The 115,343-nt window shown below is 71.7% G+C and carries 94 protein-coding genes and 2 pseudogenes (2 of these 96 running past the window's edge); 38 read left to right on the forward strand and 58 right to left on the reverse strand.

What is annotated here, in order from left to right:
• From OHQ87_RS11850 to OHQ87_RS11865, 4 genes are all read left to right on the forward strand, one after another.
• Nucleotides 1-129 carry the 3' end of an acetylxylan esterase gene (locus OHQ87_RS11850; protein WP_328347796.1) on the forward strand. 870 nt of this gene lie to the left of the window's left edge, so 129 of the gene's 999 nt are visible here — the last part of the coding sequence; its start codon lies off the left edge, out of view; it ends in the stop codon at nucleotides 127-129.
• A 536-nt stretch (nucleotides 130-665) separates the two neighbouring features.
• A complete protein-coding gene (locus OHQ87_RS11855; protein ID WP_328348822.1) occupies nucleotides 666-1,793 on the forward strand; it encodes a cellulose binding domain-containing protein in 1,128 nt (375 codons plus the stop codon).
• A gap of 89 nt (nucleotides 1,794-1,882) precedes the next feature.
• On the forward strand, nucleotides 1,883-3,943 hold the full coding sequence (locus OHQ87_RS11860; protein WP_328347798.1) for a family 43 glycosylhydrolase: 2,061 nt from the start codon (nucleotides 1,883-1,885) through the stop codon (nucleotides 3,941-3,943).
• 83 nt (nucleotides 3,944-4,026) lie between these two features.
• Complete coding sequence (locus OHQ87_RS11865) at nucleotides 4,027-5,637, forward strand: family 43 glycosylhydrolase (RefSeq protein ID WP_328347800.1); 1,611 nt, start codon at nucleotides 4,027-4,029, stop codon at nucleotides 5,635-5,637.
• A 107-nt stretch (nucleotides 5,638-5,744) separates the two neighbouring features.
• Here OHQ87_RS11865 and OHQ87_RS11870 read toward each other — a convergent pair whose 3' ends face one another.
• The 4 genes from OHQ87_RS11870 to OHQ87_RS11885 form a co-directional block, all read right to left on the reverse strand.
• Entirely contained in the window at nucleotides 5,745-6,830 is a 1,086-nt protein-coding gene (locus OHQ87_RS11870) for a branched-chain amino acid aminotransferase (RefSeq protein WP_328347802.1), read from the reverse strand.
• A 230-nt stretch (nucleotides 6,831-7,060) separates the two neighbouring features.
• The gene (locus OHQ87_RS11875) at nucleotides 7,061-11,344 is read right to left on the reverse strand and encodes a family 43 glycosylhydrolase (RefSeq protein ID WP_328347804.1); all 4,284 of its coding nucleotides are present in this window, start codon (nucleotides 11,342-11,344) and stop codon (nucleotides 7,061-7,063) included.
• Between the two features lie 172 nt (nucleotides 11,345-11,516).
• Nucleotides 11,517-11,807 carry a GNAT family N-acetyltransferase gene (locus OHQ87_RS11880; protein ID WP_328347806.1) on the reverse strand — a complete coding sequence of 97 codons (291 nt, stop codon included), beginning with the start codon at nucleotides 11,805-11,807 and terminating at the stop codon, nucleotides 11,517-11,519.
• A 77-nt stretch (nucleotides 11,808-11,884) separates the two neighbouring features.
• Nucleotides 11,885-12,868, reverse strand: a complete 984-nt coding sequence (locus OHQ87_RS11885) for an AraC family transcriptional regulator (protein WP_328347808.1) — start codon at nucleotides 12,866-12,868, stop codon at nucleotides 11,885-11,887.
• Between the two features lie 700 nt (nucleotides 12,869-13,568).
• Between OHQ87_RS11885 and OHQ87_RS11890 the strand changes: the two genes are divergently transcribed.
• The 5 genes from OHQ87_RS11890 to OHQ87_RS11910 are packed head-to-tail and all read left to right on the forward strand — an operon-like array spanning nucleotide 13,569 to nucleotide 16,744.
• Nucleotides 13,569-13,730 carry a lasso RiPP family leader peptide-containing protein gene (locus tag OHQ87_RS11890; RefSeq protein WP_328347810.1) on the forward strand — a complete coding sequence of 54 codons (162 nt, stop codon included), beginning with the start codon at nucleotides 13,569-13,571 and terminating at the stop codon, nucleotides 13,728-13,730.
• A gap of 24 nt (nucleotides 13,731-13,754) precedes the next feature.
• Entirely contained in the window at nucleotides 13,755-14,369 is a 615-nt protein-coding gene (locus tag OHQ87_RS11895) for an ABC transporter ATP-binding protein (RefSeq protein ID WP_328347812.1), read from the forward strand.
• Nucleotides 14,366-15,268, forward strand: a complete 903-nt coding sequence (locus tag OHQ87_RS11900) for an ABC transporter permease (RefSeq protein ID WP_328347814.1) — start codon at nucleotides 14,366-14,368, stop codon at nucleotides 15,266-15,268. Before OHQ87_RS11895 ends, OHQ87_RS11900 begins: the two co-directional genes overlap by 4 nt.
• Nucleotides 15,261-16,469, forward strand: coding sequence for an asparagine synthase-related protein (locus OHQ87_RS11905; RefSeq protein WP_328347815.1), 1,209 nt, complete (start codon nucleotides 15,261-15,263; stop codon nucleotides 16,467-16,469). Before OHQ87_RS11900 ends, OHQ87_RS11905 begins: the two co-directional genes overlap by 8 nt.
• Entirely contained in the window at nucleotides 16,466-16,744 is a 279-nt protein-coding gene (locus OHQ87_RS11910) for a PqqD family protein (RefSeq protein ID WP_328347817.1), read from the forward strand. The genes OHQ87_RS11905 and OHQ87_RS11910 overlap by 4 nt, the downstream gene beginning before the upstream one ends.
• Nucleotides 16,745-16,785: 41 nt before the next feature.
• Here OHQ87_RS11910 and OHQ87_RS11915 read toward each other — a convergent pair whose 3' ends face one another.
• The 6 genes from OHQ87_RS11915 to OHQ87_RS11940 form a co-directional block, all read right to left on the reverse strand.
• Entirely contained in the window at nucleotides 16,786-17,211 is a 426-nt protein-coding gene (locus OHQ87_RS11915; RefSeq protein WP_328347819.1) for a lasso peptide biosynthesis B2 protein, read from the reverse strand.
• Complete coding sequence (locus tag OHQ87_RS11920; protein ID WP_328347821.1) at nucleotides 17,204-18,151, reverse strand: nucleotidyltransferase family protein; 948 nt, start codon at nucleotides 18,149-18,151, stop codon at nucleotides 17,204-17,206. Before OHQ87_RS11920 ends, OHQ87_RS11915 begins: the two co-directional genes overlap by 8 nt.
• Nucleotides 18,151-19,053, reverse strand: a complete 903-nt coding sequence (locus tag OHQ87_RS11925) for a hypothetical protein (RefSeq protein WP_328347823.1) — start codon at nucleotides 19,051-19,053, stop codon at nucleotides 18,151-18,153. Before OHQ87_RS11925 ends, OHQ87_RS11920 begins: the two co-directional genes overlap by 1 nt.
• 37 nt (nucleotides 19,054-19,090) lie before the next feature.
• Nucleotides 19,091-21,802, reverse strand: a complete 2,712-nt coding sequence (locus OHQ87_RS11930; RefSeq protein WP_328347825.1) for a fibronectin type III domain-containing protein — start codon at nucleotides 21,800-21,802, stop codon at nucleotides 19,091-19,093.
• Nucleotides 21,803-22,175: 373 nt separating this feature from the next.
• On the reverse strand, nucleotides 22,176-23,579 hold the full coding sequence (locus OHQ87_RS11935; RefSeq protein ID WP_328347827.1) for an FAD-dependent oxidoreductase: 1,404 nt from the start codon (nucleotides 23,577-23,579) through the stop codon (nucleotides 22,176-22,178).
• A gap of 28 nt (nucleotides 23,580-23,607) precedes the next feature.
• A complete protein-coding gene (locus OHQ87_RS11940) occupies nucleotides 23,608-24,105 on the reverse strand; it encodes a GNAT family N-acetyltransferase (RefSeq protein ID WP_328347829.1) in 498 nt (165 codons plus the stop codon).
• A 135-nt stretch (nucleotides 24,106-24,240) separates the two neighbouring features.
• Here OHQ87_RS11940 and OHQ87_RS11945 point away from each other — a divergent pair, with 135 nt between their 5' ends.
• From OHQ87_RS11945 to OHQ87_RS11960, 4 genes are read left to right on the forward strand one after another with little or no spacing between them, the layout of a single operon-like run.
• The gene (locus tag OHQ87_RS11945; RefSeq protein WP_328347831.1) at nucleotides 24,241-24,630 is read left to right on the forward strand and encodes an ArsR/SmtB family transcription factor; all 390 of its coding nucleotides are present in this window, start codon (nucleotides 24,241-24,243) and stop codon (nucleotides 24,628-24,630) included.
• Nucleotides 24,627-25,715 (forward strand): ACR3 family arsenite efflux transporter, encoded by a 1,089-nt coding sequence (gene arsB, locus OHQ87_RS11950; RefSeq protein ID WP_328347832.1) that lies wholly within the window; start codon nucleotides 24,627-24,629, stop codon nucleotides 25,713-25,715. Before OHQ87_RS11945 ends, arsB begins: the two co-directional genes overlap by 4 nt.
• A 46-nt stretch (nucleotides 25,716-25,761) precedes the next feature.
• Nucleotides 25,762-26,169, forward strand: a complete 408-nt coding sequence (locus OHQ87_RS11955; RefSeq protein ID WP_328347834.1) for an arsenate reductase ArsC — start codon at nucleotides 25,762-25,764, stop codon at nucleotides 26,167-26,169.
• A 31-nt stretch (nucleotides 26,170-26,200) separates the two neighbouring features.
• Nucleotides 26,201-26,758, forward strand: coding sequence for a GNAT family N-acetyltransferase (locus tag OHQ87_RS11960; protein WP_328347836.1), 558 nt, complete (start codon nucleotides 26,201-26,203; stop codon nucleotides 26,756-26,758).
• Between the two features lie 7 nt (nucleotides 26,759-26,765).
• Here the strand turns inward: OHQ87_RS11960 and OHQ87_RS11965 are convergent, their stop codons facing one another.
• The 3 genes and pseudogenes from OHQ87_RS11965 to OHQ87_RS11975 form a co-directional block, all read right to left on the reverse strand.
• A complete protein-coding gene (locus OHQ87_RS11965; RefSeq protein WP_328347838.1) occupies nucleotides 26,766-27,371 on the reverse strand; it encodes a YdeI/OmpD-associated family protein in 606 nt (201 codons plus the stop codon).
• Nucleotides 27,372-27,493: 122 nt separating this feature from the next.
• A pseudogene (locus OHQ87_RS11970) lies at nucleotides 27,494-27,992 on the reverse strand (methyltransferase domain-containing protein); the annotation flags it as partial.
• A 96-nt stretch (nucleotides 27,993-28,088) separates the two neighbouring features.
• Nucleotides 28,089-29,810, reverse strand: a complete 1,722-nt coding sequence (locus tag OHQ87_RS11975; protein WP_328347840.1) for a cellulose binding domain-containing protein — start codon at nucleotides 29,808-29,810, stop codon at nucleotides 28,089-28,091.
• A gap of 325 nt (nucleotides 29,811-30,135) precedes the next feature.
• Here OHQ87_RS11975 and OHQ87_RS11980 point away from each other — a divergent pair, with 325 nt between their 5' ends.
• Nucleotides 30,136-30,696 carry a hypothetical protein gene (locus tag OHQ87_RS11980; RefSeq protein ID WP_328347842.1) on the forward strand — a complete coding sequence of 187 codons (561 nt, stop codon included), beginning with the start codon at nucleotides 30,136-30,138 and terminating at the stop codon, nucleotides 30,694-30,696.
• 143 nt (nucleotides 30,697-30,839) lie between these two features.
• Here the strand turns inward: OHQ87_RS11980 and OHQ87_RS31350 are convergent.
• The 6 genes and pseudogenes from OHQ87_RS31350 to OHQ87_RS12005 all read right to left on the reverse strand — a co-directional run.
• A pseudogene (locus OHQ87_RS31350) lies at nucleotides 30,840-31,157 on the reverse strand (VOC family protein); the annotation flags it as partial.
• A 122-nt stretch (nucleotides 31,158-31,279) separates the two neighbouring features.
• Nucleotides 31,280-31,717 (reverse strand): hypothetical protein, encoded by a 438-nt coding sequence (locus OHQ87_RS11985; protein ID WP_328347844.1) that lies wholly within the window; start codon nucleotides 31,715-31,717, stop codon nucleotides 31,280-31,282.
• 149 nt (nucleotides 31,718-31,866) lie between these two features.
• Entirely contained in the window at nucleotides 31,867-32,703 is an 837-nt protein-coding gene (locus OHQ87_RS11990; RefSeq protein WP_328347846.1) for a hypothetical protein, read from the reverse strand.
• 75 nt (nucleotides 32,704-32,778) lie between these two features.
• Nucleotides 32,779-33,201 (reverse strand): glycine-rich domain-containing protein, encoded by a 423-nt coding sequence (locus OHQ87_RS11995; RefSeq protein WP_328347848.1) that lies wholly within the window; start codon nucleotides 33,199-33,201, stop codon nucleotides 32,779-32,781.
• 404 nt (nucleotides 33,202-33,605) lie between these two features.
• Entirely contained in the window at nucleotides 33,606-34,145 is a 540-nt protein-coding gene (locus OHQ87_RS12000; protein ID WP_328347850.1) for a GNAT family N-acetyltransferase, read from the reverse strand.
• Between the two features lie 107 nt (nucleotides 34,146-34,252).
• On the reverse strand, nucleotides 34,253-35,482 hold the full coding sequence (locus OHQ87_RS12005) for a helix-turn-helix domain-containing protein (protein ID WP_328347852.1): 1,230 nt from the start codon (nucleotides 35,480-35,482) through the stop codon (nucleotides 34,253-34,255).
• Nucleotides 35,483-36,079: 597 nt separating this feature from the next.
• Here OHQ87_RS12005 and OHQ87_RS12010 point away from each other — a divergent pair.
• The 3 genes from OHQ87_RS12010 to OHQ87_RS12020 are packed head-to-tail and all read left to right on the forward strand — an operon-like array spanning nucleotide 36,080 to nucleotide 37,319.
• Nucleotides 36,080-36,358 carry a hypothetical protein gene (locus OHQ87_RS12010; RefSeq protein ID WP_328347854.1) on the forward strand — a complete coding sequence of 93 codons (279 nt, stop codon included), beginning with the start codon at nucleotides 36,080-36,082 and terminating at the stop codon, nucleotides 36,356-36,358.
• Nucleotides 36,355-36,585 (forward strand): hypothetical protein, encoded by a 231-nt coding sequence (locus OHQ87_RS12015; RefSeq protein WP_328347856.1) that lies wholly within the window; start codon nucleotides 36,355-36,357, stop codon nucleotides 36,583-36,585. The genes OHQ87_RS12010 and OHQ87_RS12015 overlap by 4 nt, the downstream gene beginning before the upstream one ends.
• Complete coding sequence (locus OHQ87_RS12020; RefSeq protein ID WP_328347858.1) at nucleotides 36,582-37,319, forward strand: GOLPH3/VPS74 family protein; 738 nt, start codon at nucleotides 36,582-36,584, stop codon at nucleotides 37,317-37,319. The genes OHQ87_RS12015 and OHQ87_RS12020 overlap by 4 nt, the downstream gene beginning before the upstream one ends.
• A 24-nt stretch (nucleotides 37,320-37,343) precedes the next feature.
• Here the strand turns inward: OHQ87_RS12020 and OHQ87_RS12025 are convergent, their stop codons facing one another.
• Nucleotides 37,344-37,511 (reverse strand): hypothetical protein, encoded by a 168-nt coding sequence (locus OHQ87_RS12025; RefSeq protein WP_328347860.1) that lies wholly within the window; start codon nucleotides 37,509-37,511, stop codon nucleotides 37,344-37,346.
• Here OHQ87_RS12025 and OHQ87_RS12030 point away from each other — a divergent pair.
• The 5 genes from OHQ87_RS12030 (at nucleotide 37,498) to OHQ87_RS12050 (ending at nucleotide 41,502) form a co-directional block, all read left to right on the forward strand.
• Nucleotides 37,498-37,674, forward strand: coding sequence for a hypothetical protein (locus OHQ87_RS12030; protein WP_328347861.1), 177 nt, complete (start codon nucleotides 37,498-37,500; stop codon nucleotides 37,672-37,674). The two genes, OHQ87_RS12025 and OHQ87_RS12030, sit on opposite strands and share 14 nt — an antisense overlap.
• Nucleotides 37,675-37,739: 65 nt before the next feature.
• A complete protein-coding gene (locus tag OHQ87_RS12035) occupies nucleotides 37,740-38,669 on the forward strand; it encodes a CPBP family intramembrane glutamic endopeptidase (RefSeq protein ID WP_328347863.1) in 930 nt (309 codons plus the stop codon).
• A gap of 39 nt (nucleotides 38,670-38,708) precedes the next feature.
• On the forward strand, nucleotides 38,709-40,202 hold the full coding sequence (locus OHQ87_RS12040) for an APC family permease (RefSeq protein WP_328347865.1): 1,494 nt from the start codon (nucleotides 38,709-38,711) through the stop codon (nucleotides 40,200-40,202).
• A 17-nt stretch (nucleotides 40,203-40,219) separates the two neighbouring features.
• Nucleotides 40,220-40,876 (forward strand): GNAT family N-acetyltransferase, encoded by a 657-nt coding sequence (locus OHQ87_RS12045; protein WP_328347866.1) that lies wholly within the window; start codon nucleotides 40,220-40,222, stop codon nucleotides 40,874-40,876.
• Nucleotides 40,877-40,881: 5 nt separating this feature from the next.
• Nucleotides 40,882-41,502, forward strand: a complete 621-nt coding sequence (locus OHQ87_RS12050) for a GNAT family N-acetyltransferase (protein ID WP_328347868.1) — start codon at nucleotides 40,882-40,884, stop codon at nucleotides 41,500-41,502.
• Between the two features lie 264 nt (nucleotides 41,503-41,766).
• Here the strand turns inward: OHQ87_RS12050 and OHQ87_RS12055 are convergent, their stop codons facing one another.
• The 6 genes from OHQ87_RS12055 to OHQ87_RS12080 all read right to left on the reverse strand — a co-directional run bounded on the left by OHQ87_RS12055 (nucleotide 41,767) and on the right by OHQ87_RS12080 (nucleotide 48,388).
• Complete coding sequence (locus OHQ87_RS12055; RefSeq protein ID WP_328347870.1) at nucleotides 41,767-43,248, reverse strand: glycoside hydrolase family 130 protein; 1,482 nt, start codon at nucleotides 43,246-43,248, stop codon at nucleotides 41,767-41,769.
• The gene (locus tag OHQ87_RS12060; RefSeq protein WP_328347872.1) at nucleotides 43,245-44,309 is read right to left on the reverse strand and encodes a glycosyltransferase; all 1,065 of its coding nucleotides are present in this window, start codon (nucleotides 44,307-44,309) and stop codon (nucleotides 43,245-43,247) included. The genes OHQ87_RS12055 and OHQ87_RS12060 overlap by 4 nt, the downstream gene beginning before the upstream one ends.
• The gene (locus OHQ87_RS12065) at nucleotides 44,306-45,442 is read right to left on the reverse strand and encodes a glycosyltransferase (RefSeq protein WP_328347873.1); all 1,137 of its coding nucleotides are present in this window, start codon (nucleotides 45,440-45,442) and stop codon (nucleotides 44,306-44,308) included. Before OHQ87_RS12065 ends, OHQ87_RS12060 begins: the two co-directional genes overlap by 4 nt.
• A gap of 123 nt (nucleotides 45,443-45,565) precedes the next feature.
• Nucleotides 45,566-46,588 carry a glycosyltransferase family 4 protein gene (locus tag OHQ87_RS12070; RefSeq protein ID WP_328347874.1) on the reverse strand — a complete coding sequence of 341 codons (1,023 nt, stop codon included), beginning with the start codon at nucleotides 46,586-46,588 and terminating at the stop codon, nucleotides 45,566-45,568.
• A complete protein-coding gene (locus OHQ87_RS12075) occupies nucleotides 46,585-46,758 on the reverse strand; it encodes a hypothetical protein (RefSeq protein ID WP_328347875.1) in 174 nt (57 codons plus the stop codon). The genes OHQ87_RS12070 and OHQ87_RS12075 overlap by 4 nt, the downstream gene beginning before the upstream one ends.
• 349 nt (nucleotides 46,759-47,107) lie before the next feature.
• A complete protein-coding gene (locus OHQ87_RS12080; RefSeq protein ID WP_328347877.1) occupies nucleotides 47,108-48,388 on the reverse strand; it encodes an MFS transporter in 1,281 nt (426 codons plus the stop codon).
• 232 nt (nucleotides 48,389-48,620) lie between these two features.
• Between OHQ87_RS12080 and OHQ87_RS12085 the strand changes: the two genes are divergently transcribed.
• Entirely contained in the window at nucleotides 48,621-48,920 is a 300-nt protein-coding gene (locus tag OHQ87_RS12085) for a hypothetical protein (RefSeq protein ID WP_328347878.1), read from the forward strand.
• The gene (locus OHQ87_RS12090; RefSeq protein WP_328347880.1) at nucleotides 48,920-50,569 is read left to right on the forward strand and encodes an amidase; all 1,650 of its coding nucleotides are present in this window, start codon (nucleotides 48,920-48,922) and stop codon (nucleotides 50,567-50,569) included. Before OHQ87_RS12085 ends, OHQ87_RS12090 begins: the two co-directional genes overlap by 1 nt.
• 156 nt (nucleotides 50,570-50,725) lie before the next feature.
• On the opposite strand, the gene OHQ87_RS12095 is transcribed toward OHQ87_RS12090, so the two are convergent.
• Both OHQ87_RS12095 and OHQ87_RS12100 read right to left on the reverse strand, forming a co-directional pair.
• The gene (locus OHQ87_RS12095) at nucleotides 50,726-51,595 is read right to left on the reverse strand and encodes an LLM class F420-dependent oxidoreductase (protein WP_328347882.1); all 870 of its coding nucleotides are present in this window, start codon (nucleotides 51,593-51,595) and stop codon (nucleotides 50,726-50,728) included.
• Between the two features lie 24 nt (nucleotides 51,596-51,619).
• On the reverse strand, nucleotides 51,620-52,084 hold the full coding sequence (locus OHQ87_RS12100) for a TetR/AcrR family transcriptional regulator (RefSeq protein WP_328348823.1): 465 nt from the start codon (nucleotides 52,082-52,084) through the stop codon (nucleotides 51,620-51,622).
• Nucleotides 52,085-52,102: 18 nt separating this feature from the next.
• Between OHQ87_RS12100 and OHQ87_RS12105 the strand changes: the two genes are divergently transcribed.
• Nucleotides 52,103-52,468 carry a hypothetical protein gene (locus OHQ87_RS12105; protein ID WP_328347884.1) on the forward strand — a complete coding sequence of 122 codons (366 nt, stop codon included), beginning with the start codon at nucleotides 52,103-52,105 and terminating at the stop codon, nucleotides 52,466-52,468.
• A 68-nt stretch (nucleotides 52,469-52,536) separates the two neighbouring features.
• Here the strand turns inward: OHQ87_RS12105 and OHQ87_RS12110 are convergent, their stop codons facing one another.
• The gene (locus OHQ87_RS12110; protein ID WP_328347886.1) at nucleotides 52,537-53,337 is read right to left on the reverse strand and encodes an alpha/beta hydrolase; all 801 of its coding nucleotides are present in this window, start codon (nucleotides 53,335-53,337) and stop codon (nucleotides 52,537-52,539) included.
• A 119-nt stretch (nucleotides 53,338-53,456) separates the two neighbouring features.
• The gene (locus OHQ87_RS12115) at nucleotides 53,457-54,995 is read right to left on the reverse strand and encodes a ricin-type beta-trefoil lectin domain protein (protein WP_328347888.1); all 1,539 of its coding nucleotides are present in this window, start codon (nucleotides 54,993-54,995) and stop codon (nucleotides 53,457-53,459) included.
• A gap of 334 nt (nucleotides 54,996-55,329) precedes the next feature.
• Here OHQ87_RS12115 and OHQ87_RS12120 point away from each other — a divergent pair, with 334 nt between their 5' ends.
• A complete protein-coding gene (locus tag OHQ87_RS12120) occupies nucleotides 55,330-57,027 on the forward strand; it encodes a tetratricopeptide repeat protein (protein WP_328347890.1) in 1,698 nt (565 codons plus the stop codon).
• 90 nt (nucleotides 57,028-57,117) lie between these two features.
• On the opposite strand, the gene OHQ87_RS12125 is transcribed toward OHQ87_RS12120, so the two are convergent.
• From OHQ87_RS12125 to OHQ87_RS12165, 9 genes are read right to left on the reverse strand one after another with little or no spacing between them, the layout of a single operon-like run.
• Nucleotides 57,118-59,514, reverse strand: a complete 2,397-nt coding sequence (locus tag OHQ87_RS12125; protein WP_328347892.1) for an RICIN domain-containing protein — start codon at nucleotides 59,512-59,514, stop codon at nucleotides 57,118-57,120.
• Nucleotides 59,515-59,565: 51 nt separating this feature from the next.
• Nucleotides 59,566-60,549, reverse strand: coding sequence for an aldo/keto reductase (locus OHQ87_RS12130; protein WP_328347894.1), 984 nt, complete (start codon nucleotides 60,547-60,549; stop codon nucleotides 59,566-59,568).
• Nucleotides 60,546-61,418, reverse strand: a complete 873-nt coding sequence (locus OHQ87_RS12135; RefSeq protein WP_328347896.1) for an amidohydrolase family protein — start codon at nucleotides 61,416-61,418, stop codon at nucleotides 60,546-60,548. Before OHQ87_RS12135 ends, OHQ87_RS12130 begins: the two co-directional genes overlap by 4 nt.
• Complete coding sequence (locus OHQ87_RS12140; protein ID WP_328347898.1) at nucleotides 61,415-62,176, reverse strand: SDR family NAD(P)-dependent oxidoreductase; 762 nt, start codon at nucleotides 62,174-62,176, stop codon at nucleotides 61,415-61,417. The genes OHQ87_RS12135 and OHQ87_RS12140 overlap by 4 nt, the downstream gene beginning before the upstream one ends.
• Nucleotides 62,173-63,198: a zinc-dependent alcohol dehydrogenase gene (locus OHQ87_RS12145; protein WP_328347900.1), complete on the reverse strand. Its 1,026-nt coding sequence runs from the start codon at nucleotides 63,196-63,198 to the stop codon at nucleotides 62,173-62,175. The genes OHQ87_RS12140 and OHQ87_RS12145 overlap by 4 nt, the downstream gene beginning before the upstream one ends.
• 23 nt (nucleotides 63,199-63,221) lie before the next feature.
• Nucleotides 63,222-64,460 carry a mandelate racemase/muconate lactonizing enzyme family protein gene (locus OHQ87_RS12150; protein WP_328347902.1) on the reverse strand — a complete coding sequence of 413 codons (1,239 nt, stop codon included), beginning with the start codon at nucleotides 64,458-64,460 and terminating at the stop codon, nucleotides 63,222-63,224.
• Between the two features lies 1 nt (nucleotide 64,461).
• Complete coding sequence (locus OHQ87_RS12155) at nucleotides 64,462-65,289, reverse strand: carbohydrate ABC transporter permease (RefSeq protein ID WP_328347904.1); 828 nt, start codon at nucleotides 65,287-65,289, stop codon at nucleotides 64,462-64,464.
• Nucleotides 65,289-66,260: a carbohydrate ABC transporter permease gene (locus tag OHQ87_RS12160; protein WP_328347906.1), complete on the reverse strand. Its 972-nt coding sequence runs from the start codon at nucleotides 66,258-66,260 to the stop codon at nucleotides 65,289-65,291. Before OHQ87_RS12160 ends, OHQ87_RS12155 begins: the two co-directional genes overlap by 1 nt.
• Nucleotides 66,261-66,263: 3 nt before the next feature.
• On the reverse strand, nucleotides 66,264-67,532 hold the full coding sequence (locus OHQ87_RS12165) for an ABC transporter substrate-binding protein (protein ID WP_328347908.1): 1,269 nt from the start codon (nucleotides 67,530-67,532) through the stop codon (nucleotides 66,264-66,266).
• A gap of 150 nt (nucleotides 67,533-67,682) precedes the next feature.
• On the opposite strand from OHQ87_RS12165, the gene OHQ87_RS12170 reads away from it, so the two are divergent.
• The 3 genes from OHQ87_RS12170 to OHQ87_RS12180 all read left to right on the forward strand — a co-directional run bounded on the left by OHQ87_RS12170 (nucleotide 67,683) and on the right by OHQ87_RS12180 (nucleotide 73,344).
• Entirely contained in the window at nucleotides 67,683-68,447 is a 765-nt protein-coding gene (locus OHQ87_RS12170) for a FadR/GntR family transcriptional regulator (protein WP_328347910.1), read from the forward strand.
• 586 nt (nucleotides 68,448-69,033) lie between these two features.
• Nucleotides 69,034-70,851, forward strand: coding sequence for a family 43 glycosylhydrolase (locus tag OHQ87_RS12175; RefSeq protein ID WP_442930758.1), 1,818 nt, complete (start codon nucleotides 69,034-69,036; stop codon nucleotides 70,849-70,851).
• Between the two features lie 156 nt (nucleotides 70,852-71,007).
• Nucleotides 71,008-73,344, forward strand: a complete 2,337-nt coding sequence (locus tag OHQ87_RS12180; RefSeq protein WP_328347912.1) for a beta-L-arabinofuranosidase domain-containing protein — start codon at nucleotides 71,008-71,010, stop codon at nucleotides 73,342-73,344.
• A gap of 127 nt (nucleotides 73,345-73,471) precedes the next feature.
• Here the strand turns inward: OHQ87_RS12180 and OHQ87_RS12185 are convergent, their stop codons facing one another.
• The 8 genes from OHQ87_RS12185 to OHQ87_RS12220 form a co-directional block, all read right to left on the reverse strand.
• Nucleotides 73,472-75,592 (reverse strand): family 43 glycosylhydrolase, encoded by a 2,121-nt coding sequence (locus OHQ87_RS12185; RefSeq protein ID WP_328347914.1) that lies wholly within the window; start codon nucleotides 75,590-75,592, stop codon nucleotides 73,472-73,474.
• A 333-nt stretch (nucleotides 75,593-75,925) separates the two neighbouring features.
• Nucleotides 75,926-77,176 (reverse strand): multiple monosaccharide ABC transporter permease, encoded by a 1,251-nt coding sequence (gene mmsB, locus OHQ87_RS12190; protein ID WP_328347916.1) that lies wholly within the window; start codon nucleotides 77,174-77,176, stop codon nucleotides 75,926-75,928.
• Nucleotides 77,173-78,711: a multiple monosaccharide ABC transporter ATP-binding protein gene (gene mmsA, locus OHQ87_RS12195; RefSeq protein WP_328347918.1), complete on the reverse strand. Its 1,539-nt coding sequence runs from the start codon at nucleotides 78,709-78,711 to the stop codon at nucleotides 77,173-77,175. Before mmsA ends, mmsB begins: the two co-directional genes overlap by 4 nt.
• A 91-nt stretch (nucleotides 78,712-78,802) precedes the next feature.
• Nucleotides 78,803-79,945, reverse strand: coding sequence for a multiple monosaccharide ABC transporter substrate-binding protein (gene chvE, locus OHQ87_RS12200; RefSeq protein WP_328347920.1), 1,143 nt, complete (start codon nucleotides 79,943-79,945; stop codon nucleotides 78,803-78,805).
• 330 nt (nucleotides 79,946-80,275) lie between these two features.
• Complete coding sequence (locus OHQ87_RS12205; protein WP_328347921.1) at nucleotides 80,276-81,430, reverse strand: serine hydrolase domain-containing protein; 1,155 nt, start codon at nucleotides 81,428-81,430, stop codon at nucleotides 80,276-80,278.
• A 2-nt stretch (nucleotides 81,431-81,432) separates the two neighbouring features.
• A complete protein-coding gene (locus tag OHQ87_RS12210) occupies nucleotides 81,433-82,257 on the reverse strand; it encodes a carbohydrate ABC transporter permease (protein ID WP_328347923.1) in 825 nt (274 codons plus the stop codon).
• A complete protein-coding gene (locus OHQ87_RS12215) occupies nucleotides 82,254-83,225 on the reverse strand; it encodes a carbohydrate ABC transporter permease (RefSeq protein WP_328347925.1) in 972 nt (323 codons plus the stop codon). Before OHQ87_RS12215 ends, OHQ87_RS12210 begins: the two co-directional genes overlap by 4 nt.
• Nucleotides 83,222-84,568, reverse strand: coding sequence for an ABC transporter substrate-binding protein (locus OHQ87_RS12220; protein WP_328347927.1), 1,347 nt, complete (start codon nucleotides 84,566-84,568; stop codon nucleotides 83,222-83,224). The genes OHQ87_RS12215 and OHQ87_RS12220 overlap by 4 nt, the downstream gene beginning before the upstream one ends.
• Before the next feature lie 458 nt (nucleotides 84,569-85,026).
• On the opposite strand from OHQ87_RS12220, the gene OHQ87_RS12225 reads away from it, so the two are divergent.
• Both OHQ87_RS12225 and OHQ87_RS12230 read left to right on the forward strand, forming a co-directional pair.
• Entirely contained in the window at nucleotides 85,027-86,058 is a 1,032-nt protein-coding gene (locus OHQ87_RS12225) for a LacI family DNA-binding transcriptional regulator (protein ID WP_328347929.1), read from the forward strand.
• 89 nt (nucleotides 86,059-86,147) lie between these two features.
• On the forward strand, nucleotides 86,148-87,134 hold the full coding sequence (locus OHQ87_RS12230; RefSeq protein ID WP_328347931.1) for a family 43 glycosylhydrolase: 987 nt from the start codon (nucleotides 86,148-86,150) through the stop codon (nucleotides 87,132-87,134).
• Here the strand turns inward: OHQ87_RS12230 and OHQ87_RS12235 are convergent.
• Nucleotides 87,131-88,696, reverse strand: a complete 1,566-nt coding sequence (locus tag OHQ87_RS12235; RefSeq protein WP_328348825.1) for a glycoside hydrolase family 27 protein — start codon at nucleotides 88,694-88,696, stop codon at nucleotides 87,131-87,133. The two genes, OHQ87_RS12230 and OHQ87_RS12235, sit on opposite strands and share 4 nt — an antisense overlap.
• Before the next feature lie 357 nt (nucleotides 88,697-89,053).
• Between OHQ87_RS12235 and OHQ87_RS12240 the strand changes: the two genes are divergently transcribed.
• The 5 genes from OHQ87_RS12240 to OHQ87_RS12260 all read left to right on the forward strand — a co-directional run bounded on the left by OHQ87_RS12240 (nucleotide 89,054) and on the right by OHQ87_RS12260 (nucleotide 97,322).
• Entirely contained in the window at nucleotides 89,054-90,547 is a 1,494-nt protein-coding gene (locus OHQ87_RS12240) for a LacI family DNA-binding transcriptional regulator (protein WP_328347933.1), read from the forward strand.
• Between the two features lie 615 nt (nucleotides 90,548-91,162).
• On the forward strand, nucleotides 91,163-92,146 hold the full coding sequence (locus OHQ87_RS12245) for a LacI family DNA-binding transcriptional regulator (protein WP_328347935.1): 984 nt from the start codon (nucleotides 91,163-91,165) through the stop codon (nucleotides 92,144-92,146).
• Between the two features lie 371 nt (nucleotides 92,147-92,517).
• Complete coding sequence (locus OHQ87_RS12250) at nucleotides 92,518-93,879, forward strand: extracellular catalytic domain type 1 short-chain-length polyhydroxyalkanoate depolymerase (RefSeq protein WP_328347937.1); 1,362 nt, start codon at nucleotides 92,518-92,520, stop codon at nucleotides 93,877-93,879.
• A gap of 184 nt (nucleotides 93,880-94,063) precedes the next feature.
• A complete protein-coding gene (locus tag OHQ87_RS12255) occupies nucleotides 94,064-95,470 on the forward strand; it encodes an arabinofuranosidase catalytic domain-containing protein (RefSeq protein WP_328348826.1) in 1,407 nt (468 codons plus the stop codon).
• 22 nt (nucleotides 95,471-95,492) lie between these two features.
• Nucleotides 95,493-97,322 (forward strand): alpha-galactosidase, encoded by a 1,830-nt coding sequence (locus tag OHQ87_RS12260; protein WP_328347939.1) that lies wholly within the window; start codon nucleotides 95,493-95,495, stop codon nucleotides 97,320-97,322.
• Between the two features lie 192 nt (nucleotides 97,323-97,514).
• Here OHQ87_RS12260 and OHQ87_RS12265 read toward each other — a convergent pair whose 3' ends face one another.
• From OHQ87_RS12265 to OHQ87_RS12275, 3 genes are all read right to left on the reverse strand, one after another.
• Complete coding sequence (locus OHQ87_RS12265; RefSeq protein ID WP_328347941.1) at nucleotides 97,515-99,926, reverse strand: ricin-type beta-trefoil lectin domain protein; 2,412 nt, start codon at nucleotides 99,924-99,926, stop codon at nucleotides 97,515-97,517.
• A gap of 501 nt (nucleotides 99,927-100,427) precedes the next feature.
• On the reverse strand, nucleotides 100,428-101,762 hold the full coding sequence (locus tag OHQ87_RS12270; RefSeq protein ID WP_328347943.1) for an extracellular catalytic domain type 1 short-chain-length polyhydroxyalkanoate depolymerase: 1,335 nt from the start codon (nucleotides 101,760-101,762) through the stop codon (nucleotides 100,428-100,430).
• Nucleotides 101,763-101,946: 184 nt separating this feature from the next.
• The gene (locus tag OHQ87_RS12275) at nucleotides 101,947-103,356 is read right to left on the reverse strand and encodes an endo-1,4-beta-xylanase (protein WP_328347945.1); all 1,410 of its coding nucleotides are present in this window, start codon (nucleotides 103,354-103,356) and stop codon (nucleotides 101,947-101,949) included.
• 548 nt (nucleotides 103,357-103,904) lie between these two features.
• On the opposite strand from OHQ87_RS12275, the gene OHQ87_RS12280 reads away from it, so the two are divergent.
• Nucleotides 103,905-104,996 carry an SRPBCC family protein gene (locus OHQ87_RS12280; RefSeq protein WP_328347948.1) on the forward strand — a complete coding sequence of 364 codons (1,092 nt, stop codon included), beginning with the start codon at nucleotides 103,905-103,907 and terminating at the stop codon, nucleotides 104,994-104,996.
• 84 nt (nucleotides 104,997-105,080) lie between these two features.
• Here the strand turns inward: OHQ87_RS12280 and OHQ87_RS12285 are convergent, their stop codons facing one another.
• A complete protein-coding gene (locus tag OHQ87_RS12285) occupies nucleotides 105,081-106,133 on the reverse strand; it encodes a LacI family DNA-binding transcriptional regulator (RefSeq protein ID WP_328347950.1) in 1,053 nt (350 codons plus the stop codon).
• 549 nt (nucleotides 106,134-106,682) lie between these two features.
• Between OHQ87_RS12285 and OHQ87_RS12290 the strand changes: the two genes are divergently transcribed.
• A complete protein-coding gene (locus tag OHQ87_RS12290) occupies nucleotides 106,683-108,785 on the forward strand; it encodes a cellulase family glycosylhydrolase (protein ID WP_328347952.1) in 2,103 nt (700 codons plus the stop codon).
• 59 nt (nucleotides 108,786-108,844) lie between these two features.
• Here the strand turns inward: OHQ87_RS12290 and OHQ87_RS12295 are convergent, their stop codons facing one another.
• The 6 genes from OHQ87_RS12295 to OHQ87_RS12320 all read right to left on the reverse strand — a co-directional run.
• Nucleotides 108,845-109,450 (reverse strand): sigma factor-like helix-turn-helix DNA-binding protein, encoded by a 606-nt coding sequence (locus OHQ87_RS12295; protein ID WP_328347954.1) that lies wholly within the window; start codon nucleotides 109,448-109,450, stop codon nucleotides 108,845-108,847.
• 26 nt (nucleotides 109,451-109,476) lie between these two features.
• Nucleotides 109,477-110,520 (reverse strand): IS110 family transposase, encoded by a 1,044-nt coding sequence (locus OHQ87_RS12300; RefSeq protein ID WP_328347956.1) that lies wholly within the window; start codon nucleotides 110,518-110,520, stop codon nucleotides 109,477-109,479.
• Nucleotides 110,521-110,718: 198 nt separating this feature from the next.
• Entirely contained in the window at nucleotides 110,719-111,039 is a 321-nt protein-coding gene (locus OHQ87_RS12305; protein ID WP_328347958.1) for a sigma factor, read from the reverse strand.
• Nucleotides 111,036-111,635: a carboxymuconolactone decarboxylase family protein gene (locus tag OHQ87_RS12310; RefSeq protein WP_328347960.1), complete on the reverse strand. Its 600-nt coding sequence runs from the start codon at nucleotides 111,633-111,635 to the stop codon at nucleotides 111,036-111,038. Before OHQ87_RS12310 ends, OHQ87_RS12305 begins: the two co-directional genes overlap by 4 nt.
• A 75-nt stretch (nucleotides 111,636-111,710) precedes the next feature.
• The gene (locus tag OHQ87_RS12315) at nucleotides 111,711-113,603 is read right to left on the reverse strand and encodes a hypothetical protein (RefSeq protein ID WP_328347962.1); all 1,893 of its coding nucleotides are present in this window, start codon (nucleotides 113,601-113,603) and stop codon (nucleotides 111,711-111,713) included.
• On the reverse strand, nucleotides 113,600-115,343 hold the 3' portion of the coding sequence (locus OHQ87_RS12320; RefSeq protein ID WP_328347965.1) for a DUF5682 family protein. It continues 1,850 nt past the right edge of the window; the window shows 1,744 of its 3,594 coding nt (coding positions 1,851-3,594); the start codon falls outside the window, past its right edge; its stop codon occupies nucleotides 113,600-113,602. Before OHQ87_RS12320 ends, OHQ87_RS12315 begins: the two co-directional genes overlap by 4 nt.

Consider the following 115,343-nt stretch of genomic DNA (forward strand, 5'->3'; position numbering starts at 1 on the left):
GCGCCCTCCCGGCACCTCCACACCTACCCGTTCAACGGCCACGAGGGCGGCGAGGCGTGGCAGGTCGAGCGGCAACTGCGTTGGCTCGAGGCGCTGCTCCGACCGGCCACCGACCACGCGCCCCGGTGACCGGCGGCCGGCAGGGCCGGCTCCGCTCACCGGGGCGTCTCCCCGCGCCCGAGGGGTGGGTCGTCCGTCCGGCAGGTCACCCGGGCATCGTCGCTCACCGATGTTGCTGATGTTAGCGATAACACGATATGGTGCATCCCGGCGGGAGCGCAGGGCACGCTCCGGCTGTGGATCACCGGTTCGTCCACGTCGCGGTCGGTGACCACCGGCACCACACGGCGTCCACGACCAGTGACGAGTCCGGGTTCCTGGTCGTTGCGCGTGGCGCACCGTCCGCCCATCACCTCAGGGAAATCCGCCGGTAAGCGGTGGTCGGTCGCCCGCGAGCCGACGTCCGGGTGGCGTGCCGACGCACCCCCTCGTCCACCCGCCGGACGAGACGGCGACCTCCCGGGACGGTCGCCGCGCCGCACCGGTCCGCACCGCCACCCCAGGGAGTTTCCATGAGCGGCACGAGCTGCCCGAACGCCGGGCCACCCCGGTCCGACCACCCCCACCTCGTCGACACCGCCCCCGCCGGCCGACGGCTGCCCACCATGCGCCGGGGCCTGCGCCTGCTGGGCCTGGCCACCGCCGCCCTGGTGGCCGTGGTCGCCACCGGTTCGGTGGTGACCGCACCCGCGAGCGCCGAGTCCAACGGCGGGGTACGGGTGATGCCCCTCGGCGACTCGATCACCGACGGCTTCAACGTCCCCGGCGGCTACCGGATCGAACTGTGGCAGCGGCTGGTCGCCGACGGCTACCGGGTCGACTTCGTCGGCTCGATGTTCAACGGCCCGTCCAACCTGGGCGACCACGACCACGAGGGCCACTCAGGGTGGACCATCGCCCAGATCGACGCCAACGTGGTGAACTGGCTGCGGGCGACGACCCCCCGCACGGTCCTGCTGCACATCGGCACCAACGACATGTACAACGCCTCCGGCGCACCGGCCCGGCTCTCCACCCTGATCGACAAGATCACCAGCACCGCGCCGAACGCGGACGTCTTCGTCGCCACCATCATCCCGCGCAACGGCACCGAGTCGGCGGTCCGCACGTTCAACGCGGCGATCCCCGGGATCGTGCAGAGCAAGGTCAGCGCCGGCAAGCGGGTGCACCTGGTGGACATGTTCAGCGCGGTGGGCACGGCCGACCTCGCCGACGGCATCCACCCCAACGCCACCGGCTACCGCAAGATGGCCACCACCTGGTACAACGCCCTGCGCGCGGTGCCCGGGAGCCTCGGTGGCAACACCCCGACCACCCCGCCGACGACCGCACCGCCCACCACCGCACCGCCGACCACCGCACCGCCGACCACGGCACCGCCCACCACCGCACCGCCCACCACGCCGCCGGCCTCGGCGGGTTGCCGGGTCGCGTACACGGTGAACGCCTGGAACTCCGGTCTCACCGCCTCGATCAGCGTCACCAACACCAGCAGCACGACGGTCAACGGGTGGGCGCTGGCGTTCACCCTGCCCGGTGGGCAGACCATCACCAGCGGCTGGAACGCCACCTACGCGCCGACGAGCGGGGCGGTGACCGCCCGCAACGTCTCCTACAACGGCACGATCGCGCCGAACACCTCGGTCGACGTCGGCTTCCAGGCCGAGCACACCGGCAACGCCGGCCGACCGTCCGCGTTCACGCTCAACGGCACCGCCTGCACGGTCGCCTGACCGGCCGTCCGGCACCGGTGTGCGTGCGCACACCGGTGCCGGACGTCTCCTCGACCACCGGCTCCCACCACCCCCAGTAGGAGTACCGCATGCCACTGTCCAGAAAGTTGCCGGCGCGGATGTTGCTCGCCACCGGCCTGATCGCCGCCGGAACGGCTGTCGCGCTGCCCGCCGAGGCGGCGGCGGCCGGCTGTTCCGTCGACTACACCGTCTCGTCCGAGTGGGGCGGCGGCTTCGGCGCGAACGTCGCCATCACCAACCTCGGCGACCCGATCAGCAGCTGGACCCTGACCTGGTCGTACGGGGCCGGGCAGCAGGTCACCCAGGCGTGGAACGCCACAGTCACCCAGTCCGGCGCCCAGGTGACCGCGCGCAACGTCAGCTACAACGGCACCATCGCCACCGGTGCCAACGTGTCGTTCGGCTTCAACGGCTCGTGGAACGGCAGCAACCCCAAGCCGACGAGCTTCACCCTCAACGGCACGGTCTGCACCGGCGGCACGTCGACCCCGCCGCCCACCACGGCCCCGCCGACCACCGCCCCGCCGACCACGCCGCCACCGACCACCGCCCCGCCCACCACGCCCCCGCCGACCACGCCACCGCCCACCACGCCGCCGCCGACGACCCCGCCGGGCCAGTGGCCGCCGTCGTCCACCTTCACCAACCCGGTGATCTGGCAGGACTTCGCGGACATCGACATCCTGCGGGTGGACGACGCCTACTACTACTCGGCGTCGACCATGCACTACTCCCCCGGCGCGCCGGTGCTGCGCTCCTACGACCTGGTCAACTGGGAGTTCGCCGGCCACTCGGTGCCCAAGCTGGACTTCGGCCAGAAGTACGACATGACCGCCGGACGCGGTTACGTCCGGGGCATCTGGGCGTCGTTCCTGGGCTACCGCAAGAGCAACAAGACGTTCTACTGGGGCGGCTGCATCGACTTCGACAAGACCTACATCTACACCGCGCCGTCGGCCGAGGGGCCGTGGACCCGGCACACCACCATCAACAGCTGCTACTACGACGCGGGCCTGCTGGTCGACGACAACGACACCATGTACGTCGCGTACGGCAACTCGAACATCAGCGTCGCCCAGCTCTCCGCCGACGGGAAGACCCAGGTCCGGTCGCAGCAGGTGTTCACCACCCCGTCGAACGTGGGCACCCTGGAGGGGGCCCGGTTCTACAAGCGCAACGGCAGCTACTACATCTTCCTCACCCGGCCCGCCAACGGGCAGTACATCCTGAAGGCGTCCAGCCCGTTCGGGCCGTACACCATGCAACAGGTGCTGCTGAACCTGCCCGGACCCATCTCCGGCGGTGGGGTGCCGCACCAGGGCGGTCTGGTGCAGACGCAGAACGGTGACTGGTACTACATGGGCTTCCAGGACGCCTACCCCGGCGGCCGGGTGCCGGTGCTCGCCCCGGTCACCTGGAACTCCAGCGGCTGGCCCGTCCTCCAGCTGGTCAACAACACCTGGGGCGGCTCGTACCCGTACCCGAACGTGCCGCGGCCACCGCGTCAGGTGAAACCGATGATCGGCACCGACACCTTCGCCGGCACCACCCTCGGCCCGCAGTACGAGTGGAACCACAACCCGGACAACACGAAGTGGTCGGTCAACGACGGTCTACGGCTACAGACCGCGACCGTGACCAACGACCTCTACTCCGCGCGCAACACCCTGACCCACCGGATCCAGGGCCCCCGGTCCACCGCCACCATCGAGCTCGACTACTCCACGATGCGCGACGGTGACCGCTCCGGCCTGGCGATGCTGCGCGACCAGTCGGCCTGGATCGGGGTCCGCCGCGACAACGGCGCGACCCGGGTCGCCGTGGTCAACAACCTGACCATGGACAGCAACTGGAACACCACGAACACCGGCACCGAGGTCGCCGGGGCCGGCATCTCCGGCGGGAAGATCTGGCTGCGGATCAACGCGGACATCAGCCCCGGCTCCGGTCGGCAGGCCCGCTTCTCGTACAGCACCGACGGGGTGAACTTCACCTCGCTCGGCCCCGCCTTCACCCTCAACAACGCCTGGCAGTTCTTCATGGGCTACCGGTTCGCCATGTTCAACTACGCCACCAGTTCGCTCGGTGGCGCGGTGACCGTCCGGAAGTTCGACCTGGCCAAGTCGTAACAGCCCCGTCCCGACCCGCCGGCCGATCACCGTCAGGTGGTCGGCCGGCGGTCGCATCCCCCACCCCGACAGGAGCCGCTGCCGTGCCCGCCACCCACCCCCGATGGTCGGCTGTCCCGCCGTACCCGTCCCCCTCCCCCACCACTGCCCACCCCGGGGCGGCTACCGACGCCGCCCGCCGTCCCGGGCCGGCCCCCACCGAAGCACGCCGTCCCGGGCCGGCGGTCGACGTCCCGCCGTCGTCCCCGGCCCGGCACCGGCCCGGCCGCACCCGGACGGCGGTGCTTGTCGTCCTGGCGATGCTGGCCACCGTGCTGGTCGCCGCGGCACCGGCCGGGGCGACCCCCGCCGTCCGGGTCACCAACCCGCTGGCCGCACAGCGCGCCGACCCGCACATCTTCCGGCACACCGACGGCTACTACTACCTCACCGCCACGGTCCCCGAGTACGACCGGATCGTGCTGCGCCGGGCCACCACCCTGCAGGGCCTGTCCACCGCCCCGGAGACCGTCATCTGGCGGCGGCACACCAGCGGGATCATGGGCGCGCACATCTGGGCGCCCGAGATCCACTTCATCGACGGCAGGTGGTACGTCTACTTCGCCGCCGGCGCGACCGACAACGTCTGGGCGATCCGGATGTACGTCCTGGAGGGCACCGGGGCGAACCCGCTGACCGCGAGCTGGGCGGAGAAGGGGCAGATCCGTACCCCCTGGGAGACCTTCGCCCTGGACGCGTCGACCTTCGTCACCAACGGCGTGCGGTACCTGATCTGGGCGCAGGCCGAACCGGGCATCGCCACCAACTCCAACCTCTACATCGCCCGGATGGCGAACCCGTGGACGCTCGGCGGCGCACCGACCCGGATCGCCGTGCCCACCCTGGAGTGGGAGATGCGCGGCGGGGTGAAGGTCAACGAGGGGCCGACGGTGCTGCAACGCAACGGCCGGATCTTCCTCACCTACTCGGCAAGCGCCACCGACGCCAACTACTGCCTCGGTCTGCTCACCGCGTCGGCCGGCAGTGACCTGCTCAACCCGTCGTCCTGGGTGAAGTCGCCGCAGCCGGTCTTCACCAGCAACTCCGCCACCGGCCAATGGGGGCCGGGGCACAACTCGTTCACCGTCTCCGAGGACGGTCTCAGTGACATCCTCGTCTACCACGACCGCAGCTACCGGGACATCAGCGGTGACCCGCTGCGCGACCCCAACCGGCGGACCCGGATCCAGAAGGTCTACTGGAACGCCGACGGCACCCCGAACTTCGGCATCCCGGTGCCGGACGGGGCCACCCCGGTCCGGCTGCGGTCGGACAACCTGCCCGACCGGTTCGTCAGGCACTGGGAGTACCGGGCCCGGCTGGAGGCGAACGTGACCAACCTGGCCGACTCCCAGTTCCGGATCGTGCCCGGCCTGGCGGGTGGCAACACGGTCTCCCTGGAGTCCACCAACTTCCCCGGCTACCACCTGCGGCACCGCAACTGGGAGGTATGGGTCGAGCGGGACGACGCCTCGTCGACGTACCGCGCCGATGCCAGCTTCGTGCAGCGACCCGGCCTGTCGAACTCCGCAGGGGTGTCGTTCGAGGCGGTCAACTACCCCGGCCAGTACCTGCGGCACAGCGGCGGCCTGCTCTATCTGCGGACCGTCACCGACGCCACAGGCAACGCCGAGGCCACCTTCGTCCTGGAGTGAGCCGCTACTCGTCGGGCCGGGTCCGCCACTCGCCCCCGGCCCGACGAGCCGGCGGTCCCGGCCGCCCGAGGGGATCCGCCGCGTACCGTCCGGCCCGACCGGGTGGGCTACCGGACCCGGCGCATCCAGCCGTACGGGTCGGCGGCCCGACCGGACTGGATGTCGAGCAACCGTTGCCGGAACTGCCGGGTGTGCCGGCCCGGCGTCCCGTCCCCGATGGTGAAGGCGAATTCGTCGCTCTTCAGCCCGACGATCGGGGTGATCACGGCGGCCGTGCCGGCCGCGAAGGCCTCGGTCAGCGACCCGTCGGCGAAGCCGGCCCGCAACTCGTCCAGGTCGATCGCGCGCTGCTCCGGCTCCAACCCGTGCTCGGTGGCCAGGGTGAGCACGCTGTCCCGGGTCACCCCGTCGAGGATGGTGCCCAGCCCGGGGGTGAGCAGCCGGTGGTCGCGGGTCACGAAGAAGACGTTCATGGTGCCCGACTCGTCGATGCTGCGCCGGCCCTCGCCGCCCAGGTAGAGCACCTGTTCGCAGCCATGGTCCAGGGCTTCCCGCTGCGGGGCCAGACTCGCCGCGTAGTTGCCGCCGCACTTGGCCGCGCCGGTGCCGCCGATCGACGCCCGACTATAGGTGGTGCTGACCCAGAGCGTGACGCCGGTGACCCCGTTCGGGAAGTACGACCCGGCCGGGCTGGCCAGCACGCAGTAGGTGACGTGCCGGGCCGGTCGCACCCCGAGGAACGCCTCCGAGGCGAACATGAACGGGCGCAGGTACAGGCTCTGCTCACCCCCGTACGGCGGCACCCATGCCTCGTCGGCGCGGACCAGCGCGACCACGCTCTCGACGAAGGTCTCCTCGTCCAGCTCGGGGAGGACCAGCCGGCGGGCCGAGGCGGCGAACCGGCGGGCGTTGAGCTCCGGGCGGAACAGCCAGACGCTGCCGTCGGCGTGCCGGAAGGCCTTGAGTCCCTCGAGGATCTCCTGCGCGTAGTGCAGGACCGCCGCGCCGGGGTGCATGGTGAACGGCTCCAGCGCGCCCACCCGGTGGTCGTGCCAGCCGGCGTCCGGTGACCACACCGCCGTCGCCATGTGGTCGGTGAAGTGCCGGCCGAACCCGGGATCGGCGAGGATCTCCTCCCGGGTGTGCCGCGGGGACGGGTGGTCGGTGGGGATCCACCGGAACTGCGCGACCATCCGAGCTCTCCTCGGGACAGGGTGCCGGCGCACCCGACGAGACGGTGCTGCCCGTCGGGGCCGAAGATGTCGGGGCCGTCCGCCCGGTATGTCCCGGGGGTGGTGGGTACAGGCGAACGTCGCACAGAACACTATCAGTCACCACCGGTGCCCGGCGTCCCTGCACCGCAGCGGCCCCGATGCGCCCCGCCCGGCCGGGAACGTCCGACCGGGCGGGGCGTCACCGGTCGTCAGCGCACGGCGGGAACCCTCAGGACGGCCACCTCGCCGACGTTGCCGGCGACGTCGACCGCGCGGTAGCGCACCCCGTGTGCCTGGTCGTCCAGCGGCACCGGCCCGGTCCAGGTGGTCCACTCCCCACCGTCGAGCCGGTACTCGACCCGGGCGACCCCGGAGCCGGCGTCCCGGCCGGTGACCACCAGGGCGCGGTGGGCGAGCGTCGCCTCGGCGGTCGGCGCGACCCGGTCCACCTGCACCGACGTCGCCCAGGGCGCGCTCCAGAACAGGTTGACCCCCTGCGCCCGGTACTCCACCGTGTGCCGGCCCGCCGGCAGGGCCACCGGCTCCCGGTACGGGAACCAGCCTCCCCCGTCGATCTGGTACTCGACCAGCCGGATCAGCTCCCCGTGGGTCAGGGTGAGCGCCGCGTTGGCGCCGTACCAGCCGTCCGCGCCGGGATCGGTGATCCGCAGCCGGGGCTGCCCGCCCCGGTAGCGCAACGGCTCGACACCGCTCAGCGTGGGCACCACCGGCTTGATGGTGCCGTCGTCCGCGAAGTACAGCCGGTCGACGGTGGTCTCCCGGTGGGTGCCGTCGCCGCCCGGGATGGCGAACCTGTGGTACGCCACGTACCAGTCGTCGGTGCCCGGAACCTGGACGACCGAGTGGTGACCGGTGCCGAGGATGCCCTGGGCCGGGTCCTTGGTGAGGATCTCACCCTTGCTGGTGAACGGCCCGAGCGGGCTGCTGCCGATGCCGTAGCCGACCCGGTAGTTCTCACTGCCGGTGTCGTCGATCGACCAGGACAGGTAGTAGACGCCCTGTCGCTTGTGCAGGAACAGGCCCTCGCGGAAGCCGGTGAGCCCGGTCAGCCGGACCCGCCTGCCGACGTCGTACGAGATCATGTCGGCGTTCAGCGGGACCACGTACGGGGTGCCGTTGCCCCAGTAGAGGTAGCTCTGCCCGTCGTCGTCGGTGAAGACCGCCGGGTCGATCTGCTGGGCGTTGCCGTAGTCGGCCTTGCTCACCAGGGGTTTGCCGAGCGGGTCGACGAACGGCCCGAGCGGCGAGTCGGCCACCGCGACACCGATGTTCTGCTGCGCCGAGAAGTAGAGGTAGTACTTCCCGTTCTTCTCGATCGCCGCCGGCGCCCAGGCGTTGGTGTCCGCCCAGCTGATGTCCGGCCCGAGGTCGAGGATGGTGTCGTGGGCGGTCCAGTCGACCAGGTTCCGGCTGGACCAGACGGTGAACGTCGAGCTGCCCCAGCCGGGGAAGCCGTCGGTGGTGGCGTAGATGTAGTAGGTGTCGCCGAACCGGACGATGTTCGGGTCGGCGTTGAAGCCGGGAAGCACCGGGGTGTTCATCGGCACCGCCCGGACCGTCCAGGCCCGGCTGGCCCCGGCGGCGCTGGTGACGGTGACCGTCACCGGCCGGGTGTAGTTGCGCGGCCCGGTGGGCTTGACCGTGGAGGTCGGCGCGACCAGGTAGCGCGGGGCGAGGGTGGTCAGGTCGGTGCCCGGCCGGACCGGCAGGGTGATGGTGCCGGTGGCGGCGTCCACGATGGCCGGCACCTTGAGGCTGTCGAGTTCGACGGAGACCACGCTGGTGCCGTTGCTGCCCAGCGCGGCGACCTCGGCGTCGGTGAGCGCCCGGTTGTAGAGGGAGAAGTCGCGTACCCGGCCCTTGAGGTAACGGTCGCTGGCGTACTGGGAGCGGCCGAGGTAGTTGGCCGTGGTCCGGCCGCCGCCGATGTCGCCGGGCGCGACGGTCAGCCCGGTCTTCTCGGCGACGCGCACCCCGTCCAGGTAGATCCGCGCCGTGCCGGCCCGGTTCAGGGTGTACGTCAGGGTCCGCCACGAGCCCCGGGGCACCGCCCGGCCACCGGTGACGGTCTGCTCGCCGGTCCAGTTGCCCAGGGTGATCGAGGTGCGGTAGTCGTTGCCGGTGGTGAACAGGTAACCGTTGCCGACGCCTGCGGAGTCGGTGTTGCCGAGCCCCCAGAGGAAGTACGGGGTGGCCTGGTCGGCGGCGATGTTGACGTCCACCGACACGGTGATCTCGTCCAGCCCGGCCATGATGTTGTCGGGCAGGTCGACGTGGCCGTTGGCGCCGCCGAGGGTGAGGCTGCCGTCGTCCCAGCGGGCGTCGCCGGCCAGCGTGGCGTGGTGGCCGTTGCCGGAGTCGTCGGTGACCGTGCTGCCGCCTGCCTGGTCGAGCCGGTAGTGGGCGACCACACCGTCGGCGTTGGCGCTCACCGGTGGCGGCGCGTCGGTGAGCGCGTCGAGTTCGGCGCGGGTGACCGGGATGACTGTGCCGTGGCGGGGGCTGGCCGGCAGCCGGTAGGAGGCGGGCACCTTCCAGTCGGGCTTCGCCAGGTCGTCGGTGCCCAGCGGGATGTAGCCCCGGCCGCCGTACTCGTCGACGAAGAGGTAGTACCGCGAGCCGGAGGTGTCGCCGGGGTTGGCCTTGAAGACGGTGGGGCCCTCGACGGCGGAGGTTCCGGCGTCGCGGCCGATGCACGAGTCGAGCATCGTCCAGGCGGGCCGGCCGGGCAGGTCGACGGCGGTCAGCGAGGTCGATCGCTCCTGGATGATGTCGGAGCAGCCGGTGCCGCCGCCGCCCTCGTCCTTGGTGAACCGGTAGTAGGTGTCGCCCTCGCGGATCATCGTGGAGTCGATCCGCGACTCGCCCCGGTCCTGCCAGACCGTCGCCGGGCTGAACGTGACGAAGTCGCGGGTGGTCGCGGCGAGCATCCGGTTGTAGGTGTTGCCGGTGTGGTCGGGGTCGTTCTCGGCGAACAGCTTCGAGGCCCAGAACACCAGGTACTCACCGCGCGCCGCGTCCCAGTACGCCTCCGGCGCCCAGGTGTTGCCGGCGGTGGGTGGGGACACCTCGACGTGCCGCTGCGCGGACCAGTTGACCAGGTCGGTGGACTCCCACACCTCGAGGTAGCGGCTGCCCCGGCGCTGGGCGGCATCCCAGTCGCCGTTGCGCCCGATCGACAGGTCGGTGGCGATCAGGAAGAACCGGTCCCCCTCCGGGCTGCGGATCAGGAACGGGTCGCGCAGGCCCAGCGTGCCGTGGGTCGACTCCAGCTTCGGCTGGCCGCCGTTGACCTCGGTCCACTGCAGGGCGTTGTTGCCCCGGCTGGCGGCGAAGTAGATCTTCTCCCCGGCGATCGAGTTGCCGGTGAAGTAGCTGAACGCATAACCGGCGTACGGCGCGGGGGCCGGCAGCTCACGGACGGTCAGCGTGATGGTCCGCTCGGCGGTGGCGCTGCCGACGGTGACGGTGGCGGTCAGCGGGACCGTCGCGTCGCCCGCGCCGTGCGCCGGGCGACGCACCACGCCGTCGGCGGCGACCACCTCGGGCCGGGCCGAGTGCCAGGTGACTGTCGCGCCGTGCCGGCCGGTGGCGGGCATGGTCAGGTTGCCGCGTACGTCGTCGGCGTGCACCAGGGACAGCGCGGCGGCGGCCGTCTCGGCCCGGGTCTGGTCGGACTCCTCGGGTTGCGCGACCACCGCGACCTCGGCGGCGGTGAGGGCCCGGTCGTAGATCCTGAAGTTCGCCACCCGTCCCTTGAGGAACCGGTCGGTGCCGTAGTTCGACCGGCCGAGGTGGTTGGCGGTGGTGACGCCGTTGCCGACGGCGCTGGGCGGCACGGTGACGGCGGTGTTCCGGGCCACCTGCACGCCGTCGGCGTAGAGGGTGCCGGTGGTGCCGGTCTGGGTGTAGACGACCGACTTCCACACCCCCCGGGCCAGGTTGCCGCCGGTGCCGGTGACCTTCTCGCCGGACCAGTTGGTGGTGGTGATGCCGGCGCGGAACGCGTCGCCGCTGGCGAACAGGTAGCCGGTGCCGGCGGCGGAGGTGGCCGGGTTGCCCAGTCCCCAGAGGAAGTACGGGGTCTGCTGTGTCGGGTCGACGAGGACGTCGACCGCGACGGTGACCGACGACAGGCCGGCCAGGATGTTGTTCGGCAGCTTGACGTGGTCGTCGACACCGTCGAGCAGCAGCCCGTCCGGGCCGGTCCAGGTGCCGCCGCCGACCAGGGTGCCGTCGTTGCCGTGCCCGGAGGTGTCGGTGATCGTGGTGCCGGTGCGCTGGTCGAGGTCGTAGCGCAGCAACAGCCCGTCGGTGACGTCGGCGGCAGCCGCGTCGGCCCTTGTCGCCACGGCGGGGGTCAGTGCGGCGAGCAGGGTGAGCAGCGTGGCGGCGGCGAACGCCCGGGTGCGGGTGGTGCGGCGGGGGGTGGGGGTGGCGGGGTGGTGGTTCCGGGGAACTGCTGAGGGCATGGGGGGATCCTCGGCGTCATGTGAGCGTTAACAGGCTGGAATTGTCAACGCAACAAACAGACCCCGTCAAGGAGCCGTGGCCGGCCGATGCGCTGCGCTCACGCCCGCTCACCGCGCGGCGACCCGTGGGTACGCCCGACGCCGCCGGGCGACACGGGACCGACCCACCGCCCTACTTGATCCTGCGGGTGGACCGGACCACGACGTCCGCGTACTCCGGGTGCCGATCCAGCCAGTCACGCAGGAACGGGCAGATCGGCACCACCGTCCGCCCCCGGGACCGGGCGTCGTCCATCACCGCGCGGGCCAGGGTCGACCCGACCCCTCGCCCCTCGAAGGCCGGATCGACCTCGGTGTGCGTGTAGGCGATGATGGCACCGGTCAGCTGGTAGGTGACGACCCCGGCCAGCGCTGCGGTCTCGTCGCGCGCCTCGAACCGTTCCCGGTCCGGCGCGTCTGTCACGGTGAACTCCACCCGACCATCCAAACACGCCCGTGCGGGTACGACCCGCGAAGGCACCGCCGCCTACCGAACCGGGGTCAGGCCCGCAGCGTGTGGCTCGGCGGTTGGCCGTAGGCGGCGCGGTAGTCGGTGGCGAACCGCTTCGCGTCCGTGAACCCCCACCGGGCGGCGATCGCCGTGACCGTGTCACCGTTCGCCGGGTCACCGTCGAGCAGATCCTGGTGGGCCCGCTCCAGCCGGACCCGGCGGGCGTACCGGGCGGGGGTGGTGTCCTGGTAGCGGCGGAACGCGTACTGCAACCCCCGGGCGGACACCCCGGCTGCCCCGGCCAGCTCCACCAGCGACACGTACCGGTCGATGTGCGCGTCCACGTAGTCCATCGCCCGGCGTACGACGGCGGGCGAGAGGTTGGCCGGGGCACGCTGCCGAGGGACGGTGGTGGCGCACGGGAAGACCGCCAGTGCCGCCGTCGCCAGCATGTGCCGGACCTGCCCGACGATCAGCGGATTGGCGATCAGGTCGGCATCGGCCAGCACCACCTGCTGCACGTACGCCAGCGTCCCCAGCCAGTGCCGTTCCAGGCCGGTCGACCTCGGTCGGATGCCCTCGAAACGCACCACCGGGTCGCCGCCCTCCCCGCCGCGGGCGACCTCGTCGAGCAACGTCGTGGGGAGCCCGACGGTGAACGACTCCAGGGCATCGCATTCCAGCTCGAGCGTGACGTCGGCGGGTATTAGCGCCACATGGCCGGGTGTCACCCGGTAGCTGTCCCGGCTGTCGGCGACGACGAGTCGTCCGGCTCGCACCTGAATGATGTTGACGAGGTCACGCGCGACGCCGGCCACCCGGATACCGGCCGAGTACCGCAGGCCGGTCAACGCGACGTCGCCGAGCGCGAGGCCCATGCCCTGCAGCTCCACCCCCTCGGGCCCGACGGATTCGTGCAGGACGGAGATGTCGGCGAAGGTGGCCCGGAAGAAGGCGCGCACCTCGTCGACATCAGTCAACGTGAACCGCTGCCAGGGCGGCGTCTTCACCCCGGCCTCGGGATCGGCGTCCACGGCTGGTCGCACCGTCGGCCGCCGGGTCATCGGCGGCCGATAGCCCGCCATCCATACCCTCCCGCTGCCACGCCCTCCGGCTGAGCGCCGACCGGCGGAAATCCAATAAAGCCGCACTATAGGCGAAATCAACGATGCGTGAAGCGCCACGCCCGACCGGGCAAACCTCCTGACCGCAGGATTCTCTATACGCGCAGCAAGGTAGTGAAAGGCGAAAATTGAACCACGCCCAGCAGCGCCGAAACGATTATCTACGCGCAGAGTCGAAGGGTTGCCGAAAACGAAGACGTGGGTCGAAATTGCCACTGCCCACCTTCCCCGGACCTCGGTCCCACCGCGCGAACAACCTCGAAGGCGGCCTCCAGCAGCACCTGTGCCGTCACGTGAGGTCGCCCGACGAACGCCGGAAACCCTTTACCCGCAGGCCATCCGCAGGCAGTCGCACGGCACGACCTGCCGGGCGGGGTGCCCGCACGGGCACCGGCCCGGGACGGCACCGCACGTTTCCCGCGCAACGACCGACGCCAACAGCGTGACCAGCCGGGCGTCGACGCGTTTATCCCGACGGCGGTCGCCTCCGCCCGGCCACCCGGGCCAGCAGTAGACATATGCCGACGTAAGCTACTATCCAGGTAAATCGCCCATTTGATCTTCCCCGCAGGTCATCCTGGGCAGACACCTACCGAAGCAAGGAACTGACATGGAACGCAGCGAAATCGACGGCACCCGGACAACACCGCACGCCCCGGGCTACCAGCCCCCGACAGTCACCCGGCTGGGCACCCTCGCCGAACTCACCCGGGGTGGCACCGTCGGCCCGGACGACGGGCTGGGCGGTAACGGCGACGCCTCGCTCGGCTGAGCCGTGCGGGGAGCCGGGGTACCGATGCTGTCCCTCGTCCGGGCTACCCGGCGGTTCGGTCGACGCACCGTCTTCGCCGGCCTCGACCTCGACGTCGCGGCCGGCGAGCGGGTGCTCCTGGCCGGGCCCAACGGAGCCGGCAAGACCACCCTGCTGCGGTGTCTGTCCGGCACGCTCGCACTGAGTGCCGGACGGGCCGCCGTGGCCGGTCATCCGGTCGGCTCGCCGGGCGCCAGGCGCGCGACGGGGGTGTGCCTGGCACCGGAACAGGGGCTCTACGACCGGCTCACGGCACGCCAGAACATCACGCTCGTCGCCCGCCTCCGGCTGCCCCGGCGGGCCGTCCGCGCCGCCGTCACCGGGATCGAGGAGGAGTTCGGCGTCACCCGCTACGCCGAAGTGCCGGCCGGCCGCTGCTCGGCCGGCATGCGGGCCCGGGTCAGCATCGCCCGGTCACTCGTCGGCGCACCCGCGCTGCTGCTGCTCGACGAGCCGGGGCGTTCCCTCGACGACCAGGGTCGGCGGTTGCTCTGGCAGGCTCTCGACCGACGGGCGGAGCTGACCTGTGTCGTCGCCTCCCACCACCCCGACGACGGGAGCCGGTGCCCCCGGAAGCTCACCCTGGCAGCGGTCGGATGACGCCGCTGACCGGCCCACAGGTCCGCCCCCGTTCGGCTCCGGCCGCCCCCGGTCCGGCTCCCCGGCCCGGAGCAGGGGCGGCCGGTCGGGTCGGGCTCGCGCTGGCGGGCGGTCGGGCCGTACTCGCCCTGATCCGGCGGGACCTCGGCGACCGACAGTTGCTCCGGCTGCCGCTGCTGTTGGATCTCGTGTTCGGGGTGGTGAACCTGCTGGTCTTCCTGTTCATCTCCCGGGTGCTGACCCCTCCGGGGGCGGCCCATCCGCTGGGCGCGACGACCTACTTCGACTTCGTCGCGGTCGGCATCGTCTTCATGCTCGTCCTCCAGGCCGCGACCACGCAGTTGACCTCCCGGGTGACCCGGGAGCAGCGCGGGGGCACGCTGGAGCTGCTGGTCGCCCAGCCGGTGCCGGCGTCCGCCCTCGCGGTCGGCACGGCGGCGTACCCGTTCCTGCTGGCGCTGCTGCGGGCCGGGGTCTACCTGCTCCTGCTGCACGCGCTGTTCGGCCTGCACACCGGGCGGGCCGACTGGTGGGGCGTCGTCGCGGTCCTGGTGGCCGGCAGCGCGGCGATGATGGGGATCGGCATCGGGCTCGCCGGGTTCGCCGTCGCCGCCGGGCACGGCGAAGCCGCCGCCCGACTGCTGGTCGTCGGGGTGTCCTTTGTGTCCGGGACGTACTTCCCGGTGACCGCGCTCCCCGGTGACCTACCGGCGCTGACCGCCGTGCTGCCCAGCCGGATCGCGCTGGACGGTTTGCGCGCCGCGTTGTCCGGCGGCGCCTGGGCCGGCTCCGCACTCACCCTGCTGGCCGCCACCGTGCTGTTGTTACCCCTGTCGACCTGGGTCTTCGGGCGCGCGCTGCGGATCGCCGCCGCCCGGGGAACCCTCACCCGTGATTGAGGTGCCAATGCTCCGCCCGACCCCGTTCGACATCGCGTCCGGCACCGTGCTGGGCGTGGGGCCGCCCACGCTGCGGGTCGTCCCCCCGGTCGCCCCGGACCCGCTCGCCGCGTTGGAACGGGCGGTGCTGCCCGCGCTGAGCCGACCGCCGTGCCTGGTGAGCTTCTCCGGCGGGCTGGACTCGTCGCTGGTGCTCGCCGTGGCCGTCCGGGTGGCCCGGTGGGAGGGCCTACCCGACCCGGTCCCGGTCACCTGGCGGTTCACCGGCGCACCCCGGGCCGACGAGTCGTCCTGGCAGGACCGGGTCGTCGCGGCGCTCGGCGTCGGGGCCTCGTGGGAGATCCTGCGGGCCGACCACGACCTGGACCTGGTCGGCCCGGTCGCCGGCCGTTTCCTCCACCGGTACGGGGTGCGGCATCCGGTGAACCTGCACCTGCACCTGCCGCTGCTGGAGCTGGCCGGCGGCGGAAGCCTGCTCACCGGACTCGGCGGGGACCAGGTGCTGTCCGGGTGGCGTCGTCCGCCACCCCGGTCGACCCGGGCCCGCCTGGGCCGGGTCCGGGTCCTCGCCCGTGAGCTGTCGCGCCGGCACCGGCCGAGGCGGCTGTTCCCGTGGCTGCCGGCGGAGACAGCCCGGCAGGTCGACCGCGCGCTGCGGGCGGAGCAGCGGGCCGAGCCGCGCCGGCTCGGACCCCGCGTCGCGTGGCACCTCCGCCGCCGCGACCTGGTGATCACCCGTTCGGCGTTCACCGCCGTCGCCGAGGACCACGACGTCACCCCGGTCCACCCGCTGCTCGACCACGCCTTCCTGGACGCGCTCACCGCGCTGGCCGGGCCACGGCACCGCACCTCCCGGGACGGTCTGCTCGCCGAGATCGTCGGCGACGCCCTGCCGCCCGAGGTCACCGCGCCCCGCCGCAAGGCCCACTTCCGCGACGTCTTCCTGCGTACCCCGACCCGGGAGTTCGTCCGTTCCTGGGACGGCACCGGCGCGGACCCGGAACTGGTCGACGTGGTCGCGCTGCGCGACACCTGGTCCCGCTGGCCGATCCCCGGCGGCACCGCCGCCCTGGTCCAGCAGCTCTGGCTCGCGACCGCACCGGCCCCGGCCCCCCGCTTCCCGCCACGGGCCACGCCGGTCCGACCGCTACCGCCGGCCGGAGGGCGACGCGCCGGAGCCGACGCGGAGGTGACCGGGTGAGCCGGCCGGAGACCGTGCACCGGGTGGACCCGAGCCGGGTGGCCTGGCGGCGGGCCGGCGACGAGGTGGTCGTGCTGGACACCGAGCGCTCGGTCTACTTCGGACTGGACCGCTGCGGGGCGTTGCTGTGGCAGCGTCTGGTCGACGGCGCGACCCAGCGGGAACTGGTGACCGTGCTGGTGGACGACGTCGCCGTGGACCGGGACCGGGCGAGCGCCGACGTCGCGGCCTTCCTCGACGACCTGCGCCGACACGGACTGCTACCGAGGCCGTGACCGCCGTCGCGGACGCTCGCCCGCCAGGCCGTTGACCGACGTCAGGACCGCTCGCCCAACCAGGCCGGCGGGGTGGGCCGGCGAAGGATCTCCACCATGGCCTCCCGCTCGGCGTCGGTGTCGCCGTCGAGCCAGGCGTGGGCGTGGAAACCGGTGCTCGGGGCGGTCACCCCGATCACGATCGTCCGGGCGACCAGCTGACCGCCGTACCACCGTTGCAGCACCAGGGAGCGTTCCAGACAGTTGGCCCCCGTCCGGCGCAGCACGCCGAACACCACCGCGCGGTGGGCGGCGGCGTCGGACGGTGGGGCCGGCAGCCGGAGGTCGGTCATGCCGTGCCGGGCGAGCTGCCGACGGACCTGACGCACCGCCCGGCCCGCCCAGAGGGCCGTCCGGGCCGCCGGCAGGCCGCCACGGCGCAGCGCCCGCACCAGGGCGCGCGGAATCGACCGGTGACTGTCAGCCATGGCGGGAGCGCCGCGCCAACCGGGTCGCGGTCCGCAGTTCCCGCACCGCCGTCGGCAGGCTGGCGACCTGCCGGGCGAAACGCAGCAGGTAGGCGGCCGACAGGCCCACCGGGCCGCGTCGGGCCAGCCGGCTGCCGTGCCGCATCGCGGTGGGTGGTGGCAGGAGGTACGGCACCAGGTGCCGCCACCGGTCCCGTCCGGTGGGCAGCTCGGCGAGCCGGGCCAGCACGTACGCGGGGCCGGAGACCCGGCGCACGGCGGCCCACTGCGTCCGGCTCGTCTGCCGGGGCAGGCCGAGGCGGTCCGCCAGCTCCGCGCCGCCCGGAGCCAGGCGCAGCCCGAAGCCGAACGCCGGCACCGCGCCGGTCTGTCTGGCGAGCACGGTGGCCGCCCGCCACACCTCGACCGGGAAGACCACCAACGCACGCTGCAGATCGGCGTACGGCCGGTCGGAGCGACCGGGCATCGCGGCGTGCACCGCGACCAGCAGGGCGGTGGCGGCCACGTCGGGTACGGCGACCGTGCCGCCGGCCAACGGCAGCCGCTGCGCCGACGCCGACAGCAGGGTCCAGAACGCCTGCGGGTCGGCCACCCCGTGAAAGCCCCGGTGCAGGTCGACGACGAGCGGTGCCGGGCCGGGCGCGTACCAGGGGCGCTCATACCAGAGCAGCCGGGGATCGGGGCGGCCCGGCGGCAACGCGCTGCGGAAGCCCGACCCGGCGAGAAGCGCTTCGGCGCGGTCGAAGTCGTCCGGCGCGACCAGCAGGTCGACGTCGGAATAGACCCGGCGTCCCTCGGTGCCGAGACGGCGGGCCAGCCCGGCCCCCTTGAGCAGGATGGCCGGTATCCCCTGGTCGGCCAGCCGGGCGCAGGTCGCCACGGCGGTCGCGTCGAGGGCGAGGTGCCGGACGGCCGCGCCGGTGGCCTGCGATGCGGTCATCAGGACGCCGCCACGGCCCGCGCGGCGGTCAGGGTCCGCTCGACCAGCCGCAGGGTCGGCCCGAGCGCGGCCCAGTCACGCGGCCGGGTGAGGTCCCACGCCGGCAGGGCGGCGAGGCCCAGCAGGGCGGCCGGGTCGGTGGGCAACCGGTGCCAGGACCGGCAGCCGGCGAGCCGGGCCAGCAGCTCGGCCGGGGGCACCGGGGTCGTCGTCGGCGTCCGGCCCCAGCCGAGGAAGAGCCAGCCACCCAGCGGGGTCCGGTCGGCGATCGGCGGCAGGGCCACCCGCAGCCGCTCACCGGCCCGGACCGCCCGGGTGGACAGCGCCGGCCCCGGCACGGGTTCCCGCAGGTCGATGCAGCGCGGGCCGGCGTAGACCTCGGTCCGGTCGACCACCAGGATGTCGTCGGCGACCACCGGGACGTCCCGGGCGGCCAGGGCGGTGAGCAGGCTGCTCTTGCCGGCGGTACGCGGCCCGAGCACCGCCCAGGCCCGCCCGGCGTGGACGAACGCGCCACTGTGGAACGTCTCCCGGCCGGCCCACCGGTTGAAGACCGTCGCCACCGGGGCGAGGTAGGGGTGGGCGAGCACGTCGGGGGCGAGCGGCGGGCCGTGGAAGGTGGCGGTGCCCCGCCGCCGGTCCACCGCGAGGGTCCGCCCGTCGGCGAGGACCCGCACCCCGCCGTCGAGATCGATGGGGATCGGCGGTGGCGGCACGACGGTGGTCTGCCGGAGGCGTACCGCCGGACGATCCGGGTGGGCGCCCGCCGGGGGAAGCTCCTCGACCTCGTCCAACCCGTGCACGCACAGCCCGTAGACGGACCGCCCGGTCGCCCCCATCGCTCCCCCGTTCATGTCCTGGTCAACGACCGTCGTCGGCACGGCGGTGCGGGTGGCGGTCATGGTGACCCGCCACCCGCACCCCTGATGCGACAGTGCCTCAGCGCACGGTGCCGGTGATCAGGCTCAGCTTCTTCGACTCGGCCAACCGGCGGGCGTCGAGCGCCCGCTGCTTCGCCGACTTGGCCGCCGTGGCCTTCTTGGCCGTCTTGCCGGACCCGGCCACCGTGGGCACGGCACCGCCGCCGAGCGCGTCGACGTCGTACGCGATCCAGAAGGTCCCCGGCGTGTCGACGGCGAAGCTCAGCGCGATGTGCACCTCACCACCGGGCCGCAGCCCGCCGAGGTCGAGCGGGATCGTCAGGGTGGTGCCGAGCCCACCACCGGGCGGGCTGGTCGCCGGCGCGTCCATCGACAGGTTGCGCACCAGCAGCGTCTGACCGGTGCTGATGGTGATCGAGCTGGTCGCGTTGACCGGGTTGACCACCCGCATGTGGGAGTGGACGGCCGGCGACGACGCACCGGGCAGCGGCGCCCCGTTCTCCTGGCTCAGGCTGGTGATCCTGATCCGCGCCTGGGTGATCGGCGCGCTGGACCGGTTGGTGAGGGTGCGCCGGATGATCAGCGACCCCGGGGTGCCGTCGACCCGGACCCGGTTGGGCGGGCTGCCCTGGGCGACGACCGGGTCGAGCAGCGTCGACTGCACCGCGGCGTTCTGCTGGTAGGTGCCCAGGCTGTTCTGCGGCGACGGGGTGCCCAGTGCCGACGGCACCCCGTTGATCGGGCCGAAGACGGTGGCCACCAGCCGGAAGTCCGCCACGTTGTCGTTGGTGTCCTGGGGCACGCCGGCGACGCCGAGCCGGTTCCAGGCGTGCGGCACGAACGGCGGGCTGCCGAAGGCCGGCAGTGGGGTGCCCTCGGCGTAGCCGACCGTGGACCCGGCGGCATCGACGACGGTGTGCGCGCTGTCCGGGGCCAGCAGCCGCAGGCCGCCCTGGCCCAGGCCGGACACCACCAGGTCGGGCTGGATGTTGAACAGCGAGTAGCCGGGCGACGTGAACAGGAAGGCGTGACGGGGGGGCAGCGCGCGGGCGGAGCCCGGCACCAGGACCGTCCCGCCACCGGGGTACTCGATGCGGAACCCGGCGATCGGCAGGTCGAGACTGGTCGTGTTGATCACCGAGACGAACTGGTCTTTCAGCCCGTTGATGCCGGACTGGGCGAACTGGTTGATCAACACCTGGCCCGGCACGGCCGACACCTCGATGGCGACCTCGTTGGACACCGCCTCGGCCAGCGGGGAGACCCCGTCGTACTGGACCCGGAACGCGTTCAGCCCGAAGGCCGGCAGCTTCAGGTCGAACTCCGACCGGTTGAGCGCCACCGGGAACGTGCCGAGCCGCGTCTCGACGCCGTTGGGCTGTTGTTCGATCAGCGTCACGGTCCCGTCGGCCTGGCCCGGCCCGATGACGGCCGTGAAGTGCACCGAGGTGCCGAAGGTGGTGGCGGCGGTGGAGGCGGTCAGGGTGACCACGCTCTTGGGCTGCACCACCAGGCGGATCTGCTTGGTGGCGGTGACTCCGTTGGCGTCGGTGATCTGGACGGTGGCCGGGAAGGTGCCGACCGTGGTCGGCCGGCCGGAGATCAGGCCGGTCGCCGGGTCGAGGGTCAGCCCCGGCGGCAGGATGCCGTCGGCCATCCCCCAGGTGAACGGCGCGGTGCCACCGACCACGGTGAGCAGGTCGGAGTAGATCGCGTCGACCTCGGCCAGCGGGGGCGGCGGGAAGTTCAGGATGGGCGTCTTGTTGACGGTCATCACGATCAACCGGGTGCCGGAGCGGGCCGCCGCGTCGACCACCCGGATCACCACCGGGTACTGACCGGGGGCGGTCGGCACCCCGGAGATGCCGTTGGTGGTGGGGTTGAGGATCAACCCGGGTGGCAGCGTGCCGGAGGCCACCGACCAGATGAACGGCGGCACGCCGTGGGTGACGTTCAGGGTGGCGGTGTAGGCGACCCCGAGGGTGGCCTCGGTGGGCGCGTCGAACAGCAGGGTCGGCGACACGTTCGCGGTCACCGCCGACGACGGCGCGGACTCCGGGCCGGTGCCGGCGGCGGTCCGGGCCGCCACGGTGAAGGTGTACGTGGTGGTCGGGACCAGGCCGGTCACCGTGTTGGTGGTGGCCGGCCCGAAGGTCTGGGCGGCCTGCGGCACCCCGGCGACGTACGGGGTGATCCGGTAGCCGAGGATCGGCGAACCGCCGTCCGGGCCGGGGGTCCAGCTCAGCAGGGCCGAGGCGGTGTCTGCGGTGACCGCGATGATGGTCGGGGCACCCGGCAGGGCGAGCAGTTTCGCCGCCTTCGAGCGTGGGCTGGCCGGGCTGGTCCCGGCGACGTTCTTCGCCGCCACGGTGAAGGTGTAGCTGCCCTTCGCCGTCAGCCCGGAGACCTTCCGGCTGGTCGTCGAGGCGTCGAAGGAGACCGAGCGGGTCTTCTTCCCGTCCCGGTAGGCGGTCACCGCGTACCCGGTGATGGCGGTGTCCGGCGAGGCCGGCGCCTTCCAGCTGACCGTGGCCGTGGTGCGGAAGCGGGTGGCGGTGGGTGCGGCCGGGGCCGCCGGGGGTTTCGGCCGGGCCGCCACGGTGGTGGCCGGCGCGGCAGGAAGCGGGCGGTGGAGTGTGGACGCCGGGGGCGGGACGGACCGGCCGGGGTCACGCGCCGAGGCGGAGGTGGGTGCGGTGAGCAGGCCGACAAGCAGCAGCAGGGCGGCGACGAAGGCCGCCCGTGGGTGGAGTCGGTGCACTAGGGACATGAAGTGTTCTCCCTCTTCGGGGGGCGGTGGGCCACCACGGAGGAAGGGATGAGGCAGCCGTTCGGCTCTGGACCGCATGCCTGATGCCCCGTACCGCGAAGGTGACCGGCGGAAATCGACCCGCTCCCCGCCGTCGACGGGAAGTCGAATCTCGATCTGTTCCTACCAGTTTTCCCAGCTCAGAGGACATTGGAACGGCTGTCGATCCGGCCGTGGCGAGGGGCCGCGCGGGCTGCGTCGCCTACCTGACACTGTGCTGCTGCGCGTACCGGAACCATGGTTTCGCCTCCGGACCGGTGCCCGCGGCGACCGCCGGCCATCACGGACGGTGCCCGCCGACGGGTCGGCGGGCACCGGGGGGCGGTGGCACGGGTCAGCCGGAGCAGCACCCCCCGGCGGGTGCGGCATCGACGGTGACCAGGCTCAGCGGGGCGGCGAGCAGCCCGCCGGCGAGACCGGTGGCCAGGCCCCGCCCGGCCGGCTCGACGGTCGGGGCACCGCAGCAGTCGTCGCCGTCGACCGTGTCGGCGGGATTGCTGCTGCACACGCCCGTCTCGGGCAGGTCGAGCCGCACGTCGCGGGCGGCGGCCCAGTCCCCGGCGAGGGCGGCGACGACCGAGCGGACCTGTTCGTAGCCGGTGGCCATCAGGAACGTCGGGGCCCGGCCGTAGCTCTTCATCCCGACGGCGTAGTAGCCGGGCTCCGGGTGGGCGAGTTCGTCCACGCCGTGCGGGGGCACCGTCCCGCAGGAGTGCTCGTTGGGGTCGATCAGCGGGGCCAGGGCCCGGGTCGCACCCAGCACCGGGTCCAGGTCCAGCCGCAGTTCGGTGGCGATCGAGTGGTCGGGGCGGAAGCCGGTGGCGGCCACCACCCGGTCCACGGTGACCGTCTCCGCACTCCCGTCGGGGTGCCGCACCACCACTGTCATCCGCCCGTCGGCGGGGGTGAGGGCGTGCACGGAGAAGCCGGTGAGCAGCCGGATCCGGCCGGCATCGACGTGCGCGCGCAGGCGGGTGCCGAGGGCGCCCCGGGCCGGCAGCGCGTCGGCGTCACCGCCGCCGTAGGTACGCGCCGGGGAGGCGGACCGGATCGCCCAGGTCACCTCGGTGCCGGGTACGGTGGCGGCCAACTCGGCCAGGGACAGCAGGGTGTTGGCGGCGGAGTGCCCGGCCCCCACGACCAGGGTGTGTCGGCCGGCGAACCGGTCCCGATCCGGGCCGAGCACGTCGGGCAGCGCGTGTGCCACGACGTCGCCCGCCGCCCGCTCACCACGGGCGGGCAGGCCGGCCGCGCCGAGGACGTTCGGCGTGCCCCAGGTGCCGGCGGCGTCGATCACCGCGCGGGCCGCGATCTCCTCGCCGTCGGCGAGGCGGACCAGGAACGGGGTGGTGTCGCGGCCGGCGGTCCGCAGCCGGTCCAGTCCTCGTCGGCTGATCGCCTCGACCCGGGCGTGGTAACGCAGCCGGGGCCGGAGGCTCGGCAGCTCGGCCAGCGGGCAGAGGTAGTCGGCGACGAACTCCGCGCCGGTGGGCAGCGCCTCGGGGTCCGGGGCGACCCAGCCGGCGGCGTCGAGCAGTCGTCGGGCGGCGGGGTCGATGTCGTACCGCCAGGGGGAGAAGAGCCGGACGTGTCCCCACTGGCGGACCGCCGCGCCGGGGCCGTCGCCGGCTTCGAGGACGAGGCCGGGCAGGCCGCGCTCGTACAGGTGGGCGGCGGCGGCGAGGCCGACCGGGCCGGCACCGATCACCACGACCGGCAGACTGTCCATGGTGCTCATCAGGTGACTCCTCAGGCTGGTGGTGGTGTCAGTCGACGACGGGGCTGCGGCGTTCGAGCAGGACGACGTCACGCCACCGGCCGTGGTGCCGGCCCACCCGCTCGCGGACCCCGATCACCCGGAACCCGGCCTGCCGGTGCAGGACGAGGCTGGCGGTGTTCTCCGGGAAGATCCCGGACTGGATGGTCCAGACGCCGGCCGCCTCGGTCGAGGTGATCAGCGTGTCGAGCAGCAGCCGGGCCACCCCACGCCGTCGGACGGCGGGGTGGACGTAGACGGAGTGCTCCACCACCCCGGCGTAGACCGGGCGGGCCGAGGTCGGTGCGGCGGCGATCCACCCGACCACGATGTCGTCGCCGTCGACCGCGACGAAGCGGTGGTCGGGCAGCCGGGTGGCGTCGAAGTCCGCCCAGGCCGGCGCGGTGGTCTCGAAACTGGCGGCACCGGCGTCGAGGCCGGCCTGGTAGATCGCCAGCACCCGGTCGGCGTCGTCGGCGCGCATGCGGCGAAGGGTGACGTCGGCCATGAGCGGGCTCCGTTCGACCTCGGCGGGACCGCCCGTGACCAGGTCGGCGGCGGGCGGGAACCGGAGCGCCGCACGATGCGACGTCCGTCGGGTCAGACAGTTGCACGCTGATTAGATTAGTGTCAACCTAGAAGCATGTCTAAACAACCGGGGGCCCTCACCCCCGTCGACCTGGGCGCCGACGCACCGTGCTGCCCGCCCCTGGCGGAGCAGCGCCTGCCGGCCGGGACCGCCACCGCGCTCGCGCCGGCCTTCAAGGCCCTCGGAGACCCGGTGCGGTTGCAGCTGATGTCGATGATCGCCTCGGCCGAGGGCGGCGAGGTGTGCGTCTGCGACCTGACCCCGGCGTTCGACCTGACCGGCCCGACGATCTCGCACCACCTCCGGACGCTGCGCGAGGCCGGGCTGGTCGACGCCGAGCGGCGGGGCACCTGGGTCTACTACCGGGCCCGGCCGGCACTCCTGGGGCAGCTCGCCGCGCTGCTCACCGTCGCGCCGGCGAGCACCCGCCGGGAGTGCCCGTGAGCACCACCACCCACGACTCCCCCGCCGCTCCCGCCGTGGTCGGCCGGCTGTCCCGCCTCGACCGGCTCCTGCCGCTCTGGATCGGTCTGGCGATGCTCGTCGGCCTGCTCCTGGGCCGGTTGGTCCCCGGGCTGAACGCCGCCCTGGACGCGGTGACGATCGGCGGGATCTCGCTGCCCATCGCCCTCGGCCTGCTGATCATGATGTATCCGGTGCTGGCCAGGGTCCGCTACGACCGGCTCGACACCGTCGCCGGTGACCGGCGACTGCTGGTGTCGTCGCTGGTGCTCAACTGGCTCGTCGGCCCGGCGGTGATGTTCGCCCTCGCCTGGCTCTTCCTGGCCGACCAGCCCGCGTACCGGACCGGCCTGATCATCGTCGGCCTGGCCCGGTGCATCGCCATGGTGATCATCTGGAACGACCTCGCCGGCGGTGACCGGGAGGCCGCCGCCGTGCTGGTCGCCCTCAACTCGGTCTTCCAGATCCTCGCCTTCGGCCTGCTCGGCTGGTTCTACCTGACCGTGCTCCCGGACTGGTTGGGCCTGCCCGGCGCCGCGCTGGCCGTCTCCGGCTGGGACATCGCCGGCAACGTGCTGATCTTCCTGGGCATCCCGCTGGTCGCCGGCTACCTCACCCGCCGCCTCGGCGAACGCGCCAGGGGCCGCGACTGGTACGAGTCCCGGCTGCTGCCCCGGATCGGCCCGGCCGCCCTCTACGGGCTGCTGTTCACCATCGTGATCCTGTTCGCCCTCCAGGGCGACGCGATCACCGGCCAGCCCCTGGACGTCGCCCGGATAGCCCTGCCGCTACTTGTCTACTTCACGGTGCTGTGGGCCGGTGCCTACCTGCTCGGCCGGGCTCTCGGCCTCGGCTACCCGCGCACCACCACGCTGGCCTTCACCGCCGCCGGCAACAACTTCGAACTCGCCATCGCCGTCGCGATCGGCACCTTCGGCGTGACCTCCGGTCAGGCCCTCGCCGGGGTCGTCGGCCCCCTCATCGAGGTGCCCGTCCTGGTCGGCCTGGTCTACGTCTCCCGGTGGGCCCGCCGCCGGTTCTTCCCCGTCACCGTCGCCCGCCCCTGATCCGCCCGGCCCGACTCGTCGCCGGGCCGCCCCGAAGGGAACCATCGTGACCGACAAGCCCAGCGTCCTGTTCGTCTGCGTGCACAACGCCGGCCGCTCCCAGATGGCCGCCGGCTGGCTGCGCCACCTCGCCGGCGACACCGTCGAGGTCCGCTCCGCCGGCTCGGCCCCTGCCGACACCGTCAACCCCGCCGCCGTGCAGGCCATGGCCGAGGTCGGCATCGACCTCACCGACCAGACCCCCAAGCTCCTGGAGTACGCCACCGCCGAGTCCTCCGACGTCATCGTCACCATGGGCTGCGGCGACACCTGCCCGGTCTTCCCCGGCAAGCGCTACGAGGACTGGCAGCTCGACGACCCGGCCGGGCAGGGCGTCGAGGCGGTCCGCCCGATCCGCGACGAGATCCGGGCCCGGGTGGAGCAGCTCCTCGCCGACCTGCGACCGGCAGGCTGACCCCGGCCACGGTGGGTTAGAGTCCGACCGCATGGAAGGCACCACGCTGCGCACCGCCCGGCTGGCACTCCGCCCGGTCCGGGACGAGGACGTCGACCGGATCCTCGAATACCGCAACCTGCCGGAGGTCACCTACTGGCTGCTGCGTACCGAGGTGGAGCCGGTGGCCTTCCGGGCGGCGTGGCGACGCGCGGCGGCGGACCCCGACGACCACAGCGTGGCGGTCACCCTGGCCGGCCTGGTGATCGGCACGGTCTCGCTCGACGTGGTGGACGGGATGGGCCAGCCGGGCATGCCGGCACGCACGGAGGCGCAGCTCGGCTACATCTTCGACCCGGCCCACGGCGGCCGGGGCTACGCCACCGAGGCGGTCGCCGCGATGGTGGCCCACGCGTTCACCGGGCTGGGCGTCCGCCGGATCACCGCCGGCTGCTTCGCCGACAACCTCGCCTCGGTGCGGGTGCTGGAAAAGGTCGGGATGCGTCGGGAGCAGCACGGCGTCGGCGATTCCTGGCACGCCGAACGGGGCTGGGTGGACGGTTACACCTACGCCCTGCACGCCGACACCTGGCGCGCAACGCCCCGATAGACAGGGATCACGGCGACTGCGGGGGCCTGGCCTTCTGCGGGTAGATCGTCTCGTGGCGGGCCAGCATAGCGACGAACTCACCGATCTTCCGCTCGCGGGTCTGCGCCCGTTTCAGCGCGTTGAGTCGGTGAATGAGCGCGAACCGGTTGGCGCTGGTGAGCACGTCGAACATGGCCTGGGCGGCCGGGTCGGCCGCGATGGCCGCGAGCAGGTCGGCCGGCACCTGGGCCTCCGACGGCGGGGCGTAGGCGGCCGCCCACCGCCCGTCCGCCTTCGCGGCCTCCACCGCGGCGCGGCCCGAGGGCTGCATCCGCCCCTGCTCCTCCAGCCGGGCCACATGGGCGACGTTGCGTTGCGACCACGAACTACGCGCCCGGCGAGGAGTGAACCGGATCCAGGAACTCTGCTCGTCCCGCTTGCGGGCCTGGCCGTCGATCCAGCCGAAGCACAGGCCCTCGTCGACCGCCTGCTGCCAGGTCAGCGTGGTGACCGTGCCGCCCTTGCGGGTCAGGGCGAGCCAGACGCCCGGCGAGGTGGCGTGGTGGACCGACAACCAGGCACGCAGCGCGTCCGCGTCGGCGACGATCAACTCATCCAGTTCGGCGCTCACCATGAGGGCAGGCTAGCCGCCACGGGTGACAGACCCGCCCGGGTCGGGACCGACCCGGGCGTCCGTCGGCACCACCGGGACCGCCACGTCGACCGCCCGGCGGACCGGTTCGCCGGCCGGCGTGCTCAGGCCACGAGCAGGCGCAGGCCCAGCTCTGCGGTGTCGAGCCGGACGAGGTCGCGGTTGCGCTCCGCCCACCGCCCCGAAGCGAGGTCCTCCCGCAGCAACCGGACGGCCCGCCGTTCGGCCTGCGGCCCGACCCTGGTCCGGCCAGTGGTGGACGGTGCTGACCGCCATCGCGGCGTCGAAGGATCGGTCCTCGAACGGCAGCCGCTCGGCGGCGGCCACGCACTGCGCCGCACCCACGGGACGCTGCGCCCGCATCACCGCCGACGGTTCCACCGCCGTGACCGCACGGTCGGGTGGCTCGTAGCAACCGGTGCCGGCCCCGACGTTCAGCACCGTCCGGGCGTCTCCCAGGGCGGCCCAGAGGCGCGCGGCGATCCGGGGTTCGGTGCGCCGCGTCGCCGGGCAGGCGGTTTCGATGGTGTCGTACACCTGCGCGCCGGACCCGCGCAGTTGTTCCTCCGGTGTCGTCGGAATCCCCATCGCCCGCGCCTCCAGTCTGATGTGGAACGGGTACGGCCGCTCCGGCGACGGAGGGCCGTACCCGTTCGTTCACTCGTTAGTCGGGCTTGCGGAGGTCGTTGCGTCGGCCGGTCAGGCCACGGTGCAGGGGATGCCGTTGAGGGTGAAGGCGGTCGGTTCGGCGGTGTTGCCGGTGTGGTTGGCCTGGAAGCCGATCTCGACGGTGGCACCGGGGGCGAGCGTGCCGTTGTAACTGACGTTGCGGGCGCTCACCTGGCCGCTGGTGGGCGAGATGGTGGCGTTCCAGGCAGAAGTGACGGACTGGCCCGACGGCAGGGTGAAGGCCAACGTCCAGCCGTCGATCGTCGAGGTGCCGGTGTTGGTGATGGCGATGTTGGCGGTGAAGCCGGAGGCCCAGGTGCTCATCGTGTAGGTGACCCGGGGGCCGGTCCCACCACCGGGCGTGGACGTGGGAGTGGGCGTCGGGGTGGGGGTGGGGGTCGGAGTGGGCGTGGAGGTGATGGTGGGCGTGGGGGTCGGCGTGGTGCCGCCCACGCTGGTCACGAAGGTCATGATGCTGCGCGCGGGAAGGGTGACGGTGAGGGAGCCGTTCGACATGGTGAGCGCGCTCTGCGGCGCGACGGTCCGGCTCCCGTCGGTCAGCCAGTTCGAGACGCTACTGGACCCGGTGGTGCCCGACAGGGTGAACTGCTGGCTCACCGACGAGGTGTTCTTGTTGACCGCGACGATGACCACGGTGTTCCCACCCCGGTACGCCGAGACGTAGACGTTCGACGCCGGGTTCGCCGTCGCGTCGACCCGCACGTAGCCGGGGCGGACGAACCTGGCGAAGTGCGCCATCATGGCACCGCGCTTGCTGATCTGGCCGTCCTCGCGCATCGGGCCGTAGCTGCGCCGCAGGTACCACCAGACGTACGCCTGGAACTCGGCGTCCACCATGGCGCGGTGGATGTGCTCCCCCACGTCGAGCGCCTCGGGCCAGGCGTCGCCCGAGTTGGCGTTGCTGTTGGGGTAGTAGACCTCGGTCATCCAGAGTTCCTTGCCCGCCCCCTTCTGCTTGAACAGCGGGTACGGGAAGTTGGAGTACGAGGTGCCGTAGAGGTGGGCCCCGATGATGTCCACGTTGGCCAGCGCGGTGGCGTCGTTGAGGATCGGGTCCGACATCGACTTGACGTACTGGAAGGACTCCGGGGCCATGACCCGGGTGCTGATCACCCCGGAGTTCTCCTTGAGGAACTTGATGATCTCGGCGGAGGTCCACCACGTCCAGTCGTGCGCGTAGTCGGGCTCGTTCTGCACCGAGATGGCGTAGAGGTTGACCCCGTTGTTGCGCATGTACACGGTGAAGTCGTTCAGGTGCTGGGCGTAGGCACCGTAGGAGCTGGCCCGGAGCCGCTTCGCGTTGGTCTGGCTGCCCCGGGTGAAGGTCTCGATCATGCTGGCCGGGGGGTTCCACGGCGACGCGAAGACGGTCGCCCCGAGTTCGACTGCGCGCTTCGCCGTGGCCAGGTCACGGCCGAAGTCCGCCTGGCTCTCGCCGACGGGAATCCGCAGGATGGAGAAGCCCAGCCGGCCCTCGCCGGTGCCGAACGCCGTGTCCCGCTGGGCGGCGGTCAGGTCGCCGATCCAGGCGGCGTGCGCCATCGCGCCGAACCCCTTGATCGTCTGCCGCGATGCCGACGGGTTGATGCTCGCCGGTGCGGCCGAGGCCTCCGTGGCCCCCAGGGCCGCCGTGGCCGCTGCCACCGGCAGGGCCCCCAGCGTGGTCAGGACGACTCTGCGGCTCAACGGCTTTCGCTCGCCGCTCACCGGCCCCATCTGATCCTGCGTCATGTCTTCCGTCCTCCTGGTGGTGGTGGTGATACGCGCCTTCCCGGCCCCATCGACCCGGTCGGCACCGAATCTGCTGCGTCGCCACGGGGTGACCTCGACCTCACCGTCGGCATTTCGACAGCACATATCGATCGTGATAATTGTGAACGTTAACGGCCGGAGTTTAGTTTCCCCTTCCGGAGGGGTCAAGCATGCGCGGGCGGCACCAACGGGCCGCACCTTTCCGGGCGGCATCCCGATCGTGGCGCACCGCCACGGGGTGCGCGGCGACCGTGCGCAACCGTCCGGAACGGTGCGCCGCCCGGCGGTTGCTAGCGTGATCATCATGGCTGAGCTGGAAGATCTGGTCCTGACCCCCGACGAGCGAGCCCGGGGGGTCCGGGTCGACAGCGTGATGTTCGGGATGGACTGGACCGGCGAGGAGCACCCCGGCCAGTTGGCCGCGTTCGTGGCCGGTCGGATACGGGCCTTCGGGGCGGAGCCGACAGACGTCGACACCACCGTCGTCTACCAGGCTGCCGAGGCCGACCCGACGCTACGCCGCGGTGACTTCCCGATCCGCCAGCTCGATCATCTGGCCGGCGTGCTGGCACATCTCGGCTGCACGCTCGCGGTGTGGGACAACGGCACCGACACCTACGAGGTGCTGGTCGCGCTGACCGGCGGGGACGAGTTGACCGGGTTGACCCACCAGGGCCTCCCGGTGCGGGCCTGGGGGTCGGCACCGGAGGAGACCTTCGTCAGCCTGGACTGCCCGAACTGCGCGGAGATGCTGTTCTGGCAACTGTCGGCGACCCAGACCCTGGCCGACGAGCACTGCGACTGTGGCACCGCGTTGTTCGACGCCACCGGCCGCCCACTGCCCCACGTCACGCTCCACGACTGAGTTCCCGGCACCTTCGAACAACCAGTGGACAACTGGCATCGACGACCCGGAGCGGTTACCCAGGGTGTCGCCCGAACACCCGGCAGAACGGGTGGCCGGCAAAATCTGCGAAGACCGGTATCGGCCTCGATTTCGCCCCGACAGACGGCTGGCCCCCATGAAATGATCTGATGTTCCGCCGTGTCGCCATCATCGACGCGAATGTTCAGATGCAACCGTTGGGGATGGCGCGATTCGGGCCAGTCCGGCGCACGGTAGTGCGCGACGCGGGGGAACGCCAACTGGCGCTGGCCCGGCCCGGTCACCGATGACGACCCCGGCGTCGCTGTCCTCGTTGATGCGCATGCCAGGACCGCAGCGCAGAACGCGGCGAACGCCCTGGGATCGGGGCAGTCGAGCACCGTCTCTCCAAACGTCCGATCACGTGTCGACTCTGGCACCGCCTGCCGGCCGGGCCGCACAAAGCGCTAGGTCACTCTCCATGCCGGCGGCGTACCCTACTGGCGCATCCCGGCTTGAGGGCGGTGGTGGGTGAGGTCGCGCCGTGGGCTGTCCGCTAGCCGCAGCCGGCCGATGGCTTCGGTCAGGCTCGCTTGCGGCGCGCGATCTCGTCAGAGAGCTGCTGCACACGGGCGGGGTCCGCGTCCCGGGCAAGGGCGACGTAGTGGTCCATGACGGCCGGCCGGTAGCGCACGGGCAACGTCTGCCCGGGGGCGAGTCGGGTGAGCTCGGTGATCGTGAGGGCTTCGTCTGCGACACCGCGGAACGAGATGCCGTCGGCGGTCTCCACGTCGAACATCAGGACCACGCGAGGGTTGCTGTTCACCTCCCGCCAGTCGACGAGAACACCGAGCGCAAGCGCCCCCGTACGCAGTTCCGCATTGCGTTTCCGTGCCTCACTGCTCAGGAGCGGGTTCGGGGCGACGCCCGGGAAGCCGGGCCCGACGCCGAGCGATTCCCGACTCAGGTCGGGCCTGAGCTGCGCCATCAGATCGTCGAGCTTTTTCTTCCTACCGAACATCCTGGCCCCTCCCCCACACCGGTGCCGGAATCTCGGCCTGACGCTTCGCTCTCGCGGCGATCATACGTCGCCGGCCATTCCCTTCCGGGCCGAGCGTCCCGTCGGCTTCGGGAGCATCCCCTCGATCAACGACCCACTGGGCAGCACACCTAGTGAGGGCGGGTCACGGAGTCCTGGCCCGCCCTTCGTTGTACCGTTGCCAGCCTGAAACTGGCCCAGATGCGAGCAGCTACCGCGAGCGGCCCGCGATGTGGTGCCGTTGGGCTTTCCTGCTGGCGTAGCTCCCACAGGTCAGCGAGCGCTGCGGCGAAGGCGTCGACCGCGTCGGGCGCGGCCTGCTTCCACGCTGGAATCTGGTCGGCCCACCCTTCGGAGTCCGCCGGACTGTGTCCGGCTCGGACGAGTCGGACGATCATCAGGGCGGTGTCGATCCACGCCGCGCCCCGGCACGGCATGGACCAGTCGACGACGTGCACCCGGGTGCCGAGCAGGAAGTTGAACGGTGTGACGTCGGTATGCAGGAGGGTGTCCCCGTCGACCAACTCAGGGGCGATGCGGCCCTCCCAGCGCTTGGTCGCCGCCTGAACTCGGACCGGCGGGCACGGGGTCAGCCCTTGCGTGAGCGCGGTCAGGGTGTCGGCGATGACGGGCAGGTCGGCGGACCCGGGGGTCAGGTCAGCGTGCCGACCATGCACGTGATCGAAGCCGAGAGCCAACCAGCCGCTCTCCTCGACCTTCCACCGCAGCCTGGGCGCGATGTCGGGTAGCCACGGATTGACTCGGGCCTCGGCGCGGTGCATCCGGGCCAAGGGGTTGCTCGTCTGGATGGCCTTGCAGAAGATGTGCCCGCCGTCCGTTTCCAGGGTCGCGGCGAGGCTCGACACGGAACCGGTCGACGCCGACCGGGCTGCCCGGACCGGGCCGGTGTGGGACTCGATGGCAAGCCGAACCGTAGCTGGCAGGTCCTCCCAGTGGCGGTCGGGCATCCCACTCCCTCGCTGACTGCGGCGACCGTAGACGCATGCAGCCTACGGTCGCCGCAGCGGCGGGGGCGGTTCAGCTCAGCGTGTCGGGCTGTCGGTGCACCCGGCGTGGCACTGCGTGCAGTCCGCCTTGCCATGCCACAGCGGCCGGTCGATTTGGTAGCCGACGGCGGCGATGGCGTCAACGGCCCGGGCCAGTGGCACGGCCTCGCGGGCGGGGACGGTCGGCCACTCGCTGCCGTCCTCCGGCTCGTGGTGGATAAACCGGCCGGCGATCCGGTCGCAGAACTCGCTGTAGTCGCGGGTGTAGAGGAGGAAGGTGTGCCAGCCGATGTCGACCATGTCGGAGGGGCCGATCGGCGTGGTCGTGACGGCGGCAGCGGCGGCGGCGGCGAGGAACGCCAGCGCCTGGTCGAGGATGCGTGCCGGCATGCCGGCCGGCAACTCCGGGTGATCCTTGGCGATGCGGTCGGTGAGCCGCGCGAACAGCTCGGGAGACACCAGCGAGGTTCCTCGCCTTGCGGCGGTCGTCGGGTTGAGCGCGGGAAGGGAATGGACCACTGCTCCTCGCCCCTCGCTGCGAGCCAGGCGACGCTTTCGCGTCGCCAACTCATGATGACGTCGACATCGCTCTGCCGCGCCGGCGTGATGCTCATGCGGGTATTCCAACGGTCGGGACTTGGCGATGCTGTGCTGGCCGGTTCTGGTGTGACGCGCGGAGGCGCTGGCCCCGCCGAAGCGACCGCTCATGGCCGACGCGGCGGGGCTGGCGCGCGCACGCAAGGCGGGAGCCCTGCCTGTCAGGCTGACATCGTCCCAGGCTTCTCGTAGGCCGCAACCTCGGTCAGCTGTTCAGTTAGAGCGCGCGATCCTCCGGTAATGGGGGGCGCGGTGACGCACTCGCCCTACCGGGCGGGTCGCCCGTGGGCCAGTGGCAGCACCAACAGATCCATGGCAGGCCCCCATTCGAGACGCGACCCACCCACCCGCCGCCAACCGTTACGGGCATACACCTGACGCGCATCCGAGCGAGGATTCGATGCCAGAGTGGCGTACCCCTCCGCCCGACCAGCAAGCAGCCTACGCATCAGCCCCGCCCCGACCCCTCGGCCCCGCCAACGCGGATCAACGATCCACTCCATCACCGCGAACTTCGAGGCCGCACGCACCTCGGCGGGTGGGTCCGCATCAGCACGGGACCACCACACCCCGGCGGGCATCGTCCACCCGTACGCCGCCCCCACCAGCAGAGCACCATCCTGAGCCGCCACCAGCCTGAAGCCAGGACGTTGCGCCTCACCTGGCAGGCCGTCGGCAAACCGAGACACCTCCTCCGGGCCCTCCCCATACGGCGGCTCCGCATACACCACCCCATACAGCTCGACCAACGCCGGGAACAGGGACGCGGCAGCCACCCCAACGCGAAGCACAAACGTGACAGTCACCTCCGCACCCGCTCAATCAACTCCCCGAAAACCGGCCGAGGCGGGCCTCAACGCCGGCACGGCGCACACAACTACAACGCTCACCGCTGCGCCTGCTCCGCCAACGTCTACCCGCCAAGATTGCGGATCTCTTCGTACAGGTCATCCGCCGCGCTCGACCCTCGGTAGGGCTCGGCAAGGAGCATCGCAGCGAACCGGTCAAGGCGCTTCTTGATCCACGAGATTTGACGGTCCCGTGGTAGATCCAGGATCGGCCGAATAGCGGCATGAGCGGAGTCCAGATCCCCGAGTTGCAGGAAGGCGGTTGCTTGGTAGACGTGGGCCAGTGCCTCGTCGTCCAAGGATCTTCTTTCCGAGGGCTCCTTCTCCCACAGGGCAATCGCCCTCCCCGCCTCTCGGACAGCCCGCTCCGCGTCCGACCCACCAGCCAGCCAGATCAGGCTGCTCCCCGCGTAGTAGTGCTGCTTAGCAAGAGAGAAGCCGAAAAGGCCATCCACAGAATCCGTACTGGAGAGCTCTTCCCGCTCCGTCAGAGCCAGGTCAAGTGAGCGGTTCGCGCCTGCGGAATCACCAAGATTCGCATGGCACTGAGCCACCCCGCATAGCAACCGTATCCGGCCGGTGCCCCTTGCCCTGTAGCGCAGTCCGTCGTGCACGTAGTCCAAGGCGTGGGCGTAGTCCCCCCGAAAACGCGCGATCAGGCTCTGGGTGCCGCGTGTCCATACGCGCAGTTCGTTATCTCCGGCATGCTCAGCGCAGATCCAGGCGGCTTCTGCGTGGGTCATGGCCACGTTAGCGCTTCCCAGGTCAAGGGCAGCATAAGCCAGTACGCCTTGCAGCCGACCCAGGAGGAGATAGAGATCCTTGATTTCGTGCGGGGCGTAGTGGCGGTCGCGCAACCGTTGCAGCACCTCACTACGCAGCTCGACGGCATCTTGCAGCATCGGGCCGGGTGACGTTCCGAGGTAGGCCACCGCCAGTCCGTTCACGCCATCGCCGATCTCGGCCAGGTCATGATGCTCTTCGACGGCGGTGAGCAGCCGGAGGGAGTCCTTGACGGAGGCCGTCAGTAGCCGGCCCGTCCGCTCGGTCTCGTGCCGTTCCCTCGCTTCATCCTCCCAAGCCTCAATGAGGGTACCCCGCGCGCCAAGAGCCTGGTCGGCTCGCTGTGCGAACTGTCGGTCCGGGAACTTCTCGCCCTGCTCCACCTTGCCGATGTAGCCACGGTTGTAGGTGATGCGTCCAGCGAGATCGCGGAGCGACCAGGCATGCTCGGCCCGCATAAGCCGCAACTGGGCGCCGAACGACGGTCGCGCGGCGCTCGGTGAAGCCGCCACAGATCGCCCCTCCTGTCGCCTACTCGCTCAGTTGATTTTGGGCGACACCCAAGGTGTCGACGCCGTGACGCGCCATCGGAAGCCTAGGAGCATGAAGCCGAACCTTACTCCTGGGGGAGCGAGCCATTCTTGCCCGACTCGACATCTCGCCGGCGCATACCTCGGACCTGGCGCAACAAGCCCCTCCCGTGACGGTGCCTTACTGGGCGACGAACACGCGTGCGGGACGACTCCCACCCACGATACGAGCGCAGGGTCGTACCCCATCCCCCTACGCGGCGGTCCCTGAGCCCTCTGGTCGGGCGTTCGCGGCCGGCTGTCGAGAACAGTCAACTCTTTGATTCCACAAAGAAAGGTGATGGCGTTGACCCGCATCAAGTGGTTCGTTCCTCGGGACGGGCAGCCGTACCAGCCGTTCGGTATCGATCGGGAGGGCCCGGCCACGCTCTACGGTCACAAGGGCGGTTGGAGCCGAACCGACGAGGCCACGGCCCAGGACGTGGCGCGCGTCAACCGCCGATTCTGGGCCGGCCTCAGCATCCCGGCGCAGGCCCCGGCCCGGCCGAGGCGGCGTCGCTGGCGTTGGTGGCCACGCGCATGACCGGCAGCAGCCTTCCCCCGCCCCGGGTCGCCCCCGGCACCCTGCTGCAACTCGACGGCGACGACTGGTCCTTCGGCCGCGACCTGATGCCCGGCACTCACGTCGATGTCGTCCTGGTGCGGCTGCGCACCGACCTCGCGCATCTCAGTGACGAGTGGATGTGGGTCCTCGGCCACCGTCCGCAGTGCGAGTACCCGCACGTGGAGCAGCACCCGCCCTGCCTGGAACTGCGGGTCCGCATCACCGCGCTGCGTCGTTACGGCAGCGCACGATGACCGGCGCCCACGAGAGCGTCCACCCCGGCGCCCGGTACGACTCGGCCCGCAGGACGGTCCTGGGCCACCTCGGCCGCACCTGCTTCGAGTGCCGCGACGACGGGTGCGCGCAGCACCGCTGGGCCGTCGAGGAGCTGCGTCACCACCCGATCGGCCGTGGCCTCCTCGAACGTCACGGCCTCCTCGACCCATCCGACGATCCGACCCAGGAAGGCCAGCAGCGGTGAACCCCTCCCCCGCCGTCGGCGACGAGCACACCCGGCCCGTCCACCACGAACCCGCCCCCGCCCACCCGCCGGCCCGCGCGGTCGCCACCGCCCACCGTCCGCCGCCGCTGATCGCCAACGACTTCCACTTCCTCGCCCACGACGATCGGACCGGGCAGCCGCGCCTGTTCCGCACCGCGTTGTCCCTCGGGCTGGCCGCCGGGCTGCTCATGGAGCTGCACTACGCCGGGCGGATCAGCTTCTCCCGGGGCGCGGTCCACGTCTGGCGGGACGGCCCCACCCCGGCGGACTGGCTGCAACACAAGATCCTCGACCGGATGCTCACCGAACCGCAGGACACCCCCGTCCGGCAGTGGCTGTCGTACCTCGCCACCACCGCCGACGAACAGGTCACCCACCGGATGACGCAGGCCGGTCTGCTGCGCGAGCAGACGACCGGCCCGTGGTGGCGACGGCGCACCGGGGCCGTGCCGACGGACATGAACGCCGCCGCCTGGCCCTGGGCCCGGCTGTCCCAACAGCTCCGCAACCGCCGCGGCCTCCACGAGCACGACGTCCTGCTCGCCGGCCTGGTCGTGCACACCCAACTGGACCTGGCGCTGCTCGACGGTGCCTCCTGGGTCGCCCGCGACTACCTGAGCCTCCTGGTCGAGCAACTGTGGCCGCCCTGGCCCGGCCTGCTCGCCGAACTCGGTGCCGCCGTGGGCGCGGCGGTGCTGAGCCACCGCACCTGAACACGCTCGGGTCACCGACGCCGGTCACGTCCGGGCGGCACGGCGGGCAGGTGCGCGCCGGGCCGGCCCCATCGCCTGCCGCAGCAGCACGTCACCGATCAGAGAGAGCTTCGATGACCCGCGCAGCGCCACTCCATCATCGGCGTCCACCAGCAGGGCCCGCCGTTCGACGGTACGGGTGGGTGTCGGCACCGTTCTGCTGGTCGCAGCCGCCGCTGTGGGGGCCCTCGCCGTGCGGGTGGCCTACGTCGCCGGCCCGGCCGTGGCGGACCCGTCGGCCCCGCTGGGTCACCTGCTCCGGCAGTTGATCGGGTTGTTCATCGAGGCGTCAGTCCTGACCGGAGGTCCGACCTGACCCGCCAACCGTGACCCCGTTTCCCTCTCCCGTTCCGTCCTGTGTAGCCCCATGGAGCGCCACGCATGCCTGTTCCCGTTCTCCGTCCACCCGCACCGGGCACCGGTGTGGTGGCGCGGTCTTCCGCCATGGACTACCACCGGATGGCCCGGCCGTGGGTCACCGCGTGGTGGCGTCCACCACTGGCCGTCGCGGTGGCGCTGGCCCTGGTCGTGACCACCATGGGGGTCACTGCCGTCGTGGGCCGGTCGTTGCCGTCGCTTCCGGTGTTGGGTGGGAACACCGCGTTGGCGTGGTCGTTCGCCGGGATCGCCGCCGCGCTGCCGCTGGTCCTGCTGACGGTCCGCTGGGTCGAACGCCGGCCCGCCGGCACGGTCAGCAGCGTCGCTGGTCGCCTCCGCTGGCGGTGGCTGGCCGTCTGCCTGGCCGCCGCCGCGCCCATCGCCGCGCTGTCCCTCCTCGTCGGGGTCGTCGGGGTCACGACCTCGGCCTCCGCACCACCGTCGGATGCGGGGCCGCCGTGGGTGGGCATCGGCCCCTACCTGGGCACCCTCGCCGTCGTCGGGGCGCTCATGGTCGGGCAGGTCGGCACCGAGGAGTACCTCAGCCGGGGCGTCCTCATGCAGAGCGTCGGCTGGTTCTGCCGCTCACCGTGGCCCGGCATCACCGTCCAGGCCGCCCTGTTCGCCGCGCTCCACGGTGCCGGCACCACGGCAGGATTGGCGGCGACCTTCACGATCGGCGTCGCGCTCGGCTGGCTCACCGTCCGCACCGGCGGGCTCGAAGCCGGCATCGCCTTCCACCTCGCCTACAACGGCACCATCCTGCCCGTCGCCGCCGCCGTCAGCGGCAACGACCCGGCCGCGAACCTGGCCGGTGCGCCCTGGCAGCTCGCCGCCGCCCAGGCCATCGGCGTCCTCGCCTACGCCTCCGTGACCCGCGTCCTGGCCGCCGTCGCACCCGCCGCCCTGTTCCCGCCCCACCCCACCGCCTAGCCCGTCCCGCCCCACCCTCCCGCGCGGAAGAGAGAGCCCATGTCCCCCATCCCACCCGACACCATCTCCGCGACCCTGGCACGCGGCCGACTCGGCATCCCCGCCGTCGTGTTCTTCGTGATCGCCGCCGCCGCGCCGCTGACCGTCGTCGCCGGAGGCGCGACCACCGGGTACGCCGTCACCGGCGTCACCGGCATCCCGGTGGCGTACCTCGTGGTCGCCGCCGTGCTCGCGCTGTTTACGGTCGGCTACGTGGCGATGTCCCGACACATCGTCAACGCCGGAGCGTTCTACACCTACGTCACCCGGGGACTCGGCCGCCCGGCCGGCGTCGCCGCCGCAGCCGTCGCGCTGCTGGCGTACAACGCCATGCAGATCGGCCTGTACGGCGGCTTCGGTGCGGTCCTCGCCCAGTTCCTCCACGACCGGTACGGGTGGGCCGTCGCTTGGTGGCTGTGCGCCCTGGCCGCCTGGGCGGCGGTAGCGGTCCTCGGGGTGCTGCGCATCGACCTCAACGGTGCGGTGCTGGCCGTCATGCTGATCGCCGAGTGCGCGGTGGTGGTCGTCTTCGACGCCGTCATGGTCACCCACCCCGCCGCCGGGACCGTCAGCGTCGACACCCTCGCCCCGACGCACGTCCTCGCCGCCGGGATCGGCGCGGCGCTGGTCACCGCGATCACCGGGTTCGTCGGCTTCGAGGGGACGGTGGTGTTCTCCGAGGAGACGAAGGACCCGCGCCGCACCGTCGCCCGCGCCACCTACCTCGCCGTGACGGTCACCGGCCTGCTCTACGGCCTGTCCGCCTGGGCGATGTCCGTCGCCACCGGCCCGGACCGGATCGTCGACGCCGCCCGCGCCGACGGCACGGACCTCATCTTCCACCTGGTCTCCCCGCACCTCGGCGCGAGCGTCGTGACCATCGGCCGGGTCCTCTTCATCACCAGCCTGTTCGCCGCCCTGCTCAGCTTCCACCACACCGTGGCCCGCTACCTGTTCGCCCTCGGCCGGGAACGGGTCGTCCCCGCAGCCTTCGGCCGCACCAGCCGGCGCACGGGTGCGCCGAAGGTCGGCTCGATGACCCAGAGCGGCCTCGCGCTCGCCGTCGGAGTCGGCTACGCGGCAGCCGACGCCGACCCGATCGTGCACCTGTTCTTCTGGGTCACCGTCACCGGCGGACTCGGCGTCCTGATCCTGATGACCGTCACCTCCGCCGCCGTCGTCGGCTACTTCACCCGCACCACCCACCACGAAGGCCACTGGCGGGCCACGATCGCCCCGCTGACCGCCACGCTGGCGCTGGGCGCGATCCTCGCCGTCACCATCCGCGAGTTCGACACCCTGCTCGGCGTCGACCCGCACTCCCCGCTGCGCTGGCTCTTCCCCGCCACCTACGCCGCCGCCGCGCTCCTCGGCGCGGTCTGGGCGCTGACCCTACGCACCACCAACCCGCCCGTCTACGCCGCCATCGGCTTGGGCGCGGACAGCCACACCCTGCCCACACGCACCCCCGACGCCGCCCACCAACCGGCCTGACACCCACCGGAGCGACCATGACCAACACCAGCACCGTCACCGTACGACGAGCGACACCTGAGAACGCCGGGCCGCTGATCGCTGTCCTCGCCGAGGCATTCCACGACGGACCCGTCGCCGACTGGCTGATCCCCGACCCCGCCGACCGCCGCCTGGTCTACTACCGCTACTTCAGCGAGATGTTCCACCACGGCCTGGCGCACGGCCACGTCGACACCACCGCCGACCTGTCCGCCGTGGCCATCTGGTACCCCCGGCTCGACCCACCCCAGGTCCACACCCGGGAACGCCAGGAAGCCCTGGAACGCGCCACCGGCCGCTACGCGCCGAAGTTCACCCTGATGGAGACGATGTTCGACGCCTTCCACCCCGACGAGCCACACCACTACCTCGCGTACATCGCCGTCGACCCGGAACAGCAGAACCGGGGCATCGGCGCGGCCCTGCTCCACCACCACCACCGGCATCTCGACAAACTGGGCCTGCCGGCATACCTGGAGGCCAGCAACACCCGCAACCGGCAGCTCTACCGCCGGCTCGGCTACACCGCCGGCCCACCACTGATCCTGCCCACCGACGGCCTACCGATCTGGCGCATGTGGCGCGGCCGACAGACCCCCACCGGCCGGTCACCGTTCCCACCCGCCCCGCAGCCCCGCCGGTCGACCCGGTGAACCCGATGGCCGAGATCCGGCACGCGCAACCCGGCGACGTACCCACGATCACCGCCCTACTCGTCGAGGCCATCACCGACGACCCCGTCGCCGAATGGCTGGTGCCCGACCCCGCCGAGCGGCAGACCGTCTTCCACGGCCTGCTGGCCATGGAGATCGACCACGCCATCGAGTGGGGCCACGTCGACGTCCCCCTCGACCTGACCGCAGTCGCGGTATGGCACCGCCACCCCCTCCCCGACACCGCCGTGCTCACCGACCACCACCTGGACGTCTTCGCCGGCCGCGCGCTGCCCCGCTTCCGGCAGCTCCACACACTCGTCCGCAGCTACCGATCCGACGCACCGCACCACTGGCTGTCCCGGCTCCACGTCACCCCCACCCGACGGAGACAGGGCATCGGCGGACACCTGCTCGACCAGCACCACCACCGTGCCGACCAGCTCGGCGACCCCTACGACACGGTCGTGACGACGGAGGCGACCCGGGACTTCCTGCGCGGCCACGGCTACCGGGCCGGCCTGCCGCTGCACCTGCCCAGCGGGCCCCGGCTCTGGCCCCTGCACCGCACCGGCCACAGCCACCCGGCCACCGACAAAACGACCGCAGCAGGGCCATCCACCTGACCGCCCGGCCCCGGGGCCGTCGCCGCGCGGCGACGGCCCCGGCACGTTCGCCCGGCGTCCGGGCCTCGCCTACAGGGTCACCGCCGACAGGTCCTCCGTCACCCTCGTCATCGACGCGCGCACCGGTGACCTGCTCGCCGCCCACGAGCTGGTGACCGGGCGACGATCCGGTCTCTTCTCGTACCTCCTGGTGGCACACCGCCGACATCGCCCCGTTCGGCGACCCGGGCACCACCCCGGCACCGTTGACGCCACCGTCCGGCGTCAACCGGGCGGCAGCGCGGGTTCGACCATCGCCGCGACGAGCGCGGCCACCGGTACGGTCGCGAAACCGACCCGGGCGTCGCTGGCCCCGTACGGCAGCCAGAGCAGGCCGGCGTGCACGAGCGCGCCGCAGGAGTAGACGACGTTCGGCACGTACCCGTCGCGCTCGGTCTCGTCGGGGGCCAGCAGCGCGCCGGGCAGTTCGGCGACGACCCGCTCCGGGCGGTGCAGGTCGAGCAGGAGCGCGCCGATGGCGTACCGGCGCATCGGGCCGACACCGTGGGTGAGCACGAGCCATCCCGCGTCCGTCTCGACGGGTGAACCGCAGTTGCCGACCTGGATCAGCTCCCAGCCCCGGCGGGGGGCGTGCAGTGCTACCGGCCGCTGCCACCGGTTGTCGCCGTCCAGGCTGGTCAGGCCGATGGTCTCCCCGTCGGCACGGCACAGCGCGAGGTGCCGGCCGCCGACCGTACGGGGAAACAGCGCGACCCCCTTGTTGCGGACGCCCGGACCACGCATCGGGGTGATCTCGAAGCGTCGCAGGTCGGTGCTGCTCAGGGCCCGGGTGGCGATGCGTTGCCCGTCGTACGCGGTGTAGGTGGCCCGGTACACCGGTCCCGACTCGTCGACGAACCTGACGAACCGGGCGTCCTCCATCCCGTTCCGCTCGTCCGGGGTGGCCGGCCAGAGCACCCGTTGCGGCAGTCGGCTGTCGGCGGGGAACTCGACGGCGTAGCTGGCCGAACCGGCCCGTCTCAGGTGGGCGACGGTGGCCGGGGCGGTGCTCCGGGACAGCAGGTCGGCCGGCAGGTCGGCGATGACCCGGTCGAGCAGGGCCTCGTCGTAGCGGGCGGGCAGGGCGTCCAGCACGGTGGCGGACACCTCGTCGTCGCAGTCGATCTCGGCGAGCCCGGCGGCGAGCAGATCGCGGCGGTGCCGCAGCGGAACCCGCCGGCCCACTGTCAGCGGGCCGGGCCGGGCGTCGACGGTCAACTGGTCGCCGGGCCCGAGCACGGCGTCGGCGAACCCGATCGACGACAGGTGCCCCTCGCCGATCTGGCGCAGGCTGATCGCGACCCGGAGCTGACCCGCCGCCAGCCCGCCCTGGTCGGGGTGGACCACCATGGACGGGTTGCACAACGCGGCGGACTCCACCGCGTACTCGTGGCTGAAGTAGGCGCCGACCAGCAGGCGGGTCGCCGGGTCCAGGTCCCGGGACCGGGAGGCCCGGTGCCGGACCAGGTCGTGGTGGTGGTGGAAGGTGCGGTCCAGGTCCCGGTGCCGGTCGCCGAAACGGTGCCGGGCGTCCCGCAGCAGCCGGTCGGTCTCCTCGGCGTCGAGTCGGCAGATCCGGTCGATGAGCGCCTGCGCCCGGGTGCGGGCCACGGCCGCGTCCTCGCCGGGGACGAAGAGCCTGACGACGACCCGGCCCGGGTCGGGGCGCAGGGTGAGGTCCCGCCGGACGACCGGGGGTCCGGTCACGACCACCGCCGGGCGTGCTGCAGGGTGGAGATGAGCGCGAGGGTCGACTCGGCACCCTGGTTGAGGTTGGGTCCGTGCCGGGTCAACCCGTCGTAGCCACCGCCGGTGGCCGGGTCCCACATCGGGGTGCCGACGTCGTTGTCACCGAGGAACCACCCGACGGCCTGCCGCACACCGGTCTCCCAGCCGGCGTCACCGGTGACGGTGGCGGCGGTGGCACAGGCGTCGGCGAAGGCGGCCACCTCGAGCGGCTGCTGGTCGTGGCGCAGCCGCACCGCGCCACGTTCCCAACCGCCGGCCGGCACCACCGACAGCCGCCCGTCGCGCAGTTGGACGTCGCGCAGCCAGGCCAGCATCCGCAGGCCGTTGTCGAGCAGCGGTCCGTCGTGCCGTAGCTGGCTGGCCGCGATCACGACCTCGGCGAGAGCCGCACTGGCGTAGCTCAGCCGCGGCTGCGGCCAGGACCAGCCCGGATCGGCCGGCGGAGCACCGATCGAGGTGGCCGCGTCGGACAGCAGCGCGGCGGCGACCGCGTGGCTGGGGTGACGGCGCAGCACCTCGACGGCACCGAGCGCGGCGAAGGCCATGGCGTGCGGGGCCGGGCTGCGACGCACGGCTCCCGTGCTGAAGGCGACCAGCGCCTCCTCCCGGATCCAGGGTGCCGGGCTGCGGGCCACCGCGGTGCCCAGCCCCCACAGCGCCCGTCCCCACCAGTCGCCGAGGCCGGGCTGGTCGGCCCAGTGCCGGTCGAGGCCGAGCCGGTTGTGGAAGGCGCCCCGGGAGTTCTGCGCGTGGGTCAGGAAGGCGAGGTAGCACTCCGCGAGCCGGAGCACCGCGCCGGTCGGCTCCGGCTCACGGCTGGTGACGACGAGGCCGCGGGCGACGTCGTCGGTGCAGTAGCCGTGCCGCCGCCGCACGATGGCGTGCCGGGCGTGTTCGAACAGCCCGGTGTCGTCGCTCAACCGGGCGAGGTGGGCGAAGCTCGGTGCGGGCGTGGCCGCTCGGTGGGCGGCGGACGGGCTGCCGGCCGGTGGACCGGCCCGGCCGACGGTCGCGGTCACGCCGACACCCCGCTGACCACGGGCGGCCCGGTGGCGGTGAGCCGGTCGGCGAGGGCCGCGTACCGGGCCGCCACCGCCGGCCAGCGCAGCTCGGCGGCCACCGGTCGACGGCGGCCGGCGAGTCGGGCCGCCAGGCCCGACTCCGTCAGGATGCGCCGGACCGCCGTCGCCAGGGCCGTCGGGTCCGCATAGGGTACGACAAGACCGGGCCCGCCGGTGAGCAGCTCCACGGCGTGCGGGAACGGGGTGGCCACGACGGGAATCCCGGCGGCCACCGCCTCGACGAGCACGCCGGAGGTGACCTGCTCGCGGGAGTCGTACGGGAGCAGGACCACGTCGGCGGAGCGGATCAGCGCGCCGAGCGTGGCCGAGTCGTGGTAGACCGCCTGGTAGTCCACGGTGTGCGCGACACCCAGTTGCGCGCCGAGTTGGTGCAGGCCCGCCCGGTAACGCTCGCCCTGCTGCTCGATCACCTTGGGGTGGGTGCGGCCCGCGACGGTGAAGGTGGGGGTCGGTTCCAGGTCCTGCAACCGGGCCAGCGCCCGCAACGACCACTCGATGCCCTTGCCGGGGCCGAGCAACCCCCAGGTGAGCAGGTGCGGGCGGGTGCGGCGCGGGCCGGACCCGCCGACCGGGTCGGCGGTGCCGTGCGGGATGACGGTGACCCTGGTCGGGTCCACGGCGTAACCGACGAGCAGCCGGTCCCGGGCGGTGTCGGTCATCGTGACGACCGCCGCCGCCTCGGCGACGATCTGCTCCAGCAGGGACCTCTGCCGGGGGGTGGGCTGACGCAACACGGTGTGCAGGACCACGATGCTCGGCACGTCGAGCCGGCGCAGCAGCGGCAGGAGGTCCCGGCCGTCGACGCCCGGATAGATGCCGTACTCGTGCTGGACGACGGCGATGTCGTAGGTGTTCAGGGCGGCGGCGGCTTCCCGCCAGCCACCCGGGGTCCGCGCCGACCAGGTGTGCACCACGCCGGGCGGGGTGGCCCCCTGGTCGTCGGTGCCGTCGGTGACCCGGACGACGCCGGGTGCGCCGCCCCCGGTCAGGTGCGCGGCCAGCGCGGCGTTGAAGGTGGCCAGGCCGCACCGGGTCGGTGGGTGGGTGCTGAGGAAACCGTAGCGGGGCATGGGTCTGGCCTTCCGATTGTCGGCCGCGGCCCGGGGTGACGGGCGCGACGCGGGCCGGCGGGTGTCGCCGGGAGAACAGGGTGGCCGGGCGCGGGGGCCGGCCGGGCGGCGGACGTCGGCCGGTCAGCGCCTTCCGCGCCGGGGCGAGCCGATGAGCTGTTCGTAGACGGCCAGGTAGTCGGTGACCATCCGGTCCGCGCCGAAGCGCAGCCGGGCCCGTTCCCGGCAGCCGGCCCGGTCGATTCGCCCGATCCCGGCGACTGCGGCGGCGGCCTGCGCGACGGTGTGCACGAGCGACCCGGTGACCCCCTCGTCGACGACCTCCGGCATCGATCCCCGCGCGAACGCCACGACGGGTGTGCCGCACGCCATCGACTCCACCACCGACAGTCCGAACGGCTCGTCGAAGGCGATCGGGTGGAGCAGGGCGGCGCTGACGCCGAGGATCTCCGCGCGGCGGCGGGGGCCCACCGAGCCGAGGAAGACGACCTGTTCGCCGTCGATGTGCGGGGCCACCTGTTCGGCGAAGTACCGCTCGTCCTGCACGATGCCGCAGATGGTCAGGGGCCGGCCGGCCAGCCGGGCGATCTCGATGGCGGTGTGGGTGCCCTTGTCCGGGTGGATCCGGCCGAAGACGACCAGCCCCGGGCCGGCCTGCGGGCTGAACGGCAGCGCGGTGAGGTCCACCCCGTGGTGCACGGTCGCGACGTAGTCGAGCCCGGCGGCCCGGTCCGCGTCGGAGATCGACACGTACGACGAGCGGGCCCGGGCGTACGCGGGCAGGATGCCGGCGCCGGAGAAACCGTGGACTGTGGTGAGCAGCGGTGCGCGGCAGTGCTCGGCGAAGGCGAGCGGCAACCAGTCGAGGTGGCTGTGCACCAGGTCGAACTCCGCCGCGCGGGCGAACGCGTGGGAGACGTGCATCGCCTCCCAGACCCGTCCGTCCATCGACGGGTCGTCGGCGTACCCGCGGGGGCACACCCCGTCGAGAGCGGCGGAGGTGACCGAGTCCAGCGTCGCGAAGAGGGTCACGTCCACGCCGCGGGTGGTCAGGCCCTCGGCGAGCAGGCCGGTCACCTGCTCCCAGGGGCCGTAGTGGTGCGGCGGGGTCCGCCAGGCGACCGGCCCGAGCAGGGCCAGTCTCACGGGGACGGCGCGTCGGCGAGCGCGGCCGGATCGAGTCGCAGGGTCGCGAGGAGACCGACGTGCTTGGCCGGGTCGACCCACTCCGGTAGTTCCCGTTCGACCCAGGTGGCTCTGGCCGGCTGGCCCCGCTCCCGTAGGGCTTCGACGATCCGGTGCCTGGCGATCCTCATCGGGTGCTCCCTCATGAAGCCGTGGGGTGTTCGTGGACCCTTCGGCGTGCGGAAGGGGGCGTGACGGCCGTCCTCGCTGGTACGGGTGTCACGTCGGCCGGCCGGGCGGGGGCGGGGTGACAGGTCCGCGTGACGACGGTGCCGGCCGCCGGGCGGCCGGAACGCGGAGGACGTCGTCGCGGTGATCATCATGGATCAGGCCCGTCAGGCCGGCTACGGCGAACTGGCGGGGCCACCGGGGACCCGAGCGACAACGCCACCGTACGCCTCATCCGGCAGGAAGACACCATGGTGGCCGGCGAACCACCGCCCCGGGTGACCCGACAGGTGCCTGGACACTCCGTCCGTGTCAGGCGGAGGCGGCCGGTTCGGCGGATCCGGTCGTCGCGCCGTCACCCGATCCGGGTGACGGGGTGGCGGTGGGTCGGGCGTCGCCCCCCGCCTCCAACCGGCGGACGTCCCGACTGGCCAGCATGCCCAGCACGGCCAGCGCGACCGCCGCCGCGAGGATCAGCAGCGTGTCGCGGGTGCCGATCGCCGCAGCGACCGGCCCGACCGTCACCTGGCCCAGCGGGATGGCCACGAACGAACCCAACATGTCGTACGAGTAGACCCGGGCCAGCCGGTCGGCCGGGATGTGCTGCGCGATCGACGTCTCCCAGGCCACCGAGAACTGCTCCACGGCGATCCCGACCGTCACCCCGGCCGCCACCAGCACCCCGATGGTCGGTTTCAGGGCCAGCCCCAGCAGGAGCGCCGACTCGGCGAACATGCAGGCCACCCCGAGCAGCAGCAGTCGGCGTACCCGGATGCGCAGCGCGACGACGCCGCCGACGACCATCCCGACGGTCTGCGCCGCCAGCACCAGGCCCCAGCCGCTGCGGCCGATCGTGCCGTCGGCGACGGCCGGACCGAGCACGTTCACCCCACCGGCGAGCGCCCCGTTGAGCACCATGAAGCCGAGCACGACCACCCAGACCCAGGTCCGCGCGACGAACTCGGACCACCCCTCCCGCAGATCGGCGACGATGCCCATCCGGGCGGCGCCGGCCCGCGCGGCGGGGACCCGGACCCCGGTGAAGGCCACCGCCGCGACGGCGAAGGTGAACGCGTCGACGGCGAGACCCCAGCCGGGCCCGACCGCGGCGACCAGCAGGCCGCCGAGCGCCGCGCCGCCGATCATGCCGGTGTTCATGCCGAGCCGGAGGATCGCGTTCGCGGGCTGGATCAGCTCCGCCGGCACGGTCTGCGGTGTCACGGCGGCCGATGCGGGTTGGGCCAGTGCGCTCACTACCCCGTTGGCCGCACCGAGCGCCAGCAGCAGAGGGATCGTCGCCGTGCCGGTGAGGACCAGGGTGGCCACCGTGGCCTGGGTCAGCGCACCGAGCAGGTTGGAGCCGACCAGCACCAGCCGACGCGGGACCCGGTCGGCCAGCACGCCGCCGAAGAGCACGAACAGCACGTTCATCAGCGATCGCGCGCCGACGACCAGGCCCAGGTCCCGCACCGACCCGGTCAGGTCGAGCACGGCGAAGGCCAGCGCGACCGGGGCGACCGCGTTGCCCACCATGTTGACCAGCCGGCCGGCGGCCAGGTATCGGAAGGCGGCGTACCGCAGCGGGGCGAACATGATCTCCCTCTGGAGCAGACGCGTGACCGACCCGCGCACCCTAACCAACAACGTCGGCCGGCGGGGTACGGCGGATCGATCTGTCGATGGCGGAGGCTGGGCCGGCCGACGTCGAGAGGTCTCACAGCGGCATTGACCTGCGTGGCTTCACCGCGTCGAGATCAACTTGTCACGCCCGTGACACGATCCGGCTCGACAGTGGGTCATCGTCGCCCACCCCTCAAGGAGCGTCATGGCCCCCACCCCACCGACCGACGCCGAGCTGGACGTCCTCATCCGCGCCCGGCTCGCGTCGCTCGGCGTCGATCTCGACCAGCTCCCGCCCGGCACCACCGCCGACCCGCAGACCGGCTCCCCCGGCCGGGACTCCGTCCTGGCCTCGCTGCGCTCCTTCGTCCGCAGCACGGTGGGCACGCTCGCCGCCTACCAGCTGCCCGCCCCTGCCGGCACCGACCCGGCCGTGGCGAAGGCGTTGTCCCAGCAGCCCGCGCCGATGCTCTACCCCTCGATCAGCACGGAATGGCGGAAGTGATGAGCACAGCACCTGCCGACCGCGGCGTCGACCGTCGCGCCTTCCTCGCCCGGACCGCCGCGCTGGCCACCGCCTCGGCCGTCGGCGGCGTCGTCGGGCTGCCCGCCGTGGCCTCGGCGGCCGGCAGCACCCGAACATCGGCCGTTCCGGTTGGTCGCTACAATCCCGCGCTGGCCGTGCCGAACGCCTACGTCAAGCCGCGTCCGGAGGCGGTGGCCGACCCGACCGAGCTGACCGTCGCCGAGGCGGCCTGGCTGATCCGGGCAGGCAAGCTCACCCCCGAGAAGCTGGTCGAGGCGTACCTGGCCCGGATCTCCACGTACGAGCCGACCTACCAGGCGTTCAACCTGGTGCTCGCCGACCAGGCGGTCAAGGCGGCCCGGGCGATGGCGAAGAAGCCACACCGGGGCGCGTTGCACGGCATCCCGCTGGCCATCAAGGACAACTACTACACCGCCGGGGTGCCGACCACCGCCAGCTCGTACCTGTTCGCCGACTTCCGGCCACCGTACGACGCCACGGCGGTGACCCGGCTGGTCACCGGCGGCGGGGCGATCGTGCTGGGCAAGACCCAGATGGGCCCGCTGGCCACCACCCGGGCCACCACCCCCGCCGGGGTGGTCACCACGGTCAACGCCTGGACCCCCGCCGACCCGCGCACCGACCCGGGCGGGTCGTCCACCGGCACCGCCACCGCCGTGGCGGCACGGCTCGCCGCGTCCGGCACCGGCACCCAGACCGGTGGCTCGATCACCGCGCCGTCCAACGCGCAGAACCTCACCGGGCTCAAGCCGACGATGGGCCGGGTGTCGCTGCACGGGATCATCCCGCTCAGCTACACCCGCGACCACCCCGGCCCACTGGCCCGCGACGCCAAGGACGCGGCCATCATGCTCACCGCGATGGCCGGCGAGGACCCGGCCGACCCGCGCAGCCAGGGTCTGCCCGAGGTGCCGAAGCTGATCGACGCGGCCACCCCGACCTACCAGGGCGGCAAGCTCAAGCTGCGGTGGAAGACCCGGATCGGGGTGTTGCCCGGCTTCACCGCCGGCACCTCGGAGACCGCGCTGGCCCGGCAGGCGTACCTGGCGAAGCTCGCCGCGATCACCGGCGCGACGGTGGTCGACGTGCCGCTGCCCGACGAGTGGGACCTGCTCACCGGCAGCGCTTTCAACAACGTACGGCTGCCGGAGCGCACCGAGCCCTTCATGCCCTACCTGCGTACCGACCTGCGTGGCTTCGGGGTGTCGGTGACCGGCTGGTTGCAGGGCGCGCTGCTGGGCAGCGGTGAGTTCATCACCGGCCAGCGGGCCAAGCTGCTGTTGATGGAACGGGTGCTCGACCAGCTCTTCGCCGGCTGCGACGTGGTGGTGCAGACCGGCCCGGTGCCGTTCGACATCCTCGGCCTGCCCGAGATCGGCTTCCCGATCGGGTTCACCGGCGCGGGCCTGCCGATCGGCACCATCCTCGGCGGCCTGCCGTACGGCGAGGACCGGCTGTTGTCGGTGGTCGCCGCCTACCAGGCGGTCACCGACTGGCACCTGCGGCGACCGGCCAACCCACCGGCCGCACCGTCGGTGGTGGGGCGCAGCGCGGCCCCCGCCGGCCTGCGGCTCTCCGCCGACGAGGTAGCCCAGCTCAGCCAGTGACCGTCAGGTCGTCCGCCCGCCGGCTCACCGGCGGGCGGACGGCACCCGGCGGCGGACCACAGCCGGCGGGCGGACGTGCCGCCACCAGCGCATCCCGCCCGGCCGGATCGCCGGCAGCGGCACCCGGCGGGCCAGGTCGACCGATGGCGACCGATCTCAGCCGATCGTGGTCAGCTTCGGCAGCACCTCGTCGGCGACCCGCCGGGTGAACTCCACCGGGTGCCGGTCCGGGGTGACCTGCACCTCGGTCACCCCGAGCGCGGCATACGCGGTCACCTCGGCAAGGAATCCGTCCACGTCGGCCAGCGGCGGTCGCATCACGATCACCGTCTTGTCGATGGCGTCGTAGTCGCGGCCCTCGGCGGCGCAGTGCCCGCGCAGCACGTCGAGCTTGTGCGCCACCTCGGCGGGGCTGCTGCCGAACAGGTTGCAGGCGTCGGCGTACCTGGCCACCAGCAGCAGGGTCTTCTTCTCGCCGCTGCCGCCGATCATGATGGGCGGGTGGGGCCGTCGCAGCGGCTGCGGCGAGTTGAGCGTCTCGGCCAGCCGGTAGTGCCGACCCTCGAACGGCCCGTTGTCGTCGCTCCACATCTGCTTGCAGATCCGCAGCGTCTCCTCCAGCCGTTCGAACCGCTCGGCCACCGGCACCACCGGCACCCCGAGGCCGTGCTGCTCGCGCTCGTACCAGGACGCGCCGATGCCGAGCCGGGCCCGGCCGCCGGAGAGCACGTCCAGGGTGGTCACGATCTTGGCGAGCAGCCCCGGGTAGCGGTATATCACGCCGGTGACCAGCACACCGAGCGTCATCCGCGAGGTCCGCGCCGCGACGAAACCCAGCGTCGTGTACGCCTCCAGCATCGGCTCCTCGGCCGGGGCCATCGCCTCCATCTGGAAGTAGTGGTCCATCACGGTGAACGACGCGACCCCGGCCTCTTCCGCGATCGTCGCGGTCTCGATCAGGGTCGGTGCGATCGCCGCCGGATCGGCCGGGGTCGAGTAGTTCCAGTAGTGCAGTCCGAGTCTCATGCCTCGCCCACCTCCGCACCGATCCTAGTGGCGTACGGGGCCGTCCGCCCCGGCTGCCGTCGGCGACGCGTCACCGTCCAGCACCGCGCGGGTCAGGGCGGCCAACCCCGCCTCCCAGCGCTCGTCGGGCCAGTCCCGCAGGTGTTCCACCAGGTCGCTGCGGACGGCCGCCAACAGAGCGTGGGCCAGGTAGTCCGCCGACTCGGGGCCGCGCGCCTCGGTGACCAGAGCAACCAGCAGGACGTGCCACTGCTCGTACGACCCGGTGGTCAGCGCCGCCCGCAACTGGTCGCCGCGCTGCGCGTACAGGGCCCGGAGCAGCCCCATCCGGTCGCCGAAGCGGCGGAACAGCGTGCCCTTGCCCACTCCGGCGGCGGCGGCGATGTCGTCCATCGAGACCTGGTCGGGGTCGGTCGCGGCATCGAACAACCGACCTGCGGCGGCCAGTACGGCCGCCTGATTTCGTGCCGCGTCGGCGGCTTCGTCGATCCGGCCGACATCGCCGAGGTGGCGGTCCGCGCCCTCACCGACCCGACGTCACACGACACCGAGCACCTCGTCACCGGCCCCGAGCGCCTGAGCTACGCCGACGTCGCCGCCGTCCTCACCGACACCGGCGGCCGACCGGTCCGGCACCGGGCCGTCAGCGCGGCAGAACTCACGGCGTACCACGAGGTCAACGGCCTGCCGCCCGACTTCGCCCGGTTCCTCGCGAGCCTGGACACGGCGATCGCGGCCGGCGCGGAGGACCGGACCACAAGCACCGTCGCGGACGTGACCGGCCGCCCACCCCGGTCGTTCCGGGACTTCTGCCGGGACCGGCTGCCCGGCGGCCCCCACCCCACCCCCGACCGCACCACCTCACCGACCTGACGGGTCCACAGTGTCCGGGCGTCCCACGGCGCGTCTGGCGCGGTTCCCCGCCCCGGGGAACGGGCCGGTCAGGGCGTCAGGAAACCCTCGGCCCGCAGCCACGCCTCACACGCGTCGGTCCAGGTCGCCGTGTGCGGGTCGTGGGCGATGAAGGGGTGGCTCCGGCCCCCGTACGCGACGCCGTCGGCCAGCCCGATGCCGTGGCCGCCGCGCGGGTAGATGTGCAGTTCGACAGGTACCCCGGCGGCCACGAGCACCCGGGCCCACTCCAGGGCGTTGGGGACCCCCGGCGGGTCCTGGGCGGCCGCCCACACGAACGTCGGGCACACCGTCGAGTCCACCTGCCTGGCCGGTGACAGCTCGTCCTTGATCGGGATCAGCTCGCCCAGCAGCCCCTCGACCGCCGGCGGGGGAAGCAGATCCAGGTCGGCCAGGGCGTACGCCAGGATCGCGAAGTCCGGGCGCGGCGGGTCGACGACGCCGGTCTCGATCGACAGCACCGTGCCGGTCATCAGCAGCCCGGCCAACTGCCCGCCGGCGCTGGAGCCGATGACGCCGACCGGACCGGTGTCGAGCCCGTGGGCGCCGTGTCTGGCATAGGCCAGCGCGGCTCGGGCGTCCTGCAACGGTGCGGGGAACCGGTCGGGCAACAGCCGGTATTCGAGGACGAAGGCGTGCAGCCCGATGCCGGCCAGCCAGCGGGCATAGCCCTCACCCTCGTGCGGGGGAAGCTCCCGGAAGCGGCCGCCGGGGAGGACCAGTACGGCCGGCCGGGGGCCTGTGAAACGGTCGTCGGCCGGATAGACCGTGATCCGCTCGGAGATTGTTGCCTGGGCTGGCGAGATGGCAGTGCCACCTTTCGCTACCACGCCTCCATGCCTGACGATCCGTCCGCCACCGGCACGCGACGCTCCGGCAATGCTAACCGGTGGCACCGACGGCGCGCGGGCGGGCGACCCGGTCGTAGCCCGCCCCGCGCCCGGGTCGGTCAGCCGCGCCGCCACTTCTGGTTGGCCCCGCCGGTGCACTCCCAGATGACCAGCCGGGCACCGTCCGCGCTGTTCGCGCCCTGCACGTCGACACACTTGTTGGCCTGCGGATTGACCAGGTCACCGGCCCCGCTGAGGACGAACTGCTGGGCCGGGTTGCCGCTGCACCTGGCCAGTTGGACGACCGCCCCGTTGGCGGTCGAGCCCCAGGCCACGTCCATGCACAGCCCGAGCGCCCGGACCGTGCCGTCGCCGGCGAAGGTCCAGCGTTGGGCGTCGGTGCCGTTGCAGGTCCACAGTTGCAGGTACTGACCGTCGACGCCGTTGGAGTTGGGCACGTCGATGCACTTGCCGGCGTACCCGACGAGCTGGCCGGCCCCGCCACCGCCGGTGGTGGTCAGCGACAGCCCGTACGCGCCGAGGATCTCGTTGACCGGCTGGTAGACCGTGGTGCCACCGGAGTTGCAGTCGCCACCCGCGCCGGAGGTGACGCCCTGCGCCTGGTTGCCGGAGACGAACGCGCCGCCGGAGTCGCCGGGCTGGGCGCACGCGCTGCTCGCCACCAGGCCGTACACCAGGGAACCGGAGTAGTTGACCGTGACGTCCCGGGCGGTGATCGTGCCGCACCGCCAGCCGGTGGTCCGGCCGGACCGGCAGACCGAACTGCCGACGGCCGCCTCCGCCGAACCGGCCACCGAGGTCGTGCCGCCGTTGTAGGTGTTCACCGTGGGCGTGGCCACCCACGAGGAGTTGGTCTGCACCCAGGCGTAGTCGTTACCCGGGAAGGACGAGCCCCGGAAGGTGCCCTGCGCGACGCCGCTGCCGCTCGTGGTGCTGCCCGCCCCGCCGCAGTGCCCGGCGGTGACGAAGCCACCGGCGACGGCGAAGCCGACCGAGCAGAGCACGTTGTTGTTGATGACGTACTGGTCGCCGCCCCGGATGTCGTAGACCGGGCGGTACGGCTGCGCGACAGCGACCGGACGGGCCGCGTCGGCGGTGCCGGTGGCCTGGGCGAACGCCCGGGCCGGGGCGGTGCCGGCGGCCTGGATCACCACACTGTTGCTCGCCTGGTCCACATACCACGAGTGCACGGCCGGGCCGGCCAGGCCGGCCGCCCGGTCGAGGGTGGTCCTGGCCCGGTCCAGTTCGGCCAGGCTCCGCCGGACCAGTTGCGGGTGGGCGCCGGCACGGCGGACCCGGGCGGCGTCGGCGGCCGTGGTCACCCCGACCACCAGGGTGCTCCCGTCCGCCGCGATCCAGGACCCGCCGTACGCGGTGCCCAGCTCGGCCTGGAGCCGACGCACGGTCGACGGTGCACCGGCCTCGACGACCGTGCGGAGGCGGAGCTGCTCGTCGGTCAGCCCGAGGTCCCGACGCAGCGCAGCCCGCTGCCCGGCGGGGAGTCCGGCGGACGGGTCGACAGCGGCCGGTACGACCGGGGCGGGTGGTGCGCCGATCGGCGCGGCCCCGGCCGGCGCGGCGGCCAGCGTGCCGACAAGCGTCGCGGCCCCGAGAACGGCACCCAGGTGACGGATCATTCTGCACCCTCCAAGGGTTTCGACAGATGTGAGAGCGCTCTCAGGCAACAATCTCTACCAATTGATGCGCATCTGTCAATGCGCCAGCGCCCGGCCGGGCCACCGGTCGACCGCGCGGTCACGAACCCCCTTCGCATTTCCCTTGATCGGCACTAGGCTCTCCGCAGTCCGGAGTGGACGACCACGGAGGTGCCCATGAAGAAGATGACCATCCGTCGTACGCGCGCACTGCGTCTGGTGTCCGGCGCCCGCCGGCTCTGGATCGAGTGGTGCTGGTAACTACCGGCCCGGCGGGCGCCCCCGGGCGCCCGCCCTCCGGAGCCCCGGCCCAGCCATGAGCGGCGAGCCACCGCCGTACGACTGCCACCGCGACCACGGGCCGTACGCCGGAGTGGCCGACCTCCTCGGCCGGATCGCCGCCGACCGCCCCCGGTTGGCCGCCCGGCACCGGGTCGAGTTGCGGGCCATCGCGCCCCGGCTCGACGCGGGCAGGCGCACCGCCGCCGAGGAGCAGCCGATCCGGTTCCATCCCGCCCGGCGCACCGCCGCCCTGGCCTACGGCGCGACCGAGTTCGTGGCGGCCTGGGCGGGCACCCTCCGACGCCCGGTCACGCTCCGGTTCGCGCACGTCGGTGCCGCCGACGAGACCACCCGGGAGCTGCTGGGCTCGCTGGCCGGCCGGCTCGGGGCGTACCCGGTGCGGCTGGAGCTGCGCGACGACGGCCCGGCCCGGCCGGCGGTCGACCCGACCCCGGCGGCCCTGCGCACCGCCCTCGGTGAGAGCCTGGCCGGCGGCTTCTACCACCATGCTGCCCGCACCGCCCGGCACGGACGCACCCTGGTCACCCCGGCCGACGACCTGCCGCACTGGTGGGCGTTCACCACCGGCCTGGCCACCGCCCTGGCGGCGCTGGACCAGGCCACCGAGGCGCTCGACCTCTATCACGAGGCGCGGGCCAGCACCGACGACCCCAAGATCACCATGTCGGCCGCGTACGCCACCGCCATGCTGTACGCCCGGCACCTGCCCGCCGCCGCGCAGGACCCGGCGCGGGCCAGGCACTGGCTGGAGCAGGCGCTCCGGCTCGCCCGCACGGTGGCCGACCACCGGCAGCGGGTGCTGTCGACAGTCTTCTACGAGCAGGGCCTGGCCCTACTGGACAGCCGGGCGGGCGAGCCGGAGCGGGCGCTCCGGCTGATCGACGACGGTCTGGCCCGGCTGACGGCGGTGCTCGCCCCCGGTGAACGTCCCCAGGACCTGGCCCGGCTGCGCCACAACCGGGCCCAGCTCTATCTGGCGTTGGGCGATCCGCAGCGGGCCCTGACCGAGCTCGACACCGTGATCGGCCACGACCCCGACAACTGCGAGTACTACGTGGACAGGGCCGCCCTGCACCGGGCGGCCGGGCGGCACCGGGCCGCGATCCGGGACCACGGTGCCGCGATCCGCCTCGGGCCGCACCTGCCGGAGGCCTACTTCAACCGGGCGGTGCTGCACCAGGAGCGGGGCCGCACCGGGCGGGCCCGCGACGACCTGGAACGGGTGCTCGCCATCGATCCAGGGCACCTCGACGCCCGGATCGCCCTGGTCAACCTGCACCTCGGCCGGGGTGCGCTCGACGTCGCCGAGGCGGGGGCGCGGGCCGGGCTGGCGTTGACCCCGGACGAGCCCGTCCTGCTGTGCACCCTCGGGCTGATCCGCTCGGAGCGCGGTGGTCCGGCCGAGGCCGAGGAGCTGTTCAGCCGGGCGTTGGCCGGCGATCCGGAACTGGTCGAGGCGTGGACGAACCGGGCCGCCGTCCGGTTCGACCGGGGCGAGGTGGCCGCCGCCGTGGCCGACCTGGACCGGGCGGTCGCGCTGTCGGCGGCACCGGTGCCCCGCTACAACCGGGGCACCGCGCTGGTCCGGCTCGGCCGCTGGGACGAGGCCGCCCGGGATTTCACCGACGCGCTCGACGCGCCCGACCTGGACCGGTCACTGCGTCGCGACCTGAGCACCGCACTCGCCCGCTGCCGCCGTCGCACCTCCTGACCGGCCGCACGTGGCCCGGGTGGGCAACGACGTCGGGGTGCGTGGGGTCGGGCGGACGGCCCGACCCCACGCACCCCGATGGCCGACCGGTCAGCTGCGCAGGCTCCACTGCTGGTTGGTGCCGCCGTTGCAGGCCCAGAGGATCAACTTGGTGCCGTTGGCCGTACCAGCGGCGTTCGCGTCCAGGCAGAGCCCGGACTGCGCGCCGGTGATCGTGCCGTTGGCGTTGACGTTCCACTGTTGGTTGGTGCCGCCGTTGCAGTCCCAGATCACCACCTTGGTGCCGTTGCTGGTGCCCTGCCCGGAGGCGTCCAGGCACTTGTTGCCATAGACCATCAACTGCCGGCTGGCGGTCTGGGTCCACCGCTGGTTGGTCGCGCCGGTGCAGTCCCAGAGCTGGGCCTGGGTGCCGTTGGTGGTGCTGGAGCCGGTGACCTCGGCACAGCGGCCGGACTGGACCCCGACGAGCTGCACGCCCTGCGCCGGCGGGTTGGTGGTGCCCTGCACCCCGGCGTTGGCGATGACGGTCTGCGCGCCCGAGGGCCAGTTGTTGTTGCTGACCACGGTGTTGTTGTTGACGACGTTGCCCCGGTCACCGTTGGTCACGTTGGTGCTGTTGTTTGTCGACCAGTTGTTGGTGACGGTGAAGTTGCCCATGTTCTCGGCGTACCAGTAGTTGGCGGTGGCCCAGGTGCCGGTGGAGGAGAACACGTTGTTGCGGGCGGTGTAGTAGCGGGAGCCCTCGTCGAAGTAGAGCCCGAACCAGCCGTTGGTGCGCAGGCAGTAGTTCTCGTTGATGGTCCCGCCAGGGTTGGCCGACAGCGTGTAGATGCAGCCGCCGTCGGTCATCTGCTGCATCACGTCGTGCACGTAGTTGCCGATGACCTGGTTGTTGGCCGCGGTGGTCGCCGTCGAGTAGCGCGGCTGGTAGTTGTACAGCCCGCGGTTGGCGTAGTGGTTGCTGCCGCCCGCGTCGTTGGCACCCCAGCCGTAGCCGACCGACAGCCCGGTGTACGGCATGTTGTAGACCTCGTTGTGCGACACCAGCGAGGTGTTGACGTAGGTGGTCAGGATCGAGACCACGCCCCGGTACTCCAGGCCCAGGTCGTGCACCCGGTTGTTGCTGATGGTGATGTTCCGGTTGACCATCCGCTGGTCACTCGGGTGGTGGGCGTCGGCGCGGACACCGCCGACCACGACACCGCCTGCCGAGTTGCGGGCGATCTCGGAACGGGTGACGGTGATGTTGCTGGCTCCCAGGCCGACCCCGCTGGCGTGCGCGTTGGCGTCGTTGCCGATGCCGATGGCGGTCTGCCCCAGGTTGACGAACTGCGAGTCGCTGAAGGTGATGGTGTTGGCGGCGGAGACCTGCACGGCGGCCGGCATCTGGGCCCAGCTCGGCCGGGTGGCCTCGAACAGCGGGCAACCCTCCTGGCAGGAGGTCAGCGCGTCGGCCGGACGGGCCCAGGTGCCGACGATGTGCGCGCCGGTCTGCTGGTCGGCGAAGCCGTTGCTGCTGCTCGGGCCGAGCCAGCTGGTGCCGGTGAAGGTGATCCCGCTGAACGCGATGTGGTGCGCCGGGGCGTCGTAGCTGCCGCCGACGTTCACCAGCGACTGCAACTGCGGCAGCTCCACGCTGACGCTGCTCATGTTCTGCCCGGCCAGCGGGATGTAGTTGAGCTGCCCGCTGCCCGGGTTCAGGTACCACTCCCCCGGGCTGTCCAGGAACTCGTACGCGTTGGCCAGGTAGAACGCCCCGGCCCGGTGCGGCTTGGACAGGGTGTCGAAGCCGAAGGTGTTGTTGTTCCAGGCCGGCTGCTGCATGGTCAGGAAGTTGCCGCTGATGCTCTGCACCGGCGAGTACCTGTCGGTGAACGAGCCGACGCTCTCCACCTCGACCCGGTTCTGGTTGCCCAGGTTGTTGAGGTAGCTCAACGCGCCGTTGCTGAACCGCATGCCGCTGGTGGTGAAGGTGAAGTCGGCCCGGTTGACGGCGGTCCGCGCCCGGGTGGCGACCGCGCCGTTGACGTAGAGCTGCCGGCTGTCGATCCCGGCGGGCACGTTGGCCCGCCAGATGTTCTTTCCGGAGTCGACCAGCGACCAGCCGGTGACCGCCCGGGCCCCGCTGATCACCGGGCGCGCGGACGCGGCGGCCCGCCACGTCACGGTGTAGCCGTTGGTGCCGGAGTCGGCGGCGGTGAGCCGGAACGGCGCGCCGAGCCGGTAGACGCCGTCGGCCAGCTCGACGACGATGTCGCCGGACATCGAGGTGTTGAGGGAGCGGACCGCGTTCTGCGCCTCGGTCAGCGCGCACGGCTGGCTGGCGGAGCAGGCGGTGCCGCTGCCGGAGGGGGACGCGTAGAGCGTGGTGGTGGCGGCGAGGGCGGGGTTGGCCGAGGCGACCACGGCGACCGCGGCGGCGACCGCCGAGGCGGCCAGGCCGGCCAGCGCCTGCCTACGCCCGCTGGGGGATGTCGGGACGGACACGGGTGGGACTCCTATCGTGGTGGGGGGTGGTGGAACCCGGCCGTGGTGGAATCATGCCGCGACCGGGGTGAGCAGACCGGCTGCCCGCAGGGTCGGCCACAGCGCCGCCGGGACGTCGGCGTTCGCGCGGGCCAGGGTCTGCGCCACCTGCGCGTCGCTGCGCAGGCCGACGACCGTCGAGACGACTGCGGGATGTGACCGGACGAAGGCGAGCGCCGCCTGGGGCAGGGTGACGCCGTACGACTGGCAGACGTCGGCGATCCGCCGGGCCCGCTCGATCAGCTCCGGCGGCGCCTGCTGGTAGTTGTAGGTCGCGTCGGCCGGTGGCCGGTCCCGGGACAGCAGGCCGGAGTTGTAGACCCCGGCGATCACCACGCCGACGCCCCGCTCCTCGGCGGCGGGCAGCAGGTCGGCCAGCGCACCCTGTTCCAGCAGGGTGTACCGGCCGGCGCACATCACCACGTCGACGTCGGTCTCCCGGACGAACCGGGTCAGCAGGTGGGACTGGTTCATGCCGGCGCCGATCGCACCCACCACGCCCTGGTCGCGCAGCTCCACCAGGGCGGGCACCGCCTCGGTGGCGGCCTGCTCCCAGTGGTCGTCGGGGTCGTGCAGGTAGACCACGTCCACCCGGTCCAGGCCGGTGCGTTCCAGGCTGGACTCCAGCGAGCGGAGTACCCCGTCACGGGAGAAGTCCCAGGCCCGCCGGTGGTCCGCGGCCACGTCGAAGCCCTCCGGGTCGCGCCGGTGACCGTCCTGCGGCGACGGTACGAGCAGCCGACCCACCTTCGTCGACACCACGTACTCGTCGCGGGGCCGGGTACGCAGGGCCGCGCCGATCCGCCGCTCGGACAGCCCGAGCCCGTAGTGCGGCGCGGTGTCGTAGTAGCGCAGGCCGCCCTCCCACGCGGTGTCGATCGCGGCGGCGAACTCCTCGTCGGTGGTGGCCCGGTAGAGGTTGCCGCCCTGCGCCCCGCCGAACCCCAGCTCGGTGAGGCGTACCGCCGGTCGACGCGGCAACGCGTGTGCTCTCACGACGCCTCCAGCCGGTACGCCCGCCGGGCGGTGTGCCGCCAGATCGCCGCCCGCTCGTCGGGGCCGAGCGGGTCCAACAACCCCGCCAGGGTGTCGACCCAGCGGTCGTAGGAGCTGGCGAGCAGGCACACCGGCCAGTCGGAGCCGAACATCAACCGGTCCGGACCGAACGCGTCGAGCGCGTGGTCGACGGCCGGTCGGAGGTCGTCAGGGGTCCAGGATGACCGCTGCACCTCGGTGACCAGCCCGGACAGCTTCGCCGTGGTGTTGGTCCAGGCGGCGAGGGCGTGCAGGTCGCGGGCCCAGCCGGCGAGGTCCGGCCCGCCCAGCGCGGGCTTGCCGAGGTGGTCCAGGACGAACCGCACCTCGGGCAGGTCGCGCGCCACCCGGCCGGCCGCACCGAGCTGGTGCTGCCGGACCAGCAGGTCGAAGGCGAGCCCGGCGGCGCCCACCGCCGCGATCCCCCGCCGCACGTCGGCCCGGTCGAGGAACGTCGGGTCGGGCTCGTCCTGGACGGAGTACCGGATGCCGACCAGCAGGTCGCCGCCCCGGGCGGCCCGCAGCCGGGCCAACCGGTCGACGACGTCGTCGGCGGTGACGTCCAGCCACCCGACGACCCCCCGCACCAGGGTGTCGTCGGCGGCGGTGCCGAGCAGGTCCACCGTCTCCGCCTCGGTGGAGTTGGCCTGCACCACCACCGACCCGGCGACCCCGGCGGCGCGGGCCACCCGGGCGAGGTCGGCCGGGGTGAAGTCGGCGTCGATCGCCGCCATGGTGGCCGGGTCGATCCAGGGTTGCGGGTGCCGGGACCGGACCCAGAGGTGGTGGTGGGCGTCGACGATGTCGGAGCGTCCGGACGGCGCGGTCATCGGCCCAACCACCCGCCGTCGACGGGCAGCACGATGCCGTTGACGTAGTCCGACGCCGGTGCGGCCAGGAACACCGTCGCGCCGGCCAGGTCGTCGGCGTCTCCCCACCGGCCGGTCGGGATCCGGGCGAGGATGGCCCGGTCGCGCTCCGGGTCGTCGCGCAGCGCCCGGGTGTTGTCGGTGGCGATGTAGCCCGGGGCGATGGCGTTGACGTTGACCCCGTGTGCCGCCCACTCGTTGGCCAGCGCCTTGGTGAGCCCGGTGAGGCCGGACTTCGAGGCGGCGTAGCCGGGAACGGTGATGCCGCCCTGGAAGCTGAGCAGCGACGCGGTGAAGATGATCTTCCCGCGTCCCCGCTCCACCATTCCCCGGCCGATCTCCCGGCTCAGCACGAACTGGCTGGTCAGGTTCACCTCGATGACGTGGTCCCACATCTCGTCGGGGTGCTCCGCCGCCGGGGCGCGGGCGATGGTGCCGCCGTTGTTGACCAGGATGTCGACCGGGCCGAGGTCGTGCAGGTCCCCGACGAGTCGGCGTACCGCGGCGCGGTCGGCCAGGTCGGCGCGCAGGGCGGTGAAGCGGCGGCCCGCCGCGCGTACCCGTTGCTCCACCTCGCTGCCGGTGGCCTCCAGCTGGGCCGACACGCCGACGATGTCGGCGCCGGCGACGGCCAGCGCCTCGGCCATGGCCAGCCCGATGCCCCGGCGGGCACCGGTCACCACTGCGGTCCGGCCGGACAGGTCGAACAGGCCGCTCATCGGTCCGCCTCCCGCAGGTCGAGCAGCACCTTCATCACGCCGCCGCCCTCCAGGGCGGTGAAGGCGGACGCCGCCTCGTCCACCGGCACCACCCGGGAGATGAGCTGCCGGGCCGGGATCGCCCCGGAGGCGACCAGCCGGACCGCCTCCACCATGTCCTCGCGCTGGTAGAGCCGGGCGCCGAGCAGTTCCAGTTCGCGCCAGAAGACCCGGTGCAGGTTCACCGGTCGGGGCTGCGGATGGATCGCCACCATGACCAGCCGGCCCCGGGTGGTCAGCACGTCGACGGCGGTGCCGACACCGGCGGCGGAGCCGGAGACCTCGAAGGCCACGTCAGCCCCCGCACCGTCGGTGCGCTCGTTCACCAAGGCCACCACGTCGGTGTCCTTCGGGTCCACGGCGTCGATGCCGACAGCGGTGGCCACCGACCGGCGGAACGGGTCCGGCTCGACCAGCAGGACCCGCGCGCCACGCTGCCGGGCGACGGTGGCGATGAGCACGCCGACCGGCCCGCCACCGACCACGACGACCTGGTCGGCGTCGGTCACCCGGCCCCGACGTACGTCGTGCACGGCGACCGCGACCGGTTCCACCAGGGCGGCCTCGTCGAGGGGCAGCTCGGCGGGGAGCGGCACCACCAGGTCGGCCGGGACCGTCCAGGAGGACTGCATGGCACCCGGGGAGTCCACGCCGAGGAAGTTCATCGCGTGGCAGATGTGCGAGTCGCCGCGCCGGCAGGCGGCGCACCGGCCGCAGAAGCGGGTGGGCATCACGGTGACCGGCTGACCCACGGCGTGGTCGGTGACGCCCGCGCCGACCTCGGCGACCCGCCCGGACATCTCGTGCCCGATCACCGCCGACGCGCCCACCCGGGCGTCCATGTCGCCGTGGTAGACGTGCAGGTCGGTGCCGCAGATCCCGGTGTAGGCCACCGCGATCCGCAGCTGGCCGGGCCCGGGCGGCTCCGGAGCGCGCCGCTCGACCTCCAGGTGCCGCGCGCTTCGGTAGACCACTGCCTTCATGCGTACTCCCTCGGGGGTCGGAGTCAGTGCCGGACGGCGTTCGGAAGTCCGTCGTGGTGGTGCGCGGAGGCACCGGGCAGCGGGGCGACGTACCGTCCCGGCCCGGCGGGCGCCTGGTCGGGCACCGCCAGCAACCGGCGGCCGGCACGTTCCGGCCGTACGTTGGGGCCCTCGGGGGTCGGCACGTCCGTGCGACGCGGATAGCTCCGGATCTCCTCCTCGGCGAGCGTGACACCCAGCCCCGGTGCGTCGCCGAGGACGAACGCGCCGTCCTCGACGTGCAGGTCCCGGGTGAGCCCGACCGGTGGCTGGAGGTCCTGTAGCTCGCTGACCAGGTGGTTCGGCACCGACGTGGCGGCGTGCAGCAGCCCGACCGGGCTGTTGCCGATCGGGCTGACCGGCAGGTCGTAGGCGTGCGCCAGGGCGGCCACCCGCAGGAAGTGGGTCACCCCCCACACCGCGGCCATCTGTACGACGTCGACCGCCGCCGAGGCGATCAGTGGCCGGTACTGTTCGAGGCCGGTGAGGTTCTCCCCGGTGGCGACCGAGGCCCGGATTCCGCGCCCGACCACGGCCAGGCCCTCGGCGTCCCACCGGCGGACGGGTTCCTCGATCCAGACGAGGTCCAGGGTGCGTTCCAGCTCGCAGACGTGCCGGACGGCCTGCTTGCGGGTCCAGGCCTCGTTCACGTCGAGCATCAGGCCGGGCCGCTGTCCCCGCCCGGCCTCGGTCAACACGTCCCGGACCAGGTGCAGCCGGTGCCGGTCCCGCTCGATGTCGAGGCCGCCCTTGAGCTTCGCGGCCCGCAGCCCGTGCCGGGCGTAGACCGCGTAGGCCGCGGCGAGTTCGTCGTCGTCCAGGCCGATGTCCAGGCCGGACGCGTACGCGGGCACCCGCCGGTCGCGTCCGCCGAGCAGCCGCCAGAGCGGCTGACCCGCCGCCTGGGCCTTGATGTCCCACAGCGCGGTGTCCAGCGCCCCGATGGTGCCGAACACCGATCCGGCGTGGCCCGCCTTGAAGGTCTGCCGCAGCATCCGGTCGTAGAGGGTGGTCACGGCGCGGGGGTCCTCGCCGTCGATCGCCGCGAAGATCCGTTCGACGTCCGCGTACGGGCCGAGGCCGACCCCGGTGATGCCCTCGTCGGTCTCGACCACGATGATCGGCACCGTGGTCACCCCGTCGGTGAAGACGCCGTTGGCGTCGCCGACGGGACGCCCCCACTCCTGGACGGTGGTCAGGGTCCGGTATCCGGTGATCCGCATGTCAGCCCTTCGTGGCGCCGGCGGCGACACCGTCGGCGATCTGGCGCTGGAGGAAGAGGTAGATCACCAGCACGGGTATCGCGGCGATCAGCACCCCCGAGGCGAAGGTGGGGATGTCGTCGGAGTACTGCCCCCGTAGCGAGGTCACCCCGACCATCAGGGTGCGATGGTCGGCCGAGGGCATCAGCAGCAACGAGATCAGCACGTCGTTCCAGCAGAACAGGGCGTTGAGGATGCCGACCGACAGCAGCGCCGGGGTGCCCAGCGGCAGCATGATCCGTCGGTAGACGCCGTAGACGTCGTTGCCGTCGATCCGGGCGGCGTCGATGATCTCGGTCGGGATGGTCTTGTAGTAGCTGGTCATCAGGAAGATCGTGAACGGCAGGAACTGCGCCACGTAGGCGAGGACGAGCCCGGGGTAGGTGTCGACCAGGCCGGTGTCCCCCATGATCCGGGCCAGCGGCACCATGATCACCTGGAACGGGACGAAGAGCGCCGCGAGGCAGCACAGGAAGAGCACCGACGAGCCCCGGAAGCGCAACTGGCTCAGCGCGAAGCCGGCCATCGACCCGAACAGCAGCAGCAGGACGACCGAGACCGCCACCACGACCGTCGAGTTGACCAGGTACCGGGCCATCCCCACGCTGTTCCACGCGGTGGCGATGTTCTCCCAGTGCAGGGCGTCCGCCAGCGAGAACCGGTCGAGAATGTAGTCACGCCTGGTCTTCATCGCCACGTTGACGGTGAAGACCAGCGGGTAGACGGTCGCCAGGGCCAGCACGGCCATCGGGACGGCGACCAGCCACCGGCCCCACCGGACGTGGGACATCACGCCTCCCTCACCGCCCGCCGGAGCAGGCTGATCTGCAACAGCCCCACCACGAGCATGATGAGGAAGAGCACCGTCGAGGCGGCCGAGGCGAGCGCGGGACGGTTCAGCTGTCCCTGCTGGAACCAGATGTAGTACTCCGGCAGGTAGGTCGAGCCTTCCGGGCCGCCGCTGGTCATCACGTAGAGCAGGCCGAACATGGAGGTCAGCATCCCGATCATCGTGGTGACGAAGACGAACTGGATGGTCCGGGAGAGACTGGGGACGATCACGTGCCGGATGGTCTGGGGCAGCGACGCGCCGTCCACCCGGGCGGCGTCCAGCAACGAGGCGTCCAGGGTGGCGAAACCGGCGAGGAACACCACGAGCGCCATCCCGAAGGTCGCCCAGATGTGCACCCCGACCACCACGAACATCGCCACGTCCGGGTCGCCGAGCCAGTCCACCGGGCCGAGGCCGACGCCACCGAGCAGGGCGTTGAACGGGCCGTCGAAGGCCAGCAGCAGATTGAAGATCGCGCCGACGATGACCGGGGACAACACGGCGGGAAAGAAGTAGACGCTGCGGTACAGCCGGTGCCCGGGTACCCGCAGGTAGATGAAGGTGGCGAGCAGTCCGGGAATGGCCACCGCCACCGGCAGCAGCAGCACGAGCAGGCCGACGTTACGCAGCGCGCCCCGGAACAGCGGATCCCGGAACAGCTCCAGGTAGTTGTCGAAGCCGACCATCAGCCCGTCGCGGTCGCCGTCGCCGGTGAAGGAGAAGTTGACCCCCAGCAGCAGCGGCCAGAACCGCAGCAGCAGCAGGATCAGCAGGGCCGGGGCCAGCAGCACGTAGGGGGCGAGGCGCTCAGCGCGCCGGCCACCGCGCGGGGCGGCCCGATCACGGGGTACGCGTTGCCGTGGTGGTGTCCCGTCGGTCCGTCCGGCCGGGGCCGGGCGGACCGACGGCATCGCCTCGTCGACCGGCACCGGTCAGCCGGCCTGATCGGAGGCGGCCAACTGCTTCACCGCCTCGTCGACCGAGACCGAACCGCTCAGCAGTTGCTGGGAGAGTCGGCCCATCAGGTCCAGGGTCTTCGAGGAGAGCGCCACGTGCAGGGCGGGCTTGCCGGTCTTGAGGTCGGCGACGATGGTGGTCACCGCCGGCCCGCCCTGCGACACGTCGATGGTGGTGTCGGCGGCGATCGCGCCGGCATCGGCGTAGAAGGACTTCAGCGCGTCGGTCGAGGTCAGCGAACGCACCAGGTCGGCGGCGACCTTGGGGTCCTTGGTCCACTTGGCGACCCCGTAGCCGATGCCGCCGTCGAAGGGCAGGTTCGGGACGGCGCCGGGTACGACGACCGGGGCGCGCATCACGCCCAGCTTCTCGGCCGTCACGAACTCGCTGAAGTCCTTCCAGTGGCCCACGTCCGACATCAGCCCGATGACGTGGGCGGCCTTCGCGGACTGGAAGATCGCGAAGGAGTCGTTGAACATCGCCGTCGAGTTCGCCCCGTCGCTGTTCAGCTTGGCGTCCTGGGTCTCCTTCCAGAGCGCGAAGATCCGCTTGACGTGCGGCGAGGTCCAGTCCCGCTTGCCGGCGATCCAGTCGTCCTGCTCCTGCGGGGTGAACACCCCGGTCCCGAAGGCGGAGAGGAAGAACTGGATGCCGAAGCCCTCCTTGTTGCCGAGGGCGAGGCACTTCGCGCCGGTCTGCTTGGTGAGGGTCGCGCAGTTGGCGACGAACTGCGGCCAGGTGGTGGCCGGGTTGGCAGGGTCGAGGCCGGCCTTCTCGTAGAGCGTCCGGTTGTAGTAGATCGGGTGGCCCTGGAGGGTCACCGGGCCGGCGTAGGTCTTGCCGTCCTTGGTGAACGCCTCCCAGCCGGTGAGCCGCTGCCGGTCCTCGGCCAGGTAGTCGTCCAGCGGCAGCAGCGCGTCGGCCCGGTCCCGGATCTGGCCGCCGCCGTTGAACAGCATCACGTCGGGTCCCTTGCCGGCCTGGATCGCCGTGCCGAGCAGGGTGTAGTACTGCTCGAAGGGCTGGGCGACGAACTCGACGGTGACGTCGGGGTGCTTCCTGGCGAAGTCGGCCTTCGCCTTCTGCAGGTAGGCGGCGGCGGTCGGCTCACCGGACTTCCAGTCCCAGACCACCAGTTTTCCCTCGGAACCACCCGGCGAGGAGCGGGATCCGCCGGCGCTCCCGCAGCCGGCCAGCGCCAGCGTCGCCACGAGCACGGCCGACCACACTGTTCGCTGCTTCATCGCTGCCATCCTTCGGCTCCGCCTGCCACACTGATCGGGAGGCATGAATTGACGGAAAGGTAACTCGTATGACGTATGACGTCAACACCAAGACGTAGAATTCGCGGCAGGTAGGTCGTGGCGCGGTCCGCGGGAGTCAGTGGAGGGGACATGACGGCACGAGAGAGCACCCTGAACACGGCGGCACCCCCGACCTGGGCACGACGACCCGCCAACCTCGCCACGGCGGTCACCGCCGAGCTGGTGGAACGCATCGTGCGCGGAAGCCACCCCACAGGCTCCCCGCTGCCCCCCGAACCGGCGCTGTGCGAGGCGTTCTCGGTCAGCCGCACGGTCGTCCGGGAGGCCGTCAAGATCCTTCAGGAGAAGGGTCTGGTGCAGGTCCGACAGGGCAGCGGCACCATCGTCACCCCGCCGTCGATGTGGGACATGCTCGACGAACTCGTCCTCGCGGCGACCATCGCCGAGGACGACGGCCTGACCATCCTCGACGACCTGGTGGCCACCCGTCGGGTGCTGGAGTCCGACATGGCCAACGTCGCCGCCCGGCTGGCCGACCAGGCGACGGTCGACCGGCTGCGCGCGCTGGTCGACCGGATGGACGAACTGGTCGGCGACCAGGTCGCCTACCACGAACACGACCGGGCGTTCCACGACGTGATCATGCAGGCGTCCGGCAACCGGATCGCCCGGGGCGTGGTGCGGTCCCTGGAGAGCCAGGTGGTGAACACCGCCCGCTACATGGGCCGCTCCGAGCGCGCCCTGTGTGTGGCGTCCAACCGGGGGCACCGGCGCATCTACGAACGCATCGCGGCCCGCGACCCGGACGGTGCCGCCGAGGCCATGGTCACCCACATCACCGAGGCCTGGCTGGTCCGCCGCAGCGGCCCGGACACCGCACGGCTGGTGCGCTGACGCCCCGGCCGGCCCCGGTGCAGGGCGGCCGACCCCGGACGGCTCCGCTGTAGGGCGGCCGACCCCGGACCGACCCCGGACCGACCCCGGACCGACCCCGGGAAACATCGATCGTCCGGCACCGATCGCGCGCAGCTGAACCAACGGACGTCAATGGCTTGCCAGTGTTAACGATAACAAGATACCGTCGGCCGCAGAAGCGAAGGGCACGCTTCCCCGCTCCCCGTCGGCACCGGCACCGGTCGGCGGAGCGGAGCAGGCGCGGGAACAGCCGGCAGGACACCTCCGGGCACTTGCGTGGATGCTGCACGCCGCCGGGTCGTCGACCACTCGACTGACCCGGGAGCCCCGGCGAACGTCGTCCACCGCCACCGTGGGGTGCCGACCCGATCGCGCACTGACCACAGTGCCGTCCGACCGGTCAGGGCGCGATCGGGACCGCCACTCCACACCGCGTACCCGCCCGACGGCAGCTCGGACGCACCCGGGCCCATCAGCATCCACGGCCAGGGGTCGGCCGTCCGGTATGCCGCCGGGGCACCGACTCCACCTTCGAGAACACGCATCGCCCACCTGGGAGGTACTGGTGAGACCCGCACTGCCACCACTGACCCGACTGCGGCGCTCCTTCGCCTGGCTCGCGGCCCTGCTCCTGGTCTCGACGCTGCTCCCGGCCAGCGTCGCGAAGGCCGACAACCCGATCGTCCAGCACATCTACACCGCCGACCCGGCTCCGCTGGTGCACGACGGCCGGGTGTACCTCTACACCGGGCACGACGAGGACGGGTCGACGTACTTCACCATGAAGGAGTGGCGGGTCTGGTCCTCCGCCGACATGGTCAACTGGACCGACCACGGCTCACCGCTCAACGTCGGCACCTTCAGCTGGGCGAAGTCGGACGCCTGGGCAGGCCAGGTCATCGCCCGCAACGGCAAGTTCTACTGGTACGTCCCGGTGACCGCGAAGTCGACCAACTCGATGGCCATCGGGGTGGCGGTGGGCGACAGCCCCACCGGCCCGTTCCGCGACGCCATCGGCCGCCCACTGGTGGCCAACGGCGAGATCGACCCGACCGTCATGATCGACGACGACGGGCAGGCATACCTCTACTGGGGCAACCCGAACCTGTGGTACGTCAAGCTGAACACGGACATGATCTCGTACTCCGGCAGCGCCACCAAGATCCCCCTCACCACCGCCGGGTTCGGCACCCGCAACGGCAACGCGAACCGCCCCACCCTCTACGAGGAGGGTCCGTGGGTCTACAAGCGCAACGGCCTCTACTACAACGTCTTCGCCGCCGAGTGCTGCGGTGAGTTCATCGCCTACTCCACGGCCACCGGCCCGACCGGACCGTGGACCTACCGGGGCACCGTCATGCCCAGGCAGGGCGGCAGCTTCACCAACCACCCAGGGGTCATCGACTTCAACGGCGGTTCGTACTTCTTCTACCACAACGGCGCGCTGCCCGGCGGCGGTGGCTACACCCGTTCGGTCGCGGTGGAGAAGTTCTCCTACAACACCAACGGCACCATCCCGACGATCAACATGACCTCCACCGGCGCACCGCAGATCGGCACGCTGAATCCGTACGTGCGGCAGGAGGCCGAGACCATCGCCTGGGGCTCCGGCATCGAGACGGAGGCGTCCAGCGAGGGTGGCATGAACGTCGGATTCATCGAGAACGGCGACTACATCAAGGTCAAGGGGGTCGCCTTCGGCACCGGCGCGACGTCGTTCAACGCCCGGGTGGCCTCGGCCGGCAGCGGCGGCACCATCGAGGTCCGGCTGGACAGCGCCACCGGTACCCGGGTGGCCAGTTGCGCCGTGCCGGTCACCGGCGGCTGGCAGAACTGGCAGACCGTTTCCTGCCCGGTCTCCGGCGCGACAGGTACCCACGACATGTACCTGCGGTTCACCGGCGGCAGCGGCACCCTGTTCAACGTCAACTGGTGGCAGTTCAACAGTGGCACCAATCCGACGCCCACCCCGACCGCGACGCCCACCCCGACGCCCACCGCTACCCCCACCCCCACCCCGACGACCCCGACCCCGACGACCCCGGCTCCGACCACGCCGGCTCCGACGACGCCCGGCGACCGCTCCTGCGCGGTCACCAACACCGTGGTCAACACCTGGCAGGGTGGCTTCGAGGGGAAGTTGACCATCACCAACGGGTCCGTCCCGGTCACCGGCTGGCGGGTGAACTTCACCTTCCCCAGTGGGCAGACGGTGTCCCAGGCCTGGAACGGCACCCTGAGCCAGCAGGGCAACCAGGTGACCGTCACCAACGCCAGCTACAACGGACAGCTCGCGGCGGGGGCGTCCACCACCGTGGGCTACATCAGCTCGACCACCGGCAGCAACCAACCACCGACCAACCTGACCTGCACGCCGGCCTGACCTGCACGCCGGTCTGACCGGCCCGACCGGCAGCACCACCCTGGCGGTCCGCTCCCGCCCCACCGGGGGCGGACCGCCAGTACCACACCACCCAGTCCCGCACGACACGTCCCCGGACGGGCGTCCGCCCCTGGTCCGGTAACGCTGGAGGTCACCATGTCCCCGTCCCTCAACCGACGTCAACTCCTGCAGGCCGCGGGCGCCACCGCGCTCGTCTCCGCCACCGGCGGCACCCTCCTCGGCGCGACGCCGGCCGCCGCAGCGCTGGTGGTCCCCCCAGCCCGGGCGGACCTCGGTGTCGCCGCGTACCCGTTCGAACTGGGTCAGGTCCGGCTGACCGCAGGCCGGCTGCTGGACAACCAGAACCGGACGCTGAGCTACCTGCGGTTCGTCGATGTCGACCGGATGCTCCGCAACTTCCGGGCCAACCACCGGCTCGGCACCAACAACGCCGCCTCCAACGGTGGCTGGGACGCGCCGACGTTCCCGTTCCGCACCCACATGCAGGGGCACTTCCTGACCGCCTGGGCCCAGGCCTACGCGGTGCTGGGCGACACCACCTGCCGGGACAAGGCGAACTACATGGTGGCCGAGCTGGCCAAGTGCCAGGCCAACAACGGCGCCGCCGGGTTCACCGCCGGCTACCTGTCCGGTTTCCCGGAGTCCGACTTCTCGGCGCTGGAGGCCCGGACGCTGTCCAACGGCAACGTCCCCTACTACTGCATCCACAAGACCCTCATCGGGCTGCTCGACGTGTGGCGCTACATCGGCAACACCCAGGCCCGCTCGGTGCTGCTGGCGTTGGCCGGCTGGGTAGACACCCGCACCTCGCGGCTGAGCTACAACCAGATGCAGTCGATGCTCGAGACCGAGTTCGGTGGCATGAACGAGGCGCTTACCGACATCTACCAGTACACCGGCGACGGGCGCTGGCTCACAGTCGCCCAGCGCTTCGACCACGCAGGCGTGTTCAACCCGCTCGCCGCCAACTCCGACCAGCTCAACGGCAAGCACGCCAACACCCAGGTGCCCAAGTGGATCGGCGCGGCGCGGGAGTTCAAGGCGACCGGCACCACCCGGTACCGCGACATCGCCAGCAACGCGTGGAACATGACGGTCAACGCGCACACCTACGTCATCGGCGGCAACAGCCAGGCCGAGCACTTCCGGCCGCCGAACGCGATCGCCGGCTACCTGAGCAACGACACCTGCGAGCACTGCAACACCCACAACATGCTCAAGCTGACCCGGGAGCTGTGGCTGCTCGACCCGAACCGGGTCGCGTACTTCGACTACTACGAGCGCGCCCTGCTCAACCACGTCGTCGGCGCGCAGAACCCGGCCGACGGCCACGGCCACGTCACCTACTTCACCCCGCTCAAGCCGGGTGGACGCCGGGGGGTCGGCCCGGCCTGGGGCGGCGGCACCTTCAGCACCGACTACAACTCGTTCTGGTGCTGTCAGGGCACCGGCATCGAGGCGAACACCAAGCTGATGGACTCGATCTACTTCTACAACGACACCACGCTGACGGTGAACCTGTTCGTGCCGTCGGTGCTGACCTGGTCGCAGCGCGGGATCACGGTCACCCAGAGCACCACCTACCCGGCCAGCGACACCAGCACGCTCACCCTCGACGGCACGATGAGCGGCTCGTGGAGCATCCGGGTCCGGATTCCGGCCTGGGCCACCGGCGCGACGATCGCCGTCAACGGCGAGACGCAGAGCGTCTCCACCAACCCCGGCAGCTACGCCACGGTCACCCGCACCTGGGCGGCCGGCGACACCATCACCGTCCGACTGCCGATGAAGGTCGTCGTGCAGCAGGCCAACGACAACGCCAACGTCGGCGCCCTCACCTACGGCCCGGCGGTGCTGGCCGGCAACTACGGCAACACCGCCCTGAGCGCCCTGCCGTCGCTCAACGTCTCGTCGGTCACCCGGACCAGCACCAGCACGCTGGCGTTCACCGCCACCGCGAACGGGTCCACGGTCAACCTCGGGCCGTTCTACGACGCCCACGGCTTCAACTACACGGTCTACTGGAACACCACCGGCGGCAGCAACGGCGGCGGCAGTTCGCGTCTGGTCAACGTCGGCAGTGGCCTGGTCCTCGGCATCCAGAACATGTCCACCGCCGACGGTGGGCTCGCCCTCCAGTGGGGCGACTCCGGCACCGCCGACCACAACTGGGTGGTGGTGACCGACGGCGACGCGGTCCGGTTCCGCAACGTCAACAGCGGCAAGGTCCTCGGCGTCGAGAACATGTCCACCGCCGACAACGCCCGCGTCCTGCAGTGGGCGGACAACGGCACCGCCGACCACCGCTGGGTCCTGCTGAACCAGGGCGACGGCACCTACAAGATCCGCAACGTCAACAGCGGCAAGTTGCTCGGCATCCTCAACGGCTCGACCGCGCAGGGCGCGCAGGCCGTGCAGGACTCCGACAACGGAAGCGCCGACAACCGGTGGCGGCTGGTCGCCAACCAGTAGGAACCGGCCCGGATCGGCCGCCGGTCCGACCGACACCGCGGCGAGACGGTGTGGGACCGGCGGTCGCAGGAGTGGGGCTGCCCCGATCGGGGCAGCCCCGTTCCGTGTGGGCCGAAGCCCGGGTGGGTCAGGGCGTGCTGAGCGTGAACTGGCGGACCGTGCTGGTGCCACCGAGAGCCTGGGTGGCGTAGTTGAAGATGGCGAACCGGTAGCCCATGAAGAACTGCCAGTTGCTGTCCAGGGTGAGCGCGTTGCCCAACGAGGTGAAGTTGGTGCCGTCGGTGCTGTAGGAGAACCGCGCCTGGCGGCCGGACCCGGGTCGGATGTCGGCGGTGGCCCGCAACCAGATCCTGCCCCCGCTCACCGGGGCGGAGGCGATCTCCGTACCGGTGTTCGTGGTCCGCCAACTGCCGTCCATGGTGAGGTTGTTCGTCATCGACACCCGGGTGGCCCCGTTGTCGCGCCGGACGCCGATCCAGGCCGACGAGTTGCGCAGCATCGCCAACCCGCTCCGGTCGCCGTCGCGCAGTGCCGAGTAGTCGAGTTCGACGGTGGCGGTGGAGGTCGGCCCCTGGATCCGGTGGGTCACCGTGTTCCGGGCGCCGTAGAGGTCGTTGGTCACCGTCGCGGTCTGCAACCGCAGGCCGTTGCTGACCGACCACTTGGTGTTGTCCGGGTTGTGGTTCCACTCCCACTGCGGGCCGAGGGTGCTGCCGCTGAAGGTGTCGGTGCCGGTCAGCGGCTTGACCGGCCGGGTGGGCAGCGGGTTCGGGTACGACGCGCCCCAGCCGCCGTTGACCGTCTGGATCTGCGGCCAGCCGTCGGCGGTCCAGGTGATCGGGGCCAGCGCGGGCACCCGCCCACCGGGGTAGGCGTCGACGAAGGACATGTAGTACCACTGCCCGGCGGCGGTCTGCACCAGGCCGCCCTGGTGCGGCACGCCGCCACCGGAGATCGGACCGGGCATGTTGAGCAGCACCTGACGCATCTCGTACGGGCCGAACGGGCTCGACGACTTCAGGATGTACTGCCCGTTGGCGGGCCGGGTGAGGAAGATGTAGTAGCTGCCGTTGCGCTTGTAGAACCGGGCCCCCTCCAGGGTGCCCACGCTCGACGGGGTGGAGAACACCTGCTGGCTGCGGACCTCGCTCTTGCCGTCCGCGGACAGCTGCGCCACGCTGATCTGGGTGTTGCCGTAGGCGACGTACATGGTGTCGTTGTCGTCCACCAGCATGCCGGCGTCGTAGTAGCACTTGTTGATGGTGGAGTGCTGGTTCCAGGCCCCGTCGACCGCGGCGGCGGTGTAGATGTAGGTCTTGGCGAAGTCGATGCAGCCGGCCCAGTAGTAGGTGCGGTTGCTCGGGCGGTAGTTCAGCGTCGACGCCCAGATCCCGTTGACGTACGCCCGGCCGCCTGACATGTCGTACTTCGCGCCGAAGTCCAGCTTGGGCACCGAGTGCCCGGCGAACTCCCAGTTCACCAGGTCGTACGAGCGCAGGATCGGGGCGCCCGGCGAGTAGTGCATGGTCGAGGCGGACATGTAGAACGCGTCGCCGACCCGGATGATGTCGACGTCGGCGAAGTCCTGCCACACGACCGGGTTGGTGAACGAGCCGCTCGCGGGCGGCGTGGTCGGGGTGGCGGTCGGGGTGGCGGTGGGCGTGGGGGTGGTGCCGCCGTCGACGCGGACGAGCTGCCACTGCTGGTTGGTGCCGCCCCAGTCGCCGTACTGGACGATGTTCCCGCCGTCGGCGGTGGAGGCGTTCTGCACCTCTACCGCCTTGCCGCTGTTGCGGTTGAGCAACCGGACGTAGCCGTCGGCCGAGTCGGCCAACCGGAACTGCTGGTTGGTGCCGTTACCGTCGGTCCACTGCACGATCGCCGCGCCGTCGGCGGTGGAGAGGTTGGAGACGTCGAGGACCTTGCCCGAGTGTCGTGCCTTCAACCGGTAGTAGCCCCCGCCGGAGTCGACGAACTGCCACTGCTGGTTGGTGCCGTCACCGCGCGTCCACTGGGTGATCCGCGCGCCGTCGTTGGTGGCCCGGTTGTACACGTCCAACGCCTTGCCGCTGTTGCGGTTCACCAACACGTACCAGGCGTTGGTGTCCACCGTCGCCGCGGCGGCCCCGGTCGCCTCGACCACGACGAGCCCACCGCCGACCAGCAGCGTCAACAGGGCGGCGACGGCCCGCGACCACCAGCCGCGTCGCCGCCGTCCCACGATCGGGACCTCACCCATGGCTACCATGACCCTCCTTCACGAACGGGCGATCGACGGTGGCCCGGAACAGCCCGGGCCCGTCGTCGCATTGTTCGAAGCCCGCCGATGTCAACGTTCACACGGCGGCGCGTCCGCGATGGCGCGCGACGCGGGCAGCGGACGGTCGAGGATGCCGACCAGCCACTGCGGGAACGGCTTCGACTATCCATAGACTGTGAGCGATAACATGATGCTCGTCAAGCCGAAACATCGACGACACGGTCTATGGACAGAAGCCGGCACCCCGCGACGCCGTCGGTGAACCGACGCGTCACGGGGTGCCTGGCCCGGGAACCGGGGTGCGGTCGAGCGCCGCAGCCGTCAGCGGGAGGAGCCGGCGCGGCGCTTGTTGTAGACGTCGAAGGCCACCGCGACGAGCAGCACAAGGCCCTTCACCACGGACTGGATCGACTGGTCGACGCCCATCAGCTGCATGCCGTTGCTCATCACCGCCATGATCAGACCACCGACCACCGCTCCCACCACGGTGCCGACCCCACCGGTGACCGCCGCGCCGCCGATGAACGCGGCGGCGATCGCGTCGAGCTCGAACATGTTGCCGGCGGCGGGCTGGGCGCCGTTGGAGCGCGAGGAGTAGATCACCCCGGCCACCGCCGCCAGGAAGCCCATGTTGACGAACATCCAGAAGTTGACCGTCCGCACCTTGACCCCGGAGAGGGTCGCCGCCGAGAGGTTACCGCCGATCGCGTAGACCTGCCGGCCGAAGACCGTACGCCGGGTGAGCAGGCCGTAGACCAGCACCAGCGCGGCCAGGATGATCAGCACGATCGGCAGGCCCCGGGCGTGCGCCAACTGCCAGGCGAAGTACATGATGACCGCGCCCACCAGCACCACCCGGGCGACGAACAGCGGGAACGACTCCACCGGCTGCTGGTAGCGGATCCGGGCCACCCGGGTCCGGAAACCGCTCACCGCGTACCCGGCCACCGCGACGACGCCGATCAGCAGGGTGAAGGCGTCGAAACCGTCCCCGCCGAGCAGCCCGTTGAGGAAACCGGCCGCGACCTGCTGGTAGTCGGCGGGGAACGGGGAGAGCGAGATGTTGTCGAGCACCCGCAGGGTCAGGCCGCGGAACAGCAGCATGCCGGCGAGCGTCACGATGAAGGCCGGGATGCCGGCGTACGCCACCCAGAAGCCGTGCCACGCGCCGACCGCGACGCCCACCGCCACCGCGGCCAGGACGCCGACCCACCACGGGAAGCCCTCCCGGATGACCAGCACGGCGGAGACCGCCCCGGTGAGGGCGACCACCGAGCCCACCGACAGGTCGATGTGCCCGCCGATGATGATGATCACCATGCCGATCGCCAGCACCAGGATGTAGGAGTACTGGAGGACGATGTTGGTGATGTTGCCGGGGCTCAGCGACACCCCGTCGGTGAGCACGGCGAAGAACCCGACGATGACGACGAGTGCGACGTAGATGCCGCTCTGCCGCAGGTTGTTCATGATCAGCGCGCGCAGGTCGCTGGTGCCGGCGTGCAGGGCGACGCCCGGGCTCTTGTCGGCCGGCGGCGGGGACGGCGGCGATGAGGTCTTGACGCTGGTCATCCCACGCGCTCCTTGTCCTTCGTCATCAGATCCATGAGGTTCTCCTGGGTCGCCTCGGCCACCGGCACCTGGCCGGTGATCCGGCCGGCGGCGAGGGTGTAGATGCGGTCGCACATGCCGAGCAGCTCCGGCAGCTCCGAGGAGATCAGGATCACCGCCTTGCCCTCGGCGACGAGCCGGTTGACGATCGTGTAGATCTCGAACTTCGCGCCGACGTCGATCCCCCGGGTCGGCTCGTCGAGGATCAGCACGTCCGGGTTGGTGAACAGCCACTTCGACAGCACGACCTTCTGCTGGTTGCCGCCGGAGAGCTTGCCCACCACGGCCATCACGCTCGTCGTCTTGATGTTCATCTCGCGCCGGCTCTGCTCGGCGACCTTGATCTCCTCGTTGCCGTTGACCCAGCCGAGGCGGGCGAGCCGGCCCAGCGCGGCGGCGGAGACGTTGCGCCGTACGTCGTCGATGAGGTTGAGGCCGAACCGCTTGCGGTCCTCGGTGACGTAGGCGATGCCGTGCTCGATGGCCTCCGCGACGGTGCGCGCCCGGACCTCCCGGCCACGGACGAACAGCCGGCCCCGGATGTCCCGGCCGTACGACCGGCCGAAGACGCTCATCGCCAACTCGGTCCGCCCGGCGCCCATCAGCCCGGCGATGCCGACCACCTCACCGGCGCGGACGTCCAGGCTTGCGCCGTCGACGACGAGCCGGTCCTGGGTGGGGTGCCGCACGCTCCAGTTCTCGATGCGCAGCACCTCCTCCCCGGGCGACGAGACCCGGTCGGGGTAGAAGCTGTCCAGGTCGCGACCGACCATCCCCCGGATGATCCGCTCCTGGGTGACCTCCCCGGAGGCCAGGGAGAGCGTCTCGACGGTACGCCCGTCCCGGATGACAGTGGTCGAGTCGGCGATCGCGGTGACCTCGTTGAGCTTGTGCGAGATCAGGATGCAGGTGATGCCCTGGTCCCGCAGCCGGCGCAGCAGGTCGAGCAGGTGCGCCGAGTCGATGTCGTTGAGCGCGGCGGTCGGCTCGTCCAGGATGAGCAGCCGGACCTTCTTGGACAACGCCTTGGCGATCTCGACCAGCTGCTGTTTGCCGACGCCGAGTTGGATGACCGGGGTTACCGGGTTCTCGTGCAGGCCCACCGAGGCCAGCAGCTCGGCGGCCTCGGCATTGGCCCGGTTCCAGTCGATCAGGCCGCCCGGCCCGCGCCGCTCGTTGCCGAGGAAGATGTTCTCGGCGATCGAGAGGTGCGGCACCAGGGCGAGTTCCTGGTGGATGATGACGACGCCGTGGGACTCGCTGTCGCGGATGCCCCGGAAGTGCACCGGCTTGCCGTCCAGCACGATCTCGCCGTCGTACGAGCCGGTCGGGTGCACCCCGGAGAGCACCTTCATCAGGGTGGACTTGCCGGCGCCGTTCTCGCCGCAGATGGCGTGGATCTCCCCCCGGCGCACCGCGAGGGAGACGTCCGCCAGCGCGGTCACCCCGGGGAAGGTCTTCGTGATGCGTCGCATCTCGAGGATGGTGTCGTCCATGGTCAGCGTCCTGATCGTCGAAGCCTGCGGCGGGCTTGCGATGCGTCGGGCGCGGCGGCGGTCGTGCACCGCCGCGCCCGACGCATCGGCCTTACTTCTTGGCCTGACCGGCGGCGACCTCTTCGGCCGACCAGTAACCGGAGTCGATCACCACCTTCTGGATGTCGTCCTTGAAGACGGTCTCGATCGGCAGCAGGTACGCCGGAACGACCTTGATCTTGTTGTTGTAGGTCTTGGTGTCGTTGGCCTCGGGCTGCTTGTCCTTGAGGAACGCCTCGGCCGCGATGACGGCCTGCTCGGCGAGGAGCCGGGTGTCCTTGAAGACGGTGGAGCTCTGCACCCCGTCGTTGATCAGCTTGATCGAGGCGATCTCGGCGTCCTGGCCGGTCACCACGGGCAGCTTCTTCGCGCCCTTGCCGTAGCCGGCGTTCTGCAGGGCGGTGATGATGCCCCGGGAGATCCCGTCGTACGGCGACAGCACCCCGTTGACCACCGTGCCGTCGTTGTAGGTGGAGGTGAGCAGGTTCTCCATCCGCTGCTGCGCGGTCTCCTGCTGCCAGCGCAGGATCGCCGCCTGCTCGATCCGGGTCTGACCGGACTTCACCTTCAGCGTGCCGCTCTCGATGAACGGCTTGAGGGTGTCCATCGCCCCGCCGAAGAAGTACTGGGTGTTGTTGTCGTCGAGCGAGCCGGCGAACAGTTCGACGTTGAACGGGCCGGTCGCGGTGCCCTTCGCGCCGTCCTTGGTCTGCAGGCCGAGCCCGACCAGCAGGGCGGTCGCCTGGGCCACCCCGACCTTGTAGTTGTCGAAGCTGACGTAGAAGTCGACGTTCTTGTTGCCCAGGAGCAGCCGGTCGTACGAGATGACCGGGATCTTCGCGGTGGCGGCGGCGTCCAGCTGGCCGCTGAGCGCGGTGCCGTCGATGGCCGCGATGATGAGGACGTCCGCGCCCTGCGTGATCATCTGGTCGACCTGCTGGGACTGGGTGGGGATGTCGTCACCGGCGTACTGGAGGTCGACCTTGTAGCCCTTGGCCTCCAGCTTCTCCTTCACCGCCTTGCCGTCGGCGATCCACCGCTCCGAGGTCTGCGTCGGCATGGAGACGCCGATGGTCAGGTCGGCGGGCTTCTTGTCGCTGGTGTCACCGCTGCTGCCCGCTCCCCCGCCACTGCACGCGGCCAGGCTGAACGCCAATGCCGCGCCGCCGAGCGCGACCAGGAATTTCCTGCGCACAGGTTTCTCCTCTCCGGAACTCCCGCCGACTGCGGGGACCACCTGTCACCTTTCGGGGTAGTGTTAGCGCTCACATCGCCCCCGTCAACACCCCCTCGGAAATCCGGACGTCACGGTCTCGTAACGGGCGTCTCCGACTTGTCCGCCCACCGGCTCCGCGCCGAGCGGGCCGACGCGGGGCGGTTTCCGTGGCGGCCACGTCGCTTCCGACCCGCCCACCTCCCCCGGGGCGCAGGCCGGGCGACTGGCGTGCCCCCGCGGCCGGTACGTCGTACGCCCCGGGCATCCGATGATCGGACACCCGGGGCGCGACGCGTCGGACCCGGCCGGTCAGTCGTCCAGGCAGGAGCGTAGGGCGGCGGTCAGCAGGTTGGCGCGCTCGTCGCCCATGCCCCGCATCTGGTTCACCACGTAACCGAAACCGACCTGGTGGGCGTCGTCGCCGAAGGCGAGGTTGCCGCCCGCGCCGTCGTGTCCGAAGCTGCGCTCGCCGAGCAGCGGCCGGGCCGGTGGGGAGTGCAGCAGGAAGCCGCTGCCCCAGCGCTGGCCGGTGTCCGGCGGGCCGTGCCGTTGCTGCCCCCGGGACCGCACCACAGTCGCGTCGTCCACCGACGCGGTGTCGAGCACGGGCGGCCCCGCCACCGGCGACACGCAGGCCGCGTAGAGGCGGGCCAGGCCGTCGGCCGTGCTCACCGCGCCCGCGCCCGGGATGCCGGCGGCCCGGATGGCCGGATCGTTGAAGCTGACCAGGCCGGCGTCGTCGGCGGGGAACGCGAACGCGCCTCCCATGGTGATCCCCCGGTCGGCCACCGGGTCGACGAACGGCTCCGGGTCGGGCGGCGGGGCGATGTTCCAGGCGACCGAGTCGCGTTCGACGGCCGGCAGGCCGAGCCAGGTCCGCAGACCCAGCGGCGTCGCCAGGGCGTCCTGGAAGAACGCGCCGGGCAACTGGCCGGTGATCCGGTGGATCACCTCACCGATCAGCCAGCCGTACGTCATCGCGTGGTAGCTGTGCGCCGTACCCGGGCGCCAGAGCGGGGCCTGCGCCTCGATCGCCTTGATCACCGGATCCCAGGCGAGCACCTCGTCGAGGGTCAGCGGGCGGTCGAGCGCGGGCAGGCCGGACTGGTGGGTGAGCAGCCAACGCACCGGGATGTCTTCCTTGCCGTGCTGGCCGAACTCGGGCCAGTAACGGGTGACCGGCGCGTCCAGGTCGAGCCGGCCCTGCTGCACCAGCAGGTAGGCGCAGATCGCCAGGATGCCCTTGGTGCAGGAGAAGACGGTGACCGGGGTGTGCGCCGTCCAGGGCCTGCCGGTGCGGGGGTCGGCCGTCCCGCCGTGCAGGTCGACGACCCGACGCCCCCGCAGGTAGACGGTGACCGCTGCGCCGACCTCCCCCCGGGTGGTGAAGTTGTCGCGGAAGACGTCGGCCACCCGCCCGAAGCGTTCGTCGGCGTCGCCGTGGATCTGCGGCTGCGTGGCCACTGCTATCCCTTCAGTGAGCCCTGGATCAGGGCCTTGATGAACTGACGCTGGAAGATCAGGAAGACGATCAGGGTCGGGGTGAGGATCAGCAGCGATCCGGCGCACAGCAGCACCAGGTCGGTGCCCCACTGACCCTGGAACGCGCCGAGCGCGCCCGCCATCGTGCGCTTGGCCGGGTCGTCGACCAGGACGATGGCCAGCAGGAACTGGTTCCACGTCCAGAGGAACATCAGGATGGTCAGCGACGCGATGGCCGGTCGGGCGAGCGGCACCTGGACCCGCCAGAAGAGCTGCCAGGTGGTGCTGCCGTCCACCCGGGCCGCCTCGGACAGCTCCACCGGCACGTTGCTGAAGTGCGCCCGCATCCAGAACACCGCGAACGGCATGTAGAGGCCGATCAGCGGCAGGATGATCGCCCACCTGGTGTTGAGCAGACCGAGATCCTGCATCTGGTAGTAGAGCGGGGTGACCACCGCCTCGAACGGCAGGGTCAGCCCGAGCAGCAGCAGACCGAACACGATCCGGCCACCCGGGACCCGCAGCTGGCCCAGCCCGAACCCGGCCATGGTGGCGATCAGCACCGAGACCGGCACCACGCCGGCCACGATGAGCAGGCTGGAACGCAGCAGCGCGCCCATGTTCGCCACCGTGAAGGCGTCGGCGAAGTTGCCCCACTGCGGGTCCGACGGCCAGGCCAGGCCGCTGGGCACGGTGCCGCGCGGTTGCAGCGCCGCGGAGAGCATGCTGACGAACGGCAGCAGGGTGACCAGGATCAGGACGATCAGGAAGACCCGGCCGGTCAGGTTCTCACGCCGGCTGAGGTTCATGACTTGTCCCCTCGGGTCAGTCGCTGGATCGGCAGCACGCAGACCAGCACCAGCAGCATCAGCACGACGGCCAGCGCCGAGGCGAGCCCGACCTGCCGCTGCGAGAAGGCCAGCCGGTAGATCTCCAGGCCCGGCACGGTGGTCTGCAGGCCGGGGCCGCCGCTTGTCGAGATGTAGACGATGTCGAAGCTGGCCAGGGCGGCGATGATGGTCACCGTCAGGCAGACGCCGATCTCCTGGCGGAGGCTGGGCAGGGTGACGGCGAAGAACTCCCGGACCGGGCCGGCACCGTCGAGGCGGGCCGCCTCGTACAGCGCCGGGTCGATCTTGCTCATCCCGGTGACCAGCAGGATCGTGCAGAGGCCGAGCAGGACCCAGGCGCCGATGACGCCGACGGCGGGCAGCGCGGTGTCGAAGTCACCGAGCCACGCGCGGGCCACCCCGCCCAGACCGACCGCGCGGAGCACCTGGTTGATCAGACCGTTGGTCGACAGCAGCCAGCTCCACGCGATGCCCGCCGCCACCAGGGGGATGACCTGGGGCAGGAACAGCACCGTCCGGACGACTGTGCCGAACGCGCCGGTGGTGATCCGGCGGACCAGGCTGGCCACCAGCAGGCCGAGCGCGACCGGGACGAAGCTGAAGAAGACGATCAGGACGAGCGCGTTACCGATGATCTTCAGCAGGTCACTGTCGGTGAAGACGGTGAGGTAGTTGTCAAGTCCCGCCCAGCGGGCCACCCCGATGCCGTTCCAGTCGTAGAACGAGTACTGGATGGTCAGCACGAGCGGACGCAGGACGAAGATCGCGTACATCACCACGGCGGGCAGGACGAAGAGCCAGCCCGTCCCGCCCGCGCGGGCCCACCGGAGTCGGTGGGCCCGCGCGGCGGACGGGTGGGTGGGACGATCCGGCGACGGTCGCGCGCCATCCCGCCCGGCCGGTGCGCTGCCGAGGGCAGACGTCATCGGGACAGTTCCTTCGCGTACTCGGCCTGGACCGCCTTCACGTACCCCTCGGGCGTCTGCTGACCGGCGATCAGCTTCTGCATCTCCGGCGTGATCGCGGCGGCGAAGATGCCACCTGTGGCGTTCGCGGTGAAGTCCACCGCGCCGTTCTCCTCGCCGAGCTGCTGCGACGCCTTGAGCGTCTCGGCCAGCACGGTGTTCGGCGCGGCGGTCGGCACGGCCAGGTCACTCGGGCCACCGGGGCTGGACCCGCCGAGCTTGACGGTGATCTCCCGGGCGGTGGCGTTGGTGTGCGCCCAGTTCAGGAAGAACGCGGCGGCGTCGGGGTTCTTGGCCTTGGCGCCGATGCCGAAGGTGTTCGGGGCGGACATCGCCACGTGCTTGCCACCTGCCGACTCGGTCGGGAACAGGAAGAAGCCCACGTTGCCGGGCATCGACTTGTCGAGGTTGGCCGACTCCCAGTCGCCGTTGAACATGAACAGCCCGTTGTTCTTCTGGAACTCGCCCACCATGCTGGCGTAGTCCAGCGCGTTGGCGTCCTTCGGGAAGTAGCCGGCCTGGGCCCACTTCTGGATGGTCTGGGTGGCCTTGAGCGCGGCCGGGGTGTCGAACGTCGCGCCCGGCTTCTGGAAGATCCAGTCGGCCACCTGGGCCGGGTCACCGAACTGGTTCTGCAACGCCTGGTGCGGGAAGTTGATGCCCGCGGTGTTCTTGTTGAACTGCATGATCGGCTGGACCCCGGCGGTCTTGGCCTTGGCCAGGAGCTGCTCGAACTCGGCGATGGTGGCCGGCGGCTGGGTCATGCCGACCTGCTCGGCCAGCTTCTTGTTGTAGAACACCCCGGTCACGCTGTAGCCGAGGCCCATCCCCCACAGCGAGCCGGTGCCCCGGGTGGTGCCGCCGTCGCCGACCCGCAGCTGCACCAGCTGGGAGGCGGGGAACTTGTCCCAGCCGTACGCGTCGAAGTAGGGGTCGAGGTTCTTGAGCAGGTCGTCCTTGACCAGGTCGACCATGGTGGGGAGCCGGATGATGTCGGGCGAGTTGTCCGAGGCCATCACCCGGGGCGCGTTCTCCACGATGACCGTGAACTGGTCCTCGCGGATGTTGAACTTGACGTTCGGGTGCTGCTTGGTGAACTCGTCGGCCAGCGCTTTGGCCAGCGGGAAGCCGGTCTCGGCGTACATCTCCAGGGTGATCGGGTCGGTGCCGAGGTCGGTGCTGACGGCGGCGTCGGACCCGGTGCGCGGCGACTCGTCCGCCCCGGGTGCGCTACACGCCGTCGCCGCCAGCCCCAGCGCCAGCACGGGGGCCAGGAGCGCCGTCCGGCGGGGGAACTTTGTCAATGATGTAGCCAACTGAGGACTCCTTGACTCTTCCGCGCGTGCCCGACCGCGGTTCCTGCCGGCCCGTCAGACCGTCACGGTGGGTAACCAGCCACAACAGTACGTCGGGACCGGCGTGCCGCCGAAGCACGCGATGCCGCCACCCATGGCTGCGCCAGGAGGACGACCGAGGGTGCCGCCCGACCTGCCAGAAGTAGCCGCTAAACTGATTTAGCAGAGCATGCGCGCGGCGGCTTGAGCTGTCAAGGACAAAATTGCAACGGTCCGGAAACGTCTGGTTCACGCTCGACACCCGGTCCGGGCTACCGGTCCGGGCTGTCACCGACACCACGCCAGGTGACAGCGGGCACATGGCCACCGACATCACGCCAGGCGGCGGCCGACACCGGGCCGGGCGGGCCGACGCATCATGATGGGCGGGAGCGGTGCCCGTGGCGGCACCCTGATTCGGAGGACCGATGGGCCGCAACAGAGCAACCCTGGCCGACGTCGCGCGGCGGGCCGGGCTGTCCAAGACCGCCGCGTCGATGGTCCTCAACGGTCGGGAGGGCACCCGGCTCTCGGCCGAGGCGCACCAGCGCGTCTTCGCCGCCGCCGAGGAGCTCGGCTACCGACCCAACCTGGCGGCCCGCAGCCTGCGTACCCGCAAGACGGCCACCATCGCGTTCGTCTCCGACATCGTCGCCACCACCCGGTTCGCCGGCGGCCTCATCCGGGGTGCGCTCGACGCGGCCCGGGAGCGCGACCACGTGCTGCTCATCACCGAGACCCAGGGCGACGCCACCTTCGAGCAGTACGCCATCGAGGCCATGCTCGACCGGCAGGTCGACGGGGTGATCTACGCGGCGATGGCGACCCGCCGGCTGACCGTCCCGGCGGCCATCCTCGGTGGCCCGGTGGTGCTGCTCAACGCCACAAGCACAGGACCGGACAGCCTGCCCTGCGTGCTCCCCGACGACGAGCGGGCCGGCCGTACCGTGGCCACCACCCTGCTCGACCAGGGCCACCGGGACCGGATCGCGTTGATCGGCCGCAACCGGCTCAAGGAGGACGACGCCGAGGTCTCCCTCGCCGCGCGGGCCCGGTTGCGGGGCATCCACCAGGCGCTCGCCGACGCCGGGGTCGACCTGCTGACCGAGTGTTTCTGCGCCGAGTGGCTGCCCGAACACGGCTACGCCGCCATGCGCACGCTGCTGGGCCGGCCGGTCCGACCCACCGCGATCGTCTGCATGAACGACCGGCTGGCCTTCGGTGCCTACCAGGCGCTGGCCGAGGCCGGGCTGACCGTCCCGGACGACCTCTCGGTGGTGTCGTTCGACGACGACCCGATCGCCGCCTGGCTGCGTCCCGGCCTGTCCACCACCGCACTGCCGCACGAGCAGATGGGGCGGCGGGCGGTCGAGATCCTCCTCGACGGCGGCGACGCCGAAGCGTCCCTCGTCCCGATGCCGCTGCGGCGACGCAGGTCCGTGGCCGCCCCGGCCGGATAGGCCGCCCCGGCCCGACCACGCAGGCCGCCCGACCCGGTGCGGACACCCCCGACCTGGCCGCTAAAACGATTTAGTGCTAACTTCCCGCCATGCTACGTCTACCCGACCACTGGGTGTGGGACAGCTGGTACGCCCGGGACGACGACGGCCGGTGGCACGCGTTCTTCCTGCGCGCCTCCCGCGCCCTGCACGACCCGCACCGCCGGCACCGCCGCGCCACGATCGGCCACGCCGTCTCGACCGACCTGCGCAGCTGGGAGCTGGTCGCCGACGCGATCGTCCCCGCCGACGCACCGAGCTGGGACGACCTCGCGACCTGGACGGGTTGCACGGTGCGCGGCCCGGACGGGCGGTGGTACCTGTTCTACACCGGGGTCGGCCGCGCCGAGGACGGGCTGGTCCAACGGATCGGTCTGGCCGTCTCCGACGACCTGACCACCTGGCACCGGCACGGCACCGGGCCGCTCGTCGAAGCCGACCCCACCTGGTACGAACTGCTCGACCGGACGCTCTGGTACGAGCAGGCCTGGCGCGACCCGTGGGTGTTCCCCGACCCGGACGGCGCCGGCTGGCACATGCTCGTCACCGCCCGGGTCAACACCGGGCCGACCGAATCCCGTGGTGTCGTCGGCCACGCCACCTCACCCGACCTGGTGAACTGGACCGTCCAGCCTCCGCTGTCGATCCCGGCCGGCTTCGGCCACCTGGAGGTGCCCCAGGTCGCCGTCGTCGACGGCCACCCCCTGCTGCTGTTCTCCACCGACGCCGCCGGCACCCGCCACGACGGCCACCGGATCTGGGTGGCACAGGGGCACGACGTGCGGGGCCCGTGGGACATCGCCTCGGCCCGACCGTTCCCGCACCCGCACCTGTACGCGCCCCGACTGGTAGCCGGTCCGGCCGGTGACTGGTCCCTCATCGGGTTCCTCGACCACGTCGACGGGGAGTTCGTCGGTGCGCTGAGCGACCCGCTGCCGGTACGCTACCGGACCTCGACCGGGCTCACCCCCGTCGACGCGCCGCCCGCCCGCCACCAGGGTCCGGTGCCGGGCGGGCGGCGACGGCCTACCGGCTAGACCCGGTTCCAGCGCTGGTTGGCCGCTGCGGTGCACGACCAGAGGAGCACTGTGGTGCCGTTGGCGGTGCCGTTGTTGTTCACGTCGAGGCAGAGGCCGGACTGCACGCCGCTGATCGTGCCGTTGGTGTTGAACGTCCACTGCTGGTTGGTCTGACCGTTGCAGTCCCAGAGCTGGACCTTGGTGCCGGCGGTGGCGTTGGTCGGGGCGTCCAGGCACTTGCCGAGGGACTGGAGGGTCTGACCGTTGGCCGTCCAGCGCTGGTTGGCGGCCCCGTTGCAGTCCCAGATCACCGGCTGGGTGCCGTTGGCGGTGTTGCTCTGCGGGACGTCCAGACAGCGACCGGAGGCGGCACTGGCCAGCGCGCTCGCGGTGGACGGCGGCGGCGTGGTCGGCGGGGCGGTGCCACCGCCGCTGACCCGGTACACCACAGTGCCGTGCGACGGCACACTCGCGGAGATGGTCCCGGTGCTGGTGGTGCTGGCGTTGGTCCAGGCGTCCACCAGGGTGAAGGAGGACCCGGACTTGCCGATGGCGGCGGCGGTCGTGGAGATCGTCGTCGTCGCGCCGCCCTGGTTGAACAGGGCCACCGCGACGTCCCCGTTGGCCAGCCGCTTGGCCAGCACCCGGCGGGTGCCGTCGAACGAGACCTGGCCGGCCTGCAACGCCAGTGCGTCCTGGTTGATGGCGACCAGGTTGGCGTTCTTGAGGATGGTCTGGGTGGCGGAGTTCATCGACCGGACGTCGTTGCCCGCGATCAGCGGCGAGGCCATGATCGCCCACATCGCGAAGTGGCTGCGCATCTCCGTGTCGGTCATGCCACCCCGGCCCACCTCCATCATGTCGGGGTCGGTGAACGCGCCGGGCTTCGCGTACGGGGCCAGCGGCACGTTGACGTCGATGATGTTCTGGATGCCCATCGGGTAGCCGTTGGTCTGGCCGCTGTTCCAGGTGTTGGTGATGTCCTCGGTGGTGCGCCACATGTTCGCCACGTCACCCCAGTTGCGCTGCGGGCCCGTCTTGGCGTGGATGCTGTTGGGGTTGATGCTGTAGACGATCGGCCTACCGGTGGCCGCCAGGGCGTCACGCATCTTGGCGAACGTGGCGACCTGCTGGTCGATGGATCCGTTCGGCGAGCACCAGTCGTACTTGAGGTAGTCGACGCCCCAGGCGGCGAACTGGCGGGCGTCCTGCACCTCGTGGCCCTGGCTGCCGGTGGCGCCGGGGTAGCTGTTGAAGTACTGCGCGCAGGTCTTGTCGACAGGCACCTGGTAGATGCCGAACTTCAGCCCCCGGGCGTGGATGTAGTCGCCGAGCGCCTTCATGCCCGACGGGAAGCGGGTCGGGTCACCCTGGATGTTGCCGGCGGAGTCCCGGTTGGGGTTGAACCAGCAGTCGTCGACCACGACGTACTGGTAGCCCAGATCCCGCATCCCGCTGCTGACCAGCGCGTCGGCCGTCTGCCGGATCAACGTCTCGTTGATGTTGCAGCCGAAGGTGTTCCAACTGTTCCACCCCATCGGCGGCGTCCGGGCCACCCCGTTCTCCAACGCCTGCGCCATCGGGGCACGTACGCCCACCAGGGCGGCGGCCAGGAGCAGACCGGCCACCGCCGCCCGCCCCCAACCCCGGGCTCGCACGAATCGCTTCACGAAGTCTCCAATCAGTGGCACCGCGTCGGGCGGGGCGCCGGAAGGCCGTCGACCCACACCATCGGTGTGAGCGCTAACAATGGCCCTCATGTTACGGAAGCGTTTCAACGCATTCAACTACTCCCATATGTTTATGGCTGACCCCACCCGAGATGGCCGGCCACGCGGAGCGGGGGAAGAGACCCGACGGGGCCCGTGATCCGGTCACTCCAACATGGAGCCATCATGGAGCTATCCTGGTTGCCTGACATCGCATACGCTGGCTCCATGCCCACTGGCTCCAGGCCCACTGGCTCCAGGCCCGGTCGGCGAGCACGCGGCGAGATCGAGGAACTGCCCAGCGGCTCGCTCCGGGTGCGGGTGTACGCCGGGATCGACCCGGTGTCGAAACGTCGGCGCTATCTCACCCGGACGGTGCCCGCCGGCCCGGTCGCGGCCCGGGACGCCGAAGCGCTCCGCATCCTGCTGCTCGACACGGTACGACGACAGCACGAGCGACCGGCCCCGGTGACAGGCGGACCGGTCGGCAACGGGACGGGTACCGACGGCACGGCGACCACCGTCCCCCCCGACGCCACCGTCCCCCCGGAAGCTGCCGTCCGCCCGGGAGCCGTCGAGCCACCCGGAGCCGTCGAGCCCCGCACCACCACCGTGCCGACCACCACGGTGCCGGCTACGACCGTCGTGCCCCCCACGTCCACTCCGGTCCCGGCGATCGGCGGGGCGACGGGGACGCAGCGGCGGGGTCGACGGCGGGGCGAGCCGACCCTGACCACCATCGCCGCGCTGGCGGACGTGTCGGCGCCCACGGTGTCGAAGGTCCTCAACGGCCGCTCGGGGGTCGCGGCGCAGACCCGCTCCCGGGTGGAGGCGTTGCTGCGCGAACACGGCTACCGCCGGCCGGAACTGGGCACGCCGAACGCCAGCGTCGAGGTGGTCTTCTACGGGATGCAGAGCAACCTGGCGGTGACGATCATGCAGGGGGTGCAGCAGGTCGCCGGGGCACATCAGTTCGCCGTCGGCTTCACCGACGCCCGCCGGCAGGTCTCCGAGGGGCGGTTCTGGGCTCGCGACCTGCTGGCCCGCCGTCCGACCGGGGTGATCGTGGTGCACCTCGGCTTCACCTCCGAGCAGCACGCCCTGCTGGTGGCGAGCACGATCCCGCTCGTGGTCCTCGACCCCACCGGCGAGCCGCCGCTGCACGCCGTCCCGTCGGTGACGGCGACCAACTGGAGCGGCGGGTTCGAGGCCGCCCGGCACCTGCTCGACCTCGGGCATCGACGGATCGGGGTGATCTCCGGCCCGACCGAGCGGCTGTGCGCCAGGGCCCGCCTGGACGGCGCACGGGCAGCCCTGGAGGCGGCCGGGGTCGGGCTGCCCGCGCGTTGGCTCCGCGTCGGCCCCTGGTTCTCCTTCGAGGACGGTCTGCGCCTGGGCGGGGAACTCCTGCGGCAGGATCCCGCGCCGACGGCGATCCTGTGCGGCAACGACCTGCAGGCCCTGGGGGTCTACGAGGCGGCCCGGTTGGCCGGTCGCCGGATTCCCCAGGACCTGAGCGTGGTGGGCTTCGACGACATCCCGTACACCACGTTGTGCGGACCGCCGATGACCTCGGTGCGGCAGCCGCTGGCCGAGATGGGGGCCGTCGCCACCCGGATGGTGTTGGCCCTGGCCGCCCACCAGAGTCTCGCCCAGACCCGGGTGGAGTTGGCGACCACGCTTGTGGTGCGGGACAGCACCGCCGTCGTGCGGGAGCGCTGACCCCCGGCGGGAGCGCTGACCCCCGGTCTGCCCGCGCCGGGGCTACCGGGGGGGACCTCCTGGAAACCTGTCCTTGTCGTTACCGAACGATTTCGAGTAGCATCCGATTCGATCGATACGGCATGTCGTCATGAGGCGGCCTCCAGCGCACACGGCGCTCTCCAGCGCACGCGGCGGTCTCCAGCACGCGGCGGTCTCCAGCGCACGAGGCGGTTCCGGCTTCCACCGGTGGCGCACCGCCCGACGCCCATCTCGACGCGCCGGTCGATGTCATGGTTCACCGTCCGGGTCGGCGGGGCCGCCCCCGACACGGGCGCGGGCCAGTGACCATCGAGGACCGAGGAAGGGACAGAGGCCACACGTTCACCGTCAGTTCGCGCGCCGCCTGCGATCCGTGATGACGAAAATCACGGTACGCGGACGACACTCGGTCACGTCGTCGACCCACCCGGGGCGACACGCCGCGTAGACTCTCGCTGATCCAGCGTTGTCCACGGCGTGTGCGCCCATGCCTTGTTCCTGACGTCCCTGCTCGGACGCCGGGCCGGGCCGCTTCGCCGTCAACGGGCTGCGGGGCGGACCGAGAGGTGTGGGATGACTGTGCGCGCTCCTGCGATGAGAGACGTGGCCCGCCTCGCCGGAGTCTCCCACCAGACCGTCTCGCGCGTCCTCAACGGCCATCCCCACGTGCGTGAACAGACCCGGCTGCGGGTGCAGGCCGCGATCACCGAGCTCGGCTACCGACCGAACCGGGCGGCCCGCACGCTGGTCACCGGCCGGTCACAGGTGCTCGGTGTGGTGGCGCTCAACACCACTCTCTACGGCCCGGCGTCGTTGCTCTCCGCCTTCGAGCTCGCCGCCGCCGAGGCGGGGTTCGCCGTCAGCGTGGGCAGCGTCCGCAACCTGGACCGCACCTCCATCACCGCCGTCGTCGAGCGGCACCTGGCGCACCGGGTGGCCGGCATCGTGGTGATCGCCCCGGTGGAGTCCGCCGGCGAGGCGCTGGAGTGCCTGCCCACCCACATCCCCCTGGTCACCGTGGACGGCGACCCCCGCCGACAGGTGCCACTTGTCACCATCGACCAGGTGGAGGGCGGGCGGTTGGCCACCCGGCACCTGCTCGACGCGGGCCACCGGACCGTCTGGCACGTGTCCGGCCCGGCCGACTGGTTCGACAGCGCGGGGCGGATCGCCGGCTGGCGGGAGACGTTGCAGGCGGCGGGAGCGGAGGTTCCCCCGGTGCTCCAGGCGGACTGGTCCGCCGCCTCCGGGTACCGCTGCGGGCAGATGCTGGCCCGCAGCCCGGAGGTGACCGCCATCTTCACGGCCAACGACGATCTCGCCCTCGGCGTGCTGCACGCGCTGCACGAGCACGGTCGGCGGGTGCCGGAGGAGGTCAGTGTGGTCGGCTTCGACGACGTCCCGGACGCCCCGTACTTCATCCCACCGTTGACCACCGTCCGGCCGGACTTCGACACCGTGGCGGAGGCCAGCCTCGGCCTGCTGTTGACGCAGATCGACGCGGGCGTCGACCACACGTTGCGGCAGACCATCTCCCCCACCCTGATCACCCGGGACAGCGTCGCTCCACCCCGGTGACGGGCGGGCGGACGCCGCGCCCGCCCGCCGTGCCGACCGCCCCGGATCAGGCGAACTCCGCACGCTGGCCGCCATCTATGGACAGCGCCCAGTGTTAACGTTAACGTAACGACAATCGTCGATCCTCGGGAACGAATCCGGGCCGTCCCGGTGACCTCCCGTCGGGTCCCGGGGGCCACGGCCGACGCCGTCGCGGCGGGCGGTGCCGGTCGCAGGCGGCCGGCGCAGAGCGGTCCGAGGCACCAGGACCGCCGCCTGCGGCAGCCGGGGCGGTGCGTCGCGGACGCTCGCACACCCGAGGGCCGACGGTCGGAACCGACGCCCGCACCACACCTCGGCGCGGCGATCACACTCCGGAAGAGAGGCCACCGATGAAGGGCAGTCTGCGCGCCGCGCTGGCAGCCGTCGTCCTCGGTATCGCGGCGACCACCGTCCTGATGACGGCGCAGCCCGCAACCGCGGCGACCCTGACCAGGGTGACGGGTTTCGGCAACAACCCCACCAATCTCAACATGTACCTGTACGCGCCGAGCACGCTGGCGGCCCGACCGGCGCTGCTGCTCCTGGTGCACTACTGCGGGGGCTCGGCCAGTGGGATCTTCAACGGCAACGGACACGACTACGTGACCGCCGCCGACCGCTACGGTTACCTCATCGTCGTACCCGAGGCCACCCGCAGCGGGAACTGCTTCGACGTCTCCACCCCGGCCGCGCTCACCCGCAACGGGGGCGGCGACTCGACCGGGATCATGTCGATGGTCGCGTACGCGCGGCAGCGCTACCCGGTCGACCCGGCCCGGATCGTGGTCTCCGGCTTCTCCTCCGGCGCGATGATGACCAACGTGCTCGCGGCGCAGTATCCCGACGTCTTCACGGCAGCGTCGGCGTTCTCGGGAGTGCCCGCCGGTTGTTTCGCCACCACCGACGGATCGCTGTGGAACAGCAGGTGCTCCGGCGGTAACGTGATCAAGACGGCGCAGCAGTGGGGCGACCAGGCCCGCGCGATGTACCCCGGATACTCGGGCCGCTACCCCCGGATGCAGCTGTGGCACGGAGCCACCGACACCACCCTGGCGTACCCCAACTTCGGCGAAGAGATCAAGCAGTGGACCAACCTGCACGGGTTGAGCACCACGCCCACCCTCACCGACCGCCCGCAGTCCTCCTGGACGCGCACCCGGTACGGCGGGACGGGCCCGCAGGCCCCAGTCGAGGGGATCAGCATCGCCGGGGTGGGTCACCAACTGCCGATGGCCGGCCAACTCGCGTACGCCATCACCTTCCTCGGCCTGGACGGCACCGCGCCGTCGCCCACCCCCACCCCGACGCCGACAGCCACCCCGACGCCGACGCCGACGGTCACCCCGACCCCCACCTCGACCCCGACGCCCACGCCGACGTCGTCGCCGCAGTCAGGGGCCTGCCGGGTCACCGACACGATCAGCGCGTGGAACAGCGGGCTGACCGCGAGCATCACCATCGTCAACACCGCGACCACCACGCTCAACGGATGGTCCCTGGGGTTCACCCTCCCCGCCGGGCAGGTCATCACCGGCGGCTGGAGTGCCAGCTACTCGCCGAGCAGCGGCCAGGTCACCGCCACGAACGTCAGCTACAACGGCACGCTCGCCCCGGGCGCGGCGACCACGATCGGCTTCCAGGCCACCCACACCGGCAACGCCGCCGCCCCCACGGCGTTCACCCTGAACGGTGCGACCTGCGTGGTCGCCTGACCCGCCGTACCCACCCGCGTCCGTCGTCCCCGCGCGCCCACCATCGTCCCCGCGCGGCGTCCAGCGTCGACCCGTCCACCGCTCTGCCGGGACGCAGCGCACCGTCCACCCACCACCGGGAGATCCCGTGCGAGAGACCCGATTGCTCCGCCGACGGCCGGCGCTGGTCGCCGCCGCCACCCTCATGCTCGTCACCGCCGCAGCCGTCCAGACATCGGCATCGGCGGCCGCCGCCGGATGTCAGGTCAGCTACTCCGTCGGCTCGTCCTGGCAGGGCGGCTTCAGTGCCAACGTCACAGTCACCAATCTCGGTGACGCGATCAGCGGGTGGCGGCTGGTCTGGAGCTACACCGCAGGGCAGACCATCACCCAACTGTGGAACGGCAGCTACACCCAGGCCGGCGCCCAGGTCACCGTCACCAACGCCAGCTACAACGCCGCGATCCCCACCAACGGCACCGCGAGCTTCGGCTTCAACGGGGCCTGGACCGGCAGTAATCCCGCCCCGGCCTCGTTCAGCCTGAACGGCACCACCTGCACCGGAGGGGTGAACCCGACCACCCCGCCGCCGACCACCGGCCCACCGCCGACCACGCCACCGCCGACCACCCCGCCCCCGACTACCCCACCGCCCGGCACCAGCCAGCCGTGTGACATCTACGCCGCCGGTGGCACCGCCTGCATCGCGGCGCACAGCACCACCCGGGCGCTCTACGCCGCCTACAACGGCTCGCTCTACCAGGTGCGCCGGTCCTCGGACAACACCACCAGGAACATCGGTGTGCTCTCGCCCGGCGGACGGGCCAACGCCGCCGGCCAGGACAGCTTCTGCGCGAACACCAACTGCGTCATCACGATCATCTACGACCAGTCCGGACGCGGCAACAACCTCGGCTACCAGGGGGCCGGCGGCGTCGGTGGCGCCGTCCAGCCGGCGGTCGCGAACAAGGAGTCGGTGACGGTCGGCGGCGACAAGGTGTACTCGCTCTACATCCCCGGCAAGAGCAGTTACTGGCGCGACGGCCACCTGACCGGGGTGCCGACCGGGGCCGCGCCGGAGGGCATGTACATGGTCACCAGCGGCACCCACGTCAACAGCGGTTGCTGCTTCGACTACGGCAACAGCGAGACCACCCGTCGCGCCGACGGCGCCGGCGCGATGGACGCGATCTACTTCGGCACCAGCTGCTGGTTCGGTGGCTGCTCCGGCTCCGGGCCCTGGGTGCAGGCCGACCTGGAGTACGGCCTCTACCCGGGCGGCAGCAGTTCCTGGAACTCCAACCAGCGGGCGTTCACCAGCAAGTTCGTCACCGCCACCCTGAAGAACAACGGCACCTCGCGCTTCGCCATCAAGGGCAGCAACGCCCAGTCCGGCAGCCTCTACACCCTCTACGACGGCTCGCTGCCGCGCGGCTACAGCCCGATGAAGAAGCAGGGCGCGATCATCCTGGGCAGCGGCGGGGACTGCTGCATCGACAACACCAACCAGAGCGTCGGCACGTTCTACGAGGGGGCGATGGTCGCCGGCTACCCGTCGGACGCGACCGAGAACGCGGTCCAGGCGAACATCACCGCCGCCGGCTACCGCTGATGCGACGACCCGAGGAGGTTCGATGGACCACCGCACCGTACGACCGGCAGTCCGACGGACGGCCGTCCTGCTGGCCGCGATGCTGGTGCTCGTGACCGGTCTGGTCGGCACCCCGTCACCGGAGCCGGCACGGGCCTGGGACAACGGCGTCGCCGACACCCCGCCGATGGGCTGGAACAGTTACGACTCGTTCAACTGGAGCGTCACCGAGGCCGACGTCCGGGCCAACGCCGACTACATGGGCGCGAACCTGCGGCAGTACGGCTGGCAGTACATCGTCGTCGACTGGGCCTGGTACTTCCCCGGGCAGCACAACGGCAGCCCCAACCAGGACGCCAACCTGCAACCCCGGCTCCGGATGGACGGCAACGGCCGGCTGCTGCCCGACACCACCCGGTTCCCGTCGGCGACCGGCAGCAACGGGTTCAAGCCGCTTGCCGACCACGTGCACGCGCAGGGGCTGAAGTTCGGCGTACACCTGATGCGGGGGATTCCCCGGCAGGCGGTCGCGGACAACGTGCCGATCCTCGGCACCTCCTGCCGGGCCAACCAGATCGACGCCGGCAACAGCGCGGCCTGGCTCAACCTGATGTGGGGGCTGGACATGACCAACCCCTGCGCCCAGGCGTACCTCGACTCGGTGTTCCAGCTGCTGGCCTCGTGGGGCGTCGACTTCGTGAAGATCGACGACATCGCCGCGCCTACCTACCGGCAGTCGGAGGTCGACGGATACCGGCTGGCGATCCAGCACAGCGGCCGACCGATGGTGCTGAGCCTGTCGCCGGGCGCGACGCCGCTGTCCGCCGGACCGCACGTGCAGAACAACGCGCACATGTGGCGGATCGTCAACGACCTGTGGGACAACTGGTCCTCCCTCGACGCCCTCTTCGACCAGCTCCGCGACTGGACGCCGTACCGCAAGACCGGTGCCTGGCCCGATCCGGACATGATCCCGATCGGTCGGCTGTCCAAGTACGGCCCGGTCGGCTCGCCGCGGTACTCGAACCTCACCGCGGACGAACAGCGCACCCTGATGACGCTGTGGGTGATCAACCGGGCGCCGCTGATGTGGGGCGGCAACCTGGTGGAGAACCGGGCGGCGGAGCTGGCACTGATGACCAACAGCGCGGTGCTCGCGGTCGACCAGCGCAGCGCCAACAACCGGCAGCTCACCGGCGGCACCCGGCAGGTGTGGGTCGCCGACGTGCCGGACAGCACCGACCGGTACGTCGCGCTGTTCAACCGGGAGGGTGCGGCGGCCACCGTGTCGATGAACCTGGCCGACCTCGGCATCGGCTCGGCCACCGCGACCGACCTCTGGTCCGGCGCGGCCCTCGGCACCTCGACCGGGACGTTCAGCCGCTCGTTGCCCGCCCACGGCGCCGGGCTCTACCGGTTGACGCCCCAGACCACCACCCCGACGCCGACGACGTACACCCTGACGGCGCAGCACAGCGCCAAGCTGTTGGACGTCAGCAACGCCGGTACGGCCGACGGCACCAACGTCGTGCAGTGGACCGCGAACGGTCAGGCCAACCAGCGGTGGCGGTTCCAGGACGCCGGTGCTGGCTATTACACGGTGACCAGCGGCAACAGCGGCAAGTGCCTCGACGTCTCCGGCGGTGCCGGCACGACCGCGGACGGTGCCCGGGTGGTGCAGTGGACCTGCAACGGCGGCACCAACCAGCAGTGGCGACTCCAGGACGTCGGTGACGGTCAGGTGCAACTGGTCGCCCGGCACAGCAACAAGTGTCTCGACGTGCTCAACGCCGGCCTGACCGACGGGGTGCAGGTCGTGCAGTGGACCTGTGGCACCGGCGCGAACCAGCGGTGGCGGCGTACGCCGGTGTGACGGGGAGGAACCGGTCTCGTACCGGGTGAGGGCAGACGCAGGGCCGGGTTCGCTCCCCGGCCCTGCGTCTACGATCGGAGTACCGCCACCCGCCGGAACACGTCGGCCACCCGGCGCGCGGGACCACGCCGACGGGGCGGGGCGACGCCCCCGGCGCATCGCGCCGGGGGCGCACCCGTCACCGGCGTCCGGTCAGCTCCGGGTCCACTTCTGGCTGTTGCTGCTGTTGCAGGTCGACAGGACCATCAGGGTGCCGTTGGCGGTGCCGGCGGCGTTGGGCGTCAGGCACAGCCCGGACTGCACGCCGGTGACCGTGCCGTCGGTGTTGACGTTCCACTGCTGGTTGGCGCCGCTGTTGCAGTCCCAGATGATCACCCGGGTACCCGAGGTGGTCCCCGAGCGTTCGGCGTCCAGGCACTTCGTGCCGTACACCTGGAGTTGCTTGCCGGCCGTCGTCGTCCACTGCTGGTTGGTGCCGCTGTTGCAGTCCCAGAGCGCGAGCTGGGTGCCGTTGGTCTGTGACTGCGACGGTACGTCCAGGCACCGGCCGGCGTTGACGTTGCGCAGCGCCGACGAGGTGCCGCCGCCCACTCCCGGGACGACGCTCAGGTTGTCGAACTGGGCGGTCTGCCCCTGGCTGGTGCCGAGACCGACGAGACCCGCGCCGAACGACGAGTCGGTGGCCGTGCCCACGGTCACCCCGTCGATGGTGGCGGTGATGGTGCTGCCCGAGAAGCCGAGCGCCAGGCTGTGCCAGCGGTTGGTGCCCAGTGCGGCGACCGTACCGCTGCGCAGGGTGGTGAGCTGGTTGCTGGTGTTGTTGCGCAGGATCGACCAGTTACCGCCATCGGTCACCCGCAGGAAGTAGGCGTTCTGGGCGCTGACCGGGTCCAGCGTCTGGCTGCCCACCCGGCCCTCCACCTGGACGTAGCCGGTCTTCTCCAGCAAGGCGTCGGCGGAGACGGTGTAGTTGTTCCAGTTCAGGTTGCCACCGTAGGTGCTGGGGTCGGCAAGCGTCTTCCAGGTGATCGGCGCCATCGGGGAGGACTGGCGCAGGCAGATGCCGGACCGGCCTCCGCCGCACGCGGCGGTCTCGAACGCACCCTGGTTGTCCTGGAGGTACTTCGCCAGCTTGCCGACAGGGTAGCTGTCGAAGTCGTCGCTGTAGGGCAGGCTCAGTTGACCCTGCGCGGGGCTGGTCGCGGTGCCCTTGCCACCACCACCGGTGGTGGTGATCGTGTAGAGGTGGCCCGGCTGCACGGTCAACGAGTAGGCACCGCCGGACGGGGTGATGTCGGCGCCACGGACGAAGTGGTCGGCGGTGTTGTTGGAGTTCAGGTTGGTCGACCAGACGTGCACCGCACCGGTGGAGAGGCCGCCGGTGACGTTGAGGTTCAGCGTCTGCGCGGCGGTCGCGTCCATGGTCTCGATGACCGTGGTGTAGTCGGAGTTGTTCGTCGACTTCAACGACACGTAACTGCCGTTGTTGCGGACGCCGCCGAGGTAGCCGCCGGACGAGTCGAGGTACTTCCAGCCCGGCGCGGTGAACTGGCTGGTGTGCGCGAGCGTCCAGGCGTTCTTGCCGACCGCGTACCAGCCGGACCAGGGCTGGTTGGCAAGCATCAGCCCGACGGTGGCCCAGGGGATGTTCGTGGTGGTCGCGCCGATCAGGTTCCAGTTGATGTACGCGGTCATCTTCCCGTCGAGGTAGCCCCGGTTGATGCCACGCGCCAACGGCTTGGCGCCGTCGTTGTAGTCCTGCGAGCCGCCCTCACTGTTCCACAGCGTCTCGCCGGTGGCGGTGGCGTTCGCCGACACCGTGCAGGTGGACTGCGCGGCCAGGTAGCCGCACGGGTAGTGGCCGCCGATCACGTCGATCGCGTTGCGCAGGTTCGCGTTGTTGACGGCCACGTTGGCCGGGTTCCAACTGCCCGGGTAGTCGTCGCCGAAGATGAGCTTCACGCCGCCGTAGCCGTTGTTGTTGAGCGCGGTCCGCAGGTTGATGGTCCAGTTGGCGTCGTACTTGCGCTCGTTCTGGGCGGCGGTGAGGTAGTCGAGGGTCAGGTTGTGCTGCTTGGCGCAGCCCAGCCAGGCCAGGTGGTAGTCGATCGAGTCCTGGGACATGAAGGTGCCGTTGCCGATCCAGCCCGGTGCGCCCCAGGCCAACCCGACGAGCTTGATGTTCGGGTTGCGGAGCTTGGCCTGCTCCATGATCCACCACTCGTAGCCACGGTTGCAGTCGAGGTCACCGCGGAAGTGGGAGTGGCTCGGCTCGGCACCGCTCGTGGAGTTGGTGTCGCCGCCGATCTCCACCTTGAGAATCTGCAGGGACGCGCCGTAGTTGGGCTTGAACAGGTAGTCCAGGATCTGACCACGCTGCGGCTCCGGGTAGTCGATCAGCAGTCGGCTGTTGCCGCCGCCGCCGCTGACCGCGCCGACGCCGTCGAACGTACGGCCCCCCGACGCGCCGTTGATGGTGATGGAGGTGGCGGCCCGGGCTGGCTCGGCGAACCCGCCGACCAGGCCGCTGGCCGCCAGCACGCTGCCGGCGACCAGGAGCGGCAGGGCTGTGGGGCGGCGGAGGAACCGGGTGATTCCTGACATGAGTGGTTCTCCTTCGGAACGACTCGACACCGTGGACCCTCGTCACACAGCTGCGACGGTCCACCGGCTTGATGGTTGGGGGTCGGCGCGGGACTCAGCGGGGGTGCCGGGGGGTGCGAACCGGTGACCCACCCGGGGCAGAGCCGCCCGCCAGGTCGAGAATCCGGCCCGCCCGTCAGAACGCCGCATGGACGACGTGATCAACCCACAACATCGACGAAAGTCGATAGAAGGTCATCATACGTCATACCCGTGATCGTGCAAGATGGTCGCCCCGGGCGACCAAACACCGGATGGAGCCGCCCTGATCGCCGCCGACCCGCAGACGCGGCAGTGGTGGCAGCTGACCGGCCCGTGTCAGGAGTCGCTCGCCAAGGCCGGTCGGGGGACTTCTGGGCTCCGATGCGCGAGGTCTGGCACCTGCCGGACGGGGCCGCCCGCACCACGTCCGGGTGGCCGACCCTAGGGATCGGCCACCCCGACGTCGAAGCGGTCCGGTGGTCAGCTGGCCGTGCAGGTCGGGGTCACGCCCGCCGCGCTGCCAGTGCCCTGGAAACCGAACTCGGTCGACTGGCCCGCACCGAGCTGACCGTTGTAGTCCACATTCGTGAACCGCACCGTCCCGGAGGCACCACTGGCCGTCGCCGACCACGTGCCCGTCACACTCGTACCACCGGGCAGCGGCACACTCACCGTCCACCCACGCGTACCCGAGGAACCCGCGGTCACCTTCACCGTGGCCACGAAACCACCCGTCCACGAGTTCAACGACACCGACGCCGCACACCCGCCGGTTGCCGGCGGAGTCGTGACCGGTGGCGTCGTCGGGTTCGGCGGCGTCGTCGTGGGGTTCGGCGGTGGGGTGGTCGGATTCGGCGGGGTCGTCGTCGGATTCGGCGGCGGCGTGGTGGGGCTGGCGCTGTCGAAGCCGAGGAAGCGGACGGCCTGGGCGGCGTCGAACGGGATGGAGTGGCCGTACCCCTGGAAGCTGATCGCCTCCACCGGCGGCGTGCCACCCGTGCCGCCGTAACGGGTCCGGGTGGCGCTGGTCTGCGGGTAGTCGGTGGAACTGGGGGTCTGGGACACGCCGAGCACGTTGGTCCACTGCTTGACCTGCTCGCCGAAGTTGACATAGCTCAGCGTGGTGTCCGTGGTGCCGTGCCAGATCTGCATCCGGGGCCGCTTGCCGGTGTAGCCGGGGTAGGCGTTACGCACCAGATCGCCCCACTGCTGCGGGGTCTTGACGATCCGTCCGCCGGAACACTCGCTGTTCCACTCCGAGCCGTTGGTCGTGGCGAAGCAGCCGAACGGCACGCCGGAGGAGCTGATCCCGGCGTGGAACACGTCCGGGTAGACGCCCGCCATCACGTTGGTCATCATGGCGCCGGAGGAGAACCCGATGACGCCGATCCGGCTCGCATCGACCGGATAGCGGCCCCGGACATAATCGATCATGGACTTGAGGCCGACGGGGTCGCTGCCGCCGTCGCGCCGCAGGGCCTGCGGGGAGGAGACGTCCCAGCACTTGCTGCTGCGGGTCACCGACGGGTAGATCACGATGTAGCCGTAGCGGTCGGCGAGGGAGCTGAGCCCGAAGGTGGAGTGCACCGCCGGGCCACTGCCGGTGCAGTAGTGCAGTGCCAACAGCAGCGCGGGCCGGGCCGCCACCCGATCCGGCACGTAGAGGTGCATCTGGAGATTTGTCGGGTTGGTGCCGAAGTTGGTCACCTGGGCCAGCGTCGCGGCCGACGCCGGGGTGGGGGCCGTGACCACGGCCGTCATCGTCGCCAGGGCGCTCGCCAGCGCGGCGGCCAGCAGGGTGATTCGTGATCTCATCGACGGTTCCTCTGTCGGAAGTCGGAAGTCGCCGGACGACGTGCCCGGCCCGCGCCTCGACTCCGCCGACGGACAGCGGTCCGACCCGGCAGGCGACGGCCCGGATCGATGTACGTCGAGCCGGTCGGGTGGCCGTGGACCGTCGGCCCGACCCGGTGTCCCCGGGTCGGGCCGACGGCGTAACTCAGCTGGCGGTGCAGGTGGGGGTCATCCCCGCACCACTGCCGTTGCCCTGGAAACCGAACTCGGTCGACTGACCCGCACCGAGCTGACCGTTGTAGTCCACATTCGTGAACCGCACCGTCCCGGAGCTACCACTGGCCGTCGCCGACCACGTGCCGGTCACGCTCGCCCCACCCGGCAACGTCATGCTCACCGTCCAACCACGCGTACCCGAGGAACCCGCAGTCACCTTCACCGTGGCCACGAAACCACCCGTCCACGAGTTCAACGACACCGACGCCGAGCAACCCGACCCACCCGGCGGCGGAGTCGTCGGGTTCGGGGGCGTGGTGGTCGGGTTCGGCGGGGTGGTGGTCGGGTTCGGCGGGGTGGTCGTCGGGTTCGGCGGGGTGGTCGTCGGGATACCCGTGCCGGAGTTGAGGGCGTTCAGCACGGCGTCGTACGCCGGCTTCTTGTTGCCGTTGCAGTCGAACAGCAGGGCGTTGTCGGAGCCGCGCCACGAGTCGCAGTCCCGCACCCCCCACACGGTGATGCCGGTGCACCGGGAGACGGCCATGCAGGCCCGGGTGACCCCGGCGTAGACGTTGGCCTGGTTGCCACCGGTCATCACGTCCAGCTCGGTGATCTGGACGTCCACACCGAGATCGGCGAAGCGCTGCAGGTTGGCCTGGTAGTCACCGGACAGCGAGGTGCCCAGGTGCGACTGGAAACCCACGCAGTCGATCGGCACGCCACGGGACTTGAAGTCGCGCACCATGTTGTAGATGCCCGTCGACTTCGCGTTGATCCCGTCGGTGTTGTAGTCGTTGTAGCAGAGCTTCGCGCCCGGGTCGGCGGCGCGGGCGGCCCGGAACGCCGCCTCGATCCAGTCGTTGCCGGTGCGCTGGAGGTTCGAGTCACGACGCCCGCCGCTGTTGCCGTCGGCGAACGCCTCGTTCACCACGTCCCAGGCGTAGATCTTGCCACGGAAGTGGGTGGCGACCTGGGTGACGTGGTTGATCATCGCGCTGCGCAGCGCGCTGCCGGACATGCTCTGCGCCCAGCCCGGCTCCTGCTGGTACCAGAGCAGGGCGTGCCCACGCACGCTCATCCCGTTGGCCTGGGCGTGGCTGACCAGCCGGTCGCCGCCGGTGTAGACGAACCGGCCCTGGCTCGGCTCGGTGGCGTCCCACTTCATCTCGTTCTCGGCCACGACCGAGTTGAACTCGCGGTTGAGAACCGTGGTGTAGGTGCTGGTGGACAGCTTGCCCGTCGCGACCGCCGCACCGAAGTAGCGGCCCTTCTCGGCCGCCGCCGCCCGCAGGGTCGTCCCGGCGCTGGCGGCAGGGGCCATCGCCAACGTCATCCCGACGGTGAGTGCGCCGGCGACGGCGAGTGTCGCCGTCGCTAGCAGGGCTCTCTTGGGTCTCATGTCGCATCCTTTGCAATGTGGGTGCAGCGGTGGTGGGGTGCGGGATTCCACTTCCGGCGGTGGGCTGCGCCGGTCGACGCGGATCGCCGCGCGGCCAACGACTGCGGATGTCGACGAAACCCTCGCCGCAGTCCACCCTGGCCCTCGACGCCGGTGACCTCGACACCGCGACCGGAGCCCGGGTCGGCGAGAGGATCGCCCGGTGGTGGGGACAGTGGAACGCCGCCCGAAAAGGGAGCCATGATCCTCCTCCACAGAGGAAACCGGGCCGGCCCCGGCGAAATGTCCAGCCCCTACGCGTACGGGACTGGTCGCGCCGTCACCGACATCTGCTGATGGGAATCCGATCCGACGTCCCGCATGCCCTGGGGGGACGTCGTGATCCGAGGTTCGACCAGCACGGCTCGCCCGGTGAGCCACAGGTGTGGTTGTCCTCGACATCGACTGTGAGCGATAACATGTCATTCGTCAAGTCGTAACGAAGCGAGCCAGGCCGATCCATGGACCACCGTCGCCGCCGGGCCGGGCGGGCCGTAGAGTCTCTCGCCGTGATCGAGATCGGCGCCCAGATCGACCTGCTCCACCCCGCCGACCGGGTCTGGCGTGCGGTGACCGATCCGGCGCTGCTCGCCCGATGGTTCGCCGAGGCCGAGGTGCATCCCGGGCAACCGGGCCGGTGGCTGGTCCACACCGCCGCGCTGCCCGGCTTCGACACCGACGTCGAGGCCGAGGGCGTCAACCGGCGGGAGCCGGAACTGATCGTCGTACGGTGTCATGAGGGTGCCCGGACCAGCCTGCTGACCTGCGCCGTCACCCCCACCGGTGCGGGCTGTCGGGTGCTGGTCCGGGAGACGGTTGAGCACGGTGACTGGCCTGCCGAGCAGGGTGCGCGCCGCGAGGAATGCTACCGGCAGGCGCTGGCAGGCAGGCTGCCCGCCCTGCTCGACTGGCTGGCGTTCCGCCAGGTCGACCTGCGGCAGGACAGCGCCGCCCCGACCGCCGTACTGCCGGTGGCCCTGATGGCCGACGTGGGCCGGACGCCGGCCCGTCGCCGCGCCACCGGGACGGTCGCCGGGCTGGGCGCGACGGCGTTGGCCCTCGGGCTGGCGGGGTGGGTCCTGTTGCCCGGAGAGCCGCCCGCCGACCCCGGGTCGAGTCCGGCGTCCCCGCCGGTCGGGTCCACCGCCACGCCCCGCCCGTCCCGGTCCGCTGCGGCGGTGCGCCCGACGCCGAGCAGCACACCGACCACGACGCCGAGCAGCGCCCGGCCGAGCCGCACCCCGTCGGCGGCCCCGTCGAGGACCCCCGCGCCGACTCCCCCGGCGGTCGGCGCGCTGGACGCCCGCTACGAGACCGTGTCGACCCGGGTCTTCGGTTACACCGGCGAGGTGGTGGTCGACAACCCGGGTGGGACGCCGGCCGCGGACTGGACGGTGCGCGTCACCCTGCCCCGGGGCAGTTCGGCCGCCGAGGTGAGCGGGGCAGACTGGCAGCAGGACGGGCAGTCGGTCACCTTCACCGGGCCGGCCGTCCCGGCGGGCGGGTCGCAGGTGATCCGGTTCGACGTCCGCACCGCCGACCCGGTCACCAAGGCTCCGGCGGGCTGCACCGTCGACGAGCACCCCTGTGCCGGCCTGTGAGCTGACGCCGGCCGGAGCGGTGAGGCCGCCGGCTGCGCTGCCGGCCGGTCAGTCACGTCGCCGGCGACGCCGCCGGCCGGTCAGTCAGGTCGTGGGCGGTGCGGTGCTCTCCCGGACGGTGAGGGTGGTTGCCAGCTCCAGCCGGACCTGGGTGGTCCGCTCCCCCCGCCCGAGCGCGAGGGCCAGCTCGGTGGCGGTGGACGCCATCTCGACCAACGGCTGGTGCACGGTGGTCAGCGCGGGATCGACCAGGGCGGCCATCGGCAGGTCGTCGAAGCCCACCACGCTGAGGTCGGTGGGGATCCGCAGCCCCAGCGCCCGGGCGGCCTGGTAGACGCCGAGCGCCTGCAGGTCGTTGCAGGCGAAGATCGCCGTCGGGCGGTCGGGGCGACGCAGCAGGTCGAGCGCTGCGGCGCCACCGTCGGTGGGGTTCAGGCCGGTGTGGACGAGCAGGTCGGCCTCCATCGGCAGACCGGCCGCATCGAGGGCGGACCGGTGGCCGTCCAGCCGGGCGCGGCAGCACAGGACGTGCTCCGGGCCGCCGATCATCGCGATGCGTCGGTGGCCGAGCCCGATCAGGTGGCGGGTGGCCGACCGGCCACCGGCCCAGTTCGTCGCGCCCACGAAGGGCACGTCCTCGGGCAGTTCGGTGGTGGGGTCGAAGACCACGAACGGGATCCCTCGGGCGCGCAGCCGCTGGTGCTGCTCCGCATCCAGTTGGGCCACCATGACCAGGCAGTCCGGCCGGCGGGAGAGGGTGTCGTCGATCCAGTACCGGATCGCGTTGCGCTGCGGCCCGAACTCGGTCAGTACGACGCCGACGCGGTGTCGCCGCGCCGCCCGTTCGACGCCCCGGATGATCTCCAGGCCCCACATGTCCTCGATCTCGTCGAAGACCAGCTCCATGATGTTGCTCCGGGTCGCCGGGGCGGTCCTGCGGTAGCCGTGGTGACTGATCGCCGCCTCGACGCGGGCCCGGGTGTCCGCCGCGACGCCGGACCGGCCGTTGATCACCTTCGACACGGTCGGCACCGACACGCCTGCCGATTCGGCGATCGCCGCGATCGTCACCGGCCTGGTCGGATCGACGAACGCCGCCAGGTCTCCGCCCGACGTACCCGACTCGACGTGCCCCAACCCGGCCTCCTCGGCGGTGACAGCGGCTGCCGGTCGCGCCCGGCATCGCCACGTGACCGGGCGCCGGCATCGTTCAGGGACCCAGAATAACCTGACCGCCGCCCGCCCGACCCGGCGCAGGAGTCAGATACGTACCAGAAACTTTCCTTCTGTTCTCGATAGAACACGGGGTGACCGCCGGGCGGACAGCGGAGGCATTCGGGGGCAGGCTCGCCAGAACGGACTTCTCCACCCCGGCCCGCCCTCCCATTGACGCACATCGACCGATACTTGTAGGGTCTGCGACGGAAACTTTCTGGAGTGGGGCTCCGATCGTTTCCAGGCGGGAGCCTCGCCATTTCTCGCGGACGCCCCGGGCAGCGTCCGCACCCGCCACGTCCCGGCCGGGCCGTCGGACGACCACCCCACCCGCGCAACCCGGTTCTCCCGGTGGCGCTGGTGGGTGCCCGACCCGATCCGGTCGACCTCGGCACCGGCCGGGATGGCCCGGCCGGTGAGACCTTCGACGACCCACACCAATCCGGTGCCACCATGGCGAGGAGTTCCCTGATGAGTTCCCAGAACGTCCGAAGAATGCGCCAGCGGGCCGGCCTGCTGGCCGGTGCGCTCGCCGCGCTGCTGCTGGCGGGCCTGATGGTCGCCGGCAACGCGCAGGCCGCCGCCGGCTGTCGCGTGGCGTACACCGTGCCGTCGCAGTGGCAGGGCGGCTTCACCGCCGACGTCAAGGTCACCAACCTCGGCGACGCGGTCAACAGTTGGAGCCTGGCCTGGACCTTCCCGGCCGGCCAGCGCGTCACCCAGGCCTGGAACGCGACGGTCACCGCCTCCGGCAACGAAGCGACCGCCAAGAACCTCAGTTACAACGGATCGATCGCCACCAACGGCACGGTCTCCTTCGGCTTCAACGGGTCGTGGTCGGGCAGCAACCCCGTACCGACCTCGTTCACCCTCAACGGGGTCGCCTGCACCGGGAGCGTGGGCGGCACGCCGACGCCGACCGCCACCACCGCTCCGCCGTCCCCGACGCCGACCACCTCCCCCTCGCCGTCACCCTCGCCAGGTGGTGACGCGATGGCGACGGTGGCCGCGATGCAGCCCGGCTGGAACCTGGGCAACACCCTCGACGCCATCCCCGACGAGACCTCCTGGGGCAACCCGCTGACCACCCAGGCCCTGCTGCGCCAGGTGCGCTCGCAGGGCTACAACAGCATCCGGATCCCGGTGACCTGGACCGACCACACCGGACCGGCGCCGACCTACACCATCGACCCGGTCTGGTTGGCCCGGGTCCGCCAGGTGGTCGACTGGTCGCTGGCCGAGGGCTTCTACGTGATGATCAACCTGCATCACGACTCCTGGCAGTGGATCAACGGCTATCCCGGTGACCGCACCACCGTGCTGAACAAGTACAACGCGCTGTGGACCCAGATCGCCGGCACGTTCCGTGACCACTCGGCCAAGCTGGTGTTCGAGAACATCAACGAGCCGCAGTTCACCGGCACCTCCGACGACGCCCAGGGCGACGAGGTGCTGCGGGAGCTGCACCTGGCGTTCGTCCGCCTGATCCGCCAGTCCGGCGGCGGCAACGCCACCCGGCTGCTGGTGCTGCCCACCCTGTACACCAGCGGCGAGCAGGCCCGGATGGACGCGCTGAACACCACGATCAGCCAGCTGCGCGACCCCAATATCGCCGCGACCATCCACTTCTACGGGTACTGGCCGTTCAGCGTCAACATCGCCGGCGGCACCCGCTACGACAGCAACGTCGAGCAGGACCTGGTCGGCACCTTCGAGCGGGCCCGCACCTCCTTCGTCGCCCGCGGCATCCCGGTGATCATCGGTGAGTGGGCGCTGCTCAGCTACGACTACACCCGGCCCGGCATCATCGAACGCGGCGAACTGCTGAAGTTCTTCGAGGCCGTCGGCTACAACGCCCGCATCCGCAACCTCACCACCATGCTCTGGGACGCGGGCTCGTTCCTCGAACGCAACACCCTGCAATGGCGGGACCAGGGCATCTACGACCTGATGAAGGCGAACCTGACCACCCGCTCGGCCACCGCGTCCTCCGACCAGGTCTACCTGCCCCGCACCGGCACCATCACCAGCAAGTCGCTCACCCTGAACCTCAACGGCGTCTCGTTCCAGGGACTGCGGCAGGGCAGCACCAACCTGGTCAACGGCACCGACTACACCGTCTCCGGCAGCACGCTCACCCTGACGGCGTCGGCGCTGACCCGACTGGCCGGCAACCGCGCCCCGGGGGTCAACGCCACCATCGAGGCCCGCTTCTCCGCCGGCGTGCCGTGGCGGATCAGCATCATCTCCTACGACAAGCCGACCCAGTCGGCGGCCACCGGCACCACCGGCTCGTTCGCCATCCCCACCCAGTTCCGCGGTGACCAGCTCGCCACCATGGAGGCCAAGTACGCCGACGGCAGCGGCGCCGGACCGGCCAACTGGACCTCCTACAAGGAGTTCTGGACGCACTTCCAGCCGGACTACAGCGCCAACACCATCCTGCTGAAGCCCGAGTTCTTCGCCGAGGTCAACGACGGCCCGGTCACGCTGACCTTCCACTTCTGGAGCGGCACGCAGGTGACGTACCGCATCACGAAGTCCGGAAGTACGGTCACCGGCAGCCCGGTCTGACCGTCGAGGGGCGACGCGGCCGACCGGGCCGCGTCGCCCCTCCCCCCGTGACAGCGGCGCTACGAACGGCTCAGTGGGGCCTCCGTGTCGAGTCGGGACAGCTTCTGCGGGTTACGGACGGCGTAGACCCGGGTGATCCGGCCGTCGGAGATCACCAGGCCCGCCACCGTGTCCAGCACACCGCCGACGTCGAACCGCACCGCCGGCCCCCCGTTGAGCCACGTCGGCCGGGCCACGAAGTCGCCGGCCAGCCTGGCCAGCCCGCCGAACAGCGCCGCCACCCGTTCCGCGCCCTCGACCGGTCGCCGGGCCGCCGTGACCACACCACCACCGTCGGAGACCACCACCACGTCCGGCGCGAGCACCTCCAGCAGCTCCCGCAGGTCGCCGCCGCGAACCGCGGCAAGGAACCGCTCGACGACGATCTCCTGCTCGGCCCGGCTCGCCCGTATCCTCGGTCGCCGGGCGGCCACGTGCTCCCGGGCGCGGTGGGCGATCTGCCGGACCGCCGCCGGGGACCTGCCGACCGCCGCCGCGATCTCGTCGTACGGCGTCTCGAAGACCTCCCGGAGCACGAACACCGCCCTTTCGACGGGCCCCAGGGTCTCCAGCACGGTCAGCACCGCGAACGAGACGCTCTCGGCCAGCTCGACGTCATCGGCCACGTCGGGGCTGGATGCTCCTATGGATGTCAAGCGGCGAGTTGGAGATCGTTTGAGGTGATGAGCTGGTAGAGCTCGCGGGCGATGTAGCGCTTGAGGCAGCGGATGATCTCTTTCTTGGAGAGGCCTTCCTTGGTGCGGCGTTGCATGTATTCGCGGGTGTGGGGGTCCCAGCGCAGGCGGCAGAGCACGACTCGGTATAGGACGGCGTTGGCCTGGCGGTCGCCGCCGCGGTTGAGGCGGTGCCGGGTGGTCTTGCCGGACGAGGCGGGGATCGGGGCGACACCGCAGAGCATGGCGAAGGCTGCTTCGGAGGCGAGCCGTTCGTGGTTTTCGCCGGCGGTGACCAGCAGTTGGCCGGCGACGTCGGTGCCGACGCCGTTGGCGGCGAGTAGGCCGGGGTTGATGGCGGCCACCAAGGGATCGAGGACCTCGTCCAGGTCGGTGGTCTCGGCGGACAGTTGTTGGTGGCGACGGGCCAGGGACCGCAGGGCGATTTTGACGGCGGTTACGGGGGCTGCGGCGTCGGCCGGGTCGAGTCGCATCCTCGCGCAGACGGTGATCAGCTGCTTGACGGTCAGGCCGGGTAGCTGGGCGCGTAGTTCGTCGGGGGCGGTGACGAGCAGGGTCTTGATCTGGCGTTGGGTGTCGGCGCGCTGGTCGACGGCGCTGCGCCGGGCCACCCGCAGGTTGCGCAGGGCTTCGACGCGGCCGTCGCGCTGCTTGGGGATCCCGGTCCGGTCGCCGGCCAGGGCGGCCTTGGCCGCTTGGATGGCGTCGATCGGGTCGGACTTGCCCTGGAACCGGCGGGTCTTACGGTCGGGCCGGTCGACCTCAATCACCTCGACCTGCTCGTCGCGCAGCCGGCGGGCCAGACCGGCCCCATAAGCGCCGGTGCCCTCGATCCCGACTCGCCCCAGGCGACCGAAACCGCGCATCCAGGCCAACAACGCGGTGTAGCCGGCCACCGTGGCCGGGAACTGCTGGGTGCCCAACACTCGGCCGACCTGGTCGATCACCGCTGCGGTGTGGGTGTCCAGGTGAGTATCGACGCCGCCGGCGACCTCGATCATGGCGATATCGGGTGTAATAGAGGGCATCGTCGTCCTGTCGTTCGTGGCTGGCAGCAGGGCGGCACGCACCAGCCGGGCAACGCGGACAAGACAGAGACGGGGCCTCTAGCCAGGCTCCTATGAAGTCACAACGCCACGTCCAGTGAGTGCACGAGCACCTCCCGACCGAGGCCGACAAATCCCGTTAAGGACCCGAAGTCAGTCAGTAGCTGGGTCAGACCCCGGGCGGGAGGTGCTCACCAACATCATCTCTGTCAGTAGCGGCTCGGGAAGCCACTCGCCGACGTACTCCTCGCGTCGGCGGGCCAGCGTCCGCAGCCGGTTGAGCGCCTGCCGGGTGACGATCCGCACCAGGTACGCCCGGGGGTCGCGGACGTCCGCCCGCACCGGCCCGCCGAGGGCCGCCCACCGCAGCCAGGTCTCCTGCACGACGTCCTCGGCATCGGCGGCGGAGCCGAGCAACTCGTAGGAGACCGTGAACAGCAGACTGCGGTGGGAGACGAACGGGTCGTCGTTCATGCCGCCGGCACCGCGCTGTCCGGCAGGGCCCGGGGCGGCAACGGCGGCAACCCGCACGACGCGGCGAAGCCCTGGGCCTCGATCCCGAGCGCGAAGTTCGTCCGCGCGAACTGGTTGGCCAGTGCGATCCAGGCGGTGAGTTCGACCATCCCCGCCGCCCCGAGCCGCCCCAGCAGCCGGGCGGAGAGCGCGTCGGTGACGGTCGGCGGGGTCTGCGTCATCGCCTCGGCGTACTCCAGCACGTCCCGCTCCAGCGGGGTGAAGGCGTCCGACTCCCGCCACCGAGGCACCTGCCGCGCCTTGGCCACGTCGAGGCCGTCGTCGTGTGCCTGGAAGTACCCCAGGTCGAGGCAGAACGTGCAGCCGATCTGGGCGGCCACCGCCATCTGCGCGTACGACTTGAGGTTCTTGTCGCAGGCCTTCCACCTGCTGGACTTCTGGCCCAGGCCGAGGCTGAACCGGAGCACCGGCCGGTGGTGCCACATCACCTCGAGGGGGCCGGCCACGTCGCCGAACATCTTCCGGCTGAACGTCTTCAGCACCGCGCCGTAGAGGCCGGTGATCTCGGCCCTGGGAACCCTGGTGTGGCTGCTCATGTCGCCTCCTGGTCGGCTGGTCTCGCCATGGAGACACCGGCCGGCAGCTTCGTGTGACAGTTCGGCCGCGGGTCGTCAGGGCAGCCAGGAGGCCTCGGCCAGCGCCCGCGAGGCCGCCTCCTCGTAGACCGCCAGCGCCAGCCAGGACTCCGCGAACGCCTGCCCGTCGTCGTCGGTGAGCCGTCCGAAGGCGTCCCGGGGACGGGCCCGTGCCGCGTCACCCATCGCCGCGAGCAGGTACGCGCCGAGATCCAGCCGGGCCAGCCGCCGGCCCTGCACCACGGGGTCGGCAAGCACCTGGATCACCCGGCCACCCGAGACGACCCGCTCCACCTGCCGACGCAGCAGTCCCAGCGCGGGATCGCCGAGGCGCGGACGCGCCACGGAACCGCCCTGGCCCGGGAGCCGACCGCCCGGCAGCGCCGGTGCCGGACCGCCTGCCGGTCTGAACTGGCTGGAGTGCAGCCGGTCATAGCCGAGGTCGGCGTGGCCCGCCCAGCCCTCCGGCAGGACGAGCGCCGGCCCGTCGACGGACGTCGGCCCCACGGCGAGCGCCTGGACCGTCGCCCGGCGGGTGGGATCGAGCCGGCCCACCAGACGCAGCTCCGCCCCCACCGCCTGCGCCAGCAGCCGCAGGTTGTCCCGGTGCGGCAGGGCGGTGTGCTCGTCGGCGACGGTCAGCGTCAGGACCGCCCCGTCGCCGGTCGCGACGAGGACGGTGTGGTCGTGCCCGCCCAGCACCCGCACGGTCAGGAAGAGCAGATCAGCCCCGGCCGGGCGCTCCGGTACCGGCAGGGTCGCCGCGCCGAAGGCCCGCCGTACCTGGTCGGACAGGGGTTGCGCCCACAACCCGGCCAGGGGTTCGTCGGCCCAACCGGCACCGGCCGCCCGCACCGCCCGGACCGCCCGGCCGGCACCCAGTTGCCCCGACTCCGACGCGGTGCCGCCGGACACCACAAGCCCGGCCCGGGTGAGCTGCCGGTAACTCAGCCCCGACTCGCCCACCGCCACCGTCGCGTCACCCGCGCCGACGGCCCGTCCCACGTCCCCCGGGGCGAGATCGGCGACCGTCCACAGCCGACCGGCGCGGTCCGCCAGGTAGGTGACCACCCCGGCGTATCCGGAATCCGTCACCACGGGCACCGCGCAGAGCCCGTACAGGCGCAGGCCGTCCTGCGGGTCGTAGGCCCGTCGGGCGGTGCCCAGCAACGACCCGAGTTCACCGGCCGGCGCTACGGTCCCGCGCAGCCGACGGGACACGGCCAGCAGCTCGCGCAGGTCGTCGGTCAGGTCGGCGAGCCGGTACTGCGGCTCGGCCGCCCGGGCGGCCCGCAGTCCCGCCGCGACCCGGGTGCCGGACGCGGCGGCGCGGTGCAGACCGTTGGCCCTGGCCTCGTGCACGGCCCGCAGCAGGGCGGTCCGCAGCACGACCCCGCAGCCGACGGTCCCCGCCCCGAGCACGGCCACCGCCACCTGCCACAACCCGTCGGCGGCGATCCGCTGCCGCTCGGTGAACTCACTGCGCGAGGTCACGCCGTCCACCGCCGGAGCCGCGCCACCTACCGCCGCAGCCGCACCGGCGGGAGGATCGGCGGCGGTATCGGCCGTCGCACCGGGCGCCGCACCGGCCGACGCACCGACGGGCCGGCCAGCGGCCGGCGCTTCCGGCTCCGAGGGGGCCCGGTCGTCCACCGGGGCCAGGGCGAGCACCGCCATCCGGTGCAGGCAGTGCGGGGCGAGCAGGCAACTGCACCGGGCGTCGGCGGCGCTGCGTACCACCCCCTCGACAGTCACCAGGGTCACCGACGTCGCCTCGTCGACCCGGACCGTCACCCCGTCGGCCGTGCCGGTGACCGGCCAGCCGCTGGCGCGGGCGACCGCGTCGTCCACCTTCCGCCGCAGCCGGGCGGGCAGCGCGTCCAGCGCCTCGGCCAGCACCGGTGCGGTCACCGCCGGCAGGCCGGTCATCGACGTACCTGCTCCCCGACCCACCGGGCCAGCTCCAGCGGGCTCAATGCGGCGACCGGCATCCCCGCCGCCACCAGCTGACCCGCCGTCGACACCGAGTACCGGGGCCGGCCGGTGTCGTCCAGGCTGGCGCAGCCCAGCACCTGGCAGCCCGCCTCGACCAACGCCCGGGTCTCGGCCAGCAGTCCACCCATCGGGAACCCCTCCTCGAAGTCGCTGATCACGACCACCATCGTTCGCTGCGGAACGGTGACCAAAGACCGGGCGTACCGCAACCCGGCCGCGATGTGGGTGCCCCCGCCGACGCTGACCTCCAGCAGCAGGGCCAGCGGGTCGTCCACCCGCTCGGACAGGTCCACCACCTCGGTGGAGAAGGCGACGAAGTGCGTGCTGAGCGCCGGAACGCCGGCGAGCACGGCGGCGGTGAGCGCCGACCAGATCACCGACTCCTCCATCGAACCGGAGACGTCGACGACGAGCACCAGCCGCCAGTCGACCTCCCGGCGGGCCCGGGTCCGGAACACCGGCCGCTCCGGCACCAGCATCACCCTGCCCTGCGCGTCGCGGCGGACGGTCGCCAGGTTGGCCCGCAGCGTCCGGGGCAGGTCCAGCGGCCCGCCCGGCCGGTAGGTGGGGCGGGGGGTGGTCAGCCCGGTCAGCGCCGGACGCAGCCGGGCGGCCAACTGCCGGGTCAGCTCCGCCACGATCCGGGCCACCAGCGGGCGCAGCCGCGCCACCGTGGACTCCGGCAGCCCACCGGCGAGGGTGAGCAGGTCGCGGAGCAGCTCGACCGACGGGCGCACCGCCGCCGGATCGAGCTCGGTGACCGCGTCCAGCCGGCCCGCCTCGACGGCCCGGGCCAGCACCTCCTCCCGTACGCCGGGGCCGAACAGGGCGGACAACTCCTGTGCCCACTCCCGTACGCCAGGGAAGGACGCTTCCCGGCCGGCACGACCGGCCGCCTCGGCACCGGCCCCTTCGCCCCGGCCGGCACCGTACAGCTCGTCGAGTGCGGTGGCGTACCGGCGGGCGCGCGGCCCGACCCGGGTGGACTCGCGGCCCAGCACGAGCCGCCACCTGTCGACGGTCGGGATCCCACCGGCCGGCGTCCGACGGGTGGCCCGCCGCGCCACGCCGGGAACCGCTGCCGGCAGGTCCGGTGACGGCTCCGCCGGAACGGGAGCAAGGAGGCCCTGCGCCAGGAGCGCCTCCCGGCCCGCCCGGTCGGCGCGCAGTCGGACCAGTAGGGCGTCCGGGTCGTCGAGCACCGCGATGTCGGCGGCCGGGTCGGCGTCGTCGAGCCGCTCCCGGACCACCTCGAGCAGCCGGTCCCGACCGGCCGGGCTGACCGCGTGGAAGCCGGCGCGCAGCGCGGGTAGCCGGGTGAGGAACTCCTCGTCGGGCAGGGTCTCGACCCGGTCGAGAAGCCCGCCCAGCACCTCACCGTTGGCCCGCAGCAGCGGTTCCGCGACGACAAGCAGCCCGGTCAGGTGGCCCTGGAGCTGCTGCCGCCCGGTGGGCGTGGTCGCGGTGTCCACCCAGGATGCGACGAGCCGTCCGAAGGCGGCCGGCTGCCGCAGTCCCGACAGGACCTGGACCGCCCCGGCGGCGGCGGCCATCAGCGGCGTGCCCCGGATGGCGAGCCGGGCCAGGCAGTCGGCCAGGCGCAGCCCCGCCCCGGCGGCGTCGGCCCGCTGGACGAGCGTGGCCAACGCCTCGGCGTCGGCCACGTCCTCGGTG

It is taken from the genome of Micromonospora sp. NBC_00421 (assembly GCF_036017915.1).
In the GTDB taxonomy this organism is placed as follows: domain Bacteria; phylum Actinomycetota; class Actinomycetes; order Mycobacteriales; family Micromonosporaceae; genus Micromonospora.

What these genes read in the sequence shown, in the direction of transcription:
- OHQ87_RS12040 (WP_328347865.1), top strand. Translation starts at nt 38,709, where the DNA reads ATGTCCCCCATCCCACCCGACACCATCTCCGCGACCCTGGCACGCGGC.
- OHQ87_RS12260 (WP_328347939.1), top strand. Translation starts at nt 95,493, where the DNA reads ATGGACCACCGCACCGTACGACCGGCAGTCCGACGGACGGCCGTCCTG.
- OHQ87_RS12265 (WP_328347941.1), bottom strand. Translation starts at nt 99,926, where the DNA reads ATGTCAGGAATCACCCGGTTCCTCCGCCGCCCCACAGCCCTGCCGCTC.
- OHQ87_RS12080 (WP_328347877.1), bottom strand. Translation starts at nt 48,388, where the DNA reads ATGTTCGCCCCGCTGCGGTACGCCGCCTTCCGATACCTGGCCGCCGGC.
- OHQ87_RS12270 (WP_328347943.1), bottom strand. Translation starts at nt 101,762, where the DNA reads ATGAGATCACGAATCACCCTGCTGGCCGCCGCGCTGGCGAGCGCCCTG.
- mmsB (WP_328347916.1), bottom strand. Translation starts at nt 77,176, where the DNA reads ATGACCAGCGTCAAGACCTCATCGCCGCCGTCCCCGCCGCCGGCCGAC.
- OHQ87_RS11855 (WP_328348822.1), top strand. Translation starts at nt 666, where the DNA reads ATGCGCCGGGGCCTGCGCCTGCTGGGCCTGGCCACCGCCGCCCTGGTG.
- OHQ87_RS12050 (WP_328347868.1), top strand. Translation starts at nt 40,882, where the DNA reads ATGGCCGAGATCCGGCACGCGCAACCCGGCGACGTACCCACGATCACC.
- OHQ87_RS12310 (WP_328347960.1), bottom strand. Translation starts at nt 111,635, where the DNA reads ATGAGCAGCCACACCAGGGTTCCCAGGGCCGAGATCACCGGCCTCTAC.
- OHQ87_RS12010 (WP_328347854.1), top strand. Translation starts at nt 36,080, where the DNA reads ATGACCGGCAGCAGCCTTCCCCCGCCCCGGGTCGCCCCCGGCACCCTG.
- OHQ87_RS12085 (WP_328347878.1), top strand. Translation starts at nt 48,621, where the DNA reads ATGGCCCCCACCCCACCGACCGACGCCGAGCTGGACGTCCTCATCCGC.
- OHQ87_RS12165 (WP_328347908.1), bottom strand. Translation starts at nt 67,532, where the DNA reads ATGAAGCAGCGAACAGTGTGGTCGGCCGTGCTCGTGGCGACGCTGGCG.
- OHQ87_RS11940 (WP_328347829.1), bottom strand. Translation starts at nt 24,105, where the DNA reads ATGGCCGACGTCACCCTTCGCCGCATGCGCGCCGACGACGCCGACCGG.
- OHQ87_RS11945 (WP_328347831.1), top strand. Translation starts at nt 24,241, where the DNA reads ATGTCTAAACAACCGGGGGCCCTCACCCCCGTCGACCTGGGCGCCGAC.
- OHQ87_RS12250 (WP_328347937.1), top strand. Translation starts at nt 92,518, where the DNA reads ATGAAGGGCAGTCTGCGCGCCGCGCTGGCAGCCGTCGTCCTCGGTATC.
- OHQ87_RS11895 (WP_328347812.1), top strand. Translation starts at nt 13,755, where the DNA reads ATGCTGTCCCTCGTCCGGGCTACCCGGCGGTTCGGTCGACGCACCGTC.
- OHQ87_RS11925 (WP_328347823.1), bottom strand. Translation starts at nt 19,053, where the DNA reads ATGACCGCCACCCGCACCGCCGTGCCGACGACGGTCGTTGACCAGGAC.
- OHQ87_RS11985 (WP_328347844.1), bottom strand. Translation starts at nt 31,717, where the DNA reads ATGTTCGGTAGGAAGAAAAAGCTCGACGATCTGATGGCGCAGCTCAGG.
- OHQ87_RS11890 (WP_328347810.1), top strand. Translation starts at nt 13,569, where the DNA reads ATGGAACGCAGCGAAATCGACGGCACCCGGACAACACCGCACGCCCCG.
- OHQ87_RS11930 (WP_328347825.1), bottom strand. Translation starts at nt 21,802, where the DNA reads ATGTCCCTAGTGCACCGACTCCACCCACGGGCGGCCTTCGTCGCCGCC.
- OHQ87_RS11980 (WP_328347842.1), top strand. Translation starts at nt 30,136, where the DNA reads ATGGCTGAGCTGGAAGATCTGGTCCTGACCCCCGACGAGCGAGCCCGG.
- OHQ87_RS11960 (WP_328347836.1), top strand. Translation starts at nt 26,201, where the DNA reads ATGGAAGGCACCACGCTGCGCACCGCCCGGCTGGCACTCCGCCCGGTC.
- OHQ87_RS12215 (WP_328347925.1), bottom strand. Translation starts at nt 83,225, where the DNA reads ATGACGTCTGCCCTCGGCAGCGCACCGGCCGGGCGGGATGGCGCGCGA.
- mmsA (WP_328347918.1), bottom strand. Translation starts at nt 78,711, where the DNA reads ATGGACGACACCATCCTCGAGATGCGACGCATCACGAAGACCTTCCCC.
- OHQ87_RS12115 (WP_328347888.1), bottom strand. Translation starts at nt 54,995, where the DNA reads ATGATCCGTCACCTGGGTGCCGTTCTCGGGGCCGCGACGCTTGTCGGC.
- OHQ87_RS11920 (WP_328347821.1), bottom strand. Translation starts at nt 18,151, where the DNA reads ATGACCGCATCGCAGGCCACCGGCGCGGCCGTCCGGCACCTCGCCCTC.
- OHQ87_RS12015 (WP_328347856.1), top strand. Translation starts at nt 36,355, where the DNA reads ATGACCGGCGCCCACGAGAGCGTCCACCCCGGCGCCCGGTACGACTCG.
- OHQ87_RS12135 (WP_328347896.1), bottom strand. Translation starts at nt 61,418, where the DNA reads ATGACCGCGCCGTCCGGACGCTCCGACATCGTCGACGCCCACCACCAC.
- OHQ87_RS12210 (WP_328347923.1), bottom strand. Translation starts at nt 82,257, where the DNA reads ATGAACCTCAGCCGGCGTGAGAACCTGACCGGCCGGGTCTTCCTGATC.
- OHQ87_RS12315 (WP_328347962.1), bottom strand. Translation starts at nt 113,603, where the DNA reads ATGACCGGCCTGCCGGCGGTGACCGCACCGGTGCTGGCCGAGGCGCTG.
- OHQ87_RS12075 (WP_328347875.1), bottom strand. Translation starts at nt 46,758, where the DNA reads ATGAGGATCGCCAGGCACCGGATCGTCGAAGCCCTACGGGAGCGGGGC.
- OHQ87_RS11900 (WP_328347814.1), top strand. Translation starts at nt 14,366, where the DNA reads ATGACGCCGCTGACCGGCCCACAGGTCCGCCCCCGTTCGGCTCCGGCC.
- OHQ87_RS12150 (WP_328347902.1), bottom strand. Translation starts at nt 64,460, where the DNA reads ATGCGGATCACCGGATACCGGACCCTGACCACCGTCCAGGAGTGGGGG.
- OHQ87_RS12065 (WP_328347873.1), bottom strand. Translation starts at nt 45,442, where the DNA reads ATGCCCCGCTACGGTTTCCTCAGCACCCACCCACCGACCCGGTGCGGC.
- OHQ87_RS12255 (WP_328348826.1), top strand. Translation starts at nt 94,064, where the DNA reads ATGCTCGTCACCGCCGCAGCCGTCCAGACATCGGCATCGGCGGCCGCC.
- OHQ87_RS11875 (WP_328347804.1), bottom strand. Translation starts at nt 11,344, where the DNA reads ATGCCCTCAGCAGTTCCCCGGAACCACCACCCCGCCACCCCCACCCCC.
- OHQ87_RS11870 (WP_328347802.1), bottom strand. Translation starts at nt 6,830, where the DNA reads ATGGTCGCGCAGTTCCGGTGGATCCCCACCGACCACCCGTCCCCGCGG.
- OHQ87_RS12305 (WP_328347958.1), bottom strand. Translation starts at nt 111,039, where the DNA reads ATGAACGACGACCCGTTCGTCTCCCACCGCAGTCTGCTGTTCACGGTC.
- OHQ87_RS12180 (WP_328347912.1), top strand. Translation starts at nt 71,008, where the DNA reads ATGTCCCCGTCCCTCAACCGACGTCAACTCCTGCAGGCCGCGGGCGCC.
- OHQ87_RS11915 (WP_328347819.1), bottom strand. Translation starts at nt 17,211, where the DNA reads ATGGCTGACAGTCACCGGTCGATTCCGCGCGCCCTGGTGCGGGCGCTG.
- OHQ87_RS12140 (WP_328347898.1), bottom strand. Translation starts at nt 62,176, where the DNA reads ATGAGCGGCCTGTTCGACCTGTCCGGCCGGACCGCAGTGGTGACCGGT.
- OHQ87_RS12230 (WP_328347931.1), top strand. Translation starts at nt 86,148, where the DNA reads ATGCTACGTCTACCCGACCACTGGGTGTGGGACAGCTGGTACGCCCGG.
- OHQ87_RS12245 (WP_328347935.1), top strand. Translation starts at nt 91,163, where the DNA reads ATGAGAGACGTGGCCCGCCTCGCCGGAGTCTCCCACCAGACCGTCTCG.
- OHQ87_RS12240 (WP_328347933.1), top strand. Translation starts at nt 89,054, where the DNA reads ATGCCCACTGGCTCCAGGCCCACTGGCTCCAGGCCCGGTCGGCGAGCA.
- OHQ87_RS12300 (WP_328347956.1), bottom strand. Translation starts at nt 110,520, where the DNA reads ATGATCGAGGTCGCCGGCGGCGTCGATACTCACCTGGACACCCACACC.
- OHQ87_RS11860 (WP_328347798.1), top strand. Translation starts at nt 1,883, where the DNA reads ATGCCACTGTCCAGAAAGTTGCCGGCGCGGATGTTGCTCGCCACCGGC.
- OHQ87_RS11935 (WP_328347827.1), bottom strand. Translation starts at nt 23,579, where the DNA reads ATGAGCACCATGGACAGTCTGCCGGTCGTGGTGATCGGTGCCGGCCCG.
- OHQ87_RS12145 (WP_328347900.1), bottom strand. Translation starts at nt 63,198, where the DNA reads ATGAAGGCAGTGGTCTACCGAAGCGCGCGGCACCTGGAGGTCGAGCGG.
- OHQ87_RS12120 (WP_328347890.1), top strand. Translation starts at nt 55,330, where the DNA reads ATGAGCGGCGAGCCACCGCCGTACGACTGCCACCGCGACCACGGGCCG.
- OHQ87_RS11975 (WP_328347840.1), bottom strand. Translation starts at nt 29,810, where the DNA reads ATGACGCAGGATCAGATGGGGCCGGTGAGCGGCGAGCGAAAGCCGTTG.
- OHQ87_RS12185 (WP_328347914.1), bottom strand. Translation starts at nt 75,592, where the DNA reads ATGGTAGCCATGGGTGAGGTCCCGATCGTGGGACGGCGGCGACGCGGC.
- OHQ87_RS12045 (WP_328347866.1), top strand. Translation starts at nt 40,220, where the DNA reads ATGACCAACACCAGCACCGTCACCGTACGACGAGCGACACCTGAGAAC.
- OHQ87_RS12275 (WP_328347945.1), bottom strand. Translation starts at nt 103,356, where the DNA reads ATGAGACCCAAGAGAGCCCTGCTAGCGACGGCGACACTCGCCGTCGCC.
- OHQ87_RS12170 (WP_328347910.1), top strand. Translation starts at nt 67,683, where the DNA reads ATGACGGCACGAGAGAGCACCCTGAACACGGCGGCACCCCCGACCTGG.
- OHQ87_RS12090 (WP_328347880.1), top strand. Translation starts at nt 48,920, where the DNA reads ATGAGCACAGCACCTGCCGACCGCGGCGTCGACCGTCGCGCCTTCCTC.
- OHQ87_RS11990 (WP_328347846.1), bottom strand. Translation starts at nt 32,703, where the DNA reads ATGCCCGACCGCCACTGGGAGGACCTGCCAGCTACGGTTCGGCTTGCC.
- OHQ87_RS12290 (WP_328347952.1), top strand. Translation starts at nt 106,683, where the DNA reads ATGAGTTCCCAGAACGTCCGAAGAATGCGCCAGCGGGCCGGCCTGCTG.
- OHQ87_RS12235 (WP_328348825.1), bottom strand. Translation starts at nt 88,696, where the DNA reads ATGGCGCAGGCGTTGGAGAACGGGGTGGCCCGGACGCCGCCGATGGGG.
- OHQ87_RS12225 (WP_328347929.1), top strand. Translation starts at nt 85,027, where the DNA reads ATGGGCCGCAACAGAGCAACCCTGGCCGACGTCGCGCGGCGGGCCGGG.
- OHQ87_RS12155 (WP_328347904.1), bottom strand. Translation starts at nt 65,289, where the DNA reads ATGTCCCACGTCCGGTGGGGCCGGTGGCTGGTCGCCGTCCCGATGGCC.
- OHQ87_RS11965 (WP_328347838.1), bottom strand. Translation starts at nt 27,371, where the DNA reads ATGGTGAGCGCCGAACTGGATGAGTTGATCGTCGCCGACGCGGACGCG.
- OHQ87_RS12095 (WP_328347882.1), bottom strand. Translation starts at nt 51,595, where the DNA reads ATGAGACTCGGACTGCACTACTGGAACTACTCGACCCCGGCCGATCCG.
- OHQ87_RS12035 (WP_328347863.1), top strand. Translation starts at nt 37,740, where the DNA reads ATGCCTGTTCCCGTTCTCCGTCCACCCGCACCGGGCACCGGTGTGGTG.